Raw genomic sequence first — 110,354 nt, 5'->3', positions numbered from 1 at the left:
AGATGGCGACGGACTCGTTGAGCGGGTAGACGCCCATCATCTCGAACTGCCGCAACACGGCGCAGCCGTAGAAGGTGACCGAGGCGCCGATGCGCGGGATCACCGCGTCGAAGCCCTCCAGGGCACGGCCGCGGTAGTGGATCTGCGGCTTGTGGCTGGCGATGTTCATGTAGGCCCGCAGGGTGTCGATGACCACCATCTCGTGACCGCGCTGCTGGCCGGCCTCCACCAGACGACGGGTCGAATACAGACGCGGGTTGCGCGACAGCACGGCAATCTTCATTGGGCACCTGGGAGGGAATCGAACGCCGGCAGGGTCGGCTTGTCCTGTACGTAGCTGAGGGCGGGGTTGACCACCAGTTGCCCGTCCACCAGGGCCTTGGAGCCGATGAGCACGCGGTAGCGCATGGCCTTGCGGCAGGCGAGGGTGAACTCGATGGGCCAGGCGCGATCGCCCAGCACCACCGTGGTGCTGATGACGTAGCGGCTCTGGGCCTGGCCGTTGGAACTCTTGATCGTGCGCACCGAGACCAGCCGCGCCTCGCAGCGATGGCGCCGCTGCACCAGGGTGCCCAGGTGCGCGGTGAAGCGCACCCAGCGCTCGCCATCGCGCTCGAAGGGCACGATGTCGCTGGCATGCAGGCTGGAGGTGCTCGCCCCAGTGTCGACCTTCGCTCGCAGACCGACCATGCCAAGCTCCGGCAGGGCGATCCATTCACGCAGGCCGACCACGGAGAGGTGATCGAAGGTCTTCACGGCGGGGATTCCGGTAGAGTTGCCGGCATTCTAGATGGGCCGTGTGACAACTGCATCCGCCACCGGCCGACGATGTGCGGGCGCCCGCAGGGTGCCCCGGAGGGAAAGCAACGATGCGCGAGAAAGACGACGACAAGGTGCGCCTGGACAAGTGGCTCTGGGCCGCGCGCTTCTACAAGACCCGCGCCCTGGCCAAGGAGGCCATCGAGGGCGGCAAGGTCCATCACCGGGGCGAGCGCTGCAAGCCGGGCAAGGAGCCACGGGTCGGCGACGAGTACGTGATCCGCACCGGTTTCGACGAACGTACCGTGGTGGTTCGTGCCCTGTCGGTGGTGCGCCGGGGCGCGCCCGAGGCCCAGGCGCTGTACGAAGAGACGGCGGACAGCATCGCCCGCCGTGAAGAAGCGGCCGCCCTGCGCAAGGCCGGGGCCCTGGGGGTGCAGACCGACGGACGGCCCACCAAGAAGCAGCGCAGGCAGATCCATTCCCTGCGCGGCGCCGCCGAGTAGGTCAGCGCAGGCGCTTGGTATCCAGCAGCGCCAGGCGGTTCACCAGCGGGATGTAGCCGCCCAGGCGCAGCGCCGGGCTGGCCAGCCACTGCAGCAGGTGCGCCAGGTGGCTGCCGGCCGGGGTACAGAAGCCCCAGGCGATGACCACCAGGGTGATCACCAGTCCACCGACCACATCGTCCGTCAGCCAGTGGGCACCGGCCACCAGGCGCGGCAGCATCAGCACCGTGGCGATGGCCAGCACGGTCACGCGCTTCCAGCCACGGGCGAAGATCGCCATGAACAGGCCCCAGAGCATCAGCACCGAAGCGTGGTCCCCCGGGAAGCTGCGGCTGGAACGGTCCTTCACCTCGAACACGCTTTCCAGCAGCGGGAACTGGTCGCTCAGCTGGATACCGCCGAGCACCACCGAAGGGCTCGCGTGCTGCCAGCCGAAGTGCACGCCGATCTTGGTGAACAGCGAGCGCACCACCAGCAGCATCGCCAGCAGGGCGATGAAGGTGAACAGCGCTGGGCGCAGCTCGTGGCGACGGAAGGTCCAGTCCTGGCGGATCAGCAGCGCCAGCATCAGGCCGCCGGCGAGGATGTCGAACAGGCGGGTGCTGGCGAAGGCCCAGAGCGCCATCCATACCGGACGGCCTTCGAGGGAGCCGTTCAGCGCCCGGTAGGCGGCATTGTCGGCCAGGTCCCAGAGTTCACGGGTGGTCGGCCACAGCCAGCTGGCCAGTACCAGGGCCGCCAGCAGGTGCAGCCCGAGCAGGGCCGGCCATCGCCAGGAGGCTTGGACGCGCATTGGTTTCTCCATAAAATTCCCATCCTCATCTATCGCGGGCAGCGGAATGGCGCGCTTTATAGTGCGCTGTCACCGATCTGTCACCCTCTTGTGGTTGCCCCCATGCCTATTTCCGACAATTCCCAGCGTTTTATCTTCGACGACACCGACGTACGCGGTGAAATGGTCTCCCTGGGCGAGAGCTACACCCATGTCCTGGCCAAGCACCCCTACCCGGAACCGGTGGCCCAGCTGCTGGGCGAGATGCTCGCCGCCGCCGCGCTGCTGGTGGGCACCCTGAAGTTCGACGGCCTGCTGGTGCTGCAGGCGCGCTCCAGCGGCGCCGTGCCGCTGCTGATGGTGGAGTGCTCCAGCGAGCGCGAGATCCGCGGCATCGCCCGCTATCACGCCGAGCAGATCGGCGCCGACGCCGACCTGCGGCAGCTGATGCCCGAAGGCGTGCTGACCCTCACCGTCGACCCGCGTCAGGGCCAGCGCTACCAGGGCATCGTCACCCTCGAAGGCGCCAACCTGGCCGAATGCCTGTCCACCTACTTCGCCAACTCCGAACAGCTGCCGACCCGCTTCTGGCTCAACGCCGACGGCCGCAACGCCCGTGGCCTGCTGCTGCAGGCCCTGCCCGCCGACCGCCTGAAGGACCCGGAAGCCCGTGCCGCCAGCTGGCAGCACCTGACCACCCTGGCCGACACCCTCACCGCCGAGGAACTGCTGGGCCTGGACAACGAAACCGTGCTGCACCGCCTGTTCCACGAAGAGACCGTGCGCCTGTTCGACCCCCGCCCGCTGCGCTTCCACTGCAGCTGCTCGCGGGAGCGCTCGGCCAATGCCCTGGTCAGCCTCGGCCAGGCCGACGCCGAGGCCCTGGTGGAGGAACAGGGCGGCGCCGTGGTGATCGACTGCCAGTTCTGCAACCAGCGCTACCGCTTCGACGCCGCCGACGTGGCCCAGCTGTTCGCCGGTGGCGGCAGCCGCGCACCGTCGGAAACCCGCCACTGAGTACCGTTCGGCGGAATTCGTAAGGCTGCTACCCATTTGTAGCGAGGGCGCCCCTGTGGATATGTCGCCGGGGCCCCCGCTGCATCGTCGCTTCAGCGGCTGCGGTCCGGAACGTGACCGGCAGGTGCGATTCAAGTCTTGTAGCGGTCTTTCGGCCCCCGATGAGTGGTCACGGAGAACCCCTCCAGCACCCCCTGATTTCGCCTGGAACCCAGGCAGGACGTGCCTTACATCCAGTCATCTCGCAATCGCCCGGTTTCCTCTGGCATAATCCGGCGCACTTTTTTCGCTGTAGCGGGTCGCAAGGCTCACTACATTTCGCATTGGAGGACTCGGCCTCTGGCCGACGGGGAACCACATGACGCAAGCCACTAAAGCCGTGTACACCGACATCAGCGCCGCGCAACTGGTCGAAGAAGCCATCCGCCGTGGCGAAGGTGAACTGGCCGCCAACGGTTCGCTGGTCGTGCAGACCGGCCATCGCACCGGCCGTTCTCCGGCTGACCGCTTCATCGTCCAGGAGCCGAGCACCGACGCCAAGATCGCCTGGGGCGCCATCAACCGTCCCTTCCCGGCGGACAAATTCGATGCACTGTGGGCCCGTGTCGAAGCCTATGTGACCGAACGCGAGCGTTTCGTCTCCCACGTGCACGTCGGTGCCGACCCCGCGCACTACCTGGCCGTCAAGATGACCACCGAGACCGCCTGGCACAACCTGTTCGGCCGCTGCCTGTTCATCAACCCCGAGCAGTACAACCCGCAGGGCCGCCAGGAATGGCAGATCATCAACGCCCCGAACTTCGTCTGCGAGCCCGAGCGTGACGGCACCAACTCCGACGGTTGCGTGATCCTCAACTTCGCCCAGCAGAAAGTCCTGATCGCCGGCATGCGCTACGCCGGTGAGATGAAGAAAGCCATGTTCTCCGTGCAGAACTTCCTGCTGCCGGAAAAAGACGTGCTGCCGATGCACTGCGCCGCCAACGTCGGCGAAGACGGCGACACCACCCTGTTCTTCGGCCTGTCCGGCACCGGCAAGACCACCCTCTCCGCCGACCCGAGCCGTTACCTGATCGGTGACGACGAGCACGGCTGGGGCGTGGGCACCGTGTTCAACGTCGAAGGCGGCTGCTACGCCAAGTGCATCGACCTGTCCGAGAAGAACGAGCCGGTGATCTGGAAAGCCATCCAGTTCGGCGCCGTGCTGGAAAACGTCGTGCTCAACCCGGAAACCCGCCTGCCCGACTACAGCGACGACAGCCTGACCCAGAACACCCGTGCCGCCTACCCGCTGCACCTGGTGGAAAAGCGCGTCGAAGCCAACCGTGCCGGCGAGCCGAACGCGGTCATCTTCCTGACCTGCGACCTGACCGGCGTACTGCCGCCCGTCTCCATCCTCAACAACGAACAGGCGGCCTACCACTTCCTGTCCGGCTACACCGCCCTGGTCGGCTCCACCGAAATGGGTTCCGGCGGCGGCATCAAGTCCACCTTCTCCACCTGCTTCGGCGCCCCCTTCTTCCCGCGCCCGGCCGGTGAGTACGCCGAACTGCTGATCAAGCGCATCCAGGGCTTCGGCTCCAAGGTGTACCTGGTCAACACCGGCTGGACCGGCGGTGGCTACGGCGTCGGCAAGCGCTTCAGCATCCCCACCACCCGTGGCGTGATCGCAGCCATCCAGAGCGGCGCGCTGGTCGGTGCCGAGACCGAGCACCTGGACATCATCAACCTGGACGTGCCGAAGGCCGTTCCGGGCGTCGAGACCGAGCTGCTCAACCCGCGCAACACCTGGGCTGACAAAGCCGCCTACGACGCGGCCGCCAAGGCCCTGGCCGAGAAATTCGTCGAGAACTTCAAGAAGTTCGACGTCTCCGACGCCATCCGCAACGCCGGTCCCAAGCTGTAAGGGACCCGTTGTACGAAGAAGCCGCCTACGGGCGGCTTTTTCATTGGCCACTGTCCCGTGCTGCAGCCCGCCACTGGCGTAGTGGTGGATGACGCTCTTCTCATCCACCAACCGCGCTCCCGGGGACAGACAGTGATCGAGCTTGCTCCTCGCGGAACAACACCCGCTCCATCCTACTGACAGACCGGTCGGTGCCCTGCCCTGCAACGGCGCCGCCGTGTTGCACTTCGGGCCATGATCGACAGCCCCCTCACAACGGAGTGACGCCATGCCCCTCGCCACCCTCGCCCGCGTCTTCGGCTACGACCGCTTCCGCCCCGGCCAGGAAGCCGCCGTCAGCGCCGTGCTGGCCGGCCGCTCGGCCGCGGCGATCTTCCCCACCGGCTCCGGCAAGTCCCTCTGCTACCAACTGCCCGCGCTGCACCTGCCGCACCTGACCCTGGTGGTGTCGCCGCTGCTGGCGCTGATGCAGGACCAGCTGGCCTTCCTCCACGCCCACGGCATCGCCGCCGCCAGCATCGACTCGGCCCAGAGCCGCGAAGAGGCTGCCGAGGTCATGGCCCGCGCCCGCAGCGGCGAACTGAAGATCCTGATGATCTCGGTGGAGCGGCTGAAGAACGAACGCTTCCGCCACTTCATCCAGCAGGTGCCGATCTCCCTGCTGGTGGTGGACGAGGCCCACTGCATCTCCGAGTGGGGCCACAACTTCCGCCCCGACTACCTCAAGCTGCCGGACTACCAGCGCGAGTTCGGCATCCCCCAGGTGCTGCTGCTCACCGCCACGGCCACCCCGGCGGTGATCACCGACATGCAGCGCAAGTTCGCCATCGACTCCGCCGACGTGGTCACCACCGGCTTCTACCGGCCCAACCTGCACCTGCAGGTGGAGCCCGTGGCCGGCGAGCAGCGCCGCCGCTACCTGGTGGACTGGCTGCGGGCCCGGCCCGGCAAGCCCGGCATCGTCTACGTCACCCAGCAGAAGAGCGCCGAAGAGCTGGCCACCCACCTCACCCGCCAGGGCATCGACGCCTGCGCCTACCACGCCGGCCTCGACCACAGCGTGCGCGAAGGCCTGCAGCGGCGCTTCATGAACGGCGAGGTGAACCTGATGGTCGCCACCATCGCCTTCGGCATGGGCATCGACAAGGCCGACATCCGCCTGGTGGTGCACTACGACCTGCCCAAGTCGGTGGAGAACTACAGCCAGGAGATCGGCCGCGCCGGCCGCGACGGCCAACCCTCGGAATGCCTGGTGCTGGCCAACCGCGACGGCCTCAACGTGCTGGAGAACTTCGTCTACGGCGACACCCCCGAGCGCGACGGCATCGCCGAGGTGCTGCAGGAACTGCGCAGCGCCACCGGCCCCGACGGGCGCTGGGAGCTGATGGCCGGCGCCCTCTCCGAGCAGAGCAACATCCGCCCCCTGCCGCTGAAGACCCTGCTGGTGCAGCTGGAGCTGCGCGGCCTGATCGCCCCGCTGTTCGCCTACTTCGCCGAATACCGCTTCAAGTACCTGATCGAGCCCGAGGCGCTGCTGGCGCGCTTCGAGGGCGAGCGCCGGCAGTTCGTCCAGGCCCTGGTGGACACCTCCACCCGCGCGCGCACCTGGTGCACCGTGGACTTCGACCGGCTCTACCGCGACCACGCCGCCGAGCGTGCGCGGGTCGTGAAGGCCCTGGACTTCTTCCAGGAGCGCGGCTGGATCGAGCTGGAGAGCAAGCAGATGACCGAGGTCTACGCCCTGCGCCAGCCCGACTTCGACACCGAGGCCCTGGCCGATGAGCTCCACCGCTACTTCCGCCAGCAGGAGGACAGCGAGATCGCCCGCATCCAGGCCATGCTCGCGCTGTTCGCCAGCGACACCTGCCTCAGCGCCCGGCTGGCCCGCTACTTCGGCGACCAGGCCGCCCCGGCCGCCTGCGGCCACTGCTCCGTATGCGCCGGCCGGGTGGCGGTGCTGCCGCCGCCAGCACCGCTGGCGTCCCTCGCCGGGCAGGATCTGGAAGGCCGCTGCCAGGCCTTCATCGAGCGCTACCGCGAGGCCAAGGGCCGCGCCCCCAGCGTCGACTGCCTGACCCGCCTGCTCTGCGGCATCGCCACCCCCGTGTTCACCCGCCTCAAGGCCCGCAGCCTGCCCGCCTTCGGCGCCCTGGAGGCCTACCCCTACGCCGAGGTGCGCCAGCAACTGGCCGATACCCGGAGGTGATGAATTCGATGTGTTTTATCGCCATTCCTCACTGGTCGGCGTTCACCGGCCTGCTTAGGATGGCGCACCCTTTCCACCGTTGCGCCTGACCAGGAGCCGACCATGCACATCGACGAAGCCATCCGTACCCGCCGCGCCATCAAGGGCTACGACACCCAGCACAGCCTGAGCCGCGAAGAGAAGGACGAACTGCTGGAGCTGGCCCTGCTCGCCCCCACCGCCTTCAACCTGCAGCACGTGCGCCTGGTGGAAGTCAGCGACCCCGCCCTGCGCCAGCAGATCCGCGAAGTGGCGTGGAACCAGGCCCAGGTGACCGAAGCCTCGATGCTGGTGGTGGTCTGCGCCCGCCTCGACGCCTGGGAACAGGACGCCGCCCGCGTCTGGGCCGACGCGCCGCAACCGGTGCAGGAATTCATGGCCGGCGCCATCGACAACTACTACCGTGGCAAGCCCCAGGTGCAGCGTGACGAAACCATGCGCAGCTGCGGCCTGGTGGCCCAGACCCTGATGCTGGCCGCGCGCGGCCGTGGCCTGGACAGCTGCCCCATGGACGGTTTCGACTTCGACGCCGTGGCCAAGCTGATCAACCTGCCGGAGAACCACGTCATCGGCCTGATGGTCGCCGTCGGCAAGCAAGCCGTCGAAGCCAAGCCGCGCATCGGCAAGCTGGCCTTCGACGAAGCCGTGATCCGCGACCGCTTCTGATCCCCGCCCCACACCGGGCTGCACACCCCAGGTGCGCAGCCCGCGTCGTTACAGCGCCTTCTCGAAGATCTTGGAGTTGCGCTGGTAGTTGTACAGCGAGGCCCGCGCCGCCGGCAGGCGCTCCACGCCGCTGGGCTGGAAGCCGCGCTCGCGGAACCAGTGGGCGGTACGGGTGGTGAGGACGAACAGGGTCTTCAGGCCCAGGGCCCGGGCCCGCTCCTCGATGCGCTCCAGCAACTCGTCCCCGCGACCGCCATGGCGGTACTCCGGGTTCACCGCCAGGCACGCCAGCTCCCCCGCCTCGGACTCGGCGATCGGGTAGAGCGCCGCGCAGGCGATGATGTGGCCGTCGCGCTCGACGATGCTGAACTGGCCGATCTCCCGCTCCAGCACTTCTCGCGAGCGACGCACCAGGATGCCCTGCTCCTCCAGCGGGGTGATCAGCTCGATCAGCCCGCCCACGTCGTCGATGGTGGCCTCGCGCAGGGACTCGAACTGCTCCTGGTCCACCAGGGTGCCGCCGCCGTCACGGGTGAACAGCTCGGTGAGCAGCGAACCGTCCTCGGCATAGCTCACCAGGTGGCTGCGCTTGACCCCGCTGCGGCAGGCCTGGGCCGCCGCGTCCAGCAACTCGGCCTGGTAGCCGTTGCCCAGCCGCGCCAGGTGCTGCGGCACCTGCTGCGGGCGCAGCTCGCGTACCAGCCGGCCGTGTTCGTCGATCAGCCCGCGTTCGGCGCCGAACAGCACCAGCTTGTCCGCGCCCAGGTCGATGGCGGCACGGGTCGCCACGTCCTCGCAGGCCAGGTTGAAGATCTCCCCGGTGGGGGAATAGCCCAACGGCGAGAGCAGCACGATGGAGCGCTCGTCCAGCTGGCGGCCGATGCCCTTGCGGTCGACCCGGCGCACCTCGCCGGTGTGGTGGTAGTCGACCCCGTCGACGACGCCGATGGGCCGCGCGGTGACGAAGTTGCCGCCGGTGACCCGCAGCCGCGAGCCCTGCATCGGCGAGGCGGCGATGTCCATGGACAGCCGCGCCTCGATGGCGATGCGCAGCTGGCCCACGGCGTCGATCACGCATTCCAGGGTGGGGCCGTCGGTGATGCGCAGGTCGCGGTGGAAGTGCGGGGTCAGCCCGCGCGCGGCCAGGCGCGCCTCGATCTGCGGGCGCGAACCGTGCACCAGCACCAGGCGCACGCCCAGGCTGTGCAGCAGCACCAGGTCGTGGACGATGTTGCCGAAATTCGGGTGGGCAACCCCCTCGCCGGGCAGCATCACCACGAAGGTGCAGTCCCGGTGGGCGTTGATGTAGGGCGAAGCATGGCGCAGCCAGTTGACGTAGTCGTGCATGGGATTCCGAATGCCTGTGACGGGGGCGAAATGAACGGTGCTACTCCGGAAACGGAGCAGGTGGCGTTGCGTTTATCGTCGTCGCAGCAACATCAACGGAAGCCCTCCTGGGGAGTCATCTGGCGGGCACTTCTGAAACTACCTGCGTTGTCATCGCGGCGTTAAAAACCGGCTCAAAATGCTCATTTACCGTACGTAAACTGCGCTTTTTCGCCTGTTTTTGCCTTGCGCTGACGGCCTCGCCTACGTTTCAGAGGTGCCCTGGTTGGGTTGGGGTGATGCAGTAATGGCGGATCAACTGACGCAACAGCGCCACCGTAGGTGCGATCCGTGACAGTTCGAGGTGCTCGTCGGGCTGGTGCGCGCAGGCGATGTCGCCTGGGCCCAGCACCAGGGTCTGGCAGCCGAGGTGCTGAAGATACGGTGCTTCGGTGCCAAAGGCCACCGCTTCTGCGGCATGCCCGGTTAGACGTTCGGCGAGTTGCACCAGCTCGCTGTCGGCCGGCTCCTCGAACGGCGGCACCGCCGGGTAGAGCGGCCGGTAGTCCAGGGACACGCCGTGGCGCTCGGCCACCGGGCGCAGGCGCTGGCCGATGGCCTCGCGCAGCACCTCGGGCTCCATGCCCGGCAGGGGCCGCAGGTCGAACTCCAGGCTGCACTGGCCGCAGATGCGGTTGGGGTTGTCGCCACCGTGGATGCAGCCCAGGTTGAGGGTCGGCCCCGCCACGTTGAACAGCGGGTTGTGGAAGCGCGCCTGCCATTCGCGGCGCAGCGCCAGCAGCTCGCCGATGCCCTCGTGCATGGCCTCCAGGGCGTTGCGGCCCAAAGCCGGGTCGGAGGAGTGGCCGCTCTGCCCGAGGATGTCGATGCGCTCCATCATCACGCCCTTGTGCAGGCGGATTGGCTTCAACCCGGTGGGCTCGCCGATCACCGCCGCCCGCGCCAGGGGCCGACCGGCCGCCGCCAGGGCGCGGGCGCCGGACATGGAGCTTTCCTCGTCGCAGGTGGCGAGAACGATCAGCGGCTGGCGTGGCACCTGCCCGTCCAGCTCGCGCACCGCTTCGATCACCAGCGGGAAGAAGCCCTTCATGTCGCAGCTGCCCAGGCCGTACCAGCGATCGCCCACCTCGGTGAGGGCGAGCGGGTCGGTTTTCCACAGCGCCGCGTCGAAGGGCACGGTGTCGCTGTGCCCGGCCAGCACCAGTCCGCCGGGGCCGCTGCCCAGGGTGGCCAGCAGGTTGGCCTTGCCCGGCGCCACGGTCTGGATCTCGCAGGTGAAGCCCAGCTCGCCCAGCCAGGCGGCCAGCAGCTCGATGACCGGCAGGTTGGACTGGTCCCAATGGGGCTGGGTGCAACTGACCGAGGGCGCGGCGATCAACGCAGCGAACTGGGTCTTCAGGTCTGGAAGGCGCATGGGGGTTCTCCACCGACGAGCGCCCCATCATAAGAGCCTGTTCACGCGCTTGCGAGCTAGAGGCATGCAAGGCGAGAAACGGCGAAAAAGCACAGTTTACGTTGTGTAAATGAGCATTTTGATCGGACTCGCGCACGAGCGGGTTCTCAACGCCGCAGGCCCGACGCGCAGCCGAGTGTGGACAGGCTCGTGGAAGGCGCCACCGCTGGCAAAACCTCCCGGCAGGCCCCGCCGCGCTGCTGTAGACTTCACGCCCTCGACAGCCATCCCGCGCTGCACCAGAAAGTCCGGCCATGCAGAAAGAAACCGAAATCAAGCTCCGCGCCAGCCGCGAGACCCTCGACGCCCTCCGCGACCACCCGCTGCTGAAGAAGCGCATCAAGGGTGGCTGGGAGACCCGTGAACTGTTCAACCAGTACTACGACACCCCCGCCCGCGACCTGGCCCAGGCCCGCGTGGCGCTGCGCATGCGCCGCGACGGCGACCAGTTCATCCAGACCCTGAAGACCCGTGGCCAGAGCGTGGCCGGGCTGTCCGAGCGCAACGAGTGGGACTGGTACCTGCCCAAGGCCAAGCTGGACACCAAAAAGCTCGGCGACGAGTGCTGGCCCGCCAGCCTTGCCGAGCTGGACAAGAAGACACTGGCCCCGCTGTTCACCACCGACTTCGTGCGCCAGCGCGCCGAAGTGGCCTGGGGCCGTGGCAAGGCCAAGGTGGTGATCGAAGCCGCCCTGGACCTGGGCAAGGTCATCGCCGGCGACCAGGCGGAAGAAATCTGCGAGCTGGAGCTGGAGCTGCGCCAGGGCGAGCCCGAGGCCCTGCTGGAGCTGGCCGAGGCCCTGGCCGCCGACCTGCCGCTGATGCCCTGCGACATCAGCAAGGCCGAGCGCGGCTACCGCCTGTATGACGCCCAGAGCTACAGCGTCAGCCTGCCCGCCCCCGAACTCGCCTTCGAACAGCCGCTGGACGACACCATCCCCGCCCTCGGCTGGACCCTGCTGGGCAACAGCCAGCGCCTGGCCGAGCAGTACCGCTTCAACGGCCACTGGAAGCTGCTGGCCGACTGGCTGCAGCAACTGGTCGACCTGCGCGCCCTGCTGGGCAGCCTCGGCCAGGCCGCCCCGCGCCCCACCAGCCATGAGCTGCGCCAGGCGCTGGATGCGCTGATCGGCGACTGGCGCCCGGTGGTCAACGCCGGCCAGGACGACGAAAGCGTGCGCCAGGCCGCCCCGGCGCGCTTCGCCGAGGAACTGGCCGGCACCCGCTGGGGCCTGTTCTCCCTGAAAGCCTCGCGCTGGCTGCTGGGCCGCAGCTGGACCCAGGGCCGCAACGCCCGCGGCGAGCGCCAGGGCCAGGCAGCCATCGGCCGCTGGCTTCCGCGCCTCTTGGCCGAGGAAGCCGTCGCCCTGCAACTGGACCGCTACCGCCGCCAGCCGGAAGACCTGGCCGAGCAGCTGCCGCGTATCGAGCGCCTGCTGGTCTGGCTGCGCCTGGCACGTGGCGTGCTGGTGGAGGTACCCGAGGTGGACCGCTGCTTCGGCGAACTGAGCAAGCTCGCCGAACTGGCCGCCCAGCCCCTGGACGACGCCAGCCGTGAAGCCCGCAGCGCCCAGGCCCAGCACCTGCTGACCCTGAAGGGCTGGAAACACCTGCTGAAGTGACCCGCCGGCCCGCCACCCCGGGTGGCGGGCCTGGAGCCCCCGCATGTTCAAGCACAGCCTCCGCTCCCTGATCACCACCTGGTTCACCGGCCTGCTGGCCTTGCTGCCGCTGGTCCTGACCCTGGCGCTGCTGGCCTGGATCGTCAGCCTGCTGAACCGCCTGGTGGGTCCCTCCACCCTCATCGGCCAACTGCTCGCCGCCCTCGGCCAGCCGTTCGCCAGCAATCCGGTCCTGGCCTGGTTCGTCGGCACCCTGGTGCTGCTGGGCAGCCTCTACCCCCTGGGCCTCGCCGTGCAGCTGGGCCTGCGCCGGCCGCTGGCCTGGCTGTTCGACCAGACCCTGCGCCGCACCCCGCTGATCGGCAACGTCTACAACGTCGCCGACCGCTTCGTCGGCATGCTCGACAAGGACAAGAACGCCGACATCACCACCATGCAGCCGGTGTGGTGCTTCTTCGGCGGCGACGGTGCCGCCGTGCTGGCACTGCAGCCCAGCTCCGAACCCATCGAGCTGGAAGGCCGCGCCTACTGCGCCATCCTCGTGCCCACCGCGCCGATCCCGGTGGGCGGCGGGCTGCTCTACGTCCCGGTGGACTGGGTGCGCCCCGCCGACATGGGCGTCGACGCCCTCACCAGCGTCTACGTCTCCATGGGCCTGACGCCCCCGGGCGCCGCCCGCAAGGCCACCGAGGAACGCCCATCGCCGTGACCTGCGGGCCTGGTTACAATGCACGCCCCATCAGCCCCGGCTGGGGTTCCTTCGTCTTTACCGAGTGAGTCCGCCATGGTTTTCAAAGTGTTCGTAGATGGTCAGGAAGGCACCACCGGCCTCCGGTTGCTCGACTACCTGTCCGGCCGTTCCGACGTGGAGCTGCTGCGCATCGCCGATGACAAGCGCAAGGACCCGGCCGAACGTGCGCGCTTCCTCAACGCCGCCGACGTCGCCTTCCTCTGCCTGCCCGACGTCGCCTCCCGCGAGGCGGTGTCCCTGGTGACCAACCCGAACACCTGCATCATCGACGCCAGCACCGCCTTCCGCACCGACGACAGCTGGGCCTATGGCCTGCCGGAACTGGCCGCCGGCCAGCGCGAGAAGATCCGCACCTGCAAGCGCATCGCCGTCCCCGGCTGCCACGCCAGCGCCTTCATCCTCGCCGTGCGCCCGCTGATCGACGCCGGCCTGCTGCCCGCCGACTACCCGCTCTCGGCCTTCTCCCTCACCGGCTACAGCGGCGGTGGCAAGGGCATGATCGCCCAGTACGAAGCCGGCAATGACGCCAGGCTGATGAGCCCGCGCCCCTACGCCCTGGGCCTGGAGCACAAGCACCTGCCGGAAATGCGCGTCCAGGCCCGCCTGGCCCAGGCACCGGTGTTCAACCCCATCGTCGGCCCCTTCCTCAAGGGCCTGGCCGTGACCGTGCCGCTCTACACCGAGCGCCTGGCGCGCAAGGCCAGCGCCGCCGAGATCGCCGAGATCTACCGCCAGCACTACGCCGGCGAGCAGTTCGTGCGGGTGATGCCGGCCGGTGACGACGGCAACCTCGACGGCGGCTTCTTCGACGTCCAGGGCTGCAACGACACCAACCGCGTCGACCTCTTCGTCTTCGGCTCCGCCGACCGCCTGAACCTGGTCGCCCGCCTGGACAACCTCGGCAAGGGCGCCGCCGGCGCCGCCGTGCAGTGCATGAACGTGCACATCGGCGCCGACGAGGCCACCGGCCTCAACGCCTGACCCGCCGCACAACGAGAAAGGCCGGCCTCTGCCGGCCTTTTTTGTGCCTGCGGGGTTTGCATCACCCGTCCAGTAGCCCGGGCTACACGCCAGGTGGACCGATGAAGCGCGGTCCGCCCTCCGCACGCCGGCTCATGGGCGGCTCCCGTAGGGGCGAATTCATTGGCTCTGTCTGCGTTAGCTGTTGTGGCTTTAATGCAAGCGCTCAAGCACGGCCCTTTCCGGGCGCCCAAGGGTTCGTGCCACCGACACCGCATGGGTTTCGCTTCGCTCGCGGAACGCCGCCCGCCCCATCCTACGAAAGCCCGTGCGCACCACATGGCGATGCGCTGGACGAAGAAGTTGGAGCAGCCGCCAACGCCCCTCCAGGAGGCCGAACGCAGTCGTTGCGCCGGGGGACGAGCGGCATGGATGCCGCGAGAGGCGCGCCAGGCCATGGATGGCCCATCGCGCCGGCCCCCAGAGCGGCGATGGAGTGAGGGAACCCCGGCGAAGCCGGGGCCGGATGATGGGGCAAGCGTTTTTGGTTCCTTTTTTGGCGATTGAAAAAAGGGACTCGCCCGGGGGGGCGAAACCAGAAACATCATCAGAGCTCGGCAATCAGCTGGGTTCAAAGCTTCTAGCAACACTTAACGCAGACAGAGCCAATTCATTCGCCCAAGGACTGCGCAGCAGTCCCGTCCCGTGCACCGTGGGCCCGCCCGGCAGGAGCGAATTCATTCGCGAAAGGGCCGCGCAGCGGTCCCGTCGTGACCTCAAGGGGCGGGCCTACGGCCCGCTTGGCGACTGAAGTCGCCCCTACAAGGGTGCCCATGAAGGTTCCAGCACTACCCCTCCACCGGCAAGCAGGTGGTGGACTTGATCTCCGACAGGGCGACGATGGAGTTCACCTCCTGGATGCCCGGCACCATGGACAGCTTCTCGAAGAAGAAGCGCTCATAGGCCTCGATGTCCCGGGTGACGATGCGCAGCATGAAATCCACCGCCCCCATCAGCACATGGCACTCCAGCACTTCCGGGAAGCCGCGCATGGCCTCGGCGAATTCGGTGAGGTTGGAGCGGCCGTGGGCGTTGAGCTTCACCTGGGCGAAGATCTGCGCGTTGAGGCCGATCTTGCGCCGGTCCAGCAGGGTGACCTGGCGACGGATCACCCCCTCCTCCTTGAGCCGCTGGATGCGTCGCCAGCACGGCGACTGGGACAACCCGACGCGCTCGGCGATCTCGGCGGTGGAAAGCCCGGCGTCTTCCTGCAACAGGTCGAGGATGCGGCGGTCGTAGGCGTCCAGTTCCAAAGGCATGTTTTTCCCCTCATCAGGCAATACGGGGAAATTCTATGTGCAAAAAACCGGATAAGCCCGCGATATAGGCAGATATTTTGCCGCTTCGGCTGGGAAACTGTGCCCATCCCAACCGGAGCCCCCGCCATGTTCGAACGCGAATCCGCCGCCTGCCAGCCGCTGCCCGCAACCCCGTCCACCGAAGGGACGCGCAGCGACCCCTGGAAGCCCCACGAGGCCCCTCGCCCGCTGCGCTTCGCCGTGCACGCCGCCGCCGAGCCGGACCTGCTGCTGCGCTTGCTCGGCCATTTCGCCCAGTTGCAGGTGCTGCCGCTGCGGGTGGAGGCCCGCCACCTGGACGACGACCTGCGCATCGACGTGGTCCTCACCGACCTGCCGCTGCACCGCGCCGAGGTCATCGCCCGGCGCCTGCGCAGCCAGGTCGGCATCCTCGGCGTGGAGCTGCAGGTTACTGGCTGATCGGTCAGGCTGCCGACCGGGTCACGCAAACAGCTTGGCCCTGGGAGGGTGGTTTCGGGCATCCTTGGCACCCTGCGGGGAAGGCGCATTGACTACGCTTTCCCGTCGGGACTGCACGACCAAGGAGAACGCATGTCGGCTTTCGCATCGGCCGCCCAGGATCGCTGGCTGGATCTCAATGACCTGCTCCGGGAGCTGGTGAACCAGGGCCGGATCGCCCAGGACACCGCCGAGCAATGCCTGGCCATCCGCCGCAGCGCGGTGAACAACCAGCAGCACCCGCTGGAGTTCCTCGCCAGCCAGCAGGTGGACGATCTCAAGCGCCCCGGCCGCAAGCTGGAGCTGGAGACCCTCACCCAGTGGCTGGCCGACTATTGCGGCCAGCCCTACCTGCGCATCGACCCGCTGAAGATCGACGTCGCCGCCGTCACCCCGCTGATGTCCTACGCCTTCGCCCAGCGCCACAAGATCCTCGCCGTGGCGGTGGACAGCGAGAGCGTCACCATCGCCAGCGCCCAGCCCTTCGTGCACAGCTGGGAGAGCAACCTCACCCACGTGCTCAAGCGCCCCATCCGGCGCGTGGTGGCCAACCCCGCCGACCTGCAGCGCTTCACCACCGAGTTCTACCGCCTGGCCAAGTCGGTCAGCGGCGCCACCGCCGTGGACCAGAAGATCAGCGGCGTGGGCAACTTCGAGCAGCTGCTCAAGCTCGGCGCCAGCGACCAGGAGCCGGACGCCAACGACGCCCACATCGTCAACATCGTCGACTGGCTGTTCCAGTACGCCTACCAGCAGCGCGCCAGCGACATCCACATCGAGCCGCGCCGCGAGCAGGGCACCGTGCGCTTCCGCATCGACGGCGTGCTGCACAACGTCTACCAGTTCCCGCCCCAGGTGACGATGGCCATCGTCAGCCGCCTGAAGAGCCTCGGGCGGATGAACGTGGCCGAGAAGCGCAAGCCCCAGGACGGCCGGGTCAAGACCAAGACCCCGGACGGCGGCGAGGTGGAGCTGCGCCTGTCGACCCTGCCCACCGCCTTCGGCGAGAAGATGGTGATGCGGATCTTCGACCCCGAGGTGCTGCTCAAGAGCTTCGACCAGCTGGGCTTCTCCCAGGACGACCTGAAGCGCTGGCAGAGCATGACCCACCAGCCCAACGGCATCATCCTGGTCACCGGCCCCACCGGCTCGGGCAAGACCACCACGCTCTACACCACGCTCAAGCAGCTGGCCACCAGCGAGGTGAACGTCTGCACCATCGAAGACCCCATCGAGATGATCGAAGGCGCCTTCAACCAGATGCAGGTGCAGCACAACATCGACCTCAGCTTCGCCAGCGGCGTGCGCGCGCTGATGCGCCAGGACCCGGACATCATCATGGTCGGCGAGATCCGTGACCTGGAGACCGCCGAGATGGCCATCCAGGCCGCCCTCACCGGCCACCTGGTGCTCTCCACCCTGCACACCAACGACGCCCCCAGCGCCATCACCCGCCTGCTGGAGCTGGGCGTGCCCTACTACCTGCTGCGCGCCACCCTGCTCGGGGTCATGGCCCAGCGCCTGGTGCGCACCCTGTGCCCGCACTGCAAGGCGCCCATGGAGCTGGAGGAAGAGGACTGGCAGAACCTCACCCGCCCCTGGAGCGCCCCGCTGCCCACCGGCGCGCACCGCGCCGTGGGCTGCCTGGAGTGCCGCGACACCGGCTACCGCGGCCGTGCCGGGGTCTACGAGATCATGCTGCTGAGCGACGGCGTGAAGAGCCTGATCACCGCCGACACCGACCTCGTCGCCCTGCGCCGCCAGGCCTTCAAGGACGGCATGCGCAGCCTGCGCCTGTCCGGCGCGCAGAAGATCGCCGCCGGCCAGACCACGGTGGAGGAAGTGCTGCGCGTCACCCCCCAGAGCGAACAGAAATAACCACGGGACTCGGCGGCGCCCCGCGTATTTGCAGGCCACACTGAGCTGTGCAAAGGTGCCGGGCCAACCGACCTGGACCACGGGGTGCAACGCCCCGCCCGACACACTGCCAAGGAGTACAGCATGGGCATCAGTACCGTCGTCATCCTCTTCGTCGCCCTCGCGGTGGCCATCGTCTTCATGGGGTTCAAGATCGTGCCCCAGGGCTTCGAGTGGACCGTCGAGCGCTTCGGCCGCTACACCACCACCCTCAAGCCCGGCCTGAACATCATCGTCCCGGTGGTGGACCGCATCGGCCGCCGGGTCAACGTCATGGAAAGCGTGCTGGACATCCCCCCGCAGGAAGCCATCAGCGCCGACAACGCCATGGTGCAGATCGACGCCGTGTGCTTCTTCCAGGTGGTCAACACCGCCCAGGCCGCCTACGAGGTGAACAACCTCGAACACGCCATCCGCAACCTGGTGATGACCAACATCCGCACCGTGCTCGGCTCCATGGAGCTGGACGCCATGCTCAGCCAGCGCGACGCCATCAACGAACGCCTGCTGCACACCGTGGATGAAGCCACCGCCCCCTGGGGCGTGAAGGTCACCCGCATCGAGATCAAGGACATCAGCCCGCCCAACGACCTGGTCGAAGCCATGGCCAGCCAGATGAAGGCCGAGCGCCTGAAGCGCGCGCAGATCCTCGAAGCGGAAGGTTCCCGCTCCGCTGCCATCCTCACCGCCGAAGGCCAGAAGCAGGCCGAGATCCTCCGCGCCGAAGGCCAGCGCGCCGCCGCCTTCCTCGAAGCCGAAGCCCGCGAACGGGCCGCCGCCGCCGAAGCCGAGGCCACCCGCGTGGTGTCCAACGCCATCGCCACCGGCAACGTCCAGGCGGTGAACTACTTCGTCGCCCAGAAGTACGTCGAAGCCCTCGGCAACCTGGCCAGCGCCAACAACAGCAAGGTGATCCTCATGCCGCTGGAAGCCAGCCAGGTGATCGGCTCGGTCGGCGGCATCGGCGAGATCGTCAAGGCCACCTTCGGCGACAAGAAGGGCTGAGCATGCTGGCGTACCTGCAGAACCTCGCCTTCTGGGACTGGCTGGCCCTCGGCACCCTGCTGCTGATCCTCGAAGTCTTCGGCGCCGGCGGCTACCTGCTGTGGATCGGCCTGGCCGCCGCCGGGGTCGGTGCCCTGGTGTTCTTCGTGCCGGACCTGCCCTGGCAGGCGCAGTTCGTGCTCTTCGGCCTGCTCGCCGTGGCCACCGCCGCCTACTGGTGGCGGCGCCAGCAGGTGGCCGTGCGCGCCTCCGACCAGCCGGGCCTGAACCGCCGCGGCCAGGAGCTGCTGGGCCGGCAGTTCACCCTGTTGCAGGCCATCGAGGGCGGGCGCGGCAAGATCCGAGCCGGCGACTCGGTGTGGCTGGTGGTCGGCCCGGACCTGCCGGCCGGCAGCCACGTCCGCGTGGTCGGCCAGGACGGCGTGCTGCTGAAAGTCGAGCCCGCCCCGGCGGACTGAGCCCCTTGCCCCGGCCCCGGCGGCTGGCGTCCAATAGCGCCTCACCGCCGAGGAGCCGCCGATGTCCCGCCCTGCCACCGCCCGCAAGCCCCGCGCCAGCAGCCAGTTGCGCATCGCCGCCATCCTCGACGCCGCCCGGGGCCTGCTCGCCGAACAGGGCGTGGCCAACCTGTCGATCTACAGCGTCGCCGAGCGGGCGGAGATGCCGCCCTCCTCCGTCTACCACTTCTTCTCCAGCGTCCCGGCGATCCTCGAAGCGCTGACCGCCGACGTTCACGCCGCCTTCCGCGCCAGCCTGCAGCAACCGGTGGACCACGCCGCACTGGGCAGCTGGCGCGACCTGTCGCGGATCGTCGAGGAGCGCATGCTGGCGATCTACGACGCCGACGCCGCCGCCCGCCAGCTGATCCTCGCCCAGCACGGGCTCACCGAAGTGACCCAGGCCGACCGCCAGCTGGACATCGAGCTGGGCCACCTGATGCACGCCGTGTTCGAACGCCACTTCCCGCTGCCCGCCCTGCCCGAGGACCTGAACGTCTTCTCCCTGGCCATGGAGCTGGGCGACCGCGTCTACGCGCGTTCCGTGCAGCAACACGGCCACATCACCCCCCGCCTGGCCGAGGAAGGCATGCGTGTGTTCGACGCCTACCTGGGGCTCTACCTGCCGCACTGCCTGCCCAAGCGCGACGTCATCCAGGACGCCTGAAAAGCCGATAGTTATCGAACTAAAAGCCTCCTCACGCTGAGTGAACGCTAAAAATCCCTTTAAAAACGGATTTTTATCGAATATAACGGTACCATCCGCGCGACTGGACCGCGACCGATCGCACGGAATCCCCCGGAATGCCGATGAATATCCGGCACCGGTCCGCAACCGTTCGACGAGGTGTTCCATGTCCCGCATCGTTACCGTCGCCGCCACCCAGATGGCCTGCTCCTGGGATCGTGCCGCGAATATCGCCAACGCCGAGAAGCTGGTGCGCCAGGCCGCCGCCCAGGGCGCGCAGATCATCCTCATCCAGGAACTGTTCGAGACGCCCTACTTCTGCCAGAAGCCCAACGCCGACTACGCCCAGCTGGCCACCCCGGTGGAGGAGAACGCCGCCATCGCCCACTTCAGCCGGCTCGCCGCCGAACTCAAGGTGGTGCTGCCCATCAGCTTCTTCGAACGCGCCGGCCGTGCCCGCTTCAACAGCATCGCCATCCTCGACGCCGACGGCAGCAACCTCGGCGTCTACCGCAAGAGCCACATCCCGGACGGCCCCGGCTACCACGAGAAGTACTACTTCAACCCCGGCGACACCGGCTTCAAGGTCTGGGACACCGCCTACGCCCGCATCGGCGTCGGCATCTGCTGGGACCAGTGGTTCCCCGAGTGCGCCCGCAGCATGGCGCTGATGGGCGCCGAACTGCTGTTCTACCCCACCGCCATCGGCAGCGAACCCCACGACGCCACCATCACCTCCCGCGACCACTGGCAGCGCGTGCAGCAGGGCCATGCCGGCGCCAACGTCATGCCGCTGATCGCCTCCAACCGCATCGGCCGCGAAGAGCAGGACGGCTACGACATCACCTTCTACGGCTCCTCCTTCATTGCCGATCAGTTCGGCCGCAAGGTGGCTGAACTCGACGAGGTCGAAGAAGGTATCCTTGTCCACCGCTTCGACCTCGACGAACTGGAGAAGGTACGTACCGCCTGGGGCGTGTTCCGCGACCGCCGTCCTAACCTGTACTGGCCGATCGCGACCCTCGACGGCGAAACCCTCTCCGAATGACCGACCCGGCGCCGCAGGCCGGCCTCATCAACGGCCTGCGCCCTCCACCAAGGACCGCCCCATGAGCACCCCGATCCGCACGCCCCGCGCCGATGGCTTCCACATGCCCGCCGAGTGGGCGCCCCACACCCGCACCTGGATGGTCTGGCCCGAGCGCCCGGACAACTGGCGCCTCGGCGGCAAGCCCGCCCAGGCCGCCTTCACCGCCGTGGCCAAGGCCATCGCCCGCTTCGAGCCGGTGACCGTGTGCGCCTCCGCCGCCCAGTACGAGAACGCCCGCGCGCGCCTGGACGACGCCAACATCCGCGTGGTGGAGATCACCACCGATGACGCCTGGGTGCGGGACACCGGCCCCACCTTCGTCATCGACGACCAGGGCGAAGTGCGCGGCGTGGACTGGGCGTTCAACGCCTGGGGCGGCTTCGACGGCGGCCTCTACTTCCCCTGGCAGCGTGACGACCAGGTGGCCCGCAAGATCCTTGAGATCGAAGGCTGCGCCCGCTACCGCACCGAAGGCTTCGTGCTGGAAGGCGGCTCCATCCACGTCGATGGCGAAGGCACCCTGATCACCACCGAGGAATGCCTGCTCAACCGCAACCGCAACCCGCACCTGAACCGCGAGGAGATCGAAGCGGTGCTGCGCGACCACCTGGCGGTGGACACCATCATCTGGCTGCCGGATGGCCTCTACAACGACGAGACCGACGGCCATGTGGATAACTTCTGCTGCTACGTGCGCCCGGGCGAAGTGCTGCTGGCCTGGACCGACGACCCGGCCAACCCCAACTACCCGCGCTGCCAGGCCGCGATGAAGGTGCTGGAGCAGGCACGCGACGCCAAGGGCCGCCAGCTGGTGGTGCACAAGATGCCGATCCCCGGCCCGATCCACGCCACCGAGGAAGAATGCGCCGGCGTCGACCTGGTGGAAGGCACCCAGGAGCGCGACCCGTCGATCCGCCTGGCGGGCTCCTACGTCAACTTCCTGATCGTCAACGGCGGCATCGTCGCGCCGAAGTTCGACGACCCGAAAGACGCCGAGGCCGAAGCCATCCTCAAGCGCCTGTTCCCGCAGCACGACGTGGTGATGGTGCCCGGCCGCGAGATCCTCCTCGGCGGCGGCAACATCCACTGCATCACCCAGCAGCAGCCGGCACCGCAGAAGCGCTGAGCCACCGCTGGATAAACGAAGCCCCGCGAACGCGGGGCTTTTTCATTCCGGCACAAGGCACTTTCCTGTGGGAGCGGTTTCGTCGGGCAATCCCCTACACCCCGGGGGCGCACCGTGCGTCATCACGAATGCGTTACCACGCGGATCGGCCTGTAGGGGCGAATTCATTCTCCCAATGACCGAGCAGCGGTCCCCAACGAACGAGCCCCCGCAAACGCGGGGGCTCTTCATGTCGGTACAAGGCACGGTCATGTGGGAACGAATTCATTCGCGAAGGATCGCGCAGCGATCCCCGCTTCCCCCCACGATCACACCCCGCTGCCTCACAGCTTGGCGATGGACACCTCGGTGGACTTCACGAAGGCGATCACCTCGGAGCCGATGCCCAGCTCCAGCTCGCGCACGGAGCGGGTGGTGATCACCGAGGTGACGATGCCGGCGGCGGTCTGTACGTCGATCTCCGACAGCACCGGGCCTTCGATGATTTCCTTGATGGTGCCCTTGAACTGGTTGCGGACGTTGATGGCTTTGATGGTCATGGCGTTTTTCCTTTGCTCGGGGTCGTGGGATGAAGATCAGAGTGCCCAGCGCAACTGCGTGGGCAGGGGTGAAACAGGTTCGGGTTCCGGCGGCGGCGCCGGCTGCGACAGCACGCGTTCGAGGACCTGGGCCTCCAGCGCCGCCAGCCGGGCCGAGCCACGGGTACGCGGCCGGGGCAGGTCGACCGTGAGGTCGAGGCCGATGGCGCCGTCCTCGATCAGGATCACCCGGTCGGCGATGGCCACCGCCTCGTTCACGTCGTGGGTCACCAGCAGCACGGTGAAGCCGTGTTGCTGCCAGAGCCGCTCGATCAGTTGCTGCATCTCGATGCGGGTCAGCGCGTCCAGCGCGCCCAGCGGTTCGTCCAGCAGCAGCAGGCGCGGCTGGTGGATCAGCGCACGGGCCAGGGCCACGCGCTGCTTCTGGCCACCGGACAGCGCCGCCGGCCATTCCCGGGCGCGGTCGGCCAGGCCCACCGCCTCCAGGGCGTCCAGGGCCTTGGGCCGCCAGTCGCCGGAGAGGCCCAGGCCGACGTTGCCGATCACTCGTTTCCAGGGCAGCAGGCGCGCGTCCTGGAACATCAGCCGGGTGTCCTCGCGGGCCTCGGCCAGGGGGGCCGAACCGGCCAGCAGTTCGCCCCAGCTGGGCTGGTCGAGGCCGGCCAGCAGGCGCAGCAGGGTGCTCTTGCCGCAGCCGCTGCGGCCGACCACGGCGACGAACTGGCCGGCGGGGATGCGCAGGTCGATGCCCTTGAGCACCTCCCGCTCACCGAAGGATTTGCCGATGCCCTGCACCGCCAGGGGAATGCCGCGCTTGAGGTGCTGCGGCGTGGACAACGCATTCATGCCGCACCTCCCTTGGGCTGGTAGGCCGGGTGCCAGCGCAACCAGGCGCGCTCCAGGCCACGGGCGGCGAGGTCGGCCAGCTTGCCGAGGACGGCATAGAGCACGATCGCCAGCACCACCACGTCGGTCTGCAGGAACTCCCGGGCGTTCATCGCCAGGTAGCCGATGCCGGCATTGGCGGAGATGGTCTCGGCGACGATCAGCGTCAGCCACATGAAGCCGAGGGCGAAGCGCACCCCCACCAGGATCGAGGGCAGCGCGCCAGGCAGGATCACCTGGCGGAACAGGCCGAAGCCGGAGAGGCCGTAGCTGCGCGCCATCTCCACCAGCGCCGGGTCGACGTTGCGGATGCCGTGGTAGGTGTTGAGGTAGATGGGGAACAGGGTGCCGAGGGCGACGAGGAAGATCTTCGCCGACTCATCGATGCCGAACCACAGGATCACCAGCGGGATCAGCGCCAGGTGCGGCACGTTGCGGATCATCTGCACCGAGCTGTCCAGCAGCCGCTCGCCCCAGGCGGAGAGCCCGGTGATGAAGCCCAGCAGCAGGCCGATGCTGCCGCCGATGACGAAGCCGATGCCGGCGCGCCAGCCGCTGATGGCCAGGTGGGTCCAGATATCACCGCTGGCCACCAGGTGCCAGCCGGCGGTCACCACGGCACTGGGTGCCGGGAGGATGCGGGTGGAAAGCAGGCCGGTCTCGACGGCGACCTGCCAGGCGACCAGCAACGCCACCGGCAAGGCCCAGGGCGCGAGGCGCTGGAGGATTGATTGGACGTTCATCTCGGCACCCTCAGCTCTGCGAGACCTTGAGGCGACGCTCGGGCAGCGCCTCGTTGGCCACCATCTCGCCGAAGGGGCTGACGAAGGCCAGGCCATCGCTCGCCTGCGGGCGCGCCACGTCCAGGTGGGGGAACAGCAGTTCCGCCACGCGGTAGGACTCTTCCAGGTGCGGGTAGCCGGAGAAAATGAAGGTATCGATGCCGAGGTCGGCGTATTCCTTGACCCGTGCGGCCACGGTGGGGCCATCGCCCACCAGTGCGGTACCGGCACCACCACGCACCAGGCCGACGCCGGCCCAGAGGTTGGGGCTGACTTCCAGCTGGTCGCGCTTGCCGTTGTGCAGGGCGGCCATGCGTTGCTGGCCGACGGAATCGAAGCGGGCGAAGGCCGCCTGGGCCTTGGCGATGGTGGCGTCGTCGAGGTGGGCGATCAGGCGGTCGGCGGCAGCCCAGGCTTCTTCGTTGGTTTCGCGCACGATGACGTGCAGGCGGATGCCGAAGCGCACGCTGCGGCCGAGCTTGGCGGCTTTCGCGCGCACCTGTTCGATCTTCTCCTTCACGGCGGCCGGTGGCTCGCCCCAGGTCAGGTACAGCTCCACCTGCTCGGCGGCCAGGTCCTGGGCGGCCTCGGAGGAACCTCCGAAGTACAGCGGCGGACGCGGTTGCTGCAGCGGCGGGTAGAACAGCTTGGCGCCCTTCACCTGGATGTGCTTGCCGTCGTAGTCGACGGTCTCGCCCTCCAGCACGCGGCGCCAGATGCGGGTGAATTCGACGGACGCCTCGTAACGCTCCTCATGGTTCAGGTGCAGGCCATCGCCGGCCAGCTCGTCCGGGTCGCCCCCGGTCACCAGGTTGAACAGGGCCCGGCCACCGGAGAGGCGGTCGAGGGTGGCAGCCTGGCGCGCGGCGACGGTGGGCGAAATGATCCCCGGGCGCAGGGCCACGAGGAACTTCAGGCGCTGGGTCACCGGGATCAGCGAAGCGGCGACCAGCCAGGAGTCCTCGCAGGAACGGCCGGTGGGGATCAGCACGCCGCCGAAACCGAGGCGGTCGGCCGCCTGGGCGATCTGCTGCAGGTAGCCGTGGTCGACGGCACGGGCGCCCTCGGATGTGCCGAGGTAGTGGCCGTCGCCGTGGGTCGGCAGGAACCAGAAGAGGTTGAGACTCATCGCAATAACTCCAGGGTGAGCGCGCCGGCGTGGCGTAGCCGCGCGATGATGGTTCGTGTGCGGTAGCCGGGCCTTCCCCGCGCCGTCCGGGCGCGGGGCCAGGCGTGGGTCAGGGTTGCTGGGCGACCTTGGCGGGCGGCGTCCAGATCACGTCCTTGATGCTGAGTTTTTTCGGGATCAACTTCAGGTCGGTGAAGGTGTCGGCGATCTTCTGCTGCGCCGTGACCACCTCGGGGCTGAGGAACTGGGCGCCGTAGCCCTGGCGCTTCACCGCGATGGCGGTGATGTCCCTGGGCAGGCCGAGCAGCGGTGCGACCTGCTCGGTCACCTTGTCCGGGTCAGCCTTGGAGTCCTCGCCCACGGCGCGGACTTCCTCCACCAGGGCGCTGATCACCTGCGGGTGCTGGGTCGCGTAGTCACGGGTGGCCAGGTAGAACTGGTGGTTATCCACAAGCTGGCTGCCGTTGCGCAGGGTGCGCGCCTGCAGCTGCTGCTCGGCGGCGGCCTGGAAGGGGTCCCAGATCACCCAGGCGTCGACGCTGCCACGCTCGAAGGCGGCGCGGGCATCGGCCGGGGGCAGGTACACGGGCTGGATGTCGCTGTACTTCAGGCCGGCTTCTTCGAGGGCACGGACCAGCAGGTAGTGCACGTTGGAGCCCTTGTTCAGGGCGACCTTCTTGCCGGCCAGGTCCTTCACCGACTGGATCGCCGAGCCCTTGGGCACGAGGATCGCCTCGCTGGTGGGCGCCGGCGGTTCGGAGGCGACGTAGAGCAGGTCGGCACCGGCAGCCTGGGCGAACACCGGCGGGGTCTCGCCGGTGACGCCGAAGTCGATGGAGCCGACGTTGAGGCCTTCCAGCAGCTGCGGGCCGCCGGGGAACTCGGTCCATTTGACGTCGATGCCCTGGGCGGCCAGGCGCTTCTCCAGGGAGCCCTTGGCCTTGAGCAGCACCAGGGTGCCGTACTTCTGGTAGCCGATCCGCAGGGTCTCGGCCTGTGCCTGGGTGATGGCGCCGAATGCCAGGGCCGCGGTGAACAGCGCAGCCAGGCTCCGACGCAAAGTGATGGTGCGCATGGCGCTCTCCTCGTACTTCGCTCGTGCTTGTGTGCGCCTGCTCGCCTCGTTGGCGGGAGAGTAAGGCCGGTTCGGTTGCTCCACAGGGAGCGGGTTGTTCGTGTCAGACGCTCCAGCGCGCGTGGCGCAGGGCGTTCGGGTCCAGCGGGCGCGGCTGGCGGGCCAGGGCCTGGTGGAACCGTTCAAGGGCTTCGTCCAGGCGCTGTTCCAGGGACGGGGCCAGTTGCACCCCGCCATTCTCGAACGCCACCTGGCCGTCGTCGGCGAACACGCCGTGCTGCACGTCCTCGGCCTTGAGGGCCGCCAGGACCGGACGCAGGGCGTAGTCCACCGCCAGCATGTGGGCCTTGCTGCCGCCGGTGGCGATGGGCAGCACCACCTTGCCGGCCAGGGCCCGCTCGGGCAGCAGGTCCAGCAGGGTCTTCAGGGCGCCGGCGAACGACGCCTTGTAGACCGGCGTGGCCACCAGCAGGCCGTCGGCCTGGCCGACCTGTTCGATCAGGTGCTGCACGCGGGGGCTGTCGAAGCGCGCGTGCAGCAGGTCCTCGGCGGGGAAGTCGCGCACGGCGAACCCCGTCACCTCGACCCCGTGCCGCTCCAGCCAGTGCCGCGCACGCGCCACCAGGGCGGCGGAGCGGGAACTCGGGCTGGGACTGCCGGATAGGGTCACCACCACCATGGTCGTGCCTCCTGGCTCAGCGGTTGGGCTGCGGGGTCAGGCGCAGGTAGGGGCGTACGGCCTTGTAGCCGCGGGGGAAGCGCTGCTTGATCTCGTCCTCGTCCTTGAGCGAGGGGACGATCACCACGTCGTCGCCGTCCTGCCAGTTGGCCGGGGTGGCGACCTTGTGGTTGTCGGTCAGCTGCAGGGAGTCGATCACCCGCAGGATCTCGTTGAAGTTGCGGCCGGTGCTGGCCGGGTAGGTGATGATCAGACGCACCTTCTTGTTCGGGTCGATGATGAACAGCGAACGCACGGTGAGGGTGTCGTTGGCGTTGGGGTGGATCAGGTCGTAGAGGTCGGACACCTTGCGGTCGGCGTCGGCGATGATCGGGAAGTTGACCACGGTGTTCTGGGTCTCGTTGATGTCATCGATCCAGCGGATGTGGGAGTCCACCGGGTCCACCGACAGGGCGATGGCCTTGACGCCGCGGGCGGCGAATTCGTCCTTGAGCTTGGCGGTCAGGCCCAGCTCGGTGGTGCACACCGGGGTGAAGTCCGCCGGGTGGGAGAAAAGGATGCCCCAGTTGCCACCGAGCCACTCATGGAAGCGGATGCGGCCTTCGCTGGAATCCTGTTCGAAGTCGGGGGCGATGTCGCCGAGTCGGATGGTCATGGTGTGGCTCCTCTGTCGTGGGGTGGCGTTCCGTGGAGCTCACTATGCGCAAGGTTTTTGAAAATTAAAAAGAATAAATGACAATTTATTTATAACTTTAAGAGCTATATGGATCGGCTCACTTTCCTCCCCACAGGGGCGCGCGCTGCTCGCCAAATCCGTGCCCCGGACGACCGCCTTGCCTGGCGTCGTGGACCGGTTGGGACGCCGCACCGCACGCCAGGCGAACGCCCTCCCAGCAGGCCAACGCCCTGCCCTCCCCCGAATCCCAGGCACAAAAAAGCCCCGCCTCCGCCAGGGGCGGAAGCGGGGCTCGATGACGCCGCTTACAGCAGGGTCAGGGTGTAGCTCAGGATCAGGCGGTTCTCGTCCTGGTCGCGGGTCACGTCGCTGCGCAGGGCAGCGTTACGCCAGGAGATGCCCAGGCCTTTCAGCGGGCCGTCCTGCAGGGTGTAGTCCAGGCGGAAGTCACGCTCCCACTCGCCCTGGCCACCGTTGGCGGTGTCGATGTTGTAGCCCTTCAGGTAGGTGCCGACGGCCTTCAGGCCCGGTACGCCGACCTTGGTGAAGTCGTAACCGTACTCGGCCACCCAGGTGCGCTCGCCGGCGCTGAGGAACTTGCCGATCTGACGGTCGGTGATCAGGTAGGCGGTGGCACCGTCGCCCTGGTTCAGGAACGGGAAGGCGCTGTCGCCGGAGAGCTGCTGGTAGCCCAGGCTGGCGGCGTGGCTGCCCAGGGTGTAGGTGAACATGGCGCTCCAGGTGCGGTTGTCCACTTCACCGGTGGTGCGGTTGCCGCCGTAGTAGCCCGAAGCCACGTAGCCATCGGCACGGCCGGCGGCGCTGGAGTTCTTGCCGTCGGAGGTGTTGTAGAAGTAACGCAGGTCGGACTTCAGGCTGCCCGGGCCGATCGGCAGGTTGTGGGTCAGGCCCAGGAAGTGCTGCTTGTAGAAGTCTTCCAGGTTGCCGTAGTAGTACTGCGCGGTGAGGTCCTTGGTGACCTTGTAGTCGCCACCGGCGAAGTAGAACTTGTTGCTGAACTGGCCGTTCCGGTAGTTGCTGGAGCTGTTGGCACCACCGATGGACAGGCCACGGGCGTCGCTGGAGTTACGGCCCTTGGCGTGCTCGAGCTGGCCACCGGTCAGGGTCAGGCCGTCGATCTCGTTGGAGGTGACCTGGCCACCTTCGAAGGTCTGCGGCAGCAGGCGACCGTCGTTGAAGGTCACCACCGGCAGCTTCGGTTGCAGGGTACCGATGCGCGCTTCGGTCTTGGAGAAGCGGACCTTGCCGGTCAGGCCCAGGCTGCTGAAGTTATCCACAGCGCGGCCATTGCTTTCGCTCGGGAACACCAGGCCGCCATAGGCATTGCTGCCGTTGTTGTAGTGGGTGCCCTTGCCGGAGTCCAGGCGCACACCCAGCAGGCCCAGGGCGTCAACGCCGAAGCCCACGGTGCCTTCGGTGTAGCCGGAGGTGTAGTTGAGGATGAAGCCCTGGCCCCACTCTTCCTGCTTGGACGGAGCGTTATTGAACTGACGATTGTCCTGGTTGATGTAGAAGTTGCGCAGGCCGAGGGTGGCCTTGCTGTCTTCGATGAAACCGCCTGCAACGGCCTGTTGGGCCAGCAGGCCGCCAGCGATGGCCAGGGCCAGGGTAGATTTGTTCATGCAATGCTCCAGTGGTGCGTGTTTCTAGGTTGTTCTGGTCGGTGACGTGCACACCGCTATGTACAGACGACTAGCGAAGTGGAATGACCCGTGGGTCAGAAAATCCCCGTAGCGCCCCTTGCAGTGGGCCTGCCTCAGGTGGCGGCCAATCTAGGACAAGGGATTTAATTCTTAAAAAGAATTTATCGTCACGTTGTTGTAACTAAATCGAATAAAACGCCTGATAGCCTCCCTCTGGCGGGGAGCTGCCCTTGGACGGGCCACATCAGTTACTCGAAAGGGCGCGCAAATTACCGACTTTGGTCGCCTGGCGCCATCCCCAATGACTCGGCAGCGGACGGAATTCGCAGTCCCACGCCTCTCCTGGCCTGCAAAGGCGTCGGCACCCTCACCGCCGCTCATAAACTAATAACCAAATAGTATTTATTGAGCTGTTTTTAGATCATTTAGATTTCGCTTCACCGGACCACCGGACTCCCAGCACCACCCCCCTATTCCAGTCCCGTGGCCCGGCCTCGCGCCGGCCAGCCGCCCGTGAGGAGCACCACCATGAATCGTTCCCCCTTCGCCCGCCGCCTGCTGGCGGCCCTGACCGTCGGCGGTCTGGCCCTGAGCGCCCACGCTGCCGACTTCACCGTCGCCTACCAGACCACCGTGGACCCGGCGAAAGTCGCCCAGGCCGACGGCGCCTATGAAAAGGCCAGCAACGCCAAGATCGACTGGCGCAAGTTCGACAGCGGCGCCGAAGTCATCACCGCCGTCGCCTCCGGTGACGTGCAGATCGGCTACGTCGGCTCCAGCCCCCTGGCGGCGGCCGCCACCCGCCAGCTGCCGATCCAGACCTTCCTCATCGCCACCCAGATCGGCGACGCCGAGGCCCTGGTCGCCCGCAACGGCGCCGGCATCACCAAGCCCGAGGACCTGGTCGGCAAGAAGATCGCCGTGCCCTTCGTCTCCACCGGCCACTACAGCCTGCTGGCCGCCCTCAAGCACTGGAAGATCGACCCGAGCAAGGTGACCATCCTCAACCTCGCGCCGCCGGCCATCATCGCCGCCTGGCAGCGCGGCGACATCGACGCCACCTACGTCTGGGACCCGGCGCTCGGCGTGGCCAAGGCCAACGGCAAGGTGCTGATCAGCTCCGGTGAGCTGGGCACGCTCGGCGCCCCGACCTTCGACGCCTGGATCGTGCGCAAGGACTTCGCCGAGAAGCACCCCGAGGCGGTCCGCGCCTTCGCCAAGGTGACCCTCGACGCCTACGCCGACTACCGCAAGGACCCGCAAGCCTGGCTGGCCGACAAGGCCAACATCGACAAGGTGGTGAAGCTCTCCGGCGCCAAGGCCGAAGACATCCCGCTGCTGCTGCAGGGCAACGTCTTCCCGCTGGCCGCCGACCAGGTCACCGCCCTCGGCGCGCCGACCACCCAGGCCATCAACCAGACCGCCACCTTCCTCAAGGAGCAGGGCAAGGTCGATGCGGTGCTGCCGGACTACGCCCCCTACGTGAGCGCCAAGTACGTCACCAACTGATCGGCTGCGCGTCGGCGGGGCGTCGTTGAAAACGACCTGGGCTTGCTCACTTGCAGCAGCCCCGGTCGTTTGCGACTGGCCCCGCTCCAGCTCGCTCGATCCGACACATTCAGAAGAGCGCAAAAGAAAATGGCCTTACTCCAGCTGGAGCGCATCAGCGCACAGTACCCCGGCACGGCCGAGCCGGTACTGACCGACATCTCCCTCACCCTCGGGCCACAGCAGCTGCTGGTCGCCCTGGGGCCCTCCGGCAGCGGCAAGACCACGCTGCTCAACCTCATCGCCGGCTTCGTGCCCCCCAGCGACGGTCGCATCAGCCTCGACGGCAAGCCCGTGCAGGGCCCCTCCGCCGAGCGTGGGGTGGTGTTCCAGGACGACGCCCTGCTGCCCTGGCAGAACGTCCTCGGCAACGTCGCCTTCGGCCTCGAACTGGCCGGCGTGCCCCGTGCGCGGCGCGAAGCCAAGGCCCGCGATATGCTCGCCCTGGTCGACCTCGCCGGCTTCGAGAAGCGGCAGGTCTGGGAACTCTCCGGGGGCCAGCGCCAGCGCGTCGGCATTGCCCGGGCCCTGGCCGCCGACCCGCGCGTGCTGCTGATGGACGAACCCTTCGGCGCCCTCGACGCCTTCACCCGCGAACAGATGCAGGAGCTGCTGCTGCAGGTCTGGCAGCGCGCCGCCAAGCCGGTGTTCCTGATCACCCACGACATCGAGGAAGCGGTGTTCCTCGCCACCGACCTGATCCTCCTGTCACCCAACCCCGGCCGCATCAGCGAGCGCCTGACCCTCGACTTCGGCCGCCGCTACGCCGCCGGCGAGAGCGCACGGGCGATCAAGTCCGACCGGGCCTTCATCGAAACCCGCGAACACGTCCTCGCCCAGGTCTTCGCCGAACGGCAAAGGAGAAGCGCATGAGCAGCCTCGACCTGCCCCTGCCGGAAAACAAGGCAGCGGCCCCCGCACCCCGCACCTGGCGCCTCTCCACCTTCGCCATCAGCAGCCTGACCCTCGTCGGCTTGCTGCTGGCCTGGTGGGCGGTGACCACCGCCGGCCTGATCGAGCCGCTGTTCCTGCCCAGCCCCCAGGCGGTGCTGCGCAAGGGCTGGCAGCTGGCCACCCAGGGCTACATGGATTCCAGCCTCTGGGCGCACCTGCTGGCCAGCCTCGCACGCATCGGCACCGCCCTGCTGGCCGCCGTGCTCACCGCCATCCCGCTGGGCATCGCCATCGGCCGCAACCGCATCGCCCACGGCATCTTCGACCCGCTGATCGAGTTCTACCGGCCGATCCCGCCGCTGGCCTACCTGCCACTGATCGTCATCTGGTGCGGCATCGGCGAGCTGTCCAAGGTGCTGCTGATCTTCCTCGCCATCTTCGCCCCCATCGCCATCGCCACCGCCACCGGCGTGCGCAACGTCAACCCGGCGCGCCTGCGCGCAGCGCAGTCCCTCGGTGCCACCCCGGCGCAGCTGATCCGCCACGTGGTCCTGCCCAGCGCCTTGCCGGACATCCTCACCGGCGTGCGCATCGGCCTCGGCGTCGGCTGGTCGACCCTGGTCGCCGCCGAACTGGTGGCCGCCACCCAGGGCCTCGGCTTCATGGTCCAGTCGGCCGCGCAGTTCCTGGTCACCGACGTCGTGGTGCTCGGCATCCTGGTCATCGCCCTGGTCGCCTTCGCCCTGGAACTCGGCCTGCGCACCCTGCAACGCAAGCTCGTGCCCTGGCACGGGCAGAACCACTGATCGAGGCCCGTCATGCCCCTGCACATCACCCCCCTCAGCCCCGCCCTCGGCGCCCTCGTCGGCGGCGTCGACCTGCGCGAGCCGCTGAGCGCCGAACACCGCGATGGCATCGAGGCCGCCCTGCTCAAGCACCAGGTGCTGTTCTTCCGCGCCCAGCCCCTGGAGCCCACCCAGCAGGCACGCTTCGCCGCCCAGTTCGGCGACCTGCACATCCACCCCATCTACCCCAACATCCCCGAGCAGCCGGAAGTGCTGGTGCTCGACACCGCCGTCACCGACGTGCGCGACAACGCCCTCTGGCACACCGACGTGACCTTCATGGAAACCCCGGCCCTGGGCGCCGTGCTCAGCGCCAAGCTGCTGCCGCCGGTGGGAGGCGACACCCTCTGGGCCAGCAGCAGCGCCGCCTTCGAAGCGCTGTCGGCGCCGCTGCAGCGGATGCTCGAAGGCCTCACCGCCACCCACGACCTGGCCCGCTCCTTCCCCGAGGAGCGCTTCAGCCTGACGGCGGAGGAACGCGAGAAGCTGGAAGCGGCCAAGCGCAAGCACCCGCCGGTCAGCCACCCGGTGGTGCGCACCCACCCGGTCACCGGGCGCAAGGGGCTGTTCGTCAGCGAAGGCTTCACCACCCGCATCAACGAGCTGTCGGCGGCGGAAAGCGACGCCCTGCTGCGTTTCCTCTTCGCCCACGCCACCCGCCCGGAGTTCACCCTGCGCTGGCGCTGGCAGGAGAACGACGTGGCCTTCTGGGACAACCGCATCACCCAGCACTTCGCCGTCGACGACTACCGACCCGCCCGCCGCGTGATGCACCGCGCCACCATCCTCGGCGACAAGCCGTTCTGAACGGTCCCCTCCCGCTCCGATACGGAGCGGGGGCGAGCCGCTTGTCCACCGATCTTCGGACGGGTCCGAATGGCCTTCTGCCAGCCTTTTGCCAAGGCGCAACGCAGTTCCTGAAACCGGTGTGAACGTCGTTGCAAAGCTGGCCGTTGACCCCTTCTGCGGGTGGAACTATCGCTATGCTGAGGCCCCTAACAGGCTGTTGAAGAAACTAACTGCGTTGCCGTTGCGGCGTTGAAAACGCCCTCAAAATGCTCATTTACGACCGTAAACTGCGCTTTTTCGGACGTTTTCGCCTTGCATCGGCTGCCTCGTTCACGTTTTTCAACGGCCTGTTAAAGCAGTGTGTTCCACCACCGTCAGGGCCCGTCAGCCATGAGTGCAGCCATCTACATCGTTCCTGAGAAACCCGTCGCCGGGCTCGATGATTTCGTCCACGGCAGTACCGTCGTCCAGGTGGACGAAGTCGAGGTCGACGACCTCTGCAAACGGCTCAAGGTGAAGTCGCTGTGGGACTTCGTCAGCCAGGATCCGAACGAGTTCGCCGACCTGCTCGAAGGCCTCGAACTGGACGACCAGCTCGCCTGCGAGCAGTGGTTCAGCCCCGAGGACGGGCTGCGCACCGTGCGTGCCCTGCAGGGGCACCTGGTGAGCCAGCCGCGTTCGCTGTCCAACGCCGATGCCTTCCTCGAAGACCTGCAGGACTACGAGTGGGTGCTCAGCGCCCTCGCCGAGCAGGACGTGCGCTGGCATTTCGCCGTCGCCGTCTGAGCCCTCCCCCGGGCCCGGGGCCGGTCAGAGCCGGTCCAGGGCCTGCACGAAGTCGCCGATGATGTCGGCGGCATCCTCGATCCCCACCGACACGCGGATGGTCCCCTCGTGGATGTCCAGCTCCGCCAGGGCCTCGGCCGACAGGGCGCGGTGGCTGGTCTTGCCCGGGTGGGTGATGCTGCTGGCCACACCGGCCAGCGAGGGCGCGAACGCGGTGCGCTGCAGGCCGCGGATCAGGCCGTCCACCTCCGCCAGGCCGCCCTTGAGGGTGAAGCTCAGCATGCCCGAGGCACCCTTGGGGAACAGCCGCTGGGCCAGCGCGAAGTCCGGGTGCGAGGGCAGCCCCGGGTAGAACACCTTCGCCACCTGCGGATGGGCCTCCAGCGCTTCGGCCAGGGCCTGGGCGTTGGCCGAGTGGGCCTTCATGCGCAGGGCCAGGGTCTTGGCGCCACGGAAGGTCAGCCAGGCTTCGAAGGGGCTGGAACTGCCGCCGGCATTGATCTGGAAGCGCCGCGCCTGGGCGATCCACTCGGCGTCGCCGACGAGGATGCCGCCGGTGGCGTCGCTGTGGCCGTTGAGGTACTTGGTGGTGCTGTGCAGCACCAGGTCGGCGCCAGCGGCCAGCGGGTTGTAGAGCGCCGGCGAGAGGAAGGTGTTGTCCACCAGCAGCTTGAGCCCATGGGCCTTGGCCAGCTTGGCCAGGGCGGGGATGTCGCTGATGCGCACCAGCGGGTTGGAGGCCGTCTCGGTGTAGATCAGCCGCGTGGCCGGGGTGATGGCCGCCTCCACCGCCGCCAGGTCGTTGATCTCCACCAGGGTGGCGGTGATGCCGAAGCGCGCCAGCTCCTTCTCGATCAGGCTCTGGGTGGTGCCGTACAGCTCGCGGCTGGCGATCAGGTGGTCGCCGGCATTCAGCAGCCCCAGCAGCGCCGCGCTCACCGAGGCCATGCCGGAAGCGGAGAACAGCGCCGCCTCGCCACCTTCCAGGTCCCGCACCAGTTGCTCCAGCGCCGCCTGGTTGGGGTTGGCGATGCGGGTGTACATGTAGTTGTCCGGGTTGCCGGCGAGGAAGTCGTCCACCTGCTCCAGGTTGTCGTAGACGAACACCGAGGACTCGTAGATGGGCAGCGTCTTCGGGCGGGTGACCATCTGCTGGTCGACGTCGTTGCCGCTGTGCACCGCGCGGGTGGAAAGGCCGGGTCTGGATTCAGGCATGGAGTCCTCCGAGAAATCGTGCGGAATGGGGGCAATGCCACCACATAAAAAAAGAACGCCGACGATAGTCGAGACTCGTCGGCGTGAGGAGAGGCGCGGCGTTCGCCGCACCACCGTGGCTTGCGGTTGATCAGAAGGCCGGCACGACCGCGCCGGAGTATTTCTGCTCGATGAAGGCCTTCACTTCCGGGCTGGTCAGCGCGGCGGAGAGTTTCTTGATGGCGTCGCTGTCCTTGTTGTCAGGACGGGCCACCAGGTAGTTCACGTAGGGCGAGCTGCGGTCTTCCAGCACCAGCGCGTCCTTGGACGGGTTGAGCTTGGCCTCCAGCGCGTAGTTGGTGTTGATCAGCGCCAGGTCGACCTGGTTCAGCACGCGCGGCAGGAGGGCCGCTTCCAGCTCCTTGAACTTGAAGTGGTGCGGGTTCTCGGCGATGTCCTTCGGGGTCGCCAGGGCGTTGCTCGGGTCCTTCAGCTTCAGCAGGCCGGATTTCTGCAGCAGGAGCAGGGCACGGCCGCTGTTGCTGCCCTCGTTGGGGATGGCGATGGTGGCGCCATCCGGCAGGTCCTTCAGGGATTTGTACTTGCTGGAGTAACCGCCGAAGGGCTCGACGTGCACGCCCTGCACGATCACCAGGTGGGTGCCCTTGCCGCTGTTGAAGTTGTCCAGGTAGGGCTTGGTCTGGAAGTAGTTGGCGTCCAGGCGCTTCTCTTCCACCTGCACGTTGGGTTGCACGTAGTCGGTGAACACCTTCACCTCCAGATCGACCCCTTCCTTCGCCAGCTGCGGCTTGATCAGTTCGAGGATCTCGGCGTGGGGCACCGGGGTGGCGGCGACGACGAGCTTCTCGCCGGCGTGGGCCAGGGTGACGGAAAGGGCGGCAGCCAGAGCGGTCAACAGCAGGGACTTCTTCATGATGTTCCTTGATCTCAGGGGCTCCGGCTGGATCGTCAGCCATGAGCGGGGGTTCGGGTCCCGGCCTGGATGGTGCCGGGTTGGAGCGGACGTTACGGTGATTTTTTATAACGAACAAATACCAATTTTTTATTCATATATTCTTTTATGGAATTAAAAGACACCCCAGCCCGTACCCGACGCAGCCCCCGTGCCCACATCGAATGTCGCCCTCGTGAATTGCCTGACCCGGCCGGCCTCACTAGAGTGGCGGCCTGTACCAGACACCCTCGGATGCCCGCCATGCTCGCCACTGCCCTCGCCCGCTTTCCCCGCCTGGAACTGGTCACCGCACCGACCCCGCTGGAAAAGCTGGAGCGCCTCTCCCGGGAGCTGGGGCGCGGCCTGTACGTCAAGCGCGACGACCTGACCCCCTTCGCCCTCGGCGGCAACAAGGTGCGCAAGCTCGAATACCTCGCCCAGGACGCCCTGGCCCAGGGCGCGGACGTGCTGGTCACCGCCGGCGCCATCCAGTCCAACCATGTGCGCCAGACCGCCGCCCTGGCCGCTCGCCTGGGCCTGGGTTGCGTGGCCCTGCTGGAAAACCCCATCGGCACCACCGACCGCAACTACCTGGAGAACGGCAACCGCCTGCTGCTGGACCTGTTCGGCACCGAGGTGCAGCGGGTGCCCAACCTCGACAACGCCGACCAGTTGCTGGCCGAGGCCGCCGAGCGCCTGCGCGCCGAAGGCCGCACCCCCTACGTGGTGCCCATCGGCGGCTCCAACGCCCTCGGCGCCCTGGGCTACGTGCGCGCCGGCCTGGAACTGGCCGAGCAGATCAAGGCCAGCGGCGAGCGCTTCGCCGCCGTGGTACTCGCCTCCGGCAGCGCCGGCACCCACGCCGGGCTCGCCCTGGCCCTGGAACACGCCCTGCCCGGCACCCGCGTGGTGGGCGTCACCGTGTCGCGCCCCGACGCCACCCAGCGCCCCAAGGTGGAAGGCCTGCTGCAGCGCACCGCCGAGCTGCTGGGCGTGCCGGTGCCCAACGGCCTGAAGGTGGAGCTGTGGGACCAGTACTTCGCCCCGCGCTACGGCGAAGCCAATGCCGGCACCCTCGCCGCCGTACGCCGTGCCGCCGCCTGTGAAGGGCTGCTGCTGGACCCGGTCTACACCGGCAAGGCCTTCGCCGGCCTGCTGGACGGCATCGCCCGCCAGGCCTTCGACGGCGACGGTCCGCTGCTGTTCCTGCACACCGGCGGCTCACCGGCGCTGTTCGCCTATCATCCAGCGGGTGATGCGAACCACGACTTATAACCAGAAAGGCATTTTCTGTTTTTTATGTATTTAAACGAATATATGGAACTCCCTTAGAGTGGCGACCCTCCATTCGCCAACTGCCCCCGCGAGGCCCCTTATGCACGCAGCAACTCTCCGTCGTCCCGCCCTCTTCGCCAGCCTGGCACTGGCCCTCGGTCTCGGCCTGGCCGGCACCGCCGCCGCCGACCTGAAGGACATCCAGCAGAAAGGCGCCCTGAAGATCGGCCTGGAAGGCACCTACCCGCCCTTCAACTACCAGGACGAGAGCGGCAAGCTCACCGGCTTCGAAGTCGAGCTGGCACAAGCCCTGGCCAAGGAGCTGGGCGTGAAGGCCGAGTTCCAGCCGACCAAGTGGGACGGCATCCTCGCCGCCCTGGAATCCCGTCGCCTGGACGTGGCCATCAACCAGGTGACCATCTCCGAAGAGCGCAAGAAGAAGTACGACTTCACCACCCCCTACACCGTCTCCGGCATCCAGGCCCTGGTGCGCAAGGGCAAGGAAGGCGAGATCAATACCGCCGCCGACCTGGCCGGCAAGAAGGTCGGCGTGGGCCTGGGCACCAACTACGAGCAGTGGCTGAAGGAGAACGTCCCGCAGGCCGACATCCGCACCTACGACGACGACCCCACCAAGTTCCAGGACCTCAATGTCGGCCGCATCGACGTGATCCTGGTGGACCGCCTGGCCGCCTTCGAAATGGTCGACAAGACCGGCGGCCGCCTGGCCGTGGCCGGCGAGCCCTTCTCCCGCCAGGAGTCCGGCATCGCCCTGCGCAAGGGCAACCCCGAATTGCTCGCCGCGCTGGACAAGGCCCTGGCCAAGCTCAAGGCCGACGGCACCCTCAAGGCCCTGTCCGAGAAGTGGTTCAAGGCTGACGTGACCCAATGATCGAAGACGGCAGCCTGCAACTGGTGCTGGATTCCGCGCCCTTCCTGTTGAAGGGCGCGCTCTACACCGTAGTCCTCAGCCTCGGCGGCATGTTCTTCGGCCTGCTGCTGGGCTTCGCCCTGGCCCTGGCGCGCCTCTACGCCATCGCCCCGGTGCGCGGCCTGGCGCGGGTCTACGTGTCGTTCTTCCGCGGCACCCCGCTGCTGGTGCAGCTGTTCATCATCTACTACGGCCTGCCCCAGCTCGGCCTGGAGCTGAGCCCGCTGCTGGCGGCGCTGATCGGCTTCTCGCTGAACATGGCCGCCTACACCTCGGAGATCCTCCGCGCCGCCATCGCCTCCATCGACAAGGGGCAATGGGAAGCCGCCGCCAGCATCGGCATGAGCCGCAGCCAGGCGCTGACGCGCGTCATTCTCCCGCAGGCCGCGCGCACCGCCCTGCCGCCGCTGGGCAACAGCTTCATCTCGCTGGTCAAGGACACCGCCCTGGCCGCCACCATCCAGGTGCCGGAGCTGTTCCGCCAGGCGCAGCTGATCACCGCGCGCACCTTCGAGATCTTCACCATGTACCTGGCCGCCGCGCTGATGTACTGGGTGCTGGCCACCCTGCTGGCCCACGTCCAGGCGCGCCTTGAGGCCCGGGTCAACCGCCACGAACAGGACAGCTGATGATCACCGTCCGTAACCTGACCAAGTCCTTCAAGGGCCAGGCGGTGCTCAAGGGCATCGACCTGACCATCGAGCCGGGCGAAGTGGTCGCCATCATCGGCCCCAGCGGCTCGGGCAAGACCACCCTGCTGCGCTGCCTCAACCTGCTGGAAGAGCCCGACGGCGGCACCCTCCAGCTGGGGCGGATCGAGATCGACGCCAACCAGCCCCTGAAGCAGCAGCAATGGCTGATCCGCCAGCTGCGCCAGCACGTCGGCTTCGTGTTCCAGAACTTCAATCTCTTCCCCCACCGCACCGCGCTGGAGAACGTCATCGAAGGCCCGGTGGTGGTGAAGAAGGAACCCCGCGAGCGCGCCATCGCACGGGCCCGCGCGCTGCTGGCCAAGGTCGGCCTGGCGGGCAAGGAAGACGCCTATCCCAAGCGCCTTTCCGGCGGCCAGCAACAGCGGGTGGCCATCGCCCGCGCCCTGGCGATGGAACCGGACGTGATCCTCTTCGACGAACCCACCTCCGCCCTCGACCCCGAGCTGGTGGGCGAGGTGCTGACCACCATCCGCGGCCTGGCCGAGGAGAAGCGCACCATGGTCATCGTCACCCACGAGATGAGCTTCGCCCGCGACGTGGCCAACCGCGCGATCTTCATCGACAAGGGCGTGATCGTCGAACAGGGCGACGCCAAGACCCTGTTCAGCGCCCCCAAGGAAGAACGCACCCGGCAATTCCTCGCCAAGTTCCTGGTGGGCTAACGCCTATCGCTCTTGATCCTGTAGGGGCGACTTCAGTCGCCAAGCGGGCCACAGGCCCGCCCTGCGGAATCCATGGGACCGCTGCACGATCCTCGGGCGAATGAATTCGCCCCTACAGCCGTGGCCCATTCGCCCCCTCAAACCGCTCGTTCCAACGCCCTCTGTAGGGGCGACTTCAGTCGCCAAGCGGGCCACAGGCCCGCCCTGCGGATTCCATGGGACCGCTGCGCGGTCCTCGGGCGAATGAATTCGCCCCTACACGACCAAAGCCCATGCCTCGGCCTCTACGGCCGCCACACCGCACTCCCGACATCCACCCGCTTCGGCAGCAGCCGGTTCTCCAGGAACAGGTCCGCCGTGCGCTGCTGGGCGGCGGCGATGTCGTCGGTGACCGGGCCGATGGGCGAGGCCGGGCGGTGCTGGAAGCTGCGCTCGATCACCGCCGGGGGCAGGCCCATGAACTTCGCCAGCAGGGCGATGCTGCCGTCGCGGTCGCTGCGGGTCAGGGCCTCGGCCTCGGAGATCACCCCCAGCACCTGCTGCACGAACGCCGGGTCGGCCTCGGCGTAGCCCCGCGCGGCCAGGTAGAAGGGCCCGCTCAGCCCCAGCCCCTCGCCATTGGCCAGCAGTCGTGCATGGCCCTCCAGTTCCATGGCCGAGTAGTAGGGGTCCCAGATCGCCCAGGCGTCCACGCTGCCCTGCTCGAAGGCGGCGCGGGCATCGGCCGGGGTGAGGAACAGCGGCTGGATGTCGGCCATGGACAGCCCCGCCGCCTTGAGCGCGCGCAGCAGCAGGTTGTGGGCGCTGGAGCCCTTCTGGAAGGCCACCTTGCGCCCCTTGAGCTCGGCCACCGAGCGGATCGGGCTGCCCTCCGGTACCAGGATCACCTCGGCCTGGGGCTTGGGCGGTTCGGCGCCGACGTAGAGCAGGTCGGCCCCGGCGGCCTGGGCGAAGATCGGCGGGATGTCGCCGGTGGAGCCCAGATCCAGGCTGCCGACGTTCAGCGCTTCGAGCATCTGCGGGCCGGCGGGGAATTCGATCCACTGCACCCGGGTGGCGGGGAAGCGCTGCTCCAGCAGGCCGTGCTCCTTGGCCAGCACCAGGCTGGCGGAGCCCTTCTGGTAGCCGATGCGCAGGGTCGCGGGGTCGGCCAGGGCGCCCTGTGCCAGGGCCAGCAGCGCCAGCAACGCGGCGCCCAGTCGAAGTCGTTGCATGCTCAGGCCTGCCAGTCGGTGGAGGGTTTTTCCCAGAGGTTGATGCCGCCTTCCACGGCGTGGCGGTCGATCTCCGCCAGCTCCTCGGCACTGAAGGCGAGGTTGTCCAGGGCGGCGACGTTCTCGACGATCTGCTCCGGGCGGCTGGCGCCGATCAGCGCCGAGGTCACCCGCGCATCGCGCAGGGTCCAGGCCAGCGCCAGCTGGGCCAGGCTCTGGCCCCGGCGCCGGGCGATCTCCGCAAGGGCGCGAGCGCGGGCGATGTTGGCCTCGGCCAGGTGCTCCGGGCGCAGCGAGGCGCCGCCGGGGCGGTTGACCCGCGCATCCGCCGGCACGCCGGCGAGGTACTTGTCGGTGAGCAGGCCCTGGGCCAGCGGGGTGAAGGCGATGACGCCGGTGCCCAGTTCCTCGGTGGTGGCCAGCAGGTCCTTCTCCACCCAGCGGTTGAACAGGTTGTAGGCCGGCTGGTGGATCAGCAGCGGCACCTTCCACTCCCGCAGCAGCGCGGCGAGCTCGCGGGTCTTGCCCGCCGAATAGGACGAGATGCCCACGTACAGCGCCTTGCCCTGCTGCACCGCGCTGGCCAGGGCGCCGGCGGTTTCCTCCAGGGGCGTGTCGGGGTCGAAGCGGTGGGAATAGAAGATGTCCACATAGTCCAGCCCCAGGCGCGCCAGGCTCTGGTCAAGGCTGGAGAGCAGGTACTTGCGCGAGCTGCCGCCCTGGCCGTAGGGGCCGGGCCACATGTCCCAGCCGGCCTTGGTGGAGATCACCAGCTCATCGCGGTAGGCGCGGAAGTCTTCCTTGAGCAGGCGGCCGAAGTTGATCTCGGCGCTGCCGTAGGGCGGGCCGTAGTTGTTGGCCAGGTCGAAGTGGTTGATGCCCAGGTCGAAGGCGGTGCGCAGCAGGGCGCGCTGGGTGTCGAGGGGCGTGGCGTCGCCGAAGTTGTGCCACAGCCCCAGGGACAGGGCCGGCAGCACCAGCCCGCTGCGGCCGACGCGGCGATAGGGGATGCGCTCGTAGCGGTCGGGAGCGGCGATGTAGGTCATGGATGGGTCTCGCTTCAGGTTGTCGGGACCCCGCTGGCGCGGGGCCCCGGTGAATGTCAGGCAGGGCGGGCGAAGCGGTTCGCCGGCCGCGCCAGGCCGAGGTGTTCGCGCAGGGTGCGGCCCTGGTACTCGGTGCGGAACAGGCCGCGCCGCTGCAACTCCGGCACCACCTGGGTGGCGAAGTCCTCCAGGCCGGCCGGCAGGTGCGGCACCAGCACGTTGAAGCCGTCGGCGGCGCGGCCTTCGAACCAGGCCTGCAGCTCGTCGGCGATCTGCGTCGGGGTGCCGATCAGGCTGTGGTGGCCGCGCCCGCCGGCGATGCGCCGGCCGAGCTGGGCCAGGGTGAGGTTCTCCTGCCCGGCCAGCTCGGTGAGCAGCTTCTGCCGGCTCTGCTGGCCGTCCTGGGTCAGCGGCAGCTCGGGCAGCGGGCCGTCCAGCGGGTATTCGGAGAGATCGAAGTTGCCGAGCATGCGCCCCAGCAGGGCGACGCCGACGCGGGGCTCCACCAGCGCCTGGAACGCCTCGAACTTCTCCTTCGCCTCAGCCTCGCTGGCGCCGACGACGACGAAGGCGCCGGGCATGATCTTCAGCTCGTCCTCGCGGCGGCCGAACCTGGCCAGGCGCCCCTTGAGGTCGGCGTAGAAGGCCTGGGCCTTGGCCAGGGAGGTCTGCGCGGTGAACACCACGTCGGCGGTCTCGGCGGCCAGCTCGCGGCCGGTCTCGGAGGAGCCGGCCTGCACCACCACCGGCCGGCCCTGGGGCGAGCGGGCGACATTGAGCGGGCCCTGCACACGGAAGTGCTCGCCCTGGTGGGCGAGCACGTGGAGTTTGCCCGGGTCGTAGTACTGGCCGCTGGCCTTGTCGCGGAGGAAGGCGTCGTCCTCCCAGCTGTCCCACAGGCCGGTGACCACCTGGTGGAACTCCCGGGCGCGGGCGTAGCGCTCGGCATGGCCCAGGTGGGCCTCGCGGTTGAAGTTGAGCGCCTCGGCGGCGGCGTCGGAGGTCACCAGGTTCCAGCCCGAGCGGCCGCCGGAGATGTGGTCCAGCGAGGCGAACTTGCGCGCCACGTGGTACGGCTCGTTGTAGCTGGTGGTGACGGTGCTCACCAGGCCGATGCGCTCGGTGACGGCGGCCAGGGCGCTGAGCAGGGTCAGCGGTTCGAAGTAGGTGGAGCGGGCCATGTGACTGGCGATGTCGCTGGTGGGCGCGGCGACGCTGTCGGCGACGAACAGGGCGTCGAACTTCGCCGCTTCGGCGATGCGTGCCAGGTGTCTGTACTGGGCGAAGTCGAGGGTGTCGGCGGGAACGTCCGGGTGGCGCCAGGCGGCCACGTGGTGACCGGTGGCCATCAGGAAGGCGCCGAGGGAGAGCTGTCGGGATCGGGTCATGGTGTCGTTACCGGGGTCGGTGGGAGTGCCGCCCGGCCGCTCTGCGGCGGCTCGGGCGGTTCCTGCACGCAGGCGCGGGTCAGAAGTCGAAATCCTTGCGCAGCTGGACGCCGAAGTAGCGCTCGTCGTCCCGTGGCACGGCGCGGTAGATGTAGCTGCCGCCGCTGGCCAGGGACTGGGCGTAGGAGGTGTCGGCGAGGTTCTTGCCCAGCAGCGCCACGCGCCAGCCGGCGTTGTAGTCGGCCAGGGCGACGCTGGCGTTCCAGATGCCGTAGGCGCCCTGCACGGTGTCCGGGTTCTGGTCGAGGCTGAACTGCACCTCGTCCTGCCAGCTGTAGTCGGTGGACAGTTCCACATCCAGGCCGTTGTCCAGCGGGATGCTGTAGTCGGCGCGCACGTAGACCTTCCAGTCCGGGGTGAAGGGCAAGCGGCCGCCGTCGATGTTGCAGGTGGCGGCGGCGCCGGGCGGGCAGTTGAAGTGGTCCACCCGCGCCTTGGTGTAGGCCAGGGCGGCGGACAGCTTGAGCTGGCGAGTGGCCTGGAAGCTGGTGTCCAGCTCCACGCCCTGGGTCTTCACGCTGCCGGCGTTGATCAGGCGGGTCACCACCTGGTTGGCCACGGTGTCGAAGAAGTTCGCCTGGTAGTCGTCGTAGTCGGTGTGGAACACCGCCAGGTTGGCGCTCAGGCGCTTGTCCAGGGCGGTGGCCTTGAGGCCCAGCTCGTAGGAGTCGGAGGTCTCCGGCTTGAGCGCCCCGGTGTCGCGCGGCTGCATGTTGAAGAACACGTTGTAGGCCGGCCCCTTGTAGCCGCGCGAGTAGGTGGCGTAGCCCATCAGGTCGTCGCTGAAGTCGTACTGCAGGCCGGTGCGGCCGGACCAGCCGTCCTCGTCCACCGAACCCGAGCTTGCGGTGGAGGGCTGGATGCCGGTGACGGCGGTGGCGGAGGTGGACGTGCGGCGGTGGTCGTACTCCAGGTCGTCGTGGGTCCAGCGCAGGCCGAACAGCGCGCGGAAGTCGTCGGTGAGGTTGAAGGTGTTCTCGCCGAACAGCGCGACGCTGTCGTTGGTCACGCTGTAGTCGGCGCGGCCGCTGTTGGGGGTACCGCCGTTGACCGACAGGCGCCGGTAGGTCTCCTCGGAGCGGCCATGGAAGTAGTAGGCGCCGACCACGTATTCGTTGAAGCCGCCCTTGGGCGAGGCCAGGCGGAACTCCTGGGAGTACTGGTCGTAGTCCACCTCGCCCTTGTCGTGGGAGGCGGTCAGCGGTAGCTGCGCCGAGCGGTCGCCGTCCTGGTACTGGGTGTTGTCCCAGCCGCGCCAGGCGGTGATGGAGGTGAGGGTGAAGTCGCCCAGCTTCCAGTCCACCTGCCCGGACAGGCCGCTGTTGGTGTCCTCGACGTAGGTCTTGTAGTCGCTGCGGATGTCGCGGTTGTGGTCGCTCGGCACCACCGGGCGCAGGGCGCTGGCGAAGGCTGCGCTGCTGGTGGAGGTGATCACGCCGCTGGGCAGGGTGTCCTCGCCCTCCATGCGGTCGGCGATCAGGGTCACCTTGAGCGCGTCGTCCGGCTCGAACACCAGCTTGCCGCGCACGCCCTTGCGGTCGTAGCCGTTGACGTCATGGCCGTTGGCGACGTTCTCGACGTTGCCGTCGTAGCGCCCCAGCAGGGTGCTCAGGGAGCCTTTCAGGGTGTCGCTCAGGCGTCCGCCGATGCCGAAGCGCAGGCGGTTCTCGTTGCCGCCGCCGAAGTGCGAGTAGTCCACGTAGCCGTGGCCCTGCTCGGGCGGGTCCTGGCTGACGATGTTGAGCACGCCGGCCGAGGCGTTCTTGCCGAACAGGGTGCCCTGGGGGCCGCGCAGCACTTCGATGCGCTCCAGGTCCAGCAGGTCCAGGGTGGATTGCCCGGGGCGGCCGAACACCACGCCGTCCACCACCGTGGCCACCGTGGGCTCGACCCCCGGCGAGGTGGAGATGGTGCCGACGCCACGGATGAACAGCGAGGTGTCCTTGTTGGAGGCACCGGTGCGGTAGTTGAGGGTCGGCACCTGCTGGACGATGGCGCCGACGTTGTTGCGGTTGTCGCGCTCCAGCTGCTCGCCCTGCACCACGGAGACGGCCACCGGTACGTCCTGCAGGCTGGCTTCGCGGCGGGTGGCGGTGACGGTCACCGTCTTCAGCGTGGGCGCGGCCTTCTGGCCGTCGGCGGTGCTATCGGGGGTGCGCTCGGCGGCCCCGGCGGCGCTCCCCAGCGCCGCCAGGAGGATGCCGATGGCCAGCGGGCTGCGGCGCCCGCCGTGGGAGGTGCGAAGGCCGCGCGGTGCGGCCGGATTGCTGTGGATGCTCATGCTCGTTTCACTGCCCTGCGGAGACCAGACGTGCCTGCTGCGTGGCAGGCTCCTTGTGGGCTGTCGCGGTCTGGTCTCGCTCGTGCGAGTGGCAGCAAAAAGGCAGACAGCCGTGCTTTGTTAGCGCTAACATCGCCAGTATCCGAGCGACACCAATAGATCGTCAAATAATTAAAAATTACTTTTATATGCCTACAAGGATGGTCAATCCATGAGCAGCCCCCGCAAGCGCCGAGGCGCGGGACGCGTCACCCTCAGCGCCGTGGCCGAGCGCGTCGGCGTTTCCGCCATCACCGTGTCGCGCTACTTCAACCAGCCGGAGCAGGTCTCCGAGGAACTGCGCGGGCGCATCGAAACGGCGGTGGCCGAGCTGGGCTACGTGCCCAACCTTGTGGCCGGCGGCCTGGCCTCGGCGCGCGGACGTATCGTCGGCATGGTCATCCCCAACATCTCCGGGCCGATCTTCGCCAACACGATCCAGGGCTTCAGCGACACCCTGGCGCGCCACGGCTACCAGCTGCTGCTGGCCTCCAGCTACTTCTCCGAGGAACAGGAAGAGAGCGCCGTGCGCGCCTTCCTCGGCTGGTCGCCGGCGGCCCTGGTGGTCACCAGTCATTTCCACAGCCCCGGCACCGAGAAGATGCTCGCCGAGGCGGACATCCCGGTCGTCGAGGTCTGGGACTACCAGCCCGAGCGCGCGCCGATGCAGGTGGGATTCCTCCACCGCGACGTGGGCGTCGCCGCCGCCCGCTACCTGCTGGACAAGGGGCACACGCGCATCGCCTTCGTGCAGAACAGCGCCGCCGGCGACTTCAGCGCCCTGGACCGCCGCGACGGCTACGCCGACACCCTGCGCGCCGCCGGCCACGAGCCCTGGGTCTTCGTGCCCAGCAGCGGGCTGGCGCCCTTCGAGGCCGGCAAGCAGGCCATGGAGGCGCTGATGAAGCGCTCGCCACGGCCGGACGCGATCATCTTCGCCAACGACAACCTCGCCGCCGGCGGCCTGCTCGCCGGCCAGCGGGCGGGCCTGGACCTGCCGGGCGACTGCGCGGTGATGGGCTTCGGCGACTACCCGTTCGCCGAGATGCTGCTGCCCAGCCTCACCACCATCCGACCGCCGGCGCTGGAGATCGGCGAGCGCGCCGCCACCCGGGTGCTGGAGGCACTGGGCGTGCTGCCGGTGGAGGGCGAGGTGGAGCGCCTGAATCTGCTCGACTGCCAGGTCATCGCCCGGGAAAGCGCGTAGAATCCGCGCCCCCTCGCAACAAGCCCTGCCTCTTGCCATGAATCCCTCGACCCTTCTCTCCCTCCCCCTGCTCGCCCTGGCCCTTGGCGGCTTCGTCGTCGGCAGCAGTGAATTCATCATCATGGGCCTGCTGCCCGAGGTGGCCCAGGACCTCTCCGTGAGCCTCTCCGACGCCGGCCTGCTGGTCAGCGCCTACGCCATGGGCGTGGTCATCGGCGCGCCGCTGCTGGGCCCGCTGCTGGGGCGCCTGCCACGGCGCCAGGCGCTGCTCTGGCTGATGGGCGCCTATGCCTTGGGCAACCTCGCCTGCGCCCTGGCCCCCAGCTACGAATGGCTGCTGGCGGCGCGCATGTTCACCGCCTTCAGCCATGCCGGTTTCTTCGGCTGCGCCACCCTGCTGGCCGCCGAGCTGGCGCCGCCCCATCGCCGCGCCTCGGCCATGGCACTGGTGCTCAGCGGGCTGACCATCGCCAACGTGCTCGGGGTACCGGCCGGCGCCTGGCTGGGCCAGGCCACCAGTTGGCGGGTGACCTTCATGGTGGTGGCGGGCCTGGGCCTGCTGACGCTGCTGGCGCAGTTCCTCTGGCTGCCGGCCACCGCCAGGCCGCAGCCCAATGCCGCCGGCGCCTGGGACGGCATCTTCCGGCGCCCGGTGCTGCATGCGCTGGGGGTGTGCAGCCTGTCGTCGGTGGCGCTGTTCGGCGTGTTCACCTACATCAGCCCGCTGCTGCGTGATGTCTCCGGCTTCAGCCCGGAGCACGCCAATTTCGCCCTGCTGCTGTTCGGCATCGGCCTGACCCTCGGCAACCTGTTGGGCGGGCGCCTGGCGGACAAGGGCTTCCGCTTCGCCCTGCCCGGGGCCTTCGCGGTGAGTGCGTTGTGCCTGGTGGGGCTGTTCGTCTTCGCCCAGATGCCGGTGCTGGCGCTGGCCTGCCTGTTCCTCTGGGGCGTGGCGAGCTTCGCCATCTCCTCGCCGCTGCAATTGCTGCTGGTGGAACAGGCCGGCGAGTCCGCCAGCCTCGCCGCCACCCTCAGCCACGCGGCCTTCAACCTGGGCAACGCCAGCGGTGCATTCGTCGGCGGCCTGTGGCTGAGCACCGGGATGGGCCTGGCCAACCTGCCGCTGATGGGCGTGGCCGTGCTGGTCGCCACCCTGCTGGTGTGCCTGCCCCTGCCCCGCCTGCGCGCCACCCGCGAGCGCCTCCAGGCGGCCGGGCAGATCCATTGATCCAGGCCCCGTGGGGTGACGCTGCACCCGTAGGAGGGATCGCGCTTCGCCGATCCACCGCCCAGCTCCGAGCCGCGCGCCGTGCATCGGGGCGATGGGCTTCGCGTAGCTCAGCCCATCCTACGGACGACAGGGCGCTGCATCCGTGGGGTGATCTCGCTTCATCGATCCACCGTCCAGCTCCAAGCCGCGCGCCGTGCATCGAGGACGATTGAGGGTTCGCGGTACGGAACCCCGGGAGCTGCGGGATCGGCCCGGGCGGGCTAGGCTCTGGCCTTTCCCACGCGACAGGAGCACGGACATGGAAGCGGAACGCCAGGCCATCGAGGCGGTGGTACGGGATTACGTGGAAGGCATGGTGCGGGCGGACGCGACGCTGTTGCGCAGCGCCTTCCACCCCGACAGCCGCATCGTCGGGCACTTCGGCCCGGACCTGCAGTGGCTCTCGCCGGAAGCCTTCATCGCCGGCCTGCAGGCCAAGGGGCCGGTGGTGGCCGAGGGCGAAGCGCCGGTGTGGCGGCTGGAGTCCCTGGACCTCACCGGCGACACCGCCCTGGCCAAGGTCACCGACGTCTACGCCGGCCTGGACTTCACCGATTACCTCTCGCTGCTGAAGATCGACGGCCGCTGGCGCATCGTGCACAAGCTGTTCCACCTGCACGGCTAAGGCCTGCCTCCGGGTGGGTCACATCGCGTCGACCCACCCCTTGCCCCCTCGACGCCCTACCCCGCCAGCACCTCGGCGAACAGCTGCCGCAGGTTGTCCACATCGTTGGCCGCCAGCTGCCGCAGCTGCTGGGCGAGCTGTGCATAACTCGGTGCGGGCGGCAGGTTGAGGTGGTGCGGCAGGATCTCCTCGCCGTCGCTCACCAGCAGGGCGAAGTGGATGCTGTTCTCCAGCTCGCGGGTGTTGCCCGGCCAGGGGTAGCCCTCCAGCGCCGCCTGGGCCTGGGCGCCGATCAACGGCAGCGGCAGGTCGAGGCGCTGGGCGTAGATGCCGAGGAAGTACTCGGCCAGCGGCAGGATGTCGTCCGGGCGTTCGCGCAGCGGCGGCAGTTCCACGCGCCCTTCGTTGAGGTACTGGTAGAGCCGCTCGTCGAACTTGCCGGCACGCACCGCCTGGGCCAGGTCGATGCTGGTGGCGGCCACCAGGCGCACGTCCACCGGGGTCGGCTGCTGGGCGCCGACGCGGGTCACCTCGCGGCTTTCCAGGGCCGCCAGCAGGCGCGCCTGGAGCGGCAGCGGCAGGTCGCCGATCTCGTCCAGGTAGAGCGTCCCGCCGTTGGCCGAGCCGAACCAGCCGGCGCGGCTGCTGGCCGAGCCGGCATGGGCGCCGGGGGCGTGGCCGAACAGCTCGGCCTCGGCGTAGGCCTTGCTGATGGCGCCGCAGTTGACCGCGACGAACAGCCCCGGCCGCTCGCTGGCGCGGTGGATCTGCCGCGCCAGCAGTTCCTTGCCGGTGCCGGTCTCGCCCTGGATCAGCACCGGCACGGCGGCCGGTGCCAGGTGTTCTATTTCCTCCCGCAGGCGCCGCGAACGGGCATCGACGAACACCAGCGCACGGGCACGGATGCTCAGCGGGCTGCGGTCGGCGTCGGCGAAGGTCAGCAGGGGTTGGCCATTGGCTGGCTGGCTCATGGACGAAATCTCCCGCCGGGGCCTGCGCGCTGGCGGGTCCCGGACGTCACGCGATGAATGGAGGCGCGCCCGGCTCAGGCGCGCAGGCGGGCCAGTTGCTCGATGCGCCCCTGCAGGCGGTAGAGGTAGGCGAAGCCCTGCTCCCAGCGCTGGTGGCCGGACTTCACGTTGATGTGCCCGGCGCCGGCGAGGATGGCCGGCTCGGCGCCCCAGTCACAGGCCAGTTGCAGGGCCCGCTGCGGGCTGGCCGCGTGGTCGTTGTCGGAGCCCACCAGCAGCGTGGGGAACGGCAGGGCCGTGCGGGGGATCGGCGCGAAGCCGGTGAGCGCCTCCGGGCAGCCGGGGCGCTCCACATCCGCCGGGGCGACCAGCAGCGCACCGCGCACCCGGCGCAGCACGTCCGGGTCGGCCTGGGCCGCCCAGTGGGCCACGGTGACGCAGCCCAGGCTGTGGGCGACGAGGATCACCGGCGTGCGCTCGGCATCGATGGCCCGCTCCAGCGCCGCCACCCAGGCCGCGCGGTCGGGTTGGTCCCAATCGGCCTGCTCCACCCGCTGCGCGTTGGGCAGCGTGCGCTCCCAGTGGCTCTGCCAATGGTCGTCGGGGGAGCCCTGCCATCCTGGCAGGATCAAGTAGCGAATGGCCTGGCTGCGCATGGCGAGCCCTCCTTGCGAGACGTTCGATGAAGGGCAGTCTAGGGGCTCGTCATATATCTGTTAAGGAATAAGAATTTATTTACTTATGCATTATTAGCTTATAGCTGCAGGTCATCCTCGCCCCGCCAGACCGAACGAGTAGGATGAGCCCCTCGCTCCCCAGCACCGGAACACGGCGCCATGCAGATCGACGACGAGCTGACCCTGAAGAAACTGGAGACCTTCCTCGCCTTCATGCGCGCGGGCAACCTGTCCCGCGCGGCGGCGGCGCTGGGCACCAGCAACGTCAGCGTGCACCGCGCCATCCACTCCCTGGAGAGCGCCCTGCGCTGCCCGCTGTTCAAGCACGAGGGGCGCAACCTGACGCCGCTGGAAAGCGCCTACGTGCTGGAGGAGAAGGCCCAGAAGCTGGTGCAGGACGTGCTCGACATGGTGCGCCTGACCCGCGAGGCGGCGGGCTTTTCCGCCGAGCGCTTCAAGCTCGGTGCGCTCTATTCGTTGACGGTGAAGACCGTGCCGCAACTGGTGATGGGCCTGAAGATCCGCCGCAGCGAGCTGAACATCGACCTCACCCTGGGCTCCAACGCCGACCTGCTCTACCGCCTGAAGAACCTGGAGCTGGACGCCATGCTGGTGTCCCTCGACGAGAGCGTCAGCGACCCGGACTGCGAGCAGCTGCCGCTGTTCTCCGACGACATCTTCCTCGCCGTGCCCACCGACTCGCCCTTCGCCGAGCAGCCGGAGGTGGACCTGGCGGACCTGGCCGACTCCACCTTCATCACCCTCACCCAGGGCTTCGCCACCCACCGCGACGGCGCGCGGGTGTTCCAGCAGGCGGGCTTCGAGCCGAAGGTGGCGATGCAGGTGAACGACATCTTCACCCTGCTCAGCATGGTCAGCTCCGGGGTCGGCTACGCCCTGCTGCCCGGGCGCATCGCGGCGGTGTACGAGAACCGCGTGAAGCTCATCCCGCTGCAGGCACGCTACCGCCTGCAGCAGCACATCGGCGTGGTCTTCCTCAAGGCCCGCGAGCGCGACCCCAACCTGCTCGCGCTGCTGGCCGAATGCCGCATGTACAGCCTGCGGCAGGGCCCGCACTGACCGCCGTCGTAAAACCCGGGCGAGCCCCTCAGCCGGCCAGGCCGCGCATCATGAAGAACAGCAGCGACGGGCCCAGCAGGCAGCCCAGGGCGGTGTAGAAGGCGGCGGTCAGGCAACCGTAGGGCACCAGCTTCGGATCGGTGGCCGCCAGGCCCCCGGCCACGCCGCTGGAGGTCCCCATCAGGCCGCCGAAGATCACCGCCGTGCGCGGGTTGTCGAGGCCGATGAAGGGCGCGACGAAGGGCGTCGCCACCATCACCAGGATGGCCTTCACCAGGCCGGCGGCAATGGACAGCGCCATCACCTCGGAGCTGGCGCCGATGGCCGCGCCGGTCACCGGGCCGACGATGTAGGTCACCGCCCCCGCGCCGATGGTGGTCAGGCTCACCGCGTCGGTGTAGCCGAAGGCCAGCGCCACGCCGACCCCAGCGACGAAGGAGGTGCCGATGCCGAAGAACAGCGCCACCACCCCGGACACGCCGGCGCGCTTGAGTTCCTCGATGTTCACCCCGAAGGCCGTGGCGACGATGGCGAAGTCCCGCAGCATGGCGCCGCCCAGCAGGCCGATGCCGGACAGCAGCGGCACGTCCACCAGGCCCTTCTGCCCGCCGGTCATCACGCCGCCCACGTAGGACAGCACCAGGCCGAGGAAGATGGCGATGGCCGAGCCGTGCAGGCGGCCCCGCGTCAGCTTGTCGGAGAGCCAGTAGGACAGCCACATGGTGACGCCGATGACGGCGAAGCCGCTGATCAGCCCGTAGCCGTTGATCACTTTCAGCATGGATTCGTACATGGCGGTCACCGTTGCGCAGGCTTCAGGGCATCAGCGGCGGCTGCCGCGTCGGGCTTCTTTTGGCCGAGGCGGTCCAGCACCGGGACCATGGCGAAGCCGAGGACCACCGCCGCGATGCCGGCGAGGATCGCCATGGGCCCGCCGGACAGCGCGCCGAGCACGTTCTGCTGGGCGGCCATGGCGACCACGATGGGGATGTAGATGGCGCTCCAGAATTCCACGCCCTGCTCGCTCTTGGCGCCCATCAGGCCGCGCTTGTGCAGGGCGCTGCCGACGAAGATGAGCAGCAGCATGGCGATGCCGACACCGCCGACGTTGGCGGGAACGCCCAGGAGCTTGCCCAGGAGTTCGCCGATGAACAGGCCGACAAGGGTACACAGGGCCAGGAAGGCCACACCGTAGATGATCATTGTTGTTGTCCTCGTGTTCGGGTCGAAGTGGCTTGTTTTTATCCTTCGAGTTGCACGGCGTTTATCGGGAGTGCTCCACCTCCTGGCGCAACAGGGCGTCCAGCGTATCCAGGCGGGCGCCCTGAAAGGCGATCACCGTCCCTTTTTCGAACACCCGCCGCGCCAGGCCGCTGAGTACGGCGCCGGGGGGCAGCTCGATGAACAGGCCCACGCCGCGCTCATAGGCGGTGCGCAGGGTGCCGTGCCAGTCGACCACGCGGCACATGTTGAAGGCGAGGTCGTCGCGCAGGCGCTCCGGGTCGTGGATCAGCCGCGCGGTGGTGCCGCTGAGGTAGCGGATCGCCGGGCGCCGCAGCGGCACCTCGGCGAAGGCCGCCGCCAGCTCACGGGCCGGCGCTTCCAGCAGTGGGCAGTGGGACGGCACGCTCATTGCCAGGCGCTTCGCCAGACCGGCCCCCAGGGCGCGGGCCCGTTCGGCGACGGCGGCCATGGCGGCGTCGCTGCCGGCGATGACGATCTGGTTGTCGGCGTTGAGGTTGCCGATGAACACCGGGCCCTCGGCCTCGGCCAGCAGCCCTTCCACCGTGGTCAGGTCCAGCCCCTGCAGGGCGGTCATGCCGTAGCCCTGTGGATAAGCCCGCTGCATCAGCTCGCCACGCAGGGCCACCAGGCGCAGGGCATCGGCGAAGTCCAGGGCGCCGGCCACCACCGCCGCCGGGTAGGCGCCGATGGACAGCCCGGCCACGTAGTCCGGCGCCGGGCTGCGCGCCAGCAGCAGGCGGGCGCTGGCGACCCCGGCGATGAGCAGGCAGAGCTGCACCGCACGGGTGGAACGCAGGGCCTCGGCGCTGTCGAGCCGGGCCAGGCCCTCCCCCAGCACCTCGGCGGCCTCGCCCAGGCAGGCACGCACTTCCGGCGCTGCCGGCAGGGCCTGGAGCATGCCGGGCTGCTGGGCACCCTGGCCGGGGAAGGCGAACAGGCTGCTCATGCCACGTCCTCCAGGGGCTGCCAGGGGTTATCCACAAGCCGCGCGCCAGCGTCGCACTTGAGCAGCACGCGACGGGCGCTGCCGCCCCACTCGCGCAGGGCCACGCCGCCCTGGGGCGTCTGCAGTTGCAGGTCGACGCGGCAGGGCAGGTCTTCGAACAGCACCAGCAGCTCCCGCGCCCAGGCGCGCGGCAGGGGCTCGGCGGTGCGCAGCAGCAGGTCGAGGTCACTCTCCGCGTGCAGCACGTCGCGCCCGGTGGCGAGCTGGTAGCCCACCCCGCCAGTGGGGCCCCAGGGCAGGCCGAGGGCGTCCATCAAGGGCGTCACCTGGGCCAGGGCCCGCAGGGCCGGCAGTTCCCCCGGCGCGCGCAGGCGCAGTTGCTCGGGGGCGAGGCGCCGCTGCACGGCGGCGACCGGCATGCAGGCGGCGAAACGCTCGGCGCGGGTGGCGCCACGCACCCCCACGGCCACCTGGCCCGCCGGGCAGCACGCACGGCGCACCACCACCGGTTGCCCGGCGGCCAGCACCTGCCGCGCCCAGGCCGGGGCCTCGGCAGGCAACCGGTCCGGGGCCAGGCCCCAGAGCAGGTCGTGTGGCTGGAGGCGGTCCATGGCGGGCTCCCGGCCGGGCCTTACCACTGCGCCCGCAACTGGGCACGCACCGCCGAGGAGGCGGCGCGGTTCTCGGCGCCCAGGCGGTTGGACAGGTCGGTGCCGGTGCCGATATCCGCCACGGCGCGCACCAGGCAGTCGCGCACCCGGTCGAGGTCGGCGGCGCCGGGGCTGTCGGGGTTATCCACAGCCAAGCGCTCCCAGAGCAGGCCGAGGGAAGCGTAGTTGTCCAGGTCGTAGGCCATGGGCGGCACCTTGGCCGCCAGGGCTTCCAGCTCGTCGACGCTGCGCAGGGTGATGCGCGCGGCAGCGGCCTTGCCCATGGCGTGGACCATCACCCCGGCGTCGTCCAGGGCGATCAGCCGCTGGGCCTGGTAGCCGTGGGCGAGGAAGGCGCCGGACATGGCCTTGCCCACCAGCAGGCCGATCACCGGGTGCCCGGCAAGGCGGGCACGGGCGTAGGCGTCCACTGCGCCGGCCAGGGCCTGGTGGATCCCCAAGGCTTCTTCGCGGCGGCCGTAGGCCTGGCTGGGCACGTCCACCACGGCCACCAGCACGCGCTTGTCGGCACGCCCCGCATCGGCCTGGATGGCGTCATCCACGGCCTTGGCCAGGCCCCAGCCTTCCAGCAGCCCCACCTCGCCGTTGCGGGCGCGGGGGAAGGGGTTGCGCGGGTCGGGCACCACGGCGATGAAGCGCGCGGCACGGCTGCCCACCTCGCCGTCGATCACCTGCACCGAAGCGGGGAAGCCCGCCAGCGGGATACCGCCGGCCAGGCCGTGCAGCCAGTTCAGTCCTCGGCTCATTGCAGCTCTCCCTGGTAGAGGGCGCGCACCTGGGCGGCGTCCAGTTGGTCACAGTCTTCCCCCAGCCGGGCCAGGCGGGCGAGGAATTCGTCGGGGCGGCGGCAGCGCGGGGCAGCGGGTTCGCCAGCCGCCAAAAGGCCGGCCAGGGCCTCGCGCAGGGCGGCCACGTCATCGGCCACGTAGGCGTCGGCCAGGCCGCAGGCGTGGCGCTGTTCGCCACCGGTGAGGCTCCAGATGAAGGGCCGGTCGCGGGCGTCGTACTCCTCGATGCCGGCTTCCTGCTCGATCACCTGGGGGCCGTTGAGGCCCAGGCGCGCCTCGCGGGTCACCAGCAGGTGGCTGCACAGGCCGGCAGCGATGGACATGCCGCCGAAGCAGCCGACGGCACCGGCGATCACGCCCACCACCGGCTGGTGCTGGCGCAGGGCGACGATGGCGGCCTGGATCTCGGCGATGGCGGCCAGGCCCAGGTTGGCTTCCTGCAGGCGCACGCCGCCGGTTTCCAGCAGCAGCACGGCGGCAGTGGGGATGCCCTGGCGGTTGTCTTCCACCGCCAGCTCCAGTGCGCCGGCGATCTTGGCACCGCCGACCTCGCCCAGGCTGCCGCCCTGGAAGGCGCCCTCGATGGCGGCGATCACCAGGGGGCGGCCGTCGAGGCTGCCCTTGGCCACCACCACGCCGTCATCGGCCTGGGGCACGATGCCCTGCTGCACCAGCCAGGGCGACATGACGCGATCAAAGGGGCCGAGCAGTTCGCGGAAGCTGCCGTCGTCCAGCAGCGCGCGGGCGCGCTGGCGGGCACCCAGTTCGACGAAGCTGCGGGCCGCCAGCAGGCGGGCGGTATCAGTCATGGGCCACCTCCTCCAGGGCCTGCTCCAGGCGCAGGCGCACCACCCCCGGCGTGGCGCCGAAGTCGTGGATGTCGATGTTCAAGGCCGGCAGCTGCTGGCCGGCGAAGAGGCGCTGGAACAGCTGCGTCCAGCGCGGGCCGCTGCCGTTCACCGAGGTGATCACCTGGATCGCCAGGGTGCCGGCACGGCCGGGCTCCAGCAGCACTTCCAGGTCGCCGGAGCCGACGCAGCCCACCAGGGCGCGGCCGCGAGCGGGTTGCCCGGCGGGGAATTCGAAGGTCAGGGTTTCCATGTCACAGGCTCCCGGCTTGATCGAGGAACAGGCAGGCGGCCAGCAGGTCGGCGGCTCCGCCCGGGGATACATTGAGGGCCAGCAGGCGCGCCTCCAGGGCGCGCAGCTGACGGCGCCCGGCGAGGCTGGCGGCGCCCCCGGCGGCGAGCACCGCGCGGGCACCGTCGCGGGTGGCCTGCAGCCCTTCCGGGCCGGCGCGCCAGAGCACGCAGGTATCGGACAGCTCGGCCATGATCGCCAGCAGCGCATTGAGCCGGGCGTTCTGCTCGCCGGCTCCGGCCGCGCGGCTGCGCTGCAGCTGCGGCAGGCCGTGGCCGAGGGCGGCGGGGAAGCCCAGCTGGGCTTCTTCCCGCGCACCGCGCACGCCGTAGCGACGGCACACCTCGGCCCCGTGGCTGCGCGGCGCGGGGGCGGCGGGGTCGTCGATCAGGGCGATGCGCGCGGCCCGCAGGGCGATGGCGCGGGCGTCGCGGCTGTCGGGCTCCAGCGCCCAGGCCGCCACCAGCAGGCCGAGGGCCCAGATGGCCCCCCGGTGGGTGTTGACCCCAGCGGTGGTGGCGAGCATCGCTGCCTCGCCTTCGCGGCCGATGCGGCCCAGGGCTTCGCGCAGGGGCACGCCGACCTCGCCGTGCTGCAGGGCAACCTCGGCCATCTGCCGGAAGCAGGGCCAGAGCGACAGCGCCGAGGCGTGCATCAGGCCCAGGTGCAGGTCGGTGTGGGCACCGCTGCCGCGCCGGTCCACCAGGCCCGGCTTGGGCGTGAGGTCGGCCTCGTCGATCAGGGCGTCCACCGCCCGGTCCGCCAGCCAGTCGGCCAGGGGCAGGTCGGCGTCGCGTAACGTGACTGCGCTCATCACCAACTCCTGAAACGGGCGGGCGGGTTGTAGAGGCCGCCGGACCACTCCACCAGCTCGGCGATGCTCTTGGCGGCGAGCAGTTCGCGGCTGGCGTCGGTGCGACGGATGCCGAGGTCCTCGGGCAGGGCGATCAGCCCTTCGCGGCGCATGCGCTCGGTGTCCCTGGGGTCGTGGCGCAGGCCGATGGCGGTGACCCCGGCGACGGCGGCGATCATGGCGCGGCGTTCCTCATCGGAGCGCGCCTTGTACAGGTAGGCGATGCCTTCCTCGGTGAGCAGGTGGGTGACGTCGTCGCCGTAGATCATGATCGGCGCCAGGGGCATGCCGGTCTTGCGGGCCACGTCGACGGCGTCGAGGGTCTCGACGAAGGTGGGTTTGCCGCCTTCCTGGAAGGTCTCGACAAGCTGCACCACCAGCTTCTTGCCGCGCGCCAGCAGGGCCTCGGGTTCGGCGCGCATGTCCAGCCAGGCGGGGGTGGAGTGGCGCCGGCCACGCGGGTCGTGGCCCATGTTCGGCGCACCGCCGAAGCCCGCCAGGCGACCCCGGGTGACGGTGGAGGAATGGCCGTCGCCGTCCACCTGCAGGGTGGCGCCGATGAACAGGTCCACCGCGTACTGCCCGGCCAGTTGGCACAGCATGCGGTTGGAGCGCAGGGAGCCGTCGCGGCCGGTGAAGAACACGTCCGGGCGCTGGGCGATGTAGCCCTCCATGCCCAGCTCGGTGCCGAAGCAGTGCACGCTTTCCACCCAGCCGGTCTCGATGGCGGGGATCAGCGTCGGGTGCGGGTTGAGCGTCCAGTTGCGGCAGATCTTGCCCTTCAGGCCCAGGGACTCGCCGTAGGTGGGCAGGATCAGCTCGATGGCGGCGGTGTTGAAGCCGATGCCGTGGTTGAGGGACTGGACGTTGTGTTTCTCGTAGATGCCGCGGATCGCCATCATCGCCATCAGCACGTGCACCGGCTTGATGTGGCGCGGGTCGCGGGTGAACAGCGGCTCGATGTAGAAGGGCTTGTCGGCCACCACCACGAAGTCCACCCAGGAGGCGGGGATGTCCACGCGCGGCAGGTCGCGCACGTCGTCCACCAGCTGGTTGACCTGGGCGATGACGATGCCGTCGGAGAAGGCCGTTGGCTCCACCAGGGCCGGGGTGTCCTCGGTGCTGGGGCCGGTGTAGAGGTTGCCCTCGCGGTCGGCCATGAAGCCGGCCACCAGGGTGACGTTGGGGATCAGGTCCACCACCAGCCGCGAGTACAGCTCGATGTAGGTGTGGATGGCGCCGACTTCCAGCAGGCCGTCTTCCATCAGCTGGCCGATGCGCAGGCTCTGCGGGCCGGCGAAGGAGAAGTCCAGCGTGCGGGCGATGCCGCGTTCGAACAGGTCCAGGTGCTCGGCGCGGCTGACGCTGGGCATGATCATGTGCAGGTCGTGCAGGCGCCCGGGGTCGGCCTTGGCCAGGGCGCGGGAGAGGAAGTCCGCCTGCTTCTGGTTGTTGCCTTCGAGCACCACCCGGTCGCCGGGGGCGATCAGGGCTTCGAGGGCCTCGACGATACGCTCGCCGGGCAGCACCGCGCCGTCGGCGAGGTGGCGCACGCGGTCGAGGCGGCGCTGCTTTTCCGCGCGCCGACGCGACCACTGCGGCGGGGAGGTGGGTGTTGTTGTCATGGTGGCTCCACGGGTTCCGCTGTCGTGGAGCGAACCTTAGGAGCGCGACCGGCTGGTCATCAATCAAGCCCGGCGGCGGATCGTTACGGCGAAGTTAACGATCCGCTGCGGCGGGGGGCCGGATTTAGGGCGGACCCCGCTTCACCGGTCCACCATGCGGAGTGGACCGGCACTCAGAACTCCAGGGTGCTGGAGAGCTGCACCAGGCGCGGGTCGCCGATGGAGACGTTCCACTGGTTCACCGAGGAGCTGTAGTAGGTCTTGTCGAAGAGGTTCTTCACGTTGAGCTGGAGCTTGAGGCGCTTGTCGTTGCCCAGGGGCGTTTCGTAGCTGGCGAAGGCGTCGGCGACAGTGTAATGCGGCAGCTCGAAGGTGTTCTCGGCATCCCCCTCGCGGTCGCCGACGTAGCGGCCACCCAGGCCGGCACGCAGGCGGTCGCCGTCGAACAGCGGGCCGAAGTCGTAGACGGCGGAGAGCGAAGCGGTGTGACGGGCGACGTTCTGCAACGCATTGCCCTTGAGCGTGGGGTCGCGGGTCACTTCGGCGTCGGTGAAGGCGTAGGTGCCGATCAGGCTGAGGTTGTCGGTCAGTTGCCCGGTCACATCCAGCTCGATGCCCCGTGAGCGCACTTCACCGGCTCCGCTGGCGACGGTGTCGGATTTCCCGTCGATCGTCACGTTCTGGGTCACCAGGACGTTCTCCTTGACGATGTCGAACAGCGCCAGGGTGCCGGTGATACGGCCGGGCATGTCCAGCTTGGCGCCGAGCTCCCAGCTCTTGCCCTCCTCCGGGGCGATGCCGTTGATGGACGCGGTGCCGGTCAGCGGCGCAATGGTGGAGTTGGGCTTGAACGACTCGGTGTAGCCGCCATAGAGGGACAGCTCGTCGGTCATCTTGTAGACCAGGCCGACCCGGGGCACCCATACCTGGCCGTCGATGTCGGTGTTTTTCTTGAACGGGCGGCCCCGGCCGGCGAGCTGGTCGTAGAGCTGGTAGCGGGCCCCGGCGATGAAGATCCACTGCTCGTTGAGGTGCACCGAGTCCTGGAAGAAGGCGGACTGGCTGACCACGCGGTCGGTCTGGTCGCTGTCGCCGGCGGCCACCGTGGTGGGCACCGGCACCTGGCCGTACACCGGGTTCCAGGGGTTGAAGCTGACGGTGGTGGTCTGGCGGATCAGGTCCTCGCGGAAGAACTTGCGGTACTCGTGGTCCACGCCCATCAGCAGGTCGTGCTGCATGCCGCCCAGCTGCACCTGGCCGTCCAGGTCGAAGGTGGCGAAGTGCTCGGTGCTCACCGCGCCACGGGTGCCATCCAGGCGGCGCCGAAGCGTGCCGTTGGCGTTCTGGCTCTGTACCCGTGCCTGATAGTCATCGTAGCTGTCGCGGTTGTAGCTGTAGGCGAAGTGGGCCTTCCAGGCCTCGTTCAGCTGGTGTTCGAGGTCGAGGATCATCAGGTCCGACCGGCCCTCGGTGACGTTGTAGGGCTCGTCCAGGCGGCGGTTGGCGGGCACCGCCAGGGGCTTGCCGTTGAGGAAGATGGTGCCGCGGTCGAAGGGGGTGCTGTACTCGCGGTGCTCGAAGCTGAGGTTCACCGTGGTGTCTTCGCCGTACCAGGCGAAGGAGGGAGCGAAGGTCTTGTCGCGGCTGTGGCCGAAGTTGCGCCAGTAGTCGGCGTCGTCGTAGTCGGCGATCACCCGGTAGGCCAGGCCGGAATCCCCCAGCGGGCCGGTGACGTCGAGGGTGCCGCCGCTGCCGTCCTTGCCGTCGCCGTAGGTGGAGGCGCGCGCGGTGATGGCGCGGTAGGCCTGCAGTTGCGGCTTCTTGCTGATGACGTTGATCACCCCGCCCGGGTCGAGGATGCCGTAGAGCATCGAGGACGGGCCCTTGAGCACTTCCACCCGCTCGGCGCTGGCGGTGAGGTTGCGGCCCTGGATGGTGCGCATGCCGTCGCGCAGGATCGAGCCGTCGCGGTTGTCACCGAAGCCGCGCTTCATCACCGCGTCCAGGGTGCTGCCGAGGGTGTTGGCCTGGGTGATGCCGCTGACGTTGGCCAGGGCGTCGTCGAGGTTCTGTGGCTGCTGGTCCAGCAGCGCCTGGGCCGGGACCACGGCCACCGCCTGGGGGATGTCCAGCAGCGGGGTGTCGCTGCGGGCCAGGCGGGTGGTGGGCGGTGGCTGGTAGCTGGCGGCGCCTTCCGCCTGGCGGGTGCCATCGACGTTCACCGCGCCCAGGTCGAGGGCGTCGGAGCTGGCCACCGGCACCAGCGTCAGGGTGCCCGGTGCCGCCTCGGTGAAGCTGAAGCCGCTGCCGGCCAGCAGGCGTGCCAGGGCCTGCTCGGCGCTCATACGGCCCTTCACGGCCGGCGCATTGCGCCCTTCCGGCAGGGCCTGGGTGTAGACCACCGCCAGCCCGGTGCTGCGGGTGAAGGTGGCCAGGGCCGGGGCCAGTGGCTGCGCCTCGATGGCGAAGACCTGCTCCCGCGCCAGCGCCGCCGGGGCCTCGGCCAGGGCCTGGGGCACCCAGGGTGCGCTCCCCAGGGCGAGCAGGGCCGAGACCAGTCCGAGGCGCTTGAAGGCGCCGCGCTGCAACCGCGATGAGCTGTGATTCATGTAAGGCGTACCCCTGGCTGTGGCTTCTCGTTGCGAATAAATCGCATTCCATCACCCCTACACGGATGCCGAGCGGGAACACCTCACCCCTGCCCTGAAGTTTTTTTCCACAGGCGGCAGGCGACGTCGGAACGGCGCGGACGGTTTTCCACAGGCCACGGCGTTGCCGTGACCGACAGGCGGCGGAGACGCGAGAAGGAAGGGCGGCGGAATGCGGCTGACAGCTCAGCGCAGGACCATCACCCGGCCCAGCACTTCGTGGCGCTGGAAGCCGAGCACGGCGCCCAGGGCATCCACCACGGCGCGAGGGTCATTGTTGGGGAAGCTGCCGCTGACCCGTTGCCCGGCGAGGTCGGTGTCCAGCAGCAGGATGCGGCCCGGGTAGTAGCGGCCCAGCTCGTCGAGCACGTCGGCCAGCGGCGTCTTGTAGAAGGTCAGCCGGCCCTGGCGCCAGGCCAGCTGGGCCTCGGCATCCACCGGGTAGACCTCCCCCCCGCGGCCGTCGAGGTAGCGCACCTGCTGGTTGGCGGTGAGCACCTGCTGCGGGGCATCCGCCCGGGCACGGACGCCCACCCGCCCCTGCTCCACGGTGACCCGTGCGCCGCCGAGCTGCAGGCGCACGCCGAAGCGGGTGCCCAGCACGCGGGCCTCGCCCCCGGCCGCTTCCACCACGAAGGGCGGCTCGCCATGGGTGACCTGGAAGTAGGCACCGCCCCGGTGCAGCACCACGTGGCGCTCATCGGCGCGGTAGTCGACGCTGAGGGCGCTGTCGGCATCCAGCACCACCCGGGAGCCGTCGGCCAGGGTGAGGGTGCGCACTTCCCCCGGCGCGGACACGTAGTCGGCACCCAGGTCCTGCAGGCGGTCCAGCGGGTGCCAGCCGCCGGCCCAAAGCATCAGTACCAGGCTGGCGGCCATGGCCAGCGCCGCGCTCCAGCGGGCGCGCCGCTGCGAGGGCACGGGACGCGGCGCCAGGTACTGGCGCAGCTGGTCCGCCTCCTCGTCCGCCAGCAGCGCGGCGGCCGGCCAGGTGCGGCGCCAGAGCGCCTCGGCCTGGGCGTAGGCATCGATGTGGCGGACGTCGGCGTAGAGCCAGCGCTCGAAGGCCTCGCGCTGGCCGGCATCGGGATCGTCCTGCATGCGCCCCGCCCACAGCCAGGCCGCCTGCTCGACGGCGCTCTGGCGAGGGCTGGCCGCTGGCGGCCGCTGTGGATCGGGCTTCATCAGGTCGCGCTCCCGGGCGATGGGCCGGCGGAGGGCTCCGCCAGGCTGGCCTTGCAGGCCTCCAAGGCGCGCATCATATGTTTTTCCACCGCGCTCTGGGACAGCCCCATGGCCTGGGCGATCTCGCCGTAGGTGCGGCCGTGGATGCGGTTGAGCAGGAAGATGTGCCGGGTGCGTTCAGGCAGTGCACGCAGGGCTGCCTGCACGTGGCGCAGGTCGTGTCCGGCGGCCAGGGCCGCCTCCGGGTCGGCGGGCTCCGGCAGGTGCTGCTCGGCCAGCAGGCCGGCCTCGGTACGCGAGCGCGAACCCTCGCTGCGCAGGTGGTCGATGGCCATGTTGCGCGCGCTGCGCAGCAGGTAGGTGGCGAGGTCCTCCACCTGGGCATCGGCGCGCCGCCAGAAGCGCAGGAACAGCTCCTGCACCAGGTCCGCCGCCGTGGCCCGGCAGCGCACCTGGCGATTCACCAGCGCCTCCATGCGCGAGCGCTCGGCGAGGAAGGTGCGCAGCAGCACCTCGCGCGGCGCGGCTTTCGCGCGCTCGGCCTCGGCAAGGGTCGGCGGGAGGGGCTGGTCGGGCATGGAGAAGCCGGCGGGGCCAGGAAGGGAGCGAGATGATAATGCTTATCAAATAGACCTGACTAGGGACGATCCCCCTGCCGCCGACCGGTGACTGCCTTTAAAATGGCCGCCCCATGGACGACACGACCCCACCCCGAATGGACAAACGCCTTACCACCCTCAGCAAGTACCTCAGCTACCTCCTGCGCCACCAGCCCGGCGCCATCGGCCTGACCCTGGACCGCGAAGGCTGGGCCGACCTCGACACCCTCATCCGCCTCGCCCGCGCCACTGGCCAGGCCATCGACCGCGAGCAGGTGCTGGAGGTGGTGGCGAGCAACGACAAGAAGCGCTTCAGCCTCTCCGACGACGGCCAGCGCATCCGCGCCGCCCAGGGCCACACCGCCACCGGCGTGGCCATCGACTACGCCGAGCAGGTGCCGCCGGAGCACCTCTTCCACGGCACCGCCTCGCGCTTCATGGAGGCCATCCGCGCCCAGGGCCTGCGCCCCGGTCGCCGCCACCATGTGCACCTCTCGGACCAGCGCGACACCGCCATCGCCGTCGGCACCCGCTACGGCCAGCCGGTGCTGCTGCGCATCGCCGCCGCACGCATGCACCAGGCCGGGCATCGTTTCTACCGGGCGGACAACGGCGTGTGGCTGGCCGATGCCGTGCCGCCGGCGTTCTTCGAGGTGGAGGATTGAGCGCCACGCCCCTCCGTTCTGTCCCACCGCCGGGGCGGTGAACGCGGTCGGGCCGGCTACAGGGCGCACAGGCCCCGCGTGGTCATAAAAAAGGCCGCCCGCCCCCTGCCTGAAGGCGGGCAGCCAATCCTTCAGCGAGCGGTAATCACCGCCAGCTTGGTGATCCCGGCCCGCTCGATGGAGGCCATGGCCTTGGCCACCGCACCGTAGTCCACCTTGTCGTCGGCCTGCAGCTGCACCCGCAGCTCGGCATCCTTGGCCTTGGCGGCCTCCAGGTTGGCCTGCAGCAGGTCGGGCTGGATCTCGTCCTTGTTGATGAACACCTTGCCCTCGCCATCGATGCTCACCACCAGCGGGTCCTTCTGGTCCGGCGGGGCGACGGCCTCGGTCTTGGGCAGGTTGATGGGGATGGCGTTGGTGAGCAGCGGCGCGGTGACGATGAACACCACCAGCAGCACCAGCATCACATCCACCAGCGGGGTGACGTTGATCTCGGAGAGGACCTCGTCGCTGTCCTGAGTGGAGAAGGCCATGTCAGGACGCCTCCTTCACAGCGCCGGCCGCACGGGCCGGAGCGGGGTTGACGATCAGCCTGAAGGCGCTCTTCTGGGCCAGCAGGTAGAAGTCGTGGGCGAAGTCGTCGAGGTCGGCGGCGGTCAGCTTGAGGCTGCGCAGGAAGTAGTTGTAAACCAGCACCGCCGGCACCGCGACGGCGATGCCCACCCCGGTGGCGACCAGCGCCGCACCGATGGGGCCGGCCACGGTCTCCAGGCTGGCGGAGCCGGCCAGGCTGATGCCCTTGAGCGCCTCCATGATCCCCCACACGGTGCCGAACAGCCCGATGAAGGGCGACGTAGAGCCGATGGAGGCCACCACCGCCAGGCCCGACTCGAGGGCGCGGCGCTGGCGCTGGATCTGCTGGCGCAGGGCGCGTTCGAGGCGGTCCTGGTGGTTGATCGCCTGGCTCAGGTCACCGGGCTGGCCACCGGGCACCTGCAGGGCAGCAAAGCCGGCGCGGGCCACATCGGCCACGGCCCCGCCATGGCCCTGCACCAGCTCGGCGGCGCTGTCCAGGCTGGTGGCGCTCCAGAAGCGCTTCTGGAACTGGCGGTCGCGGTGCTTCAGGCGGGCGAACTGGATGGCCTTGACCAGGGCCAGGCCCCAGGTGACGACCGAGAAGCCGATGAGCAGCCAGATGACCAGGTGCTCGACGGAGCCGAAGGGGTTGCTGATTAGGTCCATGGTGCAGTCCTCACAGGGCGCAGGGCGCCGGTATTCAGTTCAGTTTGAAATCGATGGGCACGCTGACCCAGCCGTCCTGGGCCACGTCGCCGCGCTTGGCGGGGACGAAGGTCCAGCGCTTGACGGCCTTGACCGCCGCCTCGTCGAGCAGGTCGCGGCCGCTGCTCTTCTGCACCTGCACCTCGCTGGGCGAGCCGCTGGCCAGCACATGGACCCGCAGCAGCACCGTGCCTTCCCAGCCACGGCGCTGGGCGAAGGCGGGGTATTCCGGCGCCGGGTTGCGCAGGTAGCCGGCGTTGGCCGAGGGCGGCGTGACCGGAGCCGGAGCGGGCGGAGCCGGGGGTGCCGGCGGCGCGGGCGGGGCCTCCACCTTCGGCGGGGGTGGCGGAGCCTCCACCGGCTTGGGAGCCGGTTTCGGCGCGGGCTTGGGCACGGGTTTCGGCTTGGGCACCGGCTTGGGCGGCGGCGGTTTCACCGCCAGCTCCTCCACCACCGGGGGCGGCGGCTCGACGACCGGCGGCGGGGGTGGTGGCTCAGGGGGTGGCGGCTCCACCACGGGCGGGGCCGGTGTGGTGAATTCGATGGTCATCGGCGGCACCTGGGGCGGCACCTCGGGCAGCGGCGGCGTGGGCTTGCTGCTGACCCAGTAGAGGACGCCGGCATGCAGCACCAGGGCGAAGGCCCCCAGCAGCCACGCCTCGCGGCGACCGAGCACGCGGGCCTGGCCGCTGCGGAAGCGGGAGGCGGCCAGCGCCTGGCGCACCTGCACGCCCAGGTCGCGCACCTCACCCGGCGCGCGCGCATCAGGCCACGGCAGGCCACTTGCGCTGTCGGCCTTGAGGACATTGCCCATCGGCAGGACTCCTGGTTGAAGAAACCGGCCGGGGCCGGTGATCGAAAACGGGCGGCTGAGCCGCGTAAGGGCCGATCCAGAGCGGTCGGCCACGGCGGGAATGATTGGTTCGGACGCTTATCCCATAAAGTAATTTTTAATGATTTTGTAATTACTTTAGGGAATATAAATTTCTAACCAATTGATTAATAAAGGGTTTTAAAGTCCGATGCCTTGGCGGCATTGAAAATATGCCGGGAAGGCATCGAAAGACCGCGCAGGCGGCGGTTTGGGATGGACGCCGTGTCGGGTGGACGTCGCGTTTCACGCCCACCCGCGGTGTTGCAGGTGGCGCCAGCGGTGGACCGGTGAAGCAGGGCCCACGCCACCGATCCGCAGCCAGCCACAACGATGGGCTTCGCACAGCTCAGCCCATCCTACGGACGGAGCTGACCCGTAGGATGCGGTGAGCTCGGCGAACCGCATCGGTGCGTGGCAGGGATGTAGGAGGTGGTTCAACCGCGATGCAGGTGCTGATCGCGAACCGTAGGAGCGAGCTCTGCTCGCGAAGCGTCAGCCCCGAGATCGGGAGCGGGGGCCTCCCCGGACTGAAGTCCGGGCTACGGCGATGGACCGGTGAAGCGGAGCCCAGACCACCGATCCGCAGCCAGCCACAACGATGGGCTTCGCACAGCTCAGCCCATCCTACGGACGGAGCAGGCCCGTAGGATGCGGTGAGCTCGGCGAACCGCATCGATGCGTGACAGGGGTGTGGGGTGGTTCAACCGCGATGCAGGTGCTGATCGCGAACGAGACCGGAGAAGCCGCCGGGCGACGAGCGTCGCCCGGCGGAGGGTGGCGGTATCAGCCCTTGCGGGTGGTGCGGCTGTGCTGGCCGTCGATGCCCACCGGCACGTCGCCGGCCAGGGTCACGCGGCGCACGATGCGCGGCTGGGTGTCGTAGTCATCCACGGCGTAGTGCTGGGTGGAGCGGTTGTCCCAGATGGCCACGTCACCAGGCTGCCAGCGCCAGCGCACGGTGTTCTCCAGGCGCGTCACGTAGCCCTGGAGGACGGCGAAGATGTGCGCCGAGTCGGACTGGGACAGGCCCTTGAGGCGTTTGACGAAATGCCCCAGCAGCAGGCTGCGTTCGCCGCTGACGGGGTGCACGCGCACCACCGGGTGCTCGGTCTCGTAGACGGTGGAGGTAAACACCTTGCGGTACTCCTCCAGTTTTTCCACCGGGGCGTTGGGGCGCACGCCGGCGTAGTCGTATTCGTTGCTGTGGATGGCCCAGAGCTTGTCGGCCAGCTCGCGCAGTTCGCCCGGCAGGTCGTTGTAGGCGGTGGCGGTGTTGGCCCAGACGGTGTCGCCGCCGGCGGCCGGGGCCACCACGTTGCGCAGGATGGAGGCCTTGGGGTAGGCGTCGACGAAGGTCACGTCGGTGTGCCAGGAGTTGGCCCGCTGGCCTTCGGCGCCGTCGAGCTGCAGCAGGTAGCGGGTGCCTTCGCGCACCGGCACCGTGGGGTGGGCGACAGGGTCGCCGAGCAGCTTGGCGAAGGCCTCCTGGCCCTGGTCGTCGAGGTGGGTCTGCCCACGGAAGAAGATCACCTTGTGACGGACCAGGGCGGCCTGGATGGCGTCCACGGTGGCGGCGTCCAGCTCGGCGGAGAGGCTGATGCCACGGATCTCGGCGCCGATGCGTCCGGCGATGGGGTGGATGTCCAGCTGGATCTCGGGCTGCTGGGTGGCCAGTGCTGCGTTGCTCATGGTGCGGTCCTCGCGTTGGGTGGGTGGTGCTGGGGGTCAGAAGTCGTAGCGCAGGGAAACGCCGGCGGTGCGCGGGGCGCCCACCGAGGCCGTGTAGGCGCCGTTCAGGTAGGCGAAGGCGCTCAGGTAGTAGTCGGTGTCGGTGGCGTTGCGCACCCAGATGGAGGCGTCCACCTGGCCATCGCCCAGGTCGCGGCGCACGCCGGCCGAGAGGTTGACCAGGCCGTAGCCGTCGATCTTGGAAAGGTCGGAGTTGTCCAGGGTGCCTTCGGCCTCGGAACGGTAGGCGTAGCTGGCGGTGAGGTAGGGCTCGATGCGGTTCTCCAGCTGCCACTTGTATTCGCCGCTGAGGTTGGCGATCCATTTCGAGGCACCGACCACGCGCTCGCCGGTGAGGTCGCAGGTGGCCGGCGCGCCGGGAGCGGTGCTCACCTCGCCGGGGCACGGGGCGTCCTTGAAGCTGAGGTAGGTGACGTCGTTGTAGGAGCCGTTGAAGCGCAGGGTCAGCCCGCGCAGGGGCAGCGCGGTGGCTTCGAACTCCAGGCCGCGCGAGCGCACGCTGCCGGCGTTGGCCAGCACCTGCACGACGTTGGTGGAGCCCGGCGCCTGGTACAGGGTGGTGGCCTGGTAGCCGTGGATGCCGGTCCAGAACAGGTTGGCGTTGAGCTGCAGGCGGTTGTCCAGCAGGGTGCTCTTGAAGCCCAGCTCCGCGTCGTTGGCGCGCTCGGGCCCGACCACCAGGGAGTCGGCACCGGCCACCGGGGCCGAGCCCACCGCCAGGTTCACCCCGCCGGACTTCTCGCCATGGGCCAGGGAGGCGTAGCCCAGCAGGTCGTCGTCGAACCGGTAGGCCAGGTTCAGCAGGAAGGACGGTGCGGCGTTGTGCAGGCTGAGGTCGCCCGAGTCGTAGGCGCCCAGCTGCGCCGCGCGGATGGCGGCGGCCTGGCCGCTGACGGCAGCACCGCCCACCGGGGCGAAACGCTCGACCTTGGCGTCCTTCTCCTCGTAGGTGCCGCGCAGGCCGGCGGTAAAATCGAGGCGGTCGGTGAGGTGCCAGGTGCCCTGGGCGAACAGCGCGTAGCTGTCGGTCTCGATCTTGCCGTTGGCCTGGGTGCTGACGTTGTTGAAGGCGTTGAGGTTGGCACCGAGCAGGAACAGGTCGGCCCGGGAGCCGTAGTCGGTGAAGGACTTGTTGCCCAGGTTCTGGTTGAACACGTAGGCGCCGACCACGTAGTCGAAGGCGCCGCCGGTGGGCGAGGCCAGGCGGATCTCCTGGGAGAACTGGCGGTCGTGCACTTCCACGCCGGTGTTGAGCAGCGCCGGTACGTTGAGGCTCTCGTCGTTGGCCGGGGTGAAGTGCCAGTAGCGGTAGGCGCTGATGGAGGTGAGGGTGTAGCCGCCGGCGAGGTTCCAGTTGGCCTCCACCGAGCTGCCGCCCTGGTGGACGCTGACGTTCTGGCGGCCGTCGATGTTGACCTTCCTGTCGTCCGGGTCGCGCACCGGCGAGGCACCCGCCAGGGCCGCGCGCTGCCAGTAACGGGCCGGCGCGCCGTAGACCACCATGGTGCCGGTGCTGGAGTCCTCCTCGTTGTAGTCGTTGATCCAGCGCAGGTTGAAGTCGTCGCTGGGCTTGAACAGCAGTTGCCCGCGCACGCCCTGGCGCTCGCCACCGTTGAGGTCGTCGCCGGTGTGGATGTTCTTGATGAAGCCGTCGTCGCGGGTGCGGTAGGCCGACAGGCGTGCGGCGAGGGTGTCGGTGAGGGTGCCGTTGACCGTGCCCTTGGCCTGGAAGTAGCCGTCCTGGCCGCCGGAAACCTCCACCGTGCGCTCGGGGCTGAAGGTGGGGGCGCGGGTGCTGATGTTGAGCACACCGGCGGTGGTGTTCTTGCCGAACAGGGTGCCCTGGGGGCCACGCAGCAGTTCCAGCTGCTCGATGTCCAGCAGGTCGAACACGGCCATGCCCGGGCGACCGAGGTAGACGTTGTCGAGGTAGACCCCGGCGCTGCCTTCGAGGCCGTCGCTGGCCGGGTTGTTGCCGATGCCACGCACCGCGACGCTGGATTGCCGCGCATGGATGAACGCGACGTTGACGCTGGGTAGCACCTGCTGCAGGTCCTGCACCTTGTAGATGCGTTGGGCTTCGAGGTTTTCCCCGCCCAGGGTGGTGATCGGCGTGGGGACGTCCTGGGCGTTTTCCTCACGGCGACGGGCGGTGACGGTGACCTTCTGCAGGGCCACGTCCTCCTCGGCCTTCGGGTTGTCGGCAGGCCGCTCGGCGGCCCAGGCGGGGGCGTTGCCGAAGGCCAGCAGCAGGGCCAGGCTGGCGTCGAGGCGGCGCAGGGTGAAGGGCGGTCGCAAGGCGGTACGGCGGTTTCTCATGATCGGTTCCTTGGCATCGGGCCCGGCGCCGGGCCGAGCGGGGCCACGTCACCCAGGCGGGCAACGGCGGCACGGTGTTCAGGGAGTGCGGGGGCGGCGCGGGGCGCTCAGCCGCCGGGGCGGTGCCTCAGCGACACCCCATCCGGACGGACATGGGACACGGGCACGGCGGCAAGGCGATGGGCATGGCAAGCGGTTTCATGGTGCAGGTCCCCCTCTGGGCTGGGCCATATACTTATTCCATTTAAATCTTATTTATCTATTTAAGCTTCGTTGACGGAATAAGAGCCTGCATTTAAAACCAGCCCCCAGAGGCCGGCAAATGCCTTCGCCCTATATTTTCGATGCCGGAAGAGCATGTATGGACCTGCGCCAACTCCGTTACTTCGTCGCCCTGATCGAACACCGCAGCTTCGTCCGCGCGGCCGATGCCATGGGCATCACCCAGCCGGCCTTCAGCCGCAGCATCCAGGGCCTGGAGCAGGCGCTGGGCTGCCAGCTGGTGGACCGGGGCAACAAGGACCTGCGCCCCACGCCGGAGGGCCAGGTGGTGCTGCAGCACGCGCTGCGCCTGGTGCAGGGCGCCAGCAACCTGGTGCACGAGATCAACCAGATGACCAAGCTGGACGCCGGCGAGCTGCACTTCGGCTGCGGCCCGGCGCCAGCGGCGAGCCTGGTGCCGGATGCGCTGGCAGCGTTCATCCGCCGCCATCCACGGGTGAATGCACGCTTCGAGGTGAACAACTGGGAGACCCTGGGCCGTTTGCTGGCGCGGGAGGAGATCGAGTTCTTCATCGCCGACATCCGCCAGTTCGAGACCGACCCGAACTTCCAGACCCGCGAATTGAGCCCGCGCCGGGGGCGTTTCTTCTGCCGGGCGGGGCATCCGCTGCTGGCCAAGGACAGCCTCTCCACCAACGACCTGTTCGACTACCCGCTGGCCGCCACCCGGTTGCCCGCGGGGGTGCGCAAGCTGCTGGCCGGCTTCAGCGGCAAGGCCGATTTCAGCCTCAACGTGGAATGCGAACACGTGCCCGCGCTGGTTCAGGTGGTAAGCCAGACCGATGCGGTGGGCCTGGCCATGCTGGAAACCCTGGCGCCCCACCTGGAGCGCGGCGAGCTGGCGCTGCTGGGCTTTCGCAACCTGCCGGAAAACCTGGACAGCCTCTCCGCCCGCTGCGGCATCGTCACCCGCACCGGCTACCGCCTCTCCCCCGCCGCGCGGGCGCTGATCGAGATCATCGTCGAGCGGGACCAGGCCGACGCGGCGCCAGAACGCCAGAGCGCCTGACGGACGCGGCCCGTGGGGGTTCCTGTCGGTGGGCTGAGCTGTGCGAAGCCCATCATGGCCGGACGCCTCGGGCTCGATGCGGTTCGCACGGCTCACCGCATCCTACGGACGGCTCCCATGCGCCTGGAGGGCGGCCCGCCGGTCCACGATCGGGGCCGACCGCAACTCCGTCGGTGGGCTGAGCTGTGCGAAGCCCATCATGGCCGGGCGCCTCGGGATCGATGCGGTTCGCGCAGCTCACCGCATCCTACGGGCGACGACCAGGCGCCTGGCGGGCGGCCCGCCGGTCCGCTATCGGGGCCAACCGCGACTCCGTCGGTGGGCTGAAGCCCACCCTACGAATCGGTGCGCGGAGGCGAGCGTAGGATGGGCTGAGCTGTGCGAAGCCCATCGTTGCAGGGCGCCTGAGGTGCGATGCGGTTCGCACAGCTCACCGCATCCTACGGACGGCTCCCAGGCGCATAGGGGGCGGCTCACCGCCCCACTATCGGGGCCAACCGCGACTCCGTCGGTGGGCTGAAGCCCACCCTGCGAATCGGAGTTCAGCGCGAGGCCTGGGCCTGCTCGGCCAGGGCGGCATCGAGGAAGCGCGGTTCGGCCCAGTCGCTCACCTGGAAGGGTTTGCGGATCAGCCGCTGTTCGGCGGCGAAGTCGACGCCCTTCTGCAGGCGGGCGAGGAAGTCGGCATCCAGGCGCGGGTCGAAGATCGTGTGGAAGCTGTCGTCCTTGAGGTCGGTGCCGAGGATCACCGGCGGGTAGCTGGCCAGGCGCGAGACCAGTTCGACGTAGGCCTGCTTGTGGTTGTCGTCGCGCAGCCACTCCACCGCCTGTTGCTGGGCCTTGACCAGGCGCGCGGTGACCTCGGGGTACTCGCGGACGAAGGCGCCCGTGCCCACCAGCACCGCCTGGGTGCTGCCGGCGCCGCCCAGGTCGCGGGTGCTGAGCGGCAGTTCGGCGAGGCCCTTCTCACGCAGGGCGATGAGCCCGGCCAGGCCCCAGGTGGCGTCCACTTGCTTGGCCGCGAGGGCGGCGTTGGCGGCGTTGAAGTCGAGGTTGATCACCTTGTAGTCGCGTTCGGACAGGCCTCGGCTGGCCAACGCGTTGGCGAAGGACAACTGGTTGGCGGTGCCGCGGAACACCGCGACGCGCTTGCCCTTGAGGTCTTCCAGGGTCTTGATCCCCGAGCCGGGCACCACGCCCAGGTAGCTCTTCACGTCGCGGGCGGTGGCGCTGAGCAGGCGGGTGTCGAGGCCGCTGGCCTTGCCGATGATGGCGGCCAGGTCGCCGAGGTAAGCGAAGTCCACCTGGCCGTTGGCCAGGGCTTCGTTGATCACCGGGCCGGCGCCCTTGAAGAACAGCCATTCGACGCGGATGCCGTCGGCGGCGAATTCCTGTTCGAGGATCTGCCGGCTGCGCAGCACGTCCACCACGCCACCGCCGCTGTGTTCGCTGCCGGCGCTGAGGTCGGGCACGGCGATGCGCAGGGTGCTGGGGGCGGCTGCCTGGGCAGGCAGGGCGAAGGTGCCCAGCCAGCCCGCCAACAAGGCGGGGACGAAGCGCCCGATGAGGCGCGGCAGGGAAAGGGACATGGCGGAGCTCCTGTGGATAAGGTCGATGGCGGCACCTTATCCACAGGCTTAAAGGCAAATTAAATAATAAAAACTCATTCACTTATTCCCTGGATGCTTAAGTCAGCACTGCCGCACCCGCCAGGCCGGTATGCGCCGCGCGCATGGAAAATATTCGGAAAATGCATTTGCCGCCCTCCCCCGCCGCTCCCTATGAATAGCCCTTCTTATCCCTGGAACAGCAGAAGCCGACGCTTCTTATGCCTCCGGGAAATATTCATGGCGCGCCGGGAGACCCGATGAGCACGATCCAGACGCCGTTCCCCACCCTGCCCCTGCCAGCCGTGCGCCGACGCCCCCGGGTCGGTGCCGTGCTGCTGCCCTGGGCCCTGCCAGCCGCGCTCCTGCTGCTGTGGTGGCTGGCCGCGCGGGGCCAGTGGATGTCCGGCCAGATCCTGCCGTCTCCGGCGCTGGTGTGGCAGAGCGCGGTGGAGTTCGGTTCCGGCGAGCTCTGGGCGCACCTGTGGATAAGCCTGCAGCGGCTGCTGCTGGGCTTTGCCCTCGGGGTCGCCGCCGGCACCCTGCTGGGCACCTGGCTGGGGCTGTCGCGGCGGGCCGAGGCGCTGGTCTACCCGAGCTTCGTGGCCCTGGCGCAGATCCCCACCCTGGCGTGGATCCCGCTGTTCATGCTGCTGTTCGGCATCGGCGAAGCGCTGAAGCTGGTGGTGCTGGTCAAGGCCGTGGTGGTGCCGGTGACCCTGCACACCCTGGCCGGCGTGCGCGATGCCCAGCCACGCCTGCGCGAGGCGGCGGCGGTGCTGCGCCTGCCGCCGCACCTGCTGGCCTGGCGCCTGATCGTGCCGGCTGCCCTGCCCGCCTTCATGGCCGGGTTGCGCCTGGCCCTGGCCACCGGCTGGACCTCGCTGCTGGCGGTGGAGCTGCTGGCCTCCAGCGAGGGCATCGGCTACCTGATGGTCTGGGGCCGCCAGCTGTTCATGCTCGACCTGGTGTTCGTCTGCATCCTGGTGATCGGCCTGGTGGGCGCGCTGATGGATCGCGGCATCAACCTGCTCGACGCCCGCCTGCTGTTCTGGCCGCACCCGGCCACCGCCGAGCGCCCACGCGGTCCGCACCTGCGGGGATGGCAGCGCTTGCAGGCGGCGGTGCTGCCCCTGGTGCTGCTGGCGGTGTGGCAGGCCAGCAGCAGCCTGGGCTGGGTCGACGCCAATATCCTCGCTTCCCCGCTGGAGGTGCTGCGTGCCCTGCACCAGGGGCTGCTGGATGGCAGCCTGCCCACGGCCATGGGTGCCAGCCTCAAGCGCACCGTGGCAGGCCTGGCGCTGGGGGGCGGCGCGGGGTTGGCGCTCGGTCTGCTGCTGGGGCTCTCCGCCCGTGCCGAGCGCTTCGCCGGCCCCAGCCTCTCGGCCCTGCGCCAGGTGGCGATCTTCGCCTGGGTGCCGCTGCTCACCGCCTGGTTCGGCCTGGGGGAGGCGGCCAAGCTGGCCTTCGTCGCCCTGGCGGCCTTCTTCCCCCTGTTCATCGCCACCCAGCGCGGCGTCCTGGCGCTCTCGCCGCAGCTCGGCGAGGCAGCGCAGGTGATGCGCCTCGGCCTGGGCCAGCGCCTGCGCCTGCTGGTGCTGCCGGGTGCGGCACCAGCGATCTTCGCCGGCCTGCGCCTGGGGCTGATCTACGCCTGGCTGGGCACCATCGGTGCCGAGTACTTCATGCCTTCGGACGGCGGCATCGCCAGCTACATGCTCGGCGCGCAGCAACTGTTCCGCATGGACCAGGTGATGGCCGCCATGGTCCTGGTGGGCCTGGTGGGTGCGCTGCTGGGCACCCTCGGACAACGCATCGAAGCGCGCGCGACGCGCTGGAGAACCGCATGAACGCATTCCACCGGGTGTCGCCACCCGCCACGACCCGCGCGCCGACGGTGCGCTTCGCCGGGGTCGGCAAGGTCTTCGAGGTGGATGGCCAGGATTTCCAGGCCATCCAGGACTTCAGCCTGGATATCGAGGAGGGAGAGTTCATCGCCATCGTCGGCTCCAGCGGCTGCGGCAAATCCACCCTGCTGCGCCTGCTGGTGGGCCTGGACACCGCCTTCGACGGCCGCATCGAGGTGGACGGCCAGCCGGTGCGCGGCATCGGTGGCGAACGCGGCATCGTGTTCCAGGAGCACCGCCTGTTCCCCTGGCTGACGGTGGCGCAGAACATCGGCCTGGGCCTGGTCAACGAGAAGCTGGAGCGGGCCGAGCGCGCCCGGCGCATCCAGCAGTTCGTGCAGCTGGTGGGGCTGGGCGGCTTCGAGGGGGCCTACCCGCACCAGCTGTCCGGTGGCATGGCCCAGCGCGTGGCCATCGCCCGGGGGCTGGTGGCGAGCCCGCGCATCCTGCTGCTGGACGAGCCCTTCGGCGCCCTCGATGCGCTGACCCGCCAGCAGATGCAGGACGAGTTGCTGGCCATCCGCGCGCGCCAGCGCATCACCACCCTGCTGGTCACCCATGACGCCGAGGAGGCCATCTACCTGGCCGACCGCGTGGTGGTGATGGCGCCACGCCCGGGGCGCATCAAGCAGGTGGTGGACATCGACCTGCCGCGCCCGCGCCAGCGCACCGGCCATGACTTCCACCAGGTACGCGAGGCGCTGCTGCACCAGCTCACCGGCGATGGCGACTACCGCCCGCCGCAGCCGCCCCGGCTGGCCGACCTGCCATTCGAATCCATCGCCCTCTGACCCTGGAGCCTCCATGAGCAAACGCCCGAACTTCCTGATCATCGTCGCCGACGACCTGGGCTTCTCCGACCTGGGCGCCTTCGGCGGCGAGATCGCCACGCCGAACCTGGACCGCCTGGCCTTCGACGGCCTGCGCCTGACCGACTTCCACACCGCGCCCACCTGCTCGCCGACCCGCTCGATGCTGCTCACCGGCACCGACCACCACATCGCCGGCATCGGCACCATGGCCGAGGCGCTGACCCCGGAGCTGATCGGCAAGCCGGGCTACGAGGGCTACCTCAACGACCGCGTGGTGGCGCTGCCGGAGCTGCTGCGCGAGGCGGGCTACCAGACGCTGATGTCCGGCAAGTGGCACCTGGGCCTGACCGCCGAGCGGGCGCCCCATGCGCGGGGCTTCGAGCGCTCCTTCTCGCTGCTGCCGGGGGCGGCCAACCACTATGGCTACGAGCCGCCCTACGACGAGACCACGCCGGGCATCCTCAAGGCGACGCCGGCGCTGTACGTGGAAGACGACCGCTTCATCGAGCAGTTGCCGGAGGATTTCTATTCCTCCGACGCCTTCGCCGACCGGCTGATCCAGTACCTGAAGGAACGCGACCAGAGCCGACCGTTCTTCGCCTACCTGCCCTTCTCGGCGCCGCACTGGCCGCTGCAGGCGCCGGCCGAGGTTGTGGATAACTACCGGGGCCGCTACGACGCCGGGCCCGAGGCGCTACGCCTGGAACGCCTGGAGAAGCTCAAGGCGCTGGGCCTGGTGGCGGCGGATGTGGAAGCGCATTCGGTGCGGGCGATCAGCGCCGAGTGGGACGCGCTGAGCGAGGCGGAACGCCAGGTGTCGGCGCGGACCATGGAGGTCTATGCGGCGATGGTGGAGCGCATGGACTGGAACATCGGCCGGGTGCTGGACTACCTGCGCCAGCAGGGCCTGGAGGACGACACCTTCATCCTCTTCATGTCCGACAACGGCGCCGAGGGCGCCCTGCTGGAGGCCTTCCCCAAGTTCGGCCCGAACCTGAAGAGCTTCCTCGACCAGCACTACGACAACAGCCTGGAGAACATCGGCCGCGCCAACTCCTACGTCTGGTACGGGCCGCGCTGGGCCCAGGCGGCCACGGCGCCGTCGCGCCTGTACAAGGCCTTCACCACCGAGGGCGGCATCCGCGTGCCGGCGCTGGTGCGTTATCCACAGCTGCGGCGGCAGAAGCAGATCAGCCACACCTTCGCCACGGTGATGGACATCACCCCGACGGTGCTGGACCTGGCCGGCGTGCGCCACCCGGGCACCCGCTGGCGCGGCCGCGAGGTGGCGCCGGTGCGCGGGCGCTCCTGGCTGGGCTACCTCTCGGGCGAGACGCCCCAGGTGCACGATGGCAGGACGGCCACCGGCTGGGAGCTGTTCGGCATGCGCGCCATCCGCCAGGGGCACCTGAAGGCGGTGTACATCCCCGCGCCGGTGGGGCCGGAAACCTGGCAGCTGTACGACTTGGAGAAGGACCCGGGGGAAATCCACGACCTGGCCCAGGAGCAGCCGGAAGCGCTGGCCGGGCTGATCGAGGCCTGGCAGCGCTATGTGGACGAGACGGGGGTGATCCTCAGCGAGTCGCCGTTCCAGCCGTAGGGCGAGCGCGAAGAATGGGGGCGCAGGGTGGACCGTGATGGCGATGAACCTGTAGGGGCGAATTCATTCGCCCAAGGACCGCATAGCGGTCCCATGGATTCCGAAGGGCGGGCCTGCGGCCCGCTTGGCGGCTGAAGCCGCCCCTACGGCACGAAGCCCGCATGGCCGGGTGGCTAGACCTGCACGATCTGGTTCTTGCCGCTGCGCTTGGCGGTGTACATGGCCTCGTCGGCGCGGGTGTAGAGCTGTTCGAGGGTGTCGCCGGGGCGCAGGGTGGTGAGGCCCTGGCTGAGGGTGACGTTGAACACCTTGCCGTTGGCGCTGAACGACAGCCGCTGCACTTCGCGCTCCAGGCGCTCGGCCACCTGCAGGGCCTGAGCCGGGTCGCAGCCGGGGAACACGGCGGCGAACTCCTCGCCGCCGATGCGGCCGAAGTGGTCGACCCGCCGCAAGGCACCGGCGCCGCACTGGGCGATGCGCTGCAGCACCACGTCGCCCACCTGATGGCCGAAGGTGTCGTTGATCTGCTTGAAGTCATCGATGTCCAGCAGCAGGAAGGCCAGGGAGCGCTCGTAGCGCTCGGCGACGTCGAACTCGCGCTGGGCGCATTCGAAGAAGTGCCGGCGGTTGCTGGTGCCGGTCAGCACGTCGGTGGTGGCCAGGCGCTGCAGCTCGGCCTCCAGGGTCTTCTTCTCGGTGATGTCTTCGGCGATGCCCACCACCAGGGTGGTCTGCCCGGCCTGACCCTGGCGGCTGACGAAGCACTTGTCGCTGAGCCAGCGCACCTGGCCGTCGCCACGGATGATGCGGTACTCGCGGGCCTCGATGGCGCCCTTCTCCAGCACCTGGGCGAGGCTGCTGGCGGCGTACTCGACGTCGTCGGGGTAGATGCAGTTGCGCCACTCGTTGACGTCCACCATCAGCAGCTCGGCCGGGCGGCCGAACAGGCGCTCGTAGTGGGGGCTGACGTAGACGATCTTCTGCGCCTCCCAGTCCAGCGCCCAGAGCACGGCGTTGACGCTGCCCAGCAGCACGTTGAACAGCGCCTCGCGTTCGCGCAGGCGCTCCACCTCACCCCGGCTGTGCAGCAGCGCCAGGGTGAGCTTTTCCGCCTCGCTGGGTATTTCGTCCAGGTTTTCCATCCGTCCCATAGCCTTCCTTCGCGTCCTCGATCGGGTTGAGCCCGCCCATCCCGGGCAGGCGGGGCAAGGCCGAATCAAGCATGGCTCTGGTGGCGGGTGGCGGCAAAACGGTTGAGGAGCCGGTGTAGGACGAACACCGCAAGGAGGGTGACGAAGACCGCTACGCAAACCGAACTGAGCCGATAGGCCAGGCTGAACATCATGTCGTGACTCGGCGTCAGGTATTGACCGAAAACGATGGCCAAAGTTGTCAACGCGCCGAAGCCAACCCCCTGTGCACCCTCCAATACGTGCACCCGGGCACAGAAAAACGCGGCGATCCAGTACAGCGAGGTGACGAGCGGTAGTACGTCGTAGTGGTCGTAGAGCAGCAGTTGCAGGCTGAGGGCGATGACGCAGCCGAGCAGGGTTCCGAGGGCGCGGATACGCCCGGCGAAGCGGATGCCGTGCCAGTGCATCGGAAACAGCACCAGGATCGAGGCGATCTGGGCCGACAGCGAGTCCCTGAGGTCGAGGGTCTGGAAGAGCATGAAGGACAGCGTGGCGAGGCTGGCGCCAAGCACGGCCTCGTGGCGCCGGCTGGGCAGGTCCTTCTCCGGGAGGACGCGGGGTGCGCGCGGCTCGGCATCGGGGAAGAGGTAGAACATCAGCCAGGCGATCAGCACCGTGAGGCCGGCGGCCACCAGGTTGCTGGCTACCAGGTCGTAGAGGTGGGTGTCGGGGTAGCTGGCGAAGTGCAGTTGCATGGAGAGGAACACGCAGCCCAGGGCGCCGAACAGGAACAGCGGGCCGCGCGCCATGAGGGCGAAGCGCCAGAAGAAGGCGAGGAACACCAGGGGCACGATGAGCAGCGGGCGGTCGCCGAACAGGCCGTAGATGACCAGTGTCTCCAGGCTCACCAGCACCGCCTGGGCGAGGAACTGGCGGATCAGGTGGGCGTTGAGGGTGGGCACCAGGCCGAGCAGCAGCATGGGGTAGACGCAGAAGAACGAGCCGTTGTCCCAGTTCATCAGCTTGCAGATGAACAGCCCGAGGGTGCCGCCGCAGGCCAGGCGCAGGCACTGGCGCAGGCCGTTTTCGTCGAGGGCGCGCTTCATTGTCGGACTCAGTAGATGTAGTGGAGCCAGGCGATGAGGCGGATCTGCGCGCGGCCCAGGGCGCTGGCCAGCGGCGAGTCGTGGGGGTAGAGCTGCACCGTGGCCTTGGCGCCGCTGGGCAGGGGCGCCTCGGGCGCCTGCTCCAGCACCACGTGCAGGCGCTGGCGCTGGGCATCACGGACCCAGCGGTCGGAGCTGGCGGGGGCGGCCAGGTCGCCGTTGGCATCGAGCTGGCCCTCGCGCACGCCGGCGTCGATGGCGCTGACCCGGGCCGGGAAGATGTGCCCCGGCCAGGCGTCGAAGACCACGGCGGCGGCATCGCCCGGGCCGACATAGCGCAGGGCCTTTTCGCGGAAGTCGGCGCTGATGTCCACCTCGTCGGCCACCAGGGCCGCCACCGGGGTGCCGGCGGCAACGTAGGCGCCCGGCGAGAGCTGCAGGTTGCTGACCACCCCGGCACGCTCGGCGCGGACCTCGGTGTAGGCCAGTTGCAGGCGGGCCTGCTCCAGCTGGTTGCGGGCCTGGCGCAGGCGCAGGTTGTCGGCGCCAGCGGTGCCCCGGCGGGCCTCCTGCTCGCGGATGCGTGCCTGGGCGGCGAGGACGTCGGCGCGGGCGGCGCTGCGGCGCGACTCGGTCTGCTCGTAGAGCTGGCGGGAGACGTGCTGGGTCTGCACCAGGCGTGCAAGGCGGTCGGTCTCGCGCTCCAGCTCGCGGGCGGTCACCTCGGCGGCGTGCAGCGAGGCCCGGGCGGCGGCGAGGCCGGCGTCCAGCTCGGCGTTGTCCCGCGCAGCCGCCTCCACGGCCAGCTCGGCGGCGGCCACGGCGAGGCGATAGGGCTCGGGGTCGAGGCGGAACAGCACCTGGCCGGCCTCGACGTGGCGGTTGTTGGCCACGGCCACGTCCAGCACCTGGCCACCGACACGGGGCGCCAGGCGCACCACCGGACGGGTCAGCTGGGCCTGGGGCGTGACGGGCATCCACAGGTCGGCGGCGAGGAAGTAGGCGAACAGCAGGACGAAGGCGACGATGGCGGCGCGGACCCGGCGCGCGAAGCGTTGATCGGGGGTCATGAATTACCTCTGGCGGCGCTGGACGAACAGGCCGCAAGGCCACGGAACGGGCCGGAAGGCGGCACACCAGCGAAATGGGAAACAGTTCGGCACCGCAGTATATTGGGCCGCTTTTCCCTGATAATCCGCGTCCCCAGAGAAGCAGCCTTGCGCGAGGAGTAACAATGGACACCCTGAACAGCATGCGTGTGTTCGTTCGCGTCATCGAGACCGGCAGCTTCACGGCCGCCGCCCAGGCCCTGGACCTGTCCACTGCCCAGGTGTCGCGCCTGGTGTCGGAGTTGGAGCAGCAGCTGCAGGCCCGGCTGCTGCACCGCACCACCCGGCGCCTGGGGCTGACGGAAGTGGGTGAGCGCTACCTGCAGCGCTGCCGCTCGATCCTCGACGAGGTGGACCAGGCCGCTGCCGAGGCGCGCGGGGCGCACCTCAAGCCCAGCGGCCGCCTGCGGGTGCACACCATGACCGGCCTCGGCCTGCAGCACGTCACCGGGCTGGTGGCCCGCTACAGCGCGCTGTACCCGGAGGTGGTGGTGGAGCTGACGCTGTCGCAGCGCAACCCCGACCCCATCGAGGACGGCCAGGACGTGGTGCTGACCTTCGCCCGCGAGCTGCCGGACTCCCAGCGCATCGCCCAGTCACTGGGGCAGATGTACAGCGTGCTCTGCGCCTCGCCCGACTACCTGGCCCGCCACGGCGTGCCCAGCGGCCCGGCGGACCTGCGCCGGCACCGCTACCTGCGCCTGCTGGACCCGCTCTACCAGGACAACTGGACCCTGAGCGACGAGCACGGCGAATACGACGTGCTGCCGGCGGAGGCCTTCCAGGTGAACGTGGCCGAGTCCCTGGCGCGGGCGGCCCAGGCCGGCATGGGCTTCTGCCTGCTGCCCTCCTTCGTCGCCTGCCAGCCCTTGCGCGAAGGCAGCCTGCTGCGGCTGTTGCCGGAACACCGCCTGCGCGAGCGCAACATCTATGCGATCTACCCGTCGCGGCACTTCATCGACGCGAAGATCCGCACCTGGGTGGACTTCCTCAAGGCCGAACTGCCCCCGCTGTTCGCCCAGGACGACGCGGTGCTGGACGACCCTCGGCACTGGGCTCGACCGAATTCATTGTTGCGCTAGAAGCAATTGTGATTCACCTGCCTGGCGGTTTTTCCGGGTGGGGCCGGCGCCTAAGATGGCCCCCGTTCCCAGATGCATCCCGCCGAGGATCACGCCATGCACCGCAATCTCTTCATTACTGCCAGCTTCGCCGCTTTCGCCCTGTCCTTCGCCCAGTTCTCCTTCGCTGAAGAGTCCTCCGCCTTTGTTGCGCGAAATGCGCAGTATCAGCAGCGCGCCATCGACGCCGCTCACGAGCAGGCCGTCGCCCGCCAGGGTGCCGAGCAACCGGCCGACACCGCCCAGGACAGCTGATTGACCGCGTTTCCTTCCCTGACCTCCTGACACCGGGTATCCGCTCCTAACCCGCCCGGTGTCTTGTTCCAGCCGCCCCTCCCCGGGCGGCTTTTTTTGCGCGCTCGTTGGGTGGACGGCGTGATGCGCGGGCATGAAAAAGGCCGGCATGTGCCGGCCTTCCCGTAACCCGCTGGACCTCAGGCAGTCGCCGGGCGCAGCGAGTAGGTCTTGAGCTGCTCGGCGAAGTCCCGCAGGGACTGGATGCCGCTGGCCTCGGCCTCGTGCACCCACTGCTTGATGGCTTCGAGCATCTCGTGGCCGTTGGCGCTGGTCTTGGCCCAGATGTGCTGCAGGGCCAGGCGCTTCTCGTAGATGGTGCGCAGGGCCTGGCTCTGCTCCAGCATGGCGGCGATGCGCGCGTGGTGGCCGTCGTCCAGCAGGCTGGTCTCGCGGGACAACAGGCGCTTGGCGCGGCGGAACAGGTGGCGGACCGACTCGTCGGCCTTGGCCAGCTCCTGCTTCACCAGCGGGGCGATCACCAGGCGGCGGTACTGGGCCATGATCTGGAAGCGGTTGTTGAGGATGGCCATGGCGGTGTCCATGTCCAGGTTGCCCTTGCCGGCTACCTGGTGGGCGATGGGCGCGACGCGCTGCACCTTGGCCAGGCCGAGCAGGCTGAACAGTTTGATCCAGGCCCAGCCCAGGTCGAACTCCCACTTCTTCACCGAGAGCTTGGCGGAGTTGGGGTAGGTGTGGTGGTTGTTGTGCAGCTCTTCACCGCCGATGAGGATGCCCCAGGGCACCAGGTTGGTGGCGGCGTCGCGGCATTCGAAGTTGCGGTAGCCGATGGCGTGGCCGAGGCCGTTGATGACGCCGGCGGCCCAGACGGGGATCCACATCATCTGCACGGCCCAGACGGTCATGCCGGCGGCGCCGAACAGCGCCAGGTCGATGATCGCCATCAGGGTCACGCCGCCGATGGGGTAGCGCGAGTAGACGTTGCGTTCGAGCCAGTCATCCGGGCAGTTCTTGCCGTAGATGCGCAGGGTCTCCTCGTTGCGGGCCTCTTCGCGGTAGAGTTCCGCGCCGCGCCGCAGCACGGTGGACAGGCCTTTGTGCACGGGGCTGTGGGGATCGTCCACGGTTTCGCACTTGGCGTGGTGCTTGCGGTGGATGGCCGTCCACTCACGGGTGTTCATGGCGGTGGTCATCCACAGCCAGAAACGGAAGAAGTGCTTGAGGGCCGGGTGGAGTTCGAGGGATCGATGGGCGGAGTAGCGATGCAGGTAGACCGTGACGCTGACGATGGTGATGTGCGTCATCACCAGGGTGACTGCCACGAGCTGCCAGGCCGACAGGTCGAGAAAACCGTTGTACCACATGGGGTGCATAACCTCGGGGGAAGAAGGAACGAGATCTGCCCGCGATGATTTGTCGGACAAACGACCTCATTATCCCCATGCTTCGTGAGAAAACCATCCTGTTCTTTAGATAAGAAAGAGATGAATGCGCGTTCATCTATAATGCGCAACCGATCACAAATCCGACACGGCCCCGACCACCCCATGAGAGCCCGATTCAGCGCCATGCGCGTGGTGTTGCCCTACTTCCTGCTGTCCTGCCTGTGGGTCATCTTCAGTGACTACCTGCTGCGCCAGCTGCCGCTCGGCGATGCCCAGCGCGACCTGCTGCAATCGGCGAAGGGCCTGTTCTTCGTACTGCTCAGCAGCGCCTTCCTCTACCTGCTGATCTGCCTGTACCTGCGCCGCCTGAGGGCGTACCTGCAGGCGCGCCGGGAGCAGGACGCCAGCCTGCGCCAGGCGGCGGCGGTGTTCGACAGCACCCAGGAAGGGGTACTGGTCACCGACGCGGAGCAACGCATCGTCCACGTCAACCGGGCCTTCGCCCGCATCACCGGCTACAGCGAGGAAGAGGTGATCGGCCGTACGCCGATGCTGTTCAAGTCCGGCCGGCACGATGGAACGTTCTACCAGTCGATGTGGAACGCCCTGGCCAACCGCAACGAGTGGAGCGGGGAGATCTGGAACCGCCGACGCAACGGCGAGACCTACCCGCTGTGGCAGAACATCCGCGCCATCCACGACGAGGACGGGGCGCTGACCCACTACGTGGCGGTGTTCTCCGACATCAGCGCCATCAAGCGCTCGCAGAACGAGCTGGACTTCCTCGCCCACCACGACCCGCTGACCGGCCTGCCCAACCGCCTGCTGTTCACCGAACGCGTGGAGCACGCCCTGGAGCGCGCCCGTCGGGAAGGCAGCGAGGGCATCGTGGTGCTGCTGGACCTGGACCACTTCAAGCACATCAACGAAAGCCTCGGCCACAACGTCGGCGACCAGTTGCTCAAGGCCGTGGGCGAACGCCTGGGGCCGCTGGCCGAGGGCGGCATGACCCTGGCCCGGCTGGGAGGCGACGAGTTCGGCCTGCTGGCCGAGCGACGCAGCGCCGAGCAGGCCGCCGATCTCGCCGGGCGCATCCAGCAACGCCTGGAGGCCCCCTTCGAATCCGGCGGCCGCGCGCTGTTCATGAGTGCCAGCCTGGGTATCGCCCGCTTCCCGGGGGACGCGACCAACGTCGAGCAGGTGCTGCGCAACGCCGACTCGGCCCTGTTCAAGGCCAAGAGCGCCGGGCGCCAGACGTTCGCCTTCTACAGCCAGGACCTCACCGAGCAAGCCCGCCAGCGGGTGGAGCTGGTCAGCGCCCTGCGCCAGGCCCTGGAGCGGGACGAGCTGCGGGTCTACTTCCAGCCCATCCACGCCCTGGCCACCGGCCGCCTGCTGGGCGCCGAGGCCCTGGTGCGCTGGGAGCACCCGCAACGCGGGCTGGTGCCGCCCGGCGAGTTCCTACCGGTGGCGGAGGAAAGCGGCCTGGTGGGCGCCATCGACGCCTGGGTGCTGGAGCGCGCCTGCCGCCAGATGCAAGCCTGGAGCGAGCGCGGCCTGGCGCTCTCGTTCATCTCGGTGAACGTCTCCTGCCGCCTGTTCAGCCGGGGCGAGCTGGACACCCGCGTCGCCCGTGTCCTCAGGGAAACCGGCCTGGAGCCGGGGCGCCTGGAGCTGGAGATCACCGAAAGCGCAGTGATGGAAGACCCGGACACTGCCCTGGAGCTGCTCCAGCGCCTCTGCGCCCTGGGCGTGCGCCTGGCCATCGATGACTTCGGCACGGGCTACTCCTCCCTGCAGCGCCTCAAGCGCCTGCCGGTGCAGAAGCTGAAGATCGACCAGAGCTTCGTGCGCAACCTGCCCCAGGACCAGGACGACATGGCCATCGCCCGCGCGGTGACCGCCCTCGGCCACAGCCTGGGCCTGCAGGTACTGGCCGAAGGCATCGAGCGCCAGGACCAGATCGAGACGCTGCTGGGCCTGGGCTGCGACCAGGGCCAGGGCTACCTGTTCAACCGCCCGCGCCCGGCGGCGGAGCTGGAGGCGGAGTGGTACCAGGTGACCCACCCGCAGGAGCACCCGGGGCAGATTCCGCTGATCTGACGCCAACCTGCCTTAAAGTTATATAAAAATTCTTAAATAGTATTTTTAAGAATATTTGCGCCTTGCTTAAATGCGCCCACGCCACGCGAACAACCTGTTCATCGACGCGGGGCCCCTCATCAAGGAGCAAGATCATGAGCGCAACCCTCCGTAGCATCGACGGGCAGGACGAGGCCAGTATCCTGCGCGAAATCCAGAGTGCACTGAACGGCCTGCGGTTCGGTGCCGTCGAGATCACCGTCCACAACGGGCAAGTGGTCCAGATCGAACGCAAGGAAAAGTTCCGCCTGCAGCAACCGGCCAAGCACGGTTGAGACACAGGCCCGACTGGACCACCGGAGGGCTGCCGCGCCGACCACATCGGCGGGCCACACGCACGTCGCCGCTCGGCCGTGCCCAATAACAACACCCTCGCCGACACGACCAAATTCTGAGGAGCCTCCATGTCCATCCGCCGTTTCGCCCTGGCCAGCCTGGCCGGCGCCCTGCTCTCCACCCTGGTGGTCGGCCCCGTGGCCGCCGCGACCGAACTGCTCAACGTCTCCTACGACCCGACCCGTGAGCTGTACCAGGCCTACAACGCCGCCTTCGCCAAGCACTGGAAAGCCCAGGGCGGCGAAGACGTGAAGATCCAGCAATCCCACGGTGGCTCGGGCAAGCAGGCCCGTGCGGTGATCGATGGCCTCAAGGCCGACGTGGTGACCCTGGCGCTGGCCGGCGATATCGACGAGCTGCAGAAGCTCGGCAAGCTGATCCCCGAGAACTGGCAGGCACGCCTGCCGGACAACAGCACCCCCTACACCTCGACCATCGTGTTCCTGGTGCGCAAGGGCAACCCCAAGGGCATCAAGGACTGGGGCGACCTGACCAAAGAAGGCGTGGAAGTCATCACCCCGAACCCGAAGACCTCCGGCGGCGCCCGCTGGAACTTCCTGGCCGCCTGGGCCTGGGCGAAGAAGCAGTACGGCAGCGACGCCAAGGCCCAGGAATACGTGCAGGCCCTGTACAAGCACGTGCCGGTTCTCGACACTGGCGCCCGCGGTTCGACCATCACCTTCGTCAACAACAACATCGGCGACGTGCTGCTGGCCTGGGAGAACGAAGCCTTCCTGGCCCTCAAGGAGCAGGGTGGCGAGAACTTCGAGATCATCGCGCCCAGCCTGTCGATCCTCGCCGAGCCGCCGGTTTCCGTGGTCGACAAGAACGTCGACAAGAAGGGCACCCGCAAGGTCGCCGAAGCCTACCTGCAGTACCTGTACAGCGAGGAAGGCCAGCGCATCGCCGCGCAGAACTTCTACCGCCCGCGCAACGAGAAGGTCGCTGCCGAGTTCGCCAACCAGTTCCCGAAACTGGAGCTGGTGACCGTGGACAAGGACTTCAACGGCTGGAAGGAAGCGCAACCGAAGTTCTTCAACGACGGCGGCATCTTCGACCAGATCTACCAGGCGCAATGACGCGCCGCTGAAGCAGAAACAAGGGCGGGCTCCAATCCCGCCCGGACAAGGGGAAGCGCGAGCTTCCCTTTGCCGTGCCCGGGCCAGCGACGGCTGGCATCGGGCTTGAGCGTTCCAACGCAGAAAAAGGACAGATGATGTCTCGACGTATCTCCCCCGTCATACCCGGCTTCGGGCTGACGCTGGGCTACACGCTGGTGTACCTCAGCCTGCTGGTCCTGATCCCGCTGGGTGCCATGTTCCTTCGGACCTTCGACCTGAGCTGGACCCAGTTCTGGGGCATCGTCAGTTCACCCCGTGTGCTGGCCGCGCTGAAACTGAGCTTCGGCGCCGCGCTGGCCGCCGCCGTGATCAACGGCCTGATCGGAACCCTGCTGGCCTGGGTGCTGGTGCGCTACGACTTCCCCGGGCGCAAGATCATCGACGCCATGATCGACCTGCCCTTCGCCCTGCCCACCGCCGTCGCCGGCATCGCCCTCACCGCGCTGTATGCGCCGGCCGGCCTGGTCGGCCAGTTCGCCACCGACCTGGGCTTCAAGATCGCCTACACCCCGCTGGGCATCACCCTGGCGCTGACCTTCGTCACCCTGCCCTTCGTGGTGCGCACGGTGCAGCCGGTGCTGGCCGACATCCCCCGCGAGGTGGAAGAAGCCGCCGCCTGCCTGGGCGCCAAGCCGCTGCAGGTGTTCCGCCACATCCTCCTGCCGGCGCTGCTGCCCGCCTGGCTGACCGGCTTCGCCCTGGCCTTCGCCCGGGGCGTGGGCGAGTACGGCTCGGTGATCTTCATCGCCGGCAACATGCCGATGAAGACCGAGATCCTGCCGCTGCTGATCATGGTCAAGCTGGACCAGTACGACTACGCCGGCGCCACCGCCATCGGCGTGCTGATGCTGGTGGTCTCCTTCATCCTGCTGCTGCTGATCAACCTGCTGCAGCGCCGCATCGAAACCCCCTGAGGAGGCCGCCATGAGTTCCGCTACCCTGACCGCCACCTCCGCCAACGCTGCCCGTCGCGGCAACGTCTGGGGCCGTCGCGCGCTGATCGCCGCCGCCTGGCTGGTGTTCGCGCTGTTCCTGCTGCTGCCGCTGTACATCGTCCTGAGCGAGGCGCTGAAGCAGGGCTTCGGCACCTTCTTCGAGGCCATCCTCGAACCGGACGCCCTCTCCGCCCTGAAGCTGACGCTGATCGCCGTGGGCATCTCCGTGCCGCTGAACCTGGTGTTCGGTGTCGCCGCCGCCTGGTGCGTGAGCAAGTTCGAGTTCCGTGGCAAGAGCATCCTGGTCACCCTGATCGACCTGCCCTTCTCCGTCTCCCCGGTGATCGCCGGCCTGATCTACATCCTGCTGTTCGGCGCCCAGGGCTACTTCGGCGAATGGCTGAGCGACCACGACATCCAGATCGTCTTCGCCCTGCCCGGCATCGTCCTGGCCACCGTCTTCGTCACCGTGCCCTTCGTCGCCCGCGAGCTGATCCCGCTGATGCAGGAACAGGGCACCCAGGAAGAGGAAGCCGCGCGCCTGCTGGGCGCCAACGGCTGGCAGATGTTCTGGCACGTGACCCTGCCCAACATCAAATGGGGCCTGATCTACGGCGTGGTGCTGTGCACCGCGCGGGCGATGGGCGAGTTCGGCGCAGTGTCGGTGGTGTCCGGCCACATCCGCGGCGTCACCAACACCCTGCCCCTGCACGTCGAGATTCTCTACAACGAGTACAACCACGTCGCCGCGTTCAGCGTCGCCAGCCTGCTGCTGCTCCTGGCGCTGTTCATCCTGCTGCTCAAACAGTGGAGCGAAGCCCGTCTGTCCCGCCTACGTCACGCCGACGCGGAGGAGTAACCCATGTCCATCGAAATCCGTAACGTCAGCAAGAACTTCAACGCCTTCCGTGCGCTGAACGCCATCAACCTGGACATCCAGAGCGGCGAACTGGTCGCCCTGCTCGGCCCGTCCGGCTGCGGCAAGACCACCCTGCTGCGCATCATCGCCGGCCTGGAGACCCCGGACGCCGGCAACATCGTGTTCCACGGCGAGGACGTCTCCCAGCACGACGTGCGTGATCGCAACGTCGGCTTCGTGTTCCAGCACTACGCCCTGTTCCGCCACATGAGCGTGTTCGACAACGTCGCCTTCGGCCTGCGCATGAAGCCCAAGGGCGAGCGCCCCAGCGAGCCGGAGATCGCCGAGAAGGTCCACGAGCTGCTGAACATGGTGCAGCTGGACTGGCTCGCCGACCGCTACCCGGAGCAACTCTCCGGCGGCCAGCGCCAGCGCATCGCCCTGGCCCGCGCCCTGGCAGTGAAGCCGAAGATCCTGCTGCTGGACGAACCCTTCGGCGCCCTCGACGCCAAGGTGCGCAAGGAGCTGCGCCGCTGGCTGGCGCGCCTGCACGAGGAGATCAACCTGACCTCCGTGTTCGTCACCCACGACCAGGAAGAGGCCATGGAAGTGGCCGACCGCATCGTGGTGATGAACAAGGGCGTGATCGAGCAGATCGGCGCCCCGGGCGAGGTCTACGAGAACCCGGCCAGCGACTTCGTCTACCACTTCCTCGGTGACTCCAACCGCCTCTACCTGGGCAGCGACGAGCACGTGCTGTTCCGCCCCCACGAGGTGTCCCTGTCGCGCCAGGCGGTGGACGAACACCGCGCCGCCGAAGTGCGCGACATCCGCCCGCTGGGCGCCATCACCCGCGTCACCCTGAAGGTGGACGGGCAGGACGAGCTGATCGAGGCCGAAGTGGTCAAGGACCACGACAGCCTGGTGGGCCTGGCACGCGGCGAGACGCTGTTCTTCAAGCCCAAGGCCTGGCAGGCCGCGTCCTCGCTCTGAGCCGGTGACCCGCAAGCCCCTCCCCGGAGGGGCTTTTTCATGGGCGCGCGACCCTGGGCGGGGTGGACCCCGCTCAAGCGAACGCCCAGAGTGCATGGACAGCAGCGACCGGCTTGCCCGGGTTATCCACAGACCGCCTCGGCCGAGTGCTTCAGCCCCAGGTACTGCAGCTCGGCGAACAGCACCACCGCCAGCGCCTGGGCGATGACGAAGGCCTGGCCCCAGAAGGTCGGCTGCACCCAGCCGCTGGCCAGCAGCAGGAGGCTGTCCACCACCCAGGCGGCGTTGACGGCGATCACCGCCCACACCGCGCGCCGGTCCAGCGGCACACGGCGGGCCATCCACAGCAGCACGCCGCACCAGGGCAGCATCAGCAGGCCGGCGATCTGCAGCAGCGCGAGGGGCAGCCCCAGCAGGGCCGACAGGGGCGCCGCCCCCAGGCAGAGCAGCAGGCCGGCGCCGCCGCTGAGCAGGGCATCGAGTTGCAGGACACGGCGGAGCAGAGGATTCGGTTGCACGGTGTTCATGGCGAGTCTCCTGGCTGGACGAGGCGGCGGCGAAGGCCGCTGCCGACAGGCCGAGGATTCGCCGTCCCGCAGCATCGCGTCGATTACCTGGCAGGTAATGGCCAGCCCTACCAGCCTCGACTATCGTCGCTGCCATGAACGCACCGACTCTCCCCATCGGCGCCCTGCTGCGCCACTGGCGCCAGCGCCGCCGCCTCAGCCAGCTCGACCTGGCCTGCAGCGCCGACATCTCCACCCGCCACCTGAGCTTCGTCGAGACCGGACGGGCCCAGCCGAGCCGGGAGATGCTCCTGCACCTGGCCGAGCACCTGGAGATCCCCCTGCGCGAGCGCAACCGGCTGCTGGCCAGCGCCGGCTTCGCCCCGCTCTACCCGCAGCACAGCCTCGACGACCCGGCCCTGGACGCCGCCCGCCAGGCCATCGGGCAACTGCTCAAGGCCCATGAGCCGAACCCGGCCCTGGCCATCGACCGGCACTGGAACCTGCTGGCCGCCAACGACGCGGTGATGGCGCTGGTGGCGGGTGTCTCGCCGGCGCTGCTGGTGCCGCCGATCAACGCCCTGCGCCTGTCGCTGCACCCCGAGGGGCTGGCGCCGCGCATCCTCAACCTAGGCACCTGGCGCGCCCACCTGCTGGCGCGCCTGCGCCGGGACCTGGAGGCGAGCGGTGACGAGGCCCTGGCCGCCCTGCATGCCGAGCTGGCGGCCTACCCGGCGCCGCCCAGCGCAGAGACGCCGAGCGGCGATGCGGTGCTGGTGCCGCTGCTGCTGGACACGCCGCTGGGGGTGATCCGCTTCATCAGCACCATCACGGTGTTCGGCACGCCGGTGGACATCACCCTCTCGGAGCTGGCCCTGGAGACCCTGTTCCCCGCCGACCCGGAGAGCGCCGAGCGCCTGCGCCAACTGGTTCGACCGTCGGAATGAAGGCCCCGCCGGCACCAAATCACTCTTTCGGGTAATTCCGTCCATCCCGCGTCGCAGTAGGCTGTGCGCGCACCGGGCGGGCCCCACGGGCCCGTCCTTCGTCTGCTCACAACAACAAGAAAAGGAGCACGCCGGGATGCTTTCAGACGCTCTATCACGCGCTTTCATCGGATTGCTGCTGGGCCTTGCCGGGGCCGGGATGGCCCTGGCCGCCGAGCTGGCCCCCATCGACCAGGTCCAGGTCCATGCCTGCCGCGCCACCAGCAGCCTGCTGCTGTACCGGGGCGAAGGTTTCCAGGAGACCCACAAGGCCCGCTTCGAGACCGACCTCCAGGCCCTGGATGCCGCGTTCCAGGCGGTGCCGCAGCCCAGCGACGGGCTTCGGCAGAAGTACCGCGCCCTTGTTACCCAGCTGCAGCAGGGTGTTTCCTACGGCCACAACGAGGAGGACGTGCCCTGGCGCTTCCCCCAGGAGCTGGCCAAATCCCTGCGCGACCTGCTGATCGCCGCCCGCGCCGCCCCCGGCAACACCCCCCAGGGCGAGCTGCCCGCCAAGGTCGAGTACCTCGCCGTGCAGTACCTCAGTCGCGCCTACATCGGCACCTTCGAGATCGCACGGGAGAACGGCGACACCTACATCGGCCAGGACGAGCGCACCCTGCTGCCGGCCATCGACGCCCAGCTCCAGCCCCTGGACAAGGCCGACCCGGTGGTGGGCAAGCTGAAGACCCGCTGGGGCTTCCTCAAGGCCGCACTCGCCGACATGAACAGCCAGAGCAACACCCTGGTCAGCGCCTCCGGCCGCCCCTACGCACCGATGATGGTGGACCGCCACGCGCGCTCCATGAGCACCCAGTTGTTGGCGGCAGGGGGTTGAGGGAACGGGTCGCAGCGCGGGTTATCCACAGAGCGGCTCAGGCGGTGGCCTTTTTCTCGCGGATGCAGGTGGGGCCGGAGCGTTCCTCGATGGCGCGCTCCACCTCCTTGCGCAGGCCGAGCATGAAGCCCAGTTCCGCCACCACGAACAGCGGGCCCACCACCAGCCCCATCAGGTCGTCGACGAAGGCGGGCTTGCGGCCCTCGTAGTAGTGGCCGATGAACTGGATGACCCAACCGACGAAGAACAACCCCAGCCCGGCGCCCAGCCACACGGCGGTGGACTGCACGGCCAGGTGCTGGCCGGCCCAGAGGCTGAGGCCGAGCAGCGCGGTCATCACCACGCCGAAGCGCGTGTCGAGGCGGAAGTAGAACAGCGCGGCGGCCAGGGCCACGACGCTGGCGGGCGACAGCCACAGGTCGGCGACGGGCAGGCCCGGGCGGGACAACAGCACGGCCACGGCGACCACGATCATGGGGATGCCGATGAAGTGGCTGAAGATGTTGCGCCGGTCGCGGTGGTAGTCGGCGTACTGGCTCAGGTGATCGATGAGGGTTTTCATTGTTGTTTCCTCGGGTTCGGGCAGTGCGGTCGATAATGGCGCCTGCACTGGCCTATCCTCTGTCACCTAGCCGACAAACCCCAGCCCGCCATGCCCGAACTTTCCGACTGTCACCAACGCCTGCTCGCCGGCCACTGGTTCGCCAGCCTGCCGGAGGCCTTCCGCGAGGCCCTGCTGGGTGCCGCGCGCCCGCTGGAACTGGCGGCGGGGCAGCGCTTGTTCCGCCGCGGCGACCCGCCCTGCGGCCTGTACGCGGTGCTGGGCGGGGCGATCCGCGTGGGCGGCAGCACGGAGAACGGCAAGGAGGCGTTGCTGGCGCTGGTGGAGCCGCCCCACTGGTTCGGCGAGATCTGCCTGTTCGACGGCCAGCCGCGTACCCACGACGCCTTTGCCGAAAGCCCCAGCCACCTGCTCAACGTGCCCCAGGCGGCGCTGCTGCGCCTGCTGGAACAGCACCCGGCCCGCTGGCGCGACATGGCCCTGCTGATGAGCCAGAAGCTGCGCCTGGCGTTCATCGCCCTGGAAGAGATGAGCCTGCTGCCCGCGCCCCAGCGCCTGGCCCGGCGCCTGCTGCTGATCGCCGAGGGCTACGGCGAGGCGGACGGCCAGCGCCGGGTGATCCACCTGGCCCAGGAGCAGCTGGCGCAGATGCTGGCCATTTCCCGGCAGACCACCAACCAGATCCTCAAGGAGCTGGAGGCGCTGGGCCTGGTGCGCCTCACCTACGGCGGCATCGAGCTGCTGGACCTGGACGGCCTGCGCCAGCGCGCGGCCGGCGGGCGCTGAACGGTTCAAGAATCGCCGCGGCGAGGCGATAAGCTGGAAACCTGTCCTCTCTGTTCCCGGAGTCCTTATGTTCGGTGGGAAGTGGCGTCAACGCAGTGAAGAACTCGAAAGCCAGGTCAACCAACTGACCCGCGAGAACCAGCAACTACGCGAGGAGCTGGAGGCCCTTCGCCGCCAGGGCCAGGCCCACCATACGGAGGCGGACAGCGTGCTGGCGCAGCACCAGCTCCACGGCGAGCTGCACGGCAAGCTGGGGCTGTTCGCCGACTCCCTGTCGGACACCCGCGACAGTGTGGTTGCCCAGGCCGAGCAACTGCAGGTGGAGGTGGAAAAGCTGCAGCGCCACCAGGGGGTGTTCCAGGAAACCTCCAGCCTGCTGGGTGGTTTCTCCGGCGCCCTGGCCTCCATGGCCGAACAGGGCGTGAGCAGTGTGGAAAGCGTCAACCTGCTGCGCCAGCGCGTGGAGGAGATCAGCCGCATCGTCGACCTGATCAAGGCGATTTCCGACCAGACCAACCTGCTGGCGCTCAATGCCGCCATCGAGGCCGCACGGGCCGGTGAGCAGGGTCGCGGCTTCGCCGTGGTGGCCGATGAAGTGCGCGCCCTCGCCGGGCGTACCAGCCAGGCAACCCAGGAAATCAGCCAGTTGGTGGACAGCATCAACCAGGAAACCGGCCGCGCCAGCCAGGCCATCGGCAGCCTGTCCAGCGAGTCGACGCGCCTGTCCGAGAACGTGTCCAACTCGGCACAGACGCTGGATGAAATGGTGCAGTTGGGCGAACACATGAATCGCTTCATCGAGGGCATCGCCCTCAGCGCCTTCACCGAGGCGGTCAAGCTGGACCACCTGCTGTTCAAGCTGGGGGTCTACCAGCACCTGTTCAAGGGTGAACACCACGCCAACCTGAGCGACCACCAGCATTGCCGGCTGGGCCAGTGGTACCAGTCTTCGGCGATCCAGGCACGGTACGGCTCGCTGCGTGCCTTCCAGGCGCTCTCCGCGCCCCATGCACGGGTCCACCAGGCGGCACGAAGCGCGCTGGACGAGCTGCCAGGGAACAACCACCGGGCCCTGCTGCAGGCGGTGAACGACATGGAGGGCAGCAGCCAGGAGGTGAACCGCCTGCTGCGCGAACTGGCCCACCAGGTGCGCTGACGGTTCCCTACTCCGCCGCCCATTGGCGGGCCCACTCCGCCCAGGCGTCGCAACGGGCCTGCTGCCGGGCGTGACATGCCGACCATTCCGCCTGCAGCGGCGCCAGCACCTCGCCGACCGCCTGGCTGTCCCGGTCGAGCCGTTGCAGGGTTTCGCCGAGCGGTGCCAGGGCGGCCACCCCGTCGACCAGACCCTGGTCCTGGCTGGCCAGGTGTTCGACGGCGGCGGCGGTCTGCTGGCGGATGTCCTCGGCCATGCGCCCGACTTCCTCGGTGGCCTGGGCGGTGCGTGCCGCGAGGTTGCGGACTTCATCGGCCACCACGGCGAAGCCGCGCCCGGCATCCCCGGCGCGGGCGGCTTCGATGGCGGCGTTGAGGGCCAGCAGGTTGGTCTGGCTGGCGATGGACTGGATGCTCTGGGCCACCTGCTGGATGGCTTCGCTGCGGGTGGCCAGGGCCTCGACCCGCTGGCGCCCTTCCCCGCTGCGCGCCAGTTGGGCGGTGAGCCGCTGCTGGGCGGCGTCGAGGGTGGCGCGCCCCTGTTCGACCGCTTCGCGTACCTGCCGGGTGGCGGCGTCGAGCCCCTCGGCGTGGGGCAGCGGCTGTGCCTCGGCGGCTTCATCCAGCAGCGCCTGGGCGTGTTGTCGGTGGGTGTGCAATCGGGCGCGCGCGTCGGCCAGTTCGGCCTCCAGTTGCCGCCGCTCGGCGGCGTCCTGTTCCAGGCGGCGCTCCCGCTCGAGACGGGCATCGGCGGCTGGATCGATGAGCGGGGTCGGCTCTTCCGGCACCTTCCACGGGCCCAGCCAGGGCCACAGGGCGAGGATCAGGTAGGCCGGCACGCTCCAGGCCAGCGGCACCTGCCAGCGGCCGTAGACCAGCATCAGCAGGGCCAGGCCCAGGGCGTGGAGGATGAAGGCGTAGGGATGGCGGGCATAGGCGGGATGCATGCGGGCCTCGGCGGTTCTTGTTATGGGTAGGCATTCTGGCTGCTCGGCCGGCCCCTCGCCAGCACGGGCAGCCGCCGGGGCCGCGCTCAGCGGGACAGGCCCTCGCGGTACTGGCTGGGGCTCTGCCCGGTCCAGCGCTTGAAGGCACGGCTGAAGCTGCTGGTGTCGGCAAAGCCGAGCAGGTAGGCGATTTCGCTGATGGAGCAGCGCGGGTCGCGCATGTGGGCCAGGGCCAGGGCGTGGCGGGTGTCGCTGAGGAGGTGCTCGTAGCGGGTGCCTTCGTCGGCCAGGTGGCGCTGCAGGCTGCGCAGGCTGAGGTGCAGCGTCTGGGCGATGCCTTCGGCGGAGGGCTCGCCGTTGGGCAGGCGCGCTTCCAGGCAGGCCCGTACGCGGCTCGACCAGCTCGGGCCCTGCAGGTGTTCGAGGGTGCGCTTGAGCACCGCTTCGTTGTGTTCGGCCAGCTCGGGGTTGGCGCCTTCCAGGGGCCGCTCGAAGTCGGCGCGGGCGAACTCCAGGCGATTCTCCTCGGCAGCGAAGCGCAGCGGGCAGCGGAACACCTGGTGCCAGGGCGCCGGGTCGGCGGGTTCGGGGCGACGCAGGTGCACGGCCAGGGGGGCGTAGTCGCGCCCCAGGCGGTTGCGGCAGGTGCGGACGTAGAGCGCGGCGAAGGCGTCGATGGCTTCATCGGCCGGGGCGGGGCCATCGACCGGCACCTGCAGGTGGAAGGCGTAGCGTTCGTCTTCCAGGTGCAGGCGGAGGCTGAGGGCGTCGCTGACCACCCGGTGGTAGCGCTCGATGCGTTCGAACACCTCGCGCAGGCTGGCGCTGGCGATCAGGGCGTAGCCCAGAGCGTGGAAGGTGGTGGGGCCGACGAAGGCCGAGACCCGCAAGCCGAGGGCGGGGTCGCCACTGGCGGCGACGGCCAGGTGCCAGAGGCGGGTGGTGGCGGACAGCGGGTAGCGGGCGTTGGGGTCGTCCATCAGCGCCGGGTCCAGCCCGGCCTGCCGGCAGAGGGCGGCGCTGTCGAGGCCGAGGGCGTCGAGCTGCTTGCGCAGGGCGCGGGTCCAGCTGGCCAGGGTGGTGGGTTCGGCGCTCATGCAGGTTGGCGTGTCCGGTCAACAGGTTGGCGTGCTCGGTCGGGCGGCACCGCCGGGGCGGCGGCACAGTGGTGCCCACAAGGCGCACAAGAGGATGTAAGCATGCCCCCGATCACCGCAAGCCCCACGCCCCTCGATGACCTGCAGCGATCAGCCCACATTCGCGAAGTGGTGATGGCCCGTGGCGCCGAGTTGCGCCAGCGCTACCCCTTTCTGCGTCACCAGGACTTCATCGGCGCGGCGATCCTGGCCTTCGCCCTGGCCGGAATGGTGGGCTCGGCACTGCTCTACCTGAACGATGTGCTGCCTGGGTGGGCGTGCCTGCTGCTGAATGCGTTCTTCGCTTCGCTGACCCACGAGCTGGAGCACGACCTGATCCACAGCATGTACTTCCGCAAGCGCAAGGTGCCGCACAACCTGATGATGGCGCTGGTGTGGCTGGCCCGGCCGAGCACCATCAACCCGTGGATCCGCCGGCACCTGCACCTGAACCACCACAAGGTCTCCGGCACCAAGGCCGACATGGAGGAGCGCGCCATCACCAACGGCGAGCCCTGGGGCATCGCCCGGCTGCTGATGGTGGGCGACAACGTGATGTCCTCGCTGATCCGCATGCTGCGGGCCAGGAGCTGGGAGCACAGGAAGTTCATCCTGGTGCGCACGCTGAAGGTCTATGCACCGCTGGCCCTGCTGAACTGGGGCACCTGGTACGTCTTCCTCGGCTTCCACGCAGTCAACGGCGTGAGTGCGCTGCTGGGTGCGCCGGTGGCCTGGTCGGACACCACCCTGGCGGTGATGCACGGCGTGGACATCGCGGTGGTGGTGCTGGTGGGCCCCAACGTGCTGCGCACCTTCTGCCTGCATTTCGTCAGCTCCAACATGCACTACTACGGCGACGTGGAGCCGGGCAACGTGATCCAGCAGACCCAGGTGCTCAACCCCTGGTGGCTGTGGCCGCTGCAGGCGTTCTGCTTCAACTTCGGCAGCACCCACGCGATCCACCACTTCGTGGTCAAGGAGCCCTTCTACATCCGCCAGATGACCGCGCCGGTGGCCCACCGGGTGATGCGCGAGATGGGGGTGCGCTTCAACGACTTCGGCACCTTCGCCCGCGCCAACCGCTGGCATGCCCGCGAACAGGAGCGCCCGCTCCAGGCCCACACGGCCTGACCTTCCGCCCCAACCTTGGATGGGCCGCCGTGCGGCCCGTCTACACGTACTATCGCTGCCCGCTGGCCGAGCCCCTCGACCCGCTTCCTGCCCCCGTGAACGACAAGAGGTAACGGCATGAAAACCTGGATCTGCGTGGTCTGCGGCCTGATCTACGACGAAGCCAAGGGCTGGCCCGAGGAAGGCATCCCGGCCGGCACGGCCTGGGGCGATGTGCCGGAGGACTGGGTCTGCCCGGATTGCGGCGTGGGCAAGGCCGACTTCGACATGCAGGAAATCTGACCCTTCCAGGGCGCCTCCGGAAACGTGAGCGAGGCCGTCAGGCCGGCAGCCCCTGGAGGTGCCCTCTAGGCGCTGCGCGCGCCCTCCAGGCAGTCGTCCACCCACCGGCGGCTGCCCTGCAACACCGCTTCCTGCGCGGGCTGGCTGGCCAGCATGCGCGCCACCACCAGGGCACCGACGCACTGGGCCAGCAGGGCCCAGGCCAGGTCGCCATCCTCGAGGATCGACGCCCAGGCGCGCTGCAGTTGCAGCAGCCAGTGCTCGGCCGTTTCCCTGACCACGGCATCCGCCCGGGCGATCTCGGCCCCGAGGGCGGGAATGGCGCAGCCGGCGGCCGGGTCCTGCACGTGGGCCAGACTCAGGTAGTGGTGCAGGCAGCGCTGCAGGCGGGCGCGGTCGAAGCCCGGTTCGCGCGCGGCCTGGCCGATCAGGCTGCCGGACAGTTCGCGCTCGACCACGGCGGTGAAGAGGTCGTCCTTGGAGGGGAAGTGACTGTAGAAGGCGCCGCCGGTCAGGCCGATGGCCTTCATCAGGGCATCCACGCCGGTGCTGGCGAAACCGCCGCCCTTGGCGATGGCGCCGCTGCTTTCCAGCAGCTTCTGGCGGGTTTCTTCCTTGTGGCTGGGGGAGTAACGCATGGGCTTTCCTCGCTTGACGCTGGCGCGGACTGTAGCATAACGTCCGTTCACCTAACGACCGTTTACCCAAGGTGATCCGCGATGACCCGTCAGGACAATACGAACAAGGTGGTGCTGGTGATCGGCGCCGGGGACGCCACGGGCGGAGCCATCGCCAAGCGCTTCGCCCGCGAGGGCTATATCGCCTGCGTGACCCGCCGCAGTGCGGACAAGCTGCAGTCGCTGGTGGACGAGATCCGCGCTGAAGGCGGTCAGGCCTTCGGCTTCGGCTCGGACGCCCGCAAGGAGGAGGAGGTGAACGCGCTGGTGGAGCAGATCGAGCGTGACATCGGACCGATCGAGGCCTTCGTCTTCAACATCGGCGCCAACGTGCCGTGCAGCATCCTCGACGAGACGCCGCGCAAGTACTTCAAGATCTGGGAAATGGCCTGCTTCGCCGGCTTCCTCACCAGCCAGGCGGTGGCCAAGCGCATGGTCACCCGCGAGCGCGGCACGCTTCTGTTCACCGGGGCCACGGCGGGCCTGCGCGGGGCGGCCGGCTTCGCCGCCTTCGCCGGGGCTAAGCACGCCATCCGCGCGCTGGCCCAGAGCATGGCGCGGGAGCTGGGGCCGAGGAACATCCACGTTGCCCATGTGGTGGTGGACGGTGCCATCGACACGGCGTTCATCCGCGACACTTTCCCCGACCTCTACGCGCGCAAGGACCAGGACGGCATCCTCGACCCCGAGCACATCGCCGACAACTACTGGTTCCTGCACAGCCAGCCGCGGGATGCGTGGACGTTCGAGCTGGATCTGCGCCCCTGGATGGAACGCTGGTGATTACTAACGGCCGGCTGCGCGACGAAATGCTCATTGGCAGACGCCAACTCCGCTTTCCCGACGCCCCGCCACCTAGCCTGAGTGCCGCTCGCTCGGCCTCGACTCCGTAGCGTTATTCGAAGGACAAAAAATGAACAAGAGCGTCGAATTCTTCTTTGATCTGGGCAGCCCGGCCAGCTACCTGGCCTGGACCCAGCTGCCGGCACTGTGCGCCCGCCACGGTGCAGCGCTGCGCTACCGGCCGATGTTGCTGGGCGGGGTGTTCCAGGCCACCGGCAACGCCTCGCCCATCAGCGTGCCGGCCAAGGGGCGCTACACCCTGGTGGACATGCTGCGCTTTGCCCGCCGCTACGGCGTGCCGATGGTGTTCAACCCGCACTTCCCGATCAACACCCTGGCCCTGATGCGCATCGCCACCGGCCTACAGCTGCACGAGCCGGAGCGCTTCGAGGCGTACCTGGACGCGGCCTTCCGCGCGCTCTGGCAGGACTCGAAGAACCTGGGCGATCCGAACGTGCTGGCGGCCGTGCTGGAAGGGGCCGGCTTCGACCCGGCGGCCGTGCAGGCACTGGCGGCCGACACGGAGGTGAAGGAGGCGCTGAAGGCGGCCACCGAGGAGGCGGTCAGGCGCGGGGTGTTCGGGGCGCCCACCTGCTTCGTGGGCACGGAGATGTTCTTCGGTCAGGACCGTCTGGATTTCGTCGAGGAGGCCCTCAGGCCTGCATGAGGCGGGCCGGCAGGCGATCCAGCAGCGAGGGGTCGAGGCGCAGCAGGCGGGCGGAGCGCTCGTCCAGCAGGTCACGCGGGGCGGCGTTGGCGGGCAGGCGCAGGAGGCCGGCGCAGAGGTTCATGGTCAGCGCCTCGCGGGAGAACACGCCGCTGCCCAGGCCGTAGAAGGCCGCCACCAGTTCGCGCAGGCCGAAGGGCAGGCGCCAGCGGATGCGCAGGGCGGAGCCGAAACCGGCGGCGCGCTTGCGCATCACGGTTTCCAGTGCATCGTCCTCCAGGGTGCCGCCGGCGTCCTGCCAGTCCTGCAGGCTGCGCAGCAGGGCCAGTTCGCCCATGTTGTGCAGCAGGCCGGCGGTGTAGCAGAGCTCGGCATCCAGGTCGAGTTCGCTGGCCATCCAGTAGCCCAGCTCGGCGCTGCGCTGGGCCTCGCGCCAGGCGATGTCGGCCAGCTCGGCCAGGCGCGGGTCGCGCAGCCGGGCGTTGCGTTCCAGGGCCATGCCGAGCACGAGGTTGAGCACACGGGTCACGCCCAGGCGCTGCAAGGCCTGGGTGAGGGTCTGACAGGGCGTGCCCAGGTGCTGGGCGGCGCTATTGGCGGCGGCGATCAGCCGGGCGGTGATCTGCGGGTCGCGGGAGAAGACTTCGTCGAGGTCACGCAGGTCGAGGTCGCTGGCCTGCAGGCAGCGGCTGACGGCGTCGCGCACGTCGCTGAGCAGGGGGGCGCCCTGCCCTTCCTCACGCACGCTGTCGAGGTATTCCTCCAGGGTGGCCACCAGCAGCGGTGCGGTCGGCTCGCGGCCTTCGCCGGCAGGCAGCAGGCTGGCCAGGCGCTGGCGCAGGCTCTCGGCATTGAAGGGCTTGCCCAGGTAGGCGGACGGCGCCAGGGGCAGCACGGCGCGCACGCTGCCGGCATCCACCCGGGCGCTGATGAGCACGAACGGCAGCATGGGGGTGCGCGGGTGGCGACGCAGCTGGCGCAGCAGCTCCAGGCCGCCACCGCCCTGCAGTTCACCGTCGGCGATCACCAGGTCGGGCAGGCGGCGCTTGCAGCGCGCCAGGGCGGTGGGCGCGTCGGCGACGCGGACGAGGTTGGCGTCGGCGCGGATATCCAGCACCAGTTGGGCGAGCAGGTCGGCCGTCCACGGGTCTGCCTCGGCAATCAGGACTTCCGGAACCTTGGCGTGGGCGGTCATGGGTACCTCGGGCTACTGCGGGAGTGCCGTGAGTGGGTGCGACGGAGTTGGCAAAAATGAAGGCGACAAGTCTAAAGCGCCGATGAAGGGCTGAGTAGTGGCCCGATGACATATTGACCGACTGGATGAAATCGGCTTGATCCGGGGCAAAAAAAGACCCGCCGAAGCGGGTCTCAAGTACGCCTGGCTGGTGAGCCTCAGGCGAGTTCGTCGAAGCACTCGGCGACGATGGCCAGGCCCTTGTCGAGCTGGGCATCGGGGATGGTCACCGGCATCAGGAAGCGGATCACGTTGTAGTAGGTGCCGCAGGACAGCAGGATCAGGCCTTTCTCACGGGCACGGGCCACGATCTTGCCAACCAGCTCGGCAGCGGGCTTGTGCACGTCGCCGCCTTCGAACAGTTCGATGGCGATCATGGAGCCCAGGCCGCGGACGTCGCCGATGACCTTGTGCTTGGCAGCGATGTCACGCAGGCCGGCCTTGAGGCGCTCGCCAACAGCCTGGCTGCGCTCCAGCAGTTTCTCTTCGTCGAACACCTTCAGCACGGCCAGGGCCGCGGCGCAGGCGATCGGGCTGCCGGCGTAGGTGCCGCCCAGGCCACCGGGGGCGATGGCGTCCATGATCTCGGCCTTGCCGCACACGCCGGAGATGGGGAAGCCGCCGCCGACGGATTTGGCGAAGGTGGTCAGGTCCGGGGTGATGCCCAGTTGCTCGGTGGCGAAGAAGGTGCCGGTACGGCCGGCGCCGGTCTGCACTTCGTCAGCGATCAGCAGGATGCCGTGCTGGTCGCACAGGGCGCGCAGGCGCTGCATGAAGGCCTTGGAGTTGACGTAGAAGCCACCTTCGCCCTGGACCGGCTCGATGATGATCGCGGCGATGTCCTGGGGCTGGGCGTCGTTCTTGAAGATGCGCTCGATGCTGGCGATGGAATCGTCTTCGCTCACGCCGTGCAGTTCGCACGGGGCCAGGGCACGGAACACGCCGCCAGGCATCAGGCCCATGCCGGCGGAGTACGGAACCACCTTGCCGGTCAGGGACAGGGTCATCATGGTGCGGCCGTGGTAGGCGCCGGTGAAGGCGATGACGCCGGCACGACCGGTGGCGGCGCGGGCGATCTTGACGGCGTTCTCGACGGCTTCGGAGCCGGAGGTGACCAGCAGGGTCTTCTTGGCGAAGTCACCCGGTACGCGCTTGGCGATCTCTTCGCAGAGCTCGATGTAGGGTTCGTAGGCCAGTACCTGGAAGCAGGTGTGGGACAGCTTGGTCAGCTGCTCCTGGACAGCGGCGATCACCTTCGGGTGCAGGTGGCCGGTGTTCAGTACGGCGATGCCGCCGGCGAAGTCGATGTACTCGCGGCCATCCACGTCCCAGACGGTGGCGTTCTCGGCGCGCTCGGCGACGACCGGGTGGATCTGGCCAACACCACGGGCTACAGCGGCGGCACGGCGTTTCAGCAGGGATTCGTTCTTGCTCATGTCTTCCTCACGGCCGCTCATCGGGCGGCGCAGTCTCAAGGATGAATACCCCCGGTGGGCGCTTGCGCAGCATTCGATGATCGACTGCGCAGGCCCGCCGGAGGTTCGTCGGTTCAGGTTGTGGAGCTGGGGCGCCGCGCGCTCTTTCGCGCCTTGCCCCGTCTTTGCATCAGGTTCAGATCCCGCCGAGGCAGAGGTACTTGATTTCCAGGTAGTCCTCGATGCCGTACTTGGAGCCTTCACGACCCAGGCCGGAGGCCTTGATGCCGCCGAACGGCGCCACTTCGTTGGAGATCAGGCCGGTGTTGATGCCCACCATGCCGTATTCCAGCGCCTCGGCCACGCGGAACACGCGGCCCAGGTCACGGGCGTAGAAGTAGGAGGCCAGGCCGAACTCGGTGTCGTTGGACATGGCGATGACTTCGGCCTCGTCCTTGAAACGGAACAGCGGGGCCAGCGGGCCGAAGGTCTCTTCCTTGGCGACGGCGGCGTTCTTCGGTACGTCGACCAAGATGGTCGGCTCGAAGAAGGTGCCGCCCAGGGCGTGGGGCTTGCCGCCGGAAACGACCTTGGCGCCTTTGCTGACGGCGTCCTGGATATGTTCCTGGACCTTGGCCACGGCCTTCTCGTCGATCAGCGGGCCAGTGGTGACACCGTCTTCCAGGCCGTTGCCGATGTTGAGCTTGGCCACGGCGGCCTTGAGCTTCTCGACGAAGGCGTCATACACGCCGTCCTGCACGTACAGGCGGTTGGCGCAGACGCAGGTCTGGCCGTTGTTGCGGTACTTGGAGATCAGTGCGCCTTCGACGGCGGCATCCAGGTCGGCATCGTCGAAGACGATGAAGGGGGCGTTGCCACCCAGCTCCAGGGACACCTTCTTGATGTCCTGGGCGCATTCGGCCATCAGCTGGCGACCGATCTCGGTGGAACCGGTGAAGGACAGCTTGCGCACGGTGGGGTTGCTGGTCAGCTCGCTGCCCACTTCACCGGCGCTGCCGGTGACGACGCTGAACACGCCTTTGGGGATGCCGGCGCGCTCGGCCAGCTCGGCCAGGGCGAGGGCGGAGTACGGGGTCTGGGAAGCAGGCTTGAGCACCATGGTGCAGCCGGCGGCCAGGGCCGGGCCGGCCTTGCGGGTGATCATCGCAGCGGGGAAGTTCCACGGGGTGATGGCCGCGGTCACGCCGATGGGCTGCTTGATGACGATCAGGCGCTTGTCCGGCTGGTGGCCGGGGATGACGTCGCCGTAGATGCGCTTGGCTTCTTCGGCGAACCATTCGATGAAGGAGGCAGCGTAGGCGATCTCGCCCTTGGCTTCGGCCAGCGGCTTGCCCTGCTCCAGGGTCATCAGGCGGCCCAGGTCGTCCTGGTTGGCCATCATCAGTTCGAACCAGCGACGCAGCTTGGCCGCACGCTCCTTGGCAGTGAGGGCACGCCAGGCCGGCAGAGCACGTTCGGCAGCTTCGATGGCACGGCGGGTCTCGGCAGCGCCCATCTTCGGAACGGTACCCAGGATCTCACCCGTGGCCGGGTTGTTGACCTTGATGGTCTGGCCGCTGTCAGCGTCCAGCCAGGCCCCGTCGATGTAGGCTTTCTGGCGGAACAGCGTGGCATCTTTCAATTGCATCTCTGTCTCCTTCGCACCGGTTACAAGGAGCCGGGGTCCGTTGTTTTTGTTCGGCCAACCCCAGGATTGGCCAGGAAAGGAAGTCGATTGCAGCAGCCGGGCTTGGCAGTGCAAGGGGCGTTTGAAATCTCAAACGAATGCTAGGGCCAGAGGGATCAAAGGGCAATACTACGTTCGATAAAACAGACAAAAAAATGAGCACCCGTCGGGTTTTGCTGTGCAGAATCCGTGACGAGGAGCGTGTGCGTTCAATATTCAGAACACGCCACGCAAAATGGACTCCGACGTCACGTGCAGGTATGATTACGCGCTCTCAAGCATCCGTAGCTCAGCTGGATAGAGTACTGCCCTCCGAAGGCAGGGGTCGTGGGTTCGAATCCCGCCGGATGCGCCAGACAACGAAAGGCCCCCTGGAGAAATCCAGGGGGCCTTTGTGTTTCTGCACCCGCCCGGAGGCTACCTCTTCACGACGGCCCGATCCCCGCGAGGCGAGCCGCTCGCAGGGCAAGCCAGAGAACGGTGACGTCTTCGGTGCTGTCCAGGGAACGGCCCGTGATCGCTTCGATACGCCGCATGCGATACACCAGGGTCTGCTTGTGGACGTGCAGGCGCTGGGCTGCTGCCTGCCAGGAGCGATTTTCTTCGAGAAAGACCTGCAGGCTGTGCAGCAGCGGCGCACCTTGGGCTCGCTCCTGTTCCAGCAATGGGCCGAGCGTCTGCCGCGCAGTGCGCTCGGCTTCATCCAGGGAGCGGGGCAACCAGGGCGCCCCCGGCCCCAGGGTGGCGTAGAGGATCAGAGGCATCCGAGGGCCTGCATGCGCGAGAGCGAGACGTGCTTCGCGAAGCGCGTCGGCAAATCGCTCGGGCCGTTCCACCGGGTTGCTCGCTCCCAGCTCTGCGCCCAACTCGGCCTGCAGTTCGCCAATCCGCTCAGCGGGTTGAAGCAGGACGATCTCATGGCCCTGGATCCGCAACAGCCCGCGCTGGCCCCAGCGCTGCAGAAGGTCGTCCCTGCCTGGGGCGTCTTCGAGCGGCATCCGAGCAATGCACAGCCGCAATGCGGTGAGCGGCAGGCCCGGCATGAGCGCCTGCAGGCGCTGCTCGGCTTGATGGGACACTGCGCGCCCGCTCAACAGGTCATCCAGAAGCTCGGAACCCAGACGCAGCCGGCGCTCGCTCTCGACGTGCATGCGTTCGAGCTCGATTCCCACGATCGCGAGCAGGTGATGCAGCAGCGCGTAGTCGGGCAGTTCACCAGCGCGGACCACCAGCAGGCAGTCGGGCTTCGATGGCAGGGCCATGCCCAGCATCTCGCCATCGGGATGGGGATAACGCTGCAGCATGGGCGAGAGCCCCGTGCGCCCCTGAGCGCGCGTTTGCCTGATGGTCAGTCGGGCGCTTTCGGCAAGGGCTGGCAAGGCTTCATCCCAAGGCGCCAGGGTGCGGCTGTCGATCAGGTGAAGTGCCGCTGCGACGTCCTTTTCCAGCCGGGCCAGGAGTGGCGCCAGCCCGAGGCCACCCAGGCTCAACCGGGCGGTTTCGTAGATGCGCTGGAGCGCCAGGTGCCGTTCGCGCTCGATGCTGCGTCCGGCATCGGCGATGGCGCGGGTAACTGCGGCAAAGGGGACGCCGTACTCGGTAAAGACAAGGGGAAAGCCCAGGCGCTCCGCGGCGTCGCACAGCGCTGCGAGGTCAGCTGGCGCTTGCATGTCTTCGCCGATCATCAGGCCGGCCAGACCGGCCTTCATGAGTCGCTGGACATAGCGACGCTGCTCCGAGGGAGCGGCGGGGATACCGAGGCCTGTGCTCATGAGCAGGTCCCCCTCCCCAAGCCATTCGGTGGGATCGGGGAGCTCGCAGACATGGGCCCAGCGAACGGGTCGATCAAGGCCGGCGGCTCCGCTCACCAGTCGCGAGCGGAGTGCCGGTAGGGCGAGGAGTTCTCGCAGGGTGAAGGGCATGTCCAGGCTGCTCCAGAGTTGAGCGACCAGTGTAATCGCCAGGGGCCGCCGGTCCGGACCTCACCAGCTGGCCGGCAGCATGCCGAGTGCGGAGGCGATGGCGTAGAGGCCACTGGCGGCGAAGATAAGGATGATCGCGACCTGGATCATGGGATGGGCATACCAGCCACAGGTGAATGCCGGTGCCTGGTCACCGGAGCGGCGCGCGGCGTTGAGCAGCAGGATCGGGATGATGCCCATCAACACACCACCGAAGGTGCCGGCGAAATAGAGGGCGTTGACGAAGCCGCCGATGCCGGAATAGGCCAGCAGGAAGGGCGGTACGGAGACCAGGGCGAGAACCAGGAGGCGCTTGCGCCGGTTGCGCTCGCTACCCAGGCGGAAATGGTCGAAGAAGTTGGTGAACAGGCAGCCACCCAGCCCCCAGTAAGAGGTCAGCATGGCCAGCAAGGCGAAGGTGTTGGCGGTGTAGTAAGCCCACTGCCCGAGGGATCGGCCCCAACTGAGCGTGGCCACTTCGCTGAGATTCTCGGGCCCTACCAGGGCGATCACGGAAGCGGGTATCGCGGCGACCAGAATAAAGGTAAGGACCATGCCGAGGATGATCAACCATGGGAGTCGACTGGGCGTCGTGAGGTTACCGCGCACCAGTTCCGGCACAAGGAACTGAGCGCCAAAGACGAATACGGCGAGGTTGAAGATGGGGACCACGTACTGCCAGTCACTTCGCCACAGATGGGCGATGCGGGTGTCCGCATGAGTGAGGGTGGCGGCGATCAGTACGCAGACGATCAGCACCATGCCGGTACTGATGAGCTTTTCTCCGATGCCAAGGGCCTTGAGGCCGAGGTAGAGAACCAGCGCGGAGGGGATGAAGAACACCAGGCTGCCCATCTCCCGAGTCAGGCCGTACTGGCCGAAGAAGTCGGCCATGATATTGCCGCTGCCGCTCATGTAAGCGACCAGGGCGCCATAGCTGTTGGCAGCGACGGCAATGAAGATCAGCCAACCTCCGAACGTGCCCAGGTAGCGCCGCGCGAGGCCGCTGAGCTGATTGTTGCCACGTGTGCGCAGGCAGGCTTCTGCGACGTAGAGCATGGTGATGATGCAGAAGAAACAGGTGATGGCGAGGCAGGCGAGCAACGGCAGGTAGCCGACCTTGCGTGCGGCGTAGGCCATGCTGAGCACCCCGGCGCCGATATTGGTGCCGATGATGATGGCGACGGTCTCGAGCGAGCCCAGGGCATGGGCTTCGAGGCCGGATTCCGTTTCGATTCGTTGGTTGATGCCCATTTGTTATGTCCTCTTTTATTGGGATCAGGGGGGAGTGAGGCGGCCTCTCAGGTGCAGCACGCTGCGGGATGCAGCCCTTCAGCCTTTATCCTCCAGGCCGGCGGGGGCGAAGCGGGCGAGGAAGCGGTCGAGGGCAGCAGGCTCATCGCCCTTCAGCTCTGCGCGCTCCTTGCGCATCACGGCGCTGCGCACCAGGGAACCGCCGATATAGCGCAGGGGCTCAGGTGGGAACCGGCGACAGCGACGCTCCACCAGCGGGCAGCGACTCCAGGCATCGTCACGCCCCAGGGCCAGGCTGGCGAGGATGCGGCCGCCGAGGCGGCTGGGGCCGACGCCATTGCCGCTCCAGCCGATGCCGTAGTGGATGTTGGTATGCCCGGCGAGTCGACCGAATACGGGCAGACTGTCGTAGGTGCGGTCGATCGGGCCGGACCAGCGGTGAGTGATGCCGACGTCGTTGAGCATGGGATAGGTACGGCGCAGATCGGCCTCGGTAAGGCGAAGACTGGGCGAGTGATCGCTGAAGGTGGCGTCAATCTGCGAACCATACGCGAGGGCTCCGGTGCCCTTGCCGAATGCGATGCGACCGTCGTGGGTGGTTCGGTAGTAGTCGACCATCAACTGGGAGTCGGTAATGGCCTCGCCACCGGTCCAGCCGATCTCGGTCAGTCGATGGGGAATCGCCTCGGTAACGACGATGGAGCTGTTGACGGGCACTATCGCACTGGCGAGTTCGGGCAATGCGGCTGCCCAGGCGTTGGTGGCAAGCACGACGCGGTCCGCTCGGATACTGGCACTGGCTGTGCTCACCTCCACAGGCTCGCCGGGGCTGATGGCGGTCACTCCGGTGTGCTCGTGGATCTCCACACCGTTGGCCAGTGCTACCCGTCGCATTCCGCTTACCAACAGAGCGGGCTGAACGGTGGCGTTGCTGCGTTCGAAGACTCCTGCCAGATGCACGCGGGAGCCTGTTCGCCGGGCCACCTCATCGGCATCGACCCGCTCGAATGGGCTCACACCCAGTCGCTCACAGGCAGCGAGCGTCGCGTTCCAGGTATCGAGGTGTCGTGGGGTGGTGGCGGTCCACAGCCAACCTGCCTGCCGGTAATGAGCCTCGATCTGGTGCTCCTCGCAGAACTCCCCGAGTTCGGAAATGGCACGCTCGGCCTGTTCGCCCAGGAAGCGGGCCTGGTTGGCATCGCAGAAGCTCAGGAGGGTTCCGATCTTGGGCCACCAGGACATGACGAATCCTCCATTGCGTCCAGATGCACCGCCGCCACAGACATCCTGCTCGACCAGCATGACGCGCGCCTGGGGCTCCATTTGCTTGATGGAAAGGGCTGTCCACAGTCCGACGAAGCCGCCACCGATGATCAGGACATCGACCTTGTGCTTGCCAGTCAGAGGAGCGGACGGGCTCTCATCATGTTCGATGGACTCCATCCAATAGCTGGCCTTGAGGGGAGGGGTAAGCGTTAGCTTCATGTCGAAGACCGGACTCGAAGGGTAAGTCGAGCCAGTCTCAGGGAGGGCCAACCAGGCAACAATCAGGCGCTATTAGGAAATGTCACGCCCTGTTCGTACGAAGGTATGAAGCTACTTGGCCAAGCGAGCGTGCTGCAAAGGAAGGGGAGTAGGAAACACTCGAAGCGGGACTGGAGTTATCCCCAGCAGACTTTTCTTTCGCGCAAAGTCAAACCCCCGATCACCTTTCGATGATCGGGGGTTTGGTATAGGTGCTTGACGATGACCTACTCTCACATGGGGAAACCCCACACTACCATCGGCGATGCATCGTTTCACTACTGAGTTCGGGACATCACCAGGTCATAACCATCAGTGTTATAGGATCAAGCCTCACGGGCAATTAGTATCGGTTAGCTTAACGCATTACTGCGCTTCCACACCCGACCTATCAACGTCCTGGTCTCGAACGACCCTTCAGGGGGATCAAGTCCCCGGGATAC

103 protein-coding genes, 1 tRNA gene, 1 rRNA gene and 2 pseudogenes (1 of these 107 running past the window's edge) are annotated in these 110,354 nt (G+C 68.5%); 51 read left to right on the top strand and 56 right to left on the bottom strand.

Features of this window, described 5'->3' with window-relative positions; all coding sequences use genetic code 11:
• Positions 1-283, bottom strand: partial view of a 30S ribosomal protein S6--L-glutamate ligase gene (gene rimK, locus RTK35_RS28760; RefSeq protein WP_044405301.1) — the start only. The gene continues 623 nt to the left of window position 1, outside the view; the window shows 283 of its 906 coding nt (coding positions 1-283); its start codon is at positions 281-283; its stop codon lies beyond the left edge, outside the window.
• Entirely contained in the window at positions 280-690 is a 411-nt protein-coding gene (locus RTK35_RS28755) for an ATP-dependent zinc protease (protein WP_232060879.1), read from the bottom strand. Before RTK35_RS28755 ends, rimK begins: the two co-directional genes overlap by 4 nt.
• A 179-nt stretch (positions 691-869) precedes the next feature.
• Between RTK35_RS28755 and RTK35_RS28750 the strand changes: the two genes are divergently transcribed.
• Positions 870-1,265, top strand: a complete 396-nt coding sequence (locus RTK35_RS28750) for an RNA-binding S4 domain-containing protein (RefSeq protein WP_044405297.1) — start codon at positions 870-872, stop codon at positions 1,263-1,265.
• Position 1,266: 1 nt separating this feature from the next.
• Here the strand turns inward: RTK35_RS28750 and RTK35_RS28745 are convergent, their stop codons facing one another.
• Complete coding sequence (locus RTK35_RS28745) at positions 1,267-2,058, bottom strand: phosphatase PAP2 family protein (protein WP_236210925.1); 792 nt, start codon at positions 2,056-2,058, stop codon at positions 1,267-1,269.
• Positions 2,059-2,160: 102 nt separating this feature from the next.
• Between RTK35_RS28745 and hslO the strand changes: the two genes are divergently transcribed.
• The 4 genes from hslO to RTK35_RS28725 all read left to right on the top strand — a co-directional run bounded on the left by hslO (position 2,161) and on the right by RTK35_RS28725 (position 7,868).
• The gene (gene hslO, locus RTK35_RS28740) at positions 2,161-3,054 is read left to right on the top strand and encodes an Hsp33 family molecular chaperone HslO (RefSeq protein WP_044405288.1); all 894 of its coding nucleotides are present in this window, start codon (positions 2,161-2,163) and stop codon (positions 3,052-3,054) included.
• 358 nt (positions 3,055-3,412) lie between these two features.
• On the top strand, positions 3,413-4,957 hold the full coding sequence (locus RTK35_RS28735; RefSeq protein WP_074972300.1) for a phosphoenolpyruvate carboxykinase: 1,545 nt from the start codon (positions 3,413-3,415) through the stop codon (positions 4,955-4,957).
• A gap of 268 nt (positions 4,958-5,225) precedes the next feature.
• Positions 5,226-7,163: an ATP-dependent DNA helicase RecQ gene (locus tag RTK35_RS28730; RefSeq protein ID WP_316909575.1), complete on the top strand. Its 1,938-nt coding sequence runs from the start codon at positions 5,226-5,228 to the stop codon at positions 7,161-7,163.
• A gap of 102 nt (positions 7,164-7,265) precedes the next feature.
• Positions 7,266-7,868 (top strand): nitroreductase family protein, encoded by a 603-nt coding sequence (locus RTK35_RS28725; protein WP_316909574.1) that lies wholly within the window; start codon positions 7,266-7,268, stop codon positions 7,866-7,868.
• 48 nt (positions 7,869-7,916) lie between these two features.
• Here the strand turns inward: RTK35_RS28725 and argA are convergent, their stop codons facing one another.
• A complete protein-coding gene (gene argA, locus RTK35_RS28720; RefSeq protein WP_044405279.1) occupies positions 7,917-9,215 on the bottom strand; it encodes an amino-acid N-acetyltransferase in 1,299 nt (432 codons plus the stop codon).
• A gap of 250 nt (positions 9,216-9,465) precedes the next feature.
• Positions 9,466-10,629, bottom strand: coding sequence for an acetylornithine deacetylase (gene argE, locus RTK35_RS28715; protein ID WP_222900515.1), 1,164 nt, complete (start codon positions 10,627-10,629; stop codon positions 9,466-9,468).
• Positions 10,630-10,922: 293 nt separating this feature from the next.
• Between argE and RTK35_RS28710 the strand changes: the two genes are divergently transcribed.
• From RTK35_RS28710 to argC, 3 genes are all read left to right on the top strand, one after another.
• Positions 10,923-12,290, top strand: a complete 1,368-nt coding sequence (locus RTK35_RS28710; RefSeq protein ID WP_182851274.1) for an inorganic triphosphatase — start codon at positions 10,923-10,925, stop codon at positions 12,288-12,290.
• A gap of 43 nt (positions 12,291-12,333) precedes the next feature.
• Entirely contained in the window at positions 12,334-12,999 is a 666-nt protein-coding gene (locus tag RTK35_RS28705) for a DUF502 domain-containing protein (RefSeq protein WP_142013550.1), read from the top strand.
• Positions 13,000-13,074: 75 nt separating this feature from the next.
• A complete protein-coding gene (gene argC, locus RTK35_RS28700) occupies positions 13,075-14,022 on the top strand; it encodes an N-acetyl-gamma-glutamyl-phosphate reductase (protein ID WP_316909573.1) in 948 nt (315 codons plus the stop codon).
• Between the two features lie 827 nt (positions 14,023-14,849).
• Here argC and RTK35_RS28695 read toward each other — a convergent pair.
• Positions 14,850-15,320, bottom strand: coding sequence for an Lrp/AsnC family transcriptional regulator (locus RTK35_RS28695; protein ID WP_044405265.1), 471 nt, complete (start codon positions 15,318-15,320; stop codon positions 14,850-14,852).
• 126 nt (positions 15,321-15,446) lie between these two features.
• On the opposite strand from RTK35_RS28695, the gene RTK35_RS28690 reads away from it, so the two are divergent.
• The 7 genes from RTK35_RS28690 to aguA all read left to right on the top strand — a co-directional run bounded on the left by RTK35_RS28690 (position 15,447) and on the right by aguA (position 22,141).
• Positions 15,447-15,779: a hypothetical protein gene (locus RTK35_RS28690; RefSeq protein ID WP_142013545.1), complete on the top strand. Its 333-nt coding sequence runs from the start codon at positions 15,447-15,449 to the stop codon at positions 15,777-15,779.
• A gap of 132 nt (positions 15,780-15,911) precedes the next feature.
• Complete coding sequence (locus RTK35_RS28685; protein ID WP_044405263.1) at positions 15,912-17,696, top strand: GspE/PulE family protein; 1,785 nt, start codon at positions 15,912-15,914, stop codon at positions 17,694-17,696.
• A gap of 123 nt (positions 17,697-17,819) precedes the next feature.
• Positions 17,820-18,740 carry an SPFH domain-containing protein gene (locus RTK35_RS28680; protein WP_044405260.1) on the top strand — a complete coding sequence of 307 codons (921 nt, stop codon included), beginning with the start codon at positions 17,820-17,822 and terminating at the stop codon, positions 18,738-18,740.
• A gap of 2 nt (positions 18,741-18,742) precedes the next feature.
• Positions 18,743-19,198, top strand: a complete 456-nt coding sequence (locus tag RTK35_RS28675) for an NfeD family protein (RefSeq protein ID WP_044405257.1) — start codon at positions 18,743-18,745, stop codon at positions 19,196-19,198.
• A 61-nt stretch (positions 19,199-19,259) separates the two neighbouring features.
• A complete protein-coding gene (locus RTK35_RS28670) occupies positions 19,260-19,904 on the top strand; it encodes a TetR/AcrR family transcriptional regulator (RefSeq protein WP_074972316.1) in 645 nt (214 codons plus the stop codon).
• Positions 19,905-20,091: 187 nt separating this feature from the next.
• The gene (aguB, locus tag RTK35_RS28665; protein ID WP_074972318.1) at positions 20,092-20,973 is read left to right on the top strand and encodes an N-carbamoylputrescine amidase; all 882 of its coding nucleotides are present in this window, start codon (positions 20,092-20,094) and stop codon (positions 20,971-20,973) included.
• A 61-nt stretch (positions 20,974-21,034) separates the two neighbouring features.
• Positions 21,035-22,141, top strand: a complete 1,107-nt coding sequence (gene aguA / locus RTK35_RS28660; protein WP_142013538.1) for an agmatine deiminase — start codon at positions 21,035-21,037, stop codon at positions 22,139-22,141.
• Between the two features lie 323 nt (positions 22,142-22,464).
• Here aguA and RTK35_RS28655 read toward each other — a convergent pair whose 3' ends face one another.
• The 8 genes from RTK35_RS28655 to RTK35_RS28620 form a co-directional block, all read right to left on the bottom strand.
• On the bottom strand, positions 22,465-22,680 hold the full coding sequence (locus RTK35_RS28655; protein WP_003455791.1) for a molybdopterin-binding protein: 216 nt from the start codon (positions 22,678-22,680) through the stop codon (positions 22,465-22,467).
• A gap of 36 nt (positions 22,681-22,716) precedes the next feature.
• On the bottom strand, positions 22,717-23,526 hold the full coding sequence (gene ssuB / locus RTK35_RS28650; RefSeq protein ID WP_316909572.1) for an aliphatic sulfonates ABC transporter ATP-binding protein: 810 nt from the start codon (positions 23,524-23,526) through the stop codon (positions 22,717-22,719).
• Positions 23,523-24,308 carry an aliphatic sulfonate ABC transporter permease SsuC gene (gene ssuC / locus RTK35_RS28645; protein ID WP_316909571.1) on the bottom strand — a complete coding sequence of 262 codons (786 nt, stop codon included), beginning with the start codon at positions 24,306-24,308 and terminating at the stop codon, positions 23,523-23,525. The genes ssuB and ssuC overlap by 4 nt, the downstream gene beginning before the upstream one ends.
• 10 nt (positions 24,309-24,318) lie before the next feature.
• On the bottom strand, positions 24,319-25,476 hold the full coding sequence (gene ssuD, locus RTK35_RS28640; protein ID WP_160481459.1) for an FMNH2-dependent alkanesulfonate monooxygenase: 1,158 nt from the start codon (positions 25,474-25,476) through the stop codon (positions 24,319-24,321).
• Between the two features lie 109 nt (positions 25,477-25,585).
• On the bottom strand, positions 25,586-26,551 hold the full coding sequence (locus RTK35_RS28635) for a sulfonate ABC transporter substrate-binding protein (protein WP_316909570.1): 966 nt from the start codon (positions 26,549-26,551) through the stop codon (positions 25,586-25,588).
• A gap of 103 nt (positions 26,552-26,654) precedes the next feature.
• Entirely contained in the window at positions 26,655-27,230 is a 576-nt protein-coding gene (ssuE, locus tag RTK35_RS28630) for an NADPH-dependent FMN reductase (protein ID WP_279803253.1), read from the bottom strand.
• 16 nt (positions 27,231-27,246) lie between these two features.
• Positions 27,247-27,885 carry a peroxiredoxin gene (locus tag RTK35_RS28625; protein WP_044413884.1) on the bottom strand — a complete coding sequence of 213 codons (639 nt, stop codon included), beginning with the start codon at positions 27,883-27,885 and terminating at the stop codon, positions 27,247-27,249.
• Positions 27,886-28,211: 326 nt separating this feature from the next.
• Positions 28,212-29,549: an OprD family porin gene (locus RTK35_RS28620; RefSeq protein WP_074972333.1), complete on the bottom strand. Its 1,338-nt coding sequence runs from the start codon at positions 29,547-29,549 to the stop codon at positions 28,212-28,214.
• 549 nt (positions 29,550-30,098) lie between these two features.
• Here RTK35_RS28620 and tauA point away from each other — a divergent pair.
• The 5 genes from tauA to RTK35_RS28595 all read left to right on the top strand — a co-directional run bounded on the left by tauA (position 30,099) and on the right by RTK35_RS28595 (position 34,432).
• A complete protein-coding gene (gene tauA, locus RTK35_RS28615) occupies positions 30,099-31,079 on the top strand; it encodes a taurine ABC transporter substrate-binding protein (protein ID WP_316909569.1) in 981 nt (326 codons plus the stop codon).
• Positions 31,080-31,208: 129 nt separating this feature from the next.
• A complete protein-coding gene (gene tauB, locus RTK35_RS28610; RefSeq protein WP_316909568.1) occupies positions 31,209-31,991 on the top strand; it encodes a taurine ABC transporter ATP-binding subunit in 783 nt (260 codons plus the stop codon).
• Positions 31,988-32,818, top strand: a complete 831-nt coding sequence (gene tauC, locus RTK35_RS28605; RefSeq protein ID WP_074972339.1) for a taurine ABC transporter permease TauC — start codon at positions 31,988-31,990, stop codon at positions 32,816-32,818. The genes tauB and tauC overlap by 4 nt, the downstream gene beginning before the upstream one ends.
• Positions 32,819-32,830: 12 nt before the next feature.
• A complete protein-coding gene (gene tauD / locus RTK35_RS28600; protein WP_172434927.1) occupies positions 32,831-33,664 on the top strand; it encodes a taurine dioxygenase in 834 nt (277 codons plus the stop codon).
• A gap of 372 nt (positions 33,665-34,036) precedes the next feature.
• On the top strand, positions 34,037-34,432 hold the full coding sequence (locus RTK35_RS28595) for a hypothetical protein (protein ID WP_044413902.1): 396 nt from the start codon (positions 34,037-34,039) through the stop codon (positions 34,430-34,432).
• Positions 34,433-34,456: 24 nt separating this feature from the next.
• On the opposite strand, the gene RTK35_RS28590 is transcribed toward RTK35_RS28595, so the two are convergent.
• Both RTK35_RS28590 and RTK35_RS28585 read right to left on the bottom strand, forming a co-directional pair.
• A complete protein-coding gene (locus tag RTK35_RS28590; protein WP_316909567.1) occupies positions 34,457-35,647 on the bottom strand; it encodes a PLP-dependent aspartate aminotransferase family protein in 1,191 nt (396 codons plus the stop codon).
• Between the two features lie 130 nt (positions 35,648-35,777).
• Entirely contained in the window at positions 35,778-36,560 is a 783-nt protein-coding gene (locus tag RTK35_RS28585; RefSeq protein ID WP_044413907.1) for a MetQ/NlpA family ABC transporter substrate-binding protein, read from the bottom strand.
• Between the two features lie 282 nt (positions 36,561-36,842).
• Between RTK35_RS28585 and RTK35_RS28580 the strand changes: the two genes are divergently transcribed.
• From RTK35_RS28580 to tcyN, 4 genes are all read left to right on the top strand, one after another.
• Positions 36,843-37,856 carry a D-cysteine desulfhydrase gene (locus RTK35_RS28580; protein WP_316909566.1) on the top strand — a complete coding sequence of 338 codons (1,014 nt, stop codon included), beginning with the start codon at positions 36,843-36,845 and terminating at the stop codon, positions 37,854-37,856.
• 100 nt (positions 37,857-37,956) lie between these two features.
• Positions 37,957-38,748: a cystine ABC transporter substrate-binding protein gene (gene tcyJ / locus RTK35_RS28575; RefSeq protein WP_316909565.1), complete on the top strand. Its 792-nt coding sequence runs from the start codon at positions 37,957-37,959 to the stop codon at positions 38,746-38,748.
• Positions 38,745-39,416 (top strand): cystine ABC transporter permease, encoded by a 672-nt coding sequence (tcyL, locus tag RTK35_RS28570; protein ID WP_316909564.1) that lies wholly within the window; start codon positions 38,745-38,747, stop codon positions 39,414-39,416. Before tcyJ ends, tcyL begins: the two co-directional genes overlap by 4 nt.
• Complete coding sequence (tcyN, locus tag RTK35_RS28565) at positions 39,416-40,162, top strand: L-cystine ABC transporter ATP-binding protein TcyN (protein WP_044413919.1); 747 nt, start codon at positions 39,416-39,418, stop codon at positions 40,160-40,162. Before tcyL ends, tcyN begins: the two co-directional genes overlap by 1 nt.
• A gap of 284 nt (positions 40,163-40,446) precedes the next feature.
• Here tcyN and RTK35_RS28560 read toward each other — a convergent pair whose 3' ends face one another.
• The 4 genes from RTK35_RS28560 to RTK35_RS28545 all read right to left on the bottom strand — a co-directional run bounded on the left by RTK35_RS28560 (position 40,447) and on the right by RTK35_RS28545 (position 46,145).
• Complete coding sequence (locus tag RTK35_RS28560; protein ID WP_236212429.1) at positions 40,447-41,376, bottom strand: sulfonate ABC transporter substrate-binding protein; 930 nt, start codon at positions 41,374-41,376, stop codon at positions 40,447-40,449.
• 2 nt (positions 41,377-41,378) lie between these two features.
• Entirely contained in the window at positions 41,379-42,422 is a 1,044-nt protein-coding gene (mgrA, locus tag RTK35_RS28555) for an L-glyceraldehyde 3-phosphate reductase (protein ID WP_160481470.1), read from the bottom strand.
• A gap of 56 nt (positions 42,423-42,478) precedes the next feature.
• Entirely contained in the window at positions 42,479-43,810 is a 1,332-nt protein-coding gene (locus RTK35_RS28550; protein ID WP_316909563.1) for an LLM class flavin-dependent oxidoreductase, read from the bottom strand.
• Between the two features lie 79 nt (positions 43,811-43,889).
• On the bottom strand, positions 43,890-46,145 hold the full coding sequence (locus RTK35_RS28545) for a TonB-dependent receptor (RefSeq protein WP_410478721.1): 2,256 nt from the start codon (positions 46,143-46,145) through the stop codon (positions 43,890-43,892).
• Positions 46,146-46,362: 217 nt separating this feature from the next.
• Here RTK35_RS28545 and RTK35_RS28540 point away from each other — a divergent pair, with 217 nt between their 5' ends.
• The 3 genes from RTK35_RS28540 (at position 46,363) to RTK35_RS28530 (ending at position 49,292) form a co-directional block, all read left to right on the top strand.
• The gene (locus tag RTK35_RS28540) at positions 46,363-47,397 is read left to right on the top strand and encodes a LacI family DNA-binding transcriptional regulator (RefSeq protein WP_044407171.1); all 1,035 of its coding nucleotides are present in this window, start codon (positions 46,363-46,365) and stop codon (positions 47,395-47,397) included.
• 37 nt (positions 47,398-47,434) lie between these two features.
• Positions 47,435-48,625, top strand: coding sequence for an MFS transporter (locus tag RTK35_RS28535; RefSeq protein ID WP_316909561.1), 1,191 nt, complete (start codon positions 47,435-47,437; stop codon positions 48,623-48,625).
• A gap of 301 nt (positions 48,626-48,926) precedes the next feature.
• Positions 48,927-49,292: a nuclear transport factor 2 family protein gene (locus tag RTK35_RS28530; protein WP_142013510.1), complete on the top strand. Its 366-nt coding sequence runs from the start codon at positions 48,927-48,929 to the stop codon at positions 49,290-49,292.
• 56 nt (positions 49,293-49,348) lie between these two features.
• Here RTK35_RS28530 and RTK35_RS28525 read toward each other — a convergent pair whose 3' ends face one another.
• Both RTK35_RS28525 and RTK35_RS28520 read right to left on the bottom strand, forming a co-directional pair.
• Entirely contained in the window at positions 49,349-50,263 is a 915-nt protein-coding gene (locus RTK35_RS28525; protein WP_044407162.1) for a sigma 54-interacting transcriptional regulator, read from the bottom strand.
• Between the two features lie 74 nt (positions 50,264-50,337).
• Positions 50,338-50,919 (bottom strand): alpha/beta hydrolase, encoded by a 582-nt coding sequence (locus tag RTK35_RS28520; RefSeq protein WP_316909560.1) that lies wholly within the window; start codon positions 50,917-50,919, stop codon positions 50,338-50,340.
• 180 nt (positions 50,920-51,099) lie between these two features.
• On the opposite strand from RTK35_RS28520, the gene RTK35_RS28515 reads away from it, so the two are divergent.
• Entirely contained in the window at positions 51,100-52,020 is a 921-nt protein-coding gene (locus tag RTK35_RS28515) for a LysR substrate-binding domain-containing protein (protein WP_044407156.1), read from the top strand.
• Between the two features lie 28 nt (positions 52,021-52,048).
• Here RTK35_RS28515 and madM read toward each other — a convergent pair whose 3' ends face one another.
• From madM to RTK35_RS28455, 12 genes are all read right to left on the bottom strand, one after another.
• Positions 52,049-52,813 carry a malonate transporter subunit MadM gene (gene madM / locus RTK35_RS28510; RefSeq protein WP_172434936.1) on the bottom strand — a complete coding sequence of 255 codons (765 nt, stop codon included), beginning with the start codon at positions 52,811-52,813 and terminating at the stop codon, positions 52,049-52,051.
• A 5-nt stretch (positions 52,814-52,818) separates the two neighbouring features.
• The gene (gene madL / locus RTK35_RS28505) at positions 52,819-53,223 is read right to left on the bottom strand and encodes a malonate transporter subunit MadL (protein WP_142013503.1); all 405 of its coding nucleotides are present in this window, start codon (positions 53,221-53,223) and stop codon (positions 52,819-52,821) included.
• 61 nt (positions 53,224-53,284) lie between these two features.
• Positions 53,285-54,211, bottom strand: coding sequence for a malonate decarboxylase subunit epsilon (gene mdcH, locus RTK35_RS28500; RefSeq protein ID WP_316909559.1), 927 nt, complete (start codon positions 54,209-54,211; stop codon positions 53,285-53,287).
• Positions 54,208-54,822: a malonate decarboxylase holo-ACP synthase gene (locus RTK35_RS28495; protein ID WP_316909558.1), complete on the bottom strand. Its 615-nt coding sequence runs from the start codon at positions 54,820-54,822 to the stop codon at positions 54,208-54,210. The genes mdcH and RTK35_RS28495 overlap by 4 nt, the downstream gene beginning before the upstream one ends.
• A gap of 20 nt (positions 54,823-54,842) precedes the next feature.
• Positions 54,843-55,628, bottom strand: coding sequence for a biotin-independent malonate decarboxylase subunit gamma (gene mdcE, locus RTK35_RS28490; RefSeq protein ID WP_316909557.1), 786 nt, complete (start codon positions 55,626-55,628; stop codon positions 54,843-54,845).
• Positions 55,625-56,479, bottom strand: a complete 855-nt coding sequence (locus RTK35_RS28485) for a biotin-independent malonate decarboxylase subunit beta (protein WP_268193549.1) — start codon at positions 56,477-56,479, stop codon at positions 55,625-55,627. The genes mdcE and RTK35_RS28485 overlap by 4 nt, the downstream gene beginning before the upstream one ends.
• Positions 56,472-56,771, bottom strand: a complete 300-nt coding sequence (locus tag RTK35_RS28480; RefSeq protein WP_044407138.1) for a malonate decarboxylase subunit delta — start codon at positions 56,769-56,771, stop codon at positions 56,472-56,474. The genes RTK35_RS28485 and RTK35_RS28480 overlap by 8 nt, the downstream gene beginning before the upstream one ends.
• A gap of 1 nt (position 56,772) precedes the next feature.
• A complete protein-coding gene (locus RTK35_RS28475) occupies positions 56,773-57,624 on the bottom strand; it encodes a triphosphoribosyl-dephospho-CoA synthase (RefSeq protein WP_316909556.1) in 852 nt (283 codons plus the stop codon).
• Positions 57,624-59,288, bottom strand: coding sequence for a malonate decarboxylase subunit alpha (mdcA, locus tag RTK35_RS28470; protein ID WP_316909555.1), 1,665 nt, complete (start codon positions 59,286-59,288; stop codon positions 57,624-57,626). Before mdcA ends, RTK35_RS28475 begins: the two co-directional genes overlap by 1 nt.
• A 173-nt stretch (positions 59,289-59,461) precedes the next feature.
• Entirely contained in the window at positions 59,462-61,897 is a 2,436-nt protein-coding gene (locus RTK35_RS28465; protein ID WP_316909554.1) for a TonB-dependent receptor, read from the bottom strand.
• A gap of 225 nt (positions 61,898-62,122) precedes the next feature.
• Complete coding sequence (locus RTK35_RS28460) at positions 62,123-63,121, bottom strand: FecR family protein (protein WP_316909553.1); 999 nt, start codon at positions 63,119-63,121, stop codon at positions 62,123-62,125.
• The gene (locus tag RTK35_RS28455; protein WP_142013488.1) at positions 63,121-63,699 is read right to left on the bottom strand and encodes an RNA polymerase sigma factor; all 579 of its coding nucleotides are present in this window, start codon (positions 63,697-63,699) and stop codon (positions 63,121-63,123) included. The genes RTK35_RS28460 and RTK35_RS28455 overlap by 1 nt, the downstream gene beginning before the upstream one ends.
• Before the next feature lie 137 nt (positions 63,700-63,836).
• Here RTK35_RS28455 and RTK35_RS28450 point away from each other — a divergent pair, with 137 nt between their 5' ends.
• On the top strand, positions 63,837-64,385 hold the full coding sequence (locus RTK35_RS28450) for an RNA 2'-phosphotransferase (RefSeq protein ID WP_268193557.1): 549 nt from the start codon (positions 63,837-63,839) through the stop codon (positions 64,383-64,385).
• A 131-nt stretch (positions 64,386-64,516) separates the two neighbouring features.
• Here RTK35_RS28450 and RTK35_RS28445 read toward each other — a convergent pair whose 3' ends face one another.
• From RTK35_RS28445 to RTK35_RS28425, 5 genes are all read right to left on the bottom strand, one after another.
• The gene (locus tag RTK35_RS28445) at positions 64,517-64,918 is read right to left on the bottom strand and encodes an ExbD/TolR family protein (RefSeq protein ID WP_044407112.1); all 402 of its coding nucleotides are present in this window, start codon (positions 64,916-64,918) and stop codon (positions 64,517-64,519) included.
• Between the two features lies 1 nt (position 64,919).
• Positions 64,920-65,627: a MotA/TolQ/ExbB proton channel family protein gene (locus RTK35_RS28440; protein ID WP_107330984.1), complete on the bottom strand. Its 708-nt coding sequence runs from the start codon at positions 65,625-65,627 to the stop codon at positions 64,920-64,922.
• 34 nt (positions 65,628-65,661) lie between these two features.
• Positions 65,662-66,480, bottom strand: coding sequence for an energy transducer TonB (locus RTK35_RS28435; protein ID WP_316909552.1), 819 nt, complete (start codon positions 66,478-66,480; stop codon positions 65,662-65,664).
• Between the two features lie 843 nt (positions 66,481-67,323).
• Positions 67,324-68,229: a TauD/TfdA family dioxygenase gene (locus RTK35_RS28430; RefSeq protein WP_316909551.1), complete on the bottom strand. Its 906-nt coding sequence runs from the start codon at positions 68,227-68,229 to the stop codon at positions 67,324-67,326.
• A gap of 36 nt (positions 68,230-68,265) precedes the next feature.
• Complete coding sequence (locus RTK35_RS28425; protein ID WP_316909550.1) at positions 68,266-70,608, bottom strand: TonB-dependent receptor; 2,343 nt, start codon at positions 70,606-70,608, stop codon at positions 68,266-68,268.
• Positions 70,609-70,969: 361 nt separating this feature from the next.
• Between RTK35_RS28425 and RTK35_RS28420 the strand changes: the two genes are divergently transcribed.
• Positions 70,970-71,899 carry a LysR family transcriptional regulator gene (locus tag RTK35_RS28420; protein WP_142013476.1) on the top strand — a complete coding sequence of 310 codons (930 nt, stop codon included), beginning with the start codon at positions 70,970-70,972 and terminating at the stop codon, positions 71,897-71,899.
• 542 nt (positions 71,900-72,441) lie between these two features.
• Here RTK35_RS28420 and RTK35_RS28415 read toward each other — a convergent pair.
• Entirely contained in the window at positions 72,442-73,488 is a 1,047-nt protein-coding gene (locus RTK35_RS28415) for an ABC transporter substrate-binding protein (protein WP_316909549.1), read from the bottom strand.
• A gap of 278 nt (positions 73,489-73,766) precedes the next feature.
• Between RTK35_RS28415 and RTK35_RS28410 the strand changes: the two genes are divergently transcribed.
• The 3 genes from RTK35_RS28410 to RTK35_RS28400 are packed head-to-tail and all read left to right on the top strand — an operon-like array spanning position 73,767 to position 77,825.
• The gene (locus tag RTK35_RS28410) at positions 73,767-75,356 is read left to right on the top strand and encodes an ABC transporter permease (protein WP_316909548.1); all 1,590 of its coding nucleotides are present in this window, start codon (positions 73,767-73,769) and stop codon (positions 75,354-75,356) included.
• Positions 75,353-76,204, top strand: coding sequence for an ABC transporter ATP-binding protein (locus tag RTK35_RS28405; RefSeq protein ID WP_316909547.1), 852 nt, complete (start codon positions 75,353-75,355; stop codon positions 76,202-76,204). Before RTK35_RS28410 ends, RTK35_RS28405 begins: the two co-directional genes overlap by 4 nt.
• A gap of 13 nt (positions 76,205-76,217) precedes the next feature.
• On the top strand, positions 76,218-77,825 hold the full coding sequence (locus tag RTK35_RS28400; RefSeq protein ID WP_316909546.1) for an arylsulfatase: 1,608 nt from the start codon (positions 76,218-76,220) through the stop codon (positions 77,823-77,825).
• Between the two features lie 173 nt (positions 77,826-77,998).
• Here RTK35_RS28400 and RTK35_RS28395 read toward each other — a convergent pair whose 3' ends face one another.
• From RTK35_RS28395 to RTK35_RS28385, 3 genes are all read right to left on the bottom strand, one after another.
• Positions 77,999-78,967, bottom strand: coding sequence for a GGDEF domain-containing protein (locus RTK35_RS28395; RefSeq protein ID WP_107329132.1), 969 nt, complete (start codon positions 78,965-78,967; stop codon positions 77,999-78,001).
• A gap of 74 nt (positions 78,968-79,041) precedes the next feature.
• Complete coding sequence (locus tag RTK35_RS28390) at positions 79,042-80,064, bottom strand: DUF2955 domain-containing protein (protein ID WP_107329131.1); 1,023 nt, start codon at positions 80,062-80,064, stop codon at positions 79,042-79,044.
• 8 nt (positions 80,065-80,072) lie between these two features.
• On the bottom strand, positions 80,073-81,134 hold the full coding sequence (locus tag RTK35_RS28385; protein ID WP_160481686.1) for an HlyD family secretion protein: 1,062 nt from the start codon (positions 81,132-81,134) through the stop codon (positions 80,073-80,075).
• Positions 81,135-81,298: 164 nt separating this feature from the next.
• Between RTK35_RS28385 and RTK35_RS28380 the strand changes: the two genes are divergently transcribed.
• Positions 81,299-82,255, top strand: a complete 957-nt coding sequence (locus RTK35_RS28380; RefSeq protein ID WP_044402018.1) for a LysR family transcriptional regulator — start codon at positions 81,299-81,301, stop codon at positions 82,253-82,255.
• Between the two features lie 96 nt (positions 82,256-82,351).
• Positions 82,352-82,549, top strand: coding sequence for a hypothetical protein (locus RTK35_RS28375; protein ID WP_044402015.1), 198 nt, complete (start codon positions 82,352-82,354; stop codon positions 82,547-82,549).
• Between the two features lie 179 nt (positions 82,550-82,728).
• Here RTK35_RS28375 and desA read toward each other — a convergent pair whose 3' ends face one another.
• Positions 82,729-83,913, bottom strand: coding sequence for a delta-9 fatty acid desaturase DesA (gene desA, locus RTK35_RS28370; RefSeq protein WP_044402012.1), 1,185 nt, complete (start codon positions 83,911-83,913; stop codon positions 82,729-82,731).
• Between the two features lie 183 nt (positions 83,914-84,096).
• On the opposite strand from desA, the gene dibA reads away from it, so the two are divergent.
• The 6 genes from dibA (at position 84,097) to RTK35_RS28340 (ending at position 90,320) form a co-directional block, all read left to right on the top strand.
• Positions 84,097-86,037: a phosphodiesterase DibA gene (dibA, locus tag RTK35_RS28365; RefSeq protein WP_142013461.1), complete on the top strand. Its 1,941-nt coding sequence runs from the start codon at positions 84,097-84,099 to the stop codon at positions 86,035-86,037.
• Between the two features lie 134 nt (positions 86,038-86,171).
• Positions 86,172-86,351: a sulfur starvation response protein OscA gene (gene oscA / locus RTK35_RS28360; RefSeq protein WP_044402006.1), complete on the top strand. Its 180-nt coding sequence runs from the start codon at positions 86,172-86,174 to the stop codon at positions 86,349-86,351.
• A gap of 129 nt (positions 86,352-86,480) precedes the next feature.
• Positions 86,481-87,491: a sulfate ABC transporter substrate-binding protein gene (locus RTK35_RS28355; RefSeq protein WP_208275410.1), complete on the top strand. Its 1,011-nt coding sequence runs from the start codon at positions 86,481-86,483 to the stop codon at positions 87,489-87,491.
• Positions 87,492-87,628: 137 nt separating this feature from the next.
• Entirely contained in the window at positions 87,629-88,447 is an 819-nt protein-coding gene (gene cysT, locus RTK35_RS28350) for a sulfate ABC transporter permease subunit CysT (RefSeq protein ID WP_142013457.1), read from the top strand.
• Positions 88,448-88,457: 10 nt separating this feature from the next.
• The gene (gene cysW, locus RTK35_RS28345; protein ID WP_208275412.1) at positions 88,458-89,327 is read left to right on the top strand and encodes a sulfate ABC transporter permease subunit CysW; all 870 of its coding nucleotides are present in this window, start codon (positions 88,458-88,460) and stop codon (positions 89,325-89,327) included.
• A gap of 3 nt (positions 89,328-89,330) precedes the next feature.
• A complete protein-coding gene (locus RTK35_RS28340) occupies positions 89,331-90,320 on the top strand; it encodes a sulfate/molybdate ABC transporter ATP-binding protein (protein WP_044401994.1) in 990 nt (329 codons plus the stop codon).
• Between the two features lie 122 nt (positions 90,321-90,442).
• Here RTK35_RS28340 and RTK35_RS28335 read toward each other — a convergent pair whose 3' ends face one another.
• On the bottom strand, positions 90,443-90,847 hold the full coding sequence (locus tag RTK35_RS28335) for a hypothetical protein (RefSeq protein ID WP_316909545.1): 405 nt from the start codon (positions 90,845-90,847) through the stop codon (positions 90,443-90,445).
• A gap of 134 nt (positions 90,848-90,981) precedes the next feature.
• Here RTK35_RS28335 and RTK35_RS28330 point away from each other — a divergent pair, with 134 nt between their 5' ends.
• Positions 90,982-91,773 (top strand): helix-turn-helix domain-containing protein, encoded by a 792-nt coding sequence (locus RTK35_RS28330; protein ID WP_044401988.1) that lies wholly within the window; start codon positions 90,982-90,984, stop codon positions 91,771-91,773.
• Between the two features lie 136 nt (positions 91,774-91,909).
• Positions 91,910-92,650, top strand: coding sequence for a hypothetical protein (locus RTK35_RS28325; RefSeq protein ID WP_316909544.1), 741 nt, complete (start codon positions 91,910-91,912; stop codon positions 92,648-92,650).
• A 37-nt stretch (positions 92,651-92,687) separates the two neighbouring features.
• Here the strand turns inward: RTK35_RS28325 and RTK35_RS28320 are convergent, their stop codons facing one another.
• Positions 92,688-93,212, bottom strand: a complete 525-nt coding sequence (locus RTK35_RS28320) for a DUF962 domain-containing protein (RefSeq protein WP_316909543.1) — start codon at positions 93,210-93,212, stop codon at positions 92,688-92,690.
• A 90-nt stretch (positions 93,213-93,302) separates the two neighbouring features.
• Here RTK35_RS28320 and RTK35_RS28315 point away from each other — a divergent pair, with 90 nt between their 5' ends.
• From RTK35_RS28315 to RTK35_RS28305, 3 genes and pseudogenes are all read left to right on the top strand, one after another.
• Positions 93,303-93,998 (top strand): Crp/Fnr family transcriptional regulator, encoded by a 696-nt coding sequence (locus RTK35_RS28315; protein WP_222900547.1) that lies wholly within the window; start codon positions 93,303-93,305, stop codon positions 93,996-93,998.
• Positions 93,999-94,482: 484 nt separating this feature from the next.
• Positions 94,483-94,758: pseudogene (locus RTK35_RS30740) on the top strand (methyl-accepting chemotaxis protein); the annotation flags it as partial.
• A 3-nt stretch (positions 94,759-94,761) separates the two neighbouring features.
• Positions 94,762-95,154, top strand: a complete 393-nt coding sequence (locus RTK35_RS28305; protein ID WP_377744239.1) for a CZB domain-containing protein — start codon at positions 94,762-94,764, stop codon at positions 95,152-95,154.
• A gap of 7 nt (positions 95,155-95,161) precedes the next feature.
• Here the strand turns inward: RTK35_RS28305 and RTK35_RS30735 are convergent.
• Positions 95,162-95,566: pseudogene (locus tag RTK35_RS30735) on the bottom strand (methyl-accepting chemotaxis protein); the annotation flags it as partial.
• Between the two features lie 620 nt (positions 95,567-96,186).
• On the bottom strand, positions 96,187-97,197 hold the full coding sequence (locus RTK35_RS28295) for an AraC family transcriptional regulator (protein ID WP_142013443.1): 1,011 nt from the start codon (positions 97,195-97,197) through the stop codon (positions 96,187-96,189).
• 102 nt (positions 97,198-97,299) lie between these two features.
• On the opposite strand from RTK35_RS28295, the gene RTK35_RS28290 reads away from it, so the two are divergent.
• On the top strand, positions 97,300-98,367 hold the full coding sequence (locus tag RTK35_RS28290; RefSeq protein WP_316909541.1) for a fatty acid desaturase: 1,068 nt from the start codon (positions 97,300-97,302) through the stop codon (positions 98,365-98,367).
• A gap of 117 nt (positions 98,368-98,484) precedes the next feature.
• Positions 98,485-98,649, top strand: coding sequence for a rubredoxin (locus RTK35_RS28285; protein ID WP_044401971.1), 165 nt, complete (start codon positions 98,485-98,487; stop codon positions 98,647-98,649).
• A gap of 65 nt (positions 98,650-98,714) precedes the next feature.
• On the opposite strand, the gene RTK35_RS28280 is transcribed toward RTK35_RS28285, so the two are convergent.
• Complete coding sequence (locus RTK35_RS28280) at positions 98,715-99,287, bottom strand: TetR/AcrR family transcriptional regulator (RefSeq protein WP_142013438.1); 573 nt, start codon at positions 99,285-99,287, stop codon at positions 98,715-98,717.
• Between the two features lie 81 nt (positions 99,288-99,368).
• On the opposite strand from RTK35_RS28280, the gene RTK35_RS28275 reads away from it, so the two are divergent.
• Both RTK35_RS28275 and RTK35_RS28270 read left to right on the top strand, forming a co-directional pair.
• Positions 99,369-100,109 (top strand): SDR family oxidoreductase, encoded by a 741-nt coding sequence (locus RTK35_RS28275; protein WP_316909540.1) that lies wholly within the window; start codon positions 99,369-99,371, stop codon positions 100,107-100,109.
• 130 nt (positions 100,110-100,239) lie between these two features.
• Positions 100,240-100,836 (top strand): 2-hydroxychromene-2-carboxylate isomerase, encoded by a 597-nt coding sequence (locus RTK35_RS28270; RefSeq protein WP_316909539.1) that lies wholly within the window; start codon positions 100,240-100,242, stop codon positions 100,834-100,836.
• Here the strand turns inward: RTK35_RS28270 and RTK35_RS28265 are convergent.
• From RTK35_RS28265 to gabD, 3 genes are all read right to left on the bottom strand, one after another.
• The gene (locus tag RTK35_RS28265; protein WP_142013435.1) at positions 100,823-102,031 is read right to left on the bottom strand and encodes an HDOD domain-containing protein; all 1,209 of its coding nucleotides are present in this window, start codon (positions 102,029-102,031) and stop codon (positions 100,823-100,825) included. The genes RTK35_RS28270 and RTK35_RS28265 overlap by 14 nt on opposite strands.
• A 197-nt stretch (positions 102,032-102,228) precedes the next feature.
• Positions 102,229-103,506: a 4-aminobutyrate--2-oxoglutarate transaminase gene (gabT, locus tag RTK35_RS28260; protein WP_044402076.1), complete on the bottom strand. Its 1,278-nt coding sequence runs from the start codon at positions 103,504-103,506 to the stop codon at positions 102,229-102,231.
• Positions 103,507-103,681: 175 nt separating this feature from the next.
• Positions 103,682-105,133 carry an NADP-dependent succinate-semialdehyde dehydrogenase gene (gabD, locus tag RTK35_RS28255; protein ID WP_044401960.1) on the bottom strand — a complete coding sequence of 484 codons (1,452 nt, stop codon included), beginning with the start codon at positions 105,131-105,133 and terminating at the stop codon, positions 103,682-103,684.
• A gap of 317 nt (positions 105,134-105,450) precedes the next feature.
• On the opposite strand from gabD, the gene RTK35_RS28250 reads away from it, so the two are divergent.
• Positions 105,451-105,527, top strand: a tRNA-Arg gene (locus RTK35_RS28250).
• A gap of 70 nt (positions 105,528-105,597) precedes the next feature.
• Here the strand turns inward: RTK35_RS28250 and RTK35_RS28245 are convergent.
• The 4 genes from RTK35_RS28245 to RTK35_RS28230 all read right to left on the bottom strand — a co-directional run.
• On the bottom strand, positions 105,598-107,094 hold the full coding sequence (locus tag RTK35_RS28245; protein ID WP_316909538.1) for a PucR family transcriptional regulator: 1,497 nt from the start codon (positions 107,092-107,094) through the stop codon (positions 105,598-105,600).
• Between the two features lie 60 nt (positions 107,095-107,154).
• Complete coding sequence (locus tag RTK35_RS28240; protein ID WP_316909537.1) at positions 107,155-108,387, bottom strand: amino acid permease; 1,233 nt, start codon at positions 108,385-108,387, stop codon at positions 107,155-107,157.
• A 78-nt stretch (positions 108,388-108,465) separates the two neighbouring features.
• Positions 108,466-109,872, bottom strand: coding sequence for an FAD-binding oxidoreductase (locus tag RTK35_RS28235; protein ID WP_316909536.1), 1,407 nt, complete (start codon positions 109,870-109,872; stop codon positions 108,466-108,468).
• 361 nt (positions 109,873-110,233) lie between these two features.
• Positions 110,234-110,354 (bottom strand): 23S ribosomal RNA (locus tag RTK35_RS28230); the annotation flags it as partial.

This window comes from Pseudomonas sp. zfem003 (genome assembly GCF_032621675.1).
Lineage (GTDB): Bacteria > Pseudomonadota > Gammaproteobacteria > Pseudomonadales > Pseudomonadaceae > Metapseudomonas > Metapseudomonas otitidis.
The sequence above is the reverse complement of the archived record's forward strand: the minus strand, read 5'-3'. Positions and strand labels throughout refer to the sequence as shown.

Excerpts from the sequence above, each read along its gene's own strand:
- tauA (WP_316909569.1), top strand. The coding sequence starts at position 30,099 with ATGAATCGTTCCCCCTTCGCCCGCCGCCTGCTGGCGGCCCTGACCGTC.
- RTK35_RS28655 (WP_003455791.1), bottom strand. The coding sequence starts at position 22,680 with ATGACCATCAAAGCCATCAACGTCCGCAACCAGTTCAAGGGCACCATC.
- RTK35_RS28585 (WP_044413907.1), bottom strand. The coding sequence starts at position 36,560 with ATGAAGAAGTCCCTGCTGTTGACCGCTCTGGCTGCCGCCCTTTCCGTC.
- RTK35_RS28595 (WP_044413902.1), top strand. The coding sequence starts at position 34,037 with ATGAGTGCAGCCATCTACATCGTTCCTGAGAAACCCGTCGCCGGGCTC.
- RTK35_RS28400 (WP_316909546.1), top strand. The coding sequence starts at position 76,218 with ATGAGCAAACGCCCGAACTTCCTGATCATCGTCGCCGACGACCTGGGC.
- RTK35_RS28705 (WP_142013550.1), top strand. The coding sequence starts at position 12,334 with ATGTTCAAGCACAGCCTCCGCTCCCTGATCACCACCTGGTTCACCGGC.
- RTK35_RS28380 (WP_044402018.1), top strand. The coding sequence starts at position 81,299 with ATGGACACCCTGAACAGCATGCGTGTGTTCGTTCGCGTCATCGAGACC.
- RTK35_RS28245 (WP_316909538.1), bottom strand. The coding sequence starts at position 107,094 with ATGCCCTTCACCCTGCGAGAACTCCTCGCCCTACCGGCACTCCGCTCG.
- RTK35_RS28240 (WP_316909537.1), bottom strand. The coding sequence starts at position 108,387 with ATGGGCATCAACCAACGAATCGAAACGGAATCCGGCCTCGAAGCCCAT.
- RTK35_RS28535 (WP_316909561.1), top strand. The coding sequence starts at position 47,435 with ATGAATCCCTCGACCCTTCTCTCCCTCCCCCTGCTCGCCCTGGCCCTT.
- mdcE (WP_316909557.1), bottom strand. The coding sequence starts at position 55,628 with ATGAGCCGAGGACTGAACTGGCTGCACGGCCTGGCCGGCGGTATCCCG.
- RTK35_RS28465 (WP_316909554.1), bottom strand. The coding sequence starts at position 61,897 with ATGAATCACAGCTCATCGCGGTTGCAGCGCGGCGCCTTCAAGCGCCTC.
- RTK35_RS28385 (WP_160481686.1), bottom strand. The coding sequence starts at position 81,134 with ATGACCCCCGATCAACGCTTCGCGCGCCGGGTCCGCGCCGCCATCGTC.
- gabD (WP_044401960.1), bottom strand. The coding sequence starts at position 105,133 with ATGCAATTGAAAGATGCCACGCTGTTCCGCCAGAAAGCCTACATCGAC.
- RTK35_RS28560 (WP_236212429.1), bottom strand. The coding sequence starts at position 41,376 with ATGCAACGACTTCGACTGGGCGCCGCGTTGCTGGCGCTGCTGGCCCTG.
- RTK35_RS28445 (WP_044407112.1), bottom strand. The coding sequence starts at position 64,918 with ATGGCCTTCTCCACTCAGGACAGCGACGAGGTCCTCTCCGAGATCAAC.
- RTK35_RS28635 (WP_316909570.1), bottom strand. The coding sequence starts at position 26,551 with ATGCGCACCATCACTTTGCGTCGGAGCCTGGCTGCGCTGTTCACCGCG.
- RTK35_RS28620 (WP_074972333.1), bottom strand. The coding sequence starts at position 29,549 with ATGAACAAATCTACCCTGGCCCTGGCCATCGCTGGCGGCCTGCTGGCC.
- RTK35_RS28305 (WP_377744239.1), top strand. The coding sequence starts at position 94,762 with ATGGTGCAGTTGGGCGAACACATGAATCGCTTCATCGAGGGCATCGCC.
- RTK35_RS28755 (WP_232060879.1), bottom strand. The coding sequence starts at position 690 with ATGGTCGGTCTGCGAGCGAAGGTCGACACTGGGGCGAGCACCTCCAGC.
- oscA (WP_044402006.1), top strand. The coding sequence starts at position 86,172 with ATGAGCGCAACCCTCCGTAGCATCGACGGGCAGGACGAGGCCAGTATC.
- RTK35_RS28390 (WP_107329131.1), bottom strand. The coding sequence starts at position 80,064 with ATGAAGCGCGCCCTCGACGAAAACGGCCTGCGCCAGTGCCTGCGCCTG.
- RTK35_RS28340 (WP_044401994.1), top strand. The coding sequence starts at position 89,331 with ATGTCCATCGAAATCCGTAACGTCAGCAAGAACTTCAACGCCTTCCGT.
- ssuE (WP_279803253.1), bottom strand. The coding sequence starts at position 27,230 with ATGGTGGTGGTGACCCTATCCGGCAGTCCCAGCCCGAGTTCCCGCTCC.
- RTK35_RS28735 (WP_074972300.1), top strand. The coding sequence starts at position 3,413 with ATGACGCAAGCCACTAAAGCCGTGTACACCGACATCAGCGCCGCGCAA.
- RTK35_RS28375 (WP_044402015.1), top strand. The coding sequence starts at position 82,352 with ATGCACCGCAATCTCTTCATTACTGCCAGCTTCGCCGCTTTCGCCCTG.
- hslO (WP_044405288.1), top strand. The coding sequence starts at position 2,161 with ATGCCTATTTCCGACAATTCCCAGCGTTTTATCTTCGACGACACCGAC.
- RTK35_RS28410 (WP_316909548.1), top strand. The coding sequence starts at position 73,767 with ATGAGCACGATCCAGACGCCGTTCCCCACCCTGCCCCTGCCAGCCGTG.
- desA (WP_044402012.1), bottom strand. The coding sequence starts at position 83,913 with ATGTGGTACAACGGTTTTCTCGACCTGTCGGCCTGGCAGCTCGTGGCA.
- madM (WP_172434936.1), bottom strand. The coding sequence starts at position 52,813 with ATGTACGAATCCATGCTGAAAGTGATCAACGGCTACGGGCTGATCAGC.
- RTK35_RS28685 (WP_044405263.1), top strand. The coding sequence starts at position 15,912 with ATGTCGGCTTTCGCATCGGCCGCCCAGGATCGCTGGCTGGATCTCAAT.
- RTK35_RS28450 (WP_268193557.1), top strand. The coding sequence starts at position 63,837 with ATGGACAAACGCCTTACCACCCTCAGCAAGTACCTCAGCTACCTCCTG.
- RTK35_RS28475 (WP_316909556.1), bottom strand. The coding sequence starts at position 57,624 with ATGAGCGCAGTCACGTTACGCGACGCCGACCTGCCCCTGGCCGACTGG.
- RTK35_RS28295 (WP_142013443.1), bottom strand. The coding sequence starts at position 97,197 with ATGAGCGCCGAACCCACCACCCTGGCCAGCTGGACCCGCGCCCTGCGC.
- RTK35_RS28675 (WP_044405257.1), top strand. The coding sequence starts at position 18,743 with ATGCTGGCGTACCTGCAGAACCTCGCCTTCTGGGACTGGCTGGCCCTC.
- RTK35_RS28590 (WP_316909567.1), bottom strand. The coding sequence starts at position 35,647 with ATGCCTGAATCCAGACCCGGCCTTTCCACCCGCGCGGTGCACAGCGGC.
- argC (WP_316909573.1), top strand. The coding sequence starts at position 13,075 with ATGGTTTTCAAAGTGTTCGTAGATGGTCAGGAAGGCACCACCGGCCTC.
- RTK35_RS28405 (WP_316909547.1), top strand. The coding sequence starts at position 75,353 with ATGAACGCATTCCACCGGGTGTCGCCACCCGCCACGACCCGCGCGCCG.
- tauB (WP_316909568.1), top strand. The coding sequence starts at position 31,209 with ATGGCCTTACTCCAGCTGGAGCGCATCAGCGCACAGTACCCCGGCACG.
- RTK35_RS28485 (WP_268193549.1), bottom strand. The coding sequence starts at position 56,479 with ATGACTGATACCGCCCGCCTGCTGGCGGCCCGCAGCTTCGTCGAACTG.
- RTK35_RS28680 (WP_044405260.1), top strand. The coding sequence starts at position 17,820 with ATGGGCATCAGTACCGTCGTCATCCTCTTCGTCGCCCTCGCGGTGGCC.
- RTK35_RS28395 (WP_107329132.1), bottom strand. The coding sequence starts at position 78,967 with ATGGAAAACCTGGACGAAATACCCAGCGAGGCGGAAAAGCTCACCCTG.
- RTK35_RS28695 (WP_044405265.1), bottom strand. The coding sequence starts at position 15,320 with ATGCCTTTGGAACTGGACGCCTACGACCGCCGCATCCTCGACCTGTTG.
- cysT (WP_142013457.1), top strand. The coding sequence starts at position 87,629 with ATGTCTCGACGTATCTCCCCCGTCATACCCGGCTTCGGGCTGACGCTG.
- tcyJ (WP_316909565.1), top strand. The coding sequence starts at position 37,957 with ATGCACGCAGCAACTCTCCGTCGTCCCGCCCTCTTCGCCAGCCTGGCA.
- RTK35_RS28265 (WP_142013435.1), bottom strand. The coding sequence starts at position 102,031 with ATGACCGCCCACGCCAAGGTTCCGGAAGTCCTGATTGCCGAGGCAGAC.
- RTK35_RS28530 (WP_142013510.1), top strand. The coding sequence starts at position 48,927 with ATGGAAGCGGAACGCCAGGCCATCGAGGCGGTGGTACGGGATTACGTG.
- tauD (WP_172434927.1), top strand. The coding sequence starts at position 32,831 with ATGCCCCTGCACATCACCCCCCTCAGCCCCGCCCTCGGCGCCCTCGTC.
- RTK35_RS28320 (WP_316909543.1), bottom strand. The coding sequence starts at position 93,212 with ATGAAAACCCTCATCGATCACCTGAGCCAGTACGCCGACTACCACCGC.
- RTK35_RS28750 (WP_044405297.1), top strand. The coding sequence starts at position 870 with ATGCGCGAGAAAGACGACGACAAGGTGCGCCTGGACAAGTGGCTCTGG.
- RTK35_RS28480 (WP_044407138.1), bottom strand. The coding sequence starts at position 56,771 with ATGGAAACCCTGACCTTCGAATTCCCCGCCGGGCAACCCGCTCGCGGC.
- RTK35_RS28625 (WP_044413884.1), bottom strand. The coding sequence starts at position 27,885 with ATGACCATCCGACTCGGCGACATCGCCCCCGACTTCGAACAGGATTCC.
- RTK35_RS28290 (WP_316909541.1), top strand. The coding sequence starts at position 97,300 with ATGCCCCCGATCACCGCAAGCCCCACGCCCCTCGATGACCTGCAGCGA.
- RTK35_RS28420 (WP_142013476.1), top strand. The coding sequence starts at position 70,970 with ATGGACCTGCGCCAACTCCGTTACTTCGTCGCCCTGATCGAACACCGC.
- ssuD (WP_160481459.1), bottom strand. The coding sequence starts at position 25,476 with ATGAGTCTCAACCTCTTCTGGTTCCTGCCGACCCACGGCGACGGCCAC.
- tcyL (WP_316909564.1), top strand. The coding sequence starts at position 38,745 with ATGATCGAAGACGGCAGCCTGCAACTGGTGCTGGATTCCGCGCCCTTC.
- tcyN (WP_044413919.1), top strand. The coding sequence starts at position 39,416 with ATGATCACCGTCCGTAACCTGACCAAGTCCTTCAAGGGCCAGGCGGTG.
- RTK35_RS28270 (WP_316909539.1), top strand. The coding sequence starts at position 100,240 with ATGAACAAGAGCGTCGAATTCTTCTTTGATCTGGGCAGCCCGGCCAGC.
- RTK35_RS28495 (WP_316909558.1), bottom strand. The coding sequence starts at position 54,822 with ATGGACCGCCTCCAGCCACACGACCTGCTCTGGGGCCTGGCCCCGGAC.
- RTK35_RS28430 (WP_316909551.1), bottom strand. The coding sequence starts at position 68,229 with ATGAGCAACGCAGCACTGGCCACCCAGCAGCCCGAGATCCAGCTGGAC.
- RTK35_RS28745 (WP_236210925.1), bottom strand. The coding sequence starts at position 2,058 with ATGCGCGTCCAAGCCTCCTGGCGATGGCCGGCCCTGCTCGGGCTGCAC.
- mdcA (WP_316909555.1), bottom strand. The coding sequence starts at position 59,288 with ATGACAACAACACCCACCTCCCCGCCGCAGTGGTCGCGTCGGCGCGCG.
- RTK35_RS28730 (WP_316909575.1), top strand. The coding sequence starts at position 5,226 with ATGCCCCTCGCCACCCTCGCCCGCGTCTTCGGCTACGACCGCTTCCGC.
- RTK35_RS28520 (WP_316909560.1), bottom strand. The coding sequence starts at position 50,919 with ATGCGCAGCCAGGCCATTCGCTACTTGATCCTGCCAGGATGGCAGGGC.
- RTK35_RS28515 (WP_044407156.1), top strand. The coding sequence starts at position 51,100 with ATGCAGATCGACGACGAGCTGACCCTGAAGAAACTGGAGACCTTCCTC.
- RTK35_RS28415 (WP_316909549.1), bottom strand. The coding sequence starts at position 73,488 with ATGTCCCTTTCCCTGCCGCGCCTCATCGGGCGCTTCGTCCCCGCCTTG.
- RTK35_RS28235 (WP_316909536.1), bottom strand. The coding sequence starts at position 109,872 with ATGAAGCTAACGCTTACCCCTCCCCTCAAGGCCAGCTATTGGATGGAG.
- RTK35_RS28355 (WP_208275410.1), top strand. The coding sequence starts at position 86,481 with ATGTCCATCCGCCGTTTCGCCCTGGCCAGCCTGGCCGGCGCCCTGCTC.
- RTK35_RS28525 (WP_044407162.1), bottom strand. The coding sequence starts at position 50,263 with ATGAGCCAGCCAGCCAATGGCCAACCCCTGCTGACCTTCGCCGACGCC.
- RTK35_RS28550 (WP_316909563.1), bottom strand. The coding sequence starts at position 43,810 with ATGACCCGATCCCGACAGCTCTCCCTCGGCGCCTTCCTGATGGCCACC.
- argE (WP_222900515.1), bottom strand. The coding sequence starts at position 10,629 with ATGCGCCTTCCAGACCTGAAGACCCAGTTCGCTGCGTTGATCGCCGCG.
- RTK35_RS28285 (WP_044401971.1), top strand. The coding sequence starts at position 98,485 with ATGAAAACCTGGATCTGCGTGGTCTGCGGCCTGATCTACGACGAAGCC.
- RTK35_RS28725 (WP_316909574.1), top strand. The coding sequence starts at position 7,266 with ATGCACATCGACGAAGCCATCCGTACCCGCCGCGCCATCAAGGGCTAC.
- ssuB (WP_316909572.1), bottom strand. The coding sequence starts at position 23,526 with ATGAATGCGTTGTCCACGCCGCAGCACCTCAAGCGCGGCATTCCCCTG.
- RTK35_RS28435 (WP_316909552.1), bottom strand. The coding sequence starts at position 66,480 with ATGGGCAATGTCCTCAAGGCCGACAGCGCAAGTGGCCTGCCGTGGCCT.
- RTK35_RS28335 (WP_316909545.1), bottom strand. The coding sequence starts at position 90,847 with ATGAACACCGTGCAACCGAATCCTCTGCTCCGCCGTGTCCTGCAACTC.
- aguB (WP_074972318.1), top strand. The coding sequence starts at position 20,092 with ATGTCCCGCATCGTTACCGTCGCCGCCACCCAGATGGCCTGCTCCTGG.
- RTK35_RS28670 (WP_074972316.1), top strand. The coding sequence starts at position 19,260 with ATGTCCCGCCCTGCCACCGCCCGCAAGCCCCGCGCCAGCAGCCAGTTG.
- cysW (WP_208275412.1), top strand. The coding sequence starts at position 88,458 with ATGAGTTCCGCTACCCTGACCGCCACCTCCGCCAACGCTGCCCGTCGC.
- RTK35_RS28275 (WP_316909540.1), top strand. The coding sequence starts at position 99,369 with ATGACCCGTCAGGACAATACGAACAAGGTGGTGCTGGTGATCGGCGCC.
- RTK35_RS28315 (WP_222900547.1), top strand. The coding sequence starts at position 93,303 with ATGCCCGAACTTTCCGACTGTCACCAACGCCTGCTCGCCGGCCACTGG.
- gabT (WP_044402076.1), bottom strand. The coding sequence starts at position 103,506 with ATGAGCAAGAACGAATCCCTGCTGAAACGCCGTGCCGCCGCTGTAGCC.
- RTK35_RS28455 (WP_142013488.1), bottom strand. The coding sequence starts at position 63,699 with ATGCCCGACCAGCCCCTCCCGCCGACCCTTGCCGAGGCCGAGCGCGCG.
- RTK35_RS28690 (WP_142013545.1), top strand. The coding sequence starts at position 15,447 with ATGTTCGAACGCGAATCCGCCGCCTGCCAGCCGCTGCCCGCAACCCCG.
- RTK35_RS28425 (WP_316909550.1), bottom strand. The coding sequence starts at position 70,608 with ATGAGAAACCGCCGTACCGCCTTGCGACCGCCCTTCACCCTGCGCCGC.
- argA (WP_044405279.1), bottom strand. The coding sequence starts at position 9,215 with ATGCACGACTACGTCAACTGGCTGCGCCATGCTTCGCCCTACATCAAC.
- mgrA (WP_160481470.1), bottom strand. The coding sequence starts at position 42,422 with ATGACCTACATCGCCGCTCCCGACCGCTACGAGCGCATCCCCTATCGC.
- RTK35_RS28540 (WP_044407171.1), top strand. The coding sequence starts at position 46,363 with ATGAGCAGCCCCCGCAAGCGCCGAGGCGCGGGACGCGTCACCCTCAGC.
- dibA (WP_142013461.1), top strand. The coding sequence starts at position 84,097 with ATGAGAGCCCGATTCAGCGCCATGCGCGTGGTGTTGCCCTACTTCCTG.
- RTK35_RS28325 (WP_316909544.1), top strand. The coding sequence starts at position 91,910 with ATGCTTTCAGACGCTCTATCACGCGCTTTCATCGGATTGCTGCTGGGC.
- RTK35_RS28580 (WP_316909566.1), top strand. The coding sequence starts at position 36,843 with ATGCTCGCCACTGCCCTCGCCCGCTTTCCCCGCCTGGAACTGGTCACC.
- RTK35_RS28710 (WP_182851274.1), top strand. The coding sequence starts at position 10,923 with ATGCAGAAAGAAACCGAAATCAAGCTCCGCGCCAGCCGCGAGACCCTC.
- aguA (WP_142013538.1), top strand. The coding sequence starts at position 21,035 with ATGAGCACCCCGATCCGCACGCCCCGCGCCGATGGCTTCCACATGCCC.
- ssuC (WP_316909571.1), bottom strand. The coding sequence starts at position 24,308 with ATGAACGTCCAATCAATCCTCCAGCGCCTCGCGCCCTGGGCCTTGCCG.
- tauC (WP_074972339.1), top strand. The coding sequence starts at position 31,988 with ATGAGCAGCCTCGACCTGCCCCTGCCGGAAAACAAGGCAGCGGCCCCC.
- RTK35_RS28440 (WP_107330984.1), bottom strand. The coding sequence starts at position 65,627 with ATGGACCTAATCAGCAACCCCTTCGGCTCCGTCGAGCACCTGGTCATC.
- RTK35_RS28330 (WP_044401988.1), top strand. The coding sequence starts at position 90,982 with ATGAACGCACCGACTCTCCCCATCGGCGCCCTGCTGCGCCACTGGCGC.
- RTK35_RS28280 (WP_142013438.1), bottom strand. The coding sequence starts at position 99,287 with ATGCGTTACTCCCCCAGCCACAAGGAAGAAACCCGCCAGAAGCTGCTG.
- madL (WP_142013503.1), bottom strand. The coding sequence starts at position 53,223 with ATGATCATCTACGGTGTGGCCTTCCTGGCCCTGTGTACCCTTGTCGGC.
- mdcH (WP_316909559.1), bottom strand. The coding sequence starts at position 54,211 with ATGAGCAGCCTGTTCGCCTTCCCCGGCCAGGGTGCCCAGCAGCCCGGC.
- RTK35_RS28460 (WP_316909553.1), bottom strand. The coding sequence starts at position 63,121 with ATGAAGCCCGATCCACAGCGGCCGCCAGCGGCCAGCCCTCGCCAGAGC.